At 61.1% G+C, this 111,307-nt stretch carries 111 protein-coding genes (2 of these 111 running past the window's edge); 48 read left to right on the forward strand and 63 right to left on the reverse strand.

Annotated elements, in window-relative coordinates; all coding sequences use genetic code 11:
* Together GT753_RS06985 and GT753_RS06990 are read left to right on the forward strand one after the other, a co-directional pair.
* Window positions 1-347, forward strand: the 3' portion of a protein-coding gene (locus GT753_RS06985) for a riboflavin synthase (RefSeq protein ID WP_004931347.1). 304 nt of this gene lie to the left of the window's left edge; only the last 347 of its 651 coding nucleotides appear in the window; its start codon lies off the left edge, out of view; the stop codon is at window positions 345-347.
* Window positions 348-401: 54 nt separating this feature from the next.
* Complete coding sequence (locus tag GT753_RS06990; protein WP_004931344.1) at window positions 402-695, forward strand: I78 family peptidase inhibitor; 294 nt, start codon at window positions 402-404, stop codon at window positions 693-695.
* Between the two features lie 74 nt (window positions 696-769).
* On the opposite strand, the gene cfa is transcribed toward GT753_RS06990, so the two are convergent.
* Window positions 770-1,921 carry a cyclopropane fatty acyl phospholipid synthase gene (gene cfa / locus GT753_RS06995; RefSeq protein WP_004931341.1) on the reverse strand — a complete coding sequence of 384 codons (1,152 nt, stop codon included), beginning with the start codon at window positions 1,919-1,921 and terminating at the stop codon, window positions 770-772.
* A gap of 344 nt (window positions 1,922-2,265) precedes the next feature.
* Complete coding sequence (punC, locus tag GT753_RS07000; RefSeq protein ID WP_160125424.1) at window positions 2,266-3,477, reverse strand: purine nucleoside transporter PunC; 1,212 nt, start codon at window positions 3,475-3,477, stop codon at window positions 2,266-2,268.
* Between the two features lie 123 nt (window positions 3,478-3,600).
* Between punC and punR the strand changes: the two genes are divergently transcribed.
* Entirely contained in the window at window positions 3,601-4,545 is a 945-nt protein-coding gene (gene punR / locus GT753_RS07005) for a DNA-binding transcriptional activator PunR (protein WP_004931338.1), read from the forward strand.
* Here the strand turns inward: punR and purR are convergent.
* Entirely contained in the window at window positions 4,542-5,567 is a 1,026-nt protein-coding gene (purR, locus tag GT753_RS07010; protein WP_004931336.1) for an HTH-type transcriptional repressor PurR, read from the reverse strand. The two genes, punR and purR, sit on opposite strands and share 4 nt — an antisense overlap.
* A gap of 324 nt (window positions 5,568-5,891) precedes the next feature.
* Between purR and GT753_RS07015 the strand changes: the two genes are divergently transcribed.
* Window positions 5,892-5,981 (forward strand): YnhF family membrane protein, encoded by a 90-nt coding sequence (locus GT753_RS07015; protein WP_004931335.1) that lies wholly within the window; start codon window positions 5,892-5,894, stop codon window positions 5,979-5,981.
* A 64-nt stretch (window positions 5,982-6,045) separates the two neighbouring features.
* Here GT753_RS07015 and sodB read toward each other — a convergent pair whose 3' ends face one another.
* Together sodB and GT753_RS07025 are read right to left on the reverse strand one after the other, a co-directional pair.
* Entirely contained in the window at window positions 6,046-6,624 is a 579-nt protein-coding gene (gene sodB, locus GT753_RS07020; protein ID WP_021505464.1) for a superoxide dismutase [Fe], read from the reverse strand.
* Between the two features lie 199 nt (window positions 6,625-6,823).
* A complete protein-coding gene (locus GT753_RS07025) occupies window positions 6,824-7,642 on the reverse strand; it encodes a C40 family peptidase (protein WP_004931330.1) in 819 nt (272 codons plus the stop codon).
* A gap of 416 nt (window positions 7,643-8,058) precedes the next feature.
* Here GT753_RS07025 and GT753_RS07030 point away from each other — a divergent pair, with 416 nt between their 5' ends.
* Window positions 8,059-8,406, forward strand: coding sequence for a Grx4 family monothiol glutaredoxin (locus GT753_RS07030; RefSeq protein ID WP_004931329.1), 348 nt, complete (start codon window positions 8,059-8,061; stop codon window positions 8,404-8,406).
* Between the two features lie 67 nt (window positions 8,407-8,473).
* On the opposite strand, the gene rnt is transcribed toward GT753_RS07030, so the two are convergent.
* From rnt to GT753_RS07060, 6 genes are all read right to left on the reverse strand, one after another.
* The gene (gene rnt / locus GT753_RS07035; protein WP_016927925.1) at window positions 8,474-9,157 is read right to left on the reverse strand and encodes a ribonuclease T; all 684 of its coding nucleotides are present in this window, start codon (window positions 9,155-9,157) and stop codon (window positions 8,474-8,476) included.
* Between the two features lie 79 nt (window positions 9,158-9,236).
* The gene (gene gloA / locus GT753_RS07040) at window positions 9,237-9,644 is read right to left on the reverse strand and encodes a lactoylglutathione lyase (protein WP_004931325.1); all 408 of its coding nucleotides are present in this window, start codon (window positions 9,642-9,644) and stop codon (window positions 9,237-9,239) included.
* A gap of 341 nt (window positions 9,645-9,985) precedes the next feature.
* Window positions 9,986-11,089 (reverse strand): alkene reductase, encoded by a 1,104-nt coding sequence (locus tag GT753_RS07045; protein ID WP_004931322.1) that lies wholly within the window; start codon window positions 11,087-11,089, stop codon window positions 9,986-9,988.
* 91 nt (window positions 11,090-11,180) lie between these two features.
* Window positions 11,181-11,801, reverse strand: coding sequence for a TetR/AcrR family transcriptional regulator (locus GT753_RS07050; RefSeq protein ID WP_021505463.1), 621 nt, complete (start codon window positions 11,799-11,801; stop codon window positions 11,181-11,183).
* A gap of 102 nt (window positions 11,802-11,903) precedes the next feature.
* On the reverse strand, window positions 11,904-13,541 hold the full coding sequence (gene eptA / locus GT753_RS07055) for a phosphoethanolamine transferase EptA (protein WP_160125425.1): 1,638 nt from the start codon (window positions 13,539-13,541) through the stop codon (window positions 11,904-11,906).
* Between the two features lie 138 nt (window positions 13,542-13,679).
* Window positions 13,680-14,321, reverse strand: coding sequence for an NAD(P)-dependent oxidoreductase (locus tag GT753_RS07060; RefSeq protein ID WP_160125426.1), 642 nt, complete (start codon window positions 14,319-14,321; stop codon window positions 13,680-13,682).
* A 139-nt stretch (window positions 14,322-14,460) separates the two neighbouring features.
* Here GT753_RS07060 and GT753_RS07065 point away from each other — a divergent pair, with 139 nt between their 5' ends.
* From GT753_RS07065 to GT753_RS07075, 3 genes are all read left to right on the forward strand, one after another.
* Entirely contained in the window at window positions 14,461-15,390 is a 930-nt protein-coding gene (locus GT753_RS07065) for a LysR substrate-binding domain-containing protein (protein WP_196405999.1), read from the forward strand.
* Between the two features lie 23 nt (window positions 15,391-15,413).
* Complete coding sequence (locus GT753_RS07070; protein ID WP_015377731.1) at window positions 15,414-15,653, forward strand: DUF1289 domain-containing protein; 240 nt, start codon at window positions 15,414-15,416, stop codon at window positions 15,651-15,653.
* A 99-nt stretch (window positions 15,654-15,752) separates the two neighbouring features.
* Complete coding sequence (locus GT753_RS07075; protein ID WP_004931312.1) at window positions 15,753-16,649, forward strand: aldo/keto reductase family oxidoreductase; 897 nt, start codon at window positions 15,753-15,755, stop codon at window positions 16,647-16,649.
* A 59-nt stretch (window positions 16,650-16,708) separates the two neighbouring features.
* Here the strand turns inward: GT753_RS07075 and GT753_RS07080 are convergent, their stop codons facing one another.
* A complete protein-coding gene (locus GT753_RS07080; RefSeq protein ID WP_103085603.1) occupies window positions 16,709-18,553 on the reverse strand; it encodes a polyurethanase in 1,845 nt (614 codons plus the stop codon).
* 241 nt (window positions 18,554-18,794) lie between these two features.
* On the opposite strand from GT753_RS07080, the gene sodC reads away from it, so the two are divergent.
* Window positions 18,795-19,316 (forward strand): superoxide dismutase family protein, encoded by a 522-nt coding sequence (gene sodC, locus GT753_RS07085; protein ID WP_015377733.1) that lies wholly within the window; start codon window positions 18,795-18,797, stop codon window positions 19,314-19,316.
* Here the strand turns inward: sodC and GT753_RS07090 are convergent, their stop codons facing one another.
* The 3 genes from GT753_RS07090 to GT753_RS07100 are packed head-to-tail and all read right to left on the reverse strand — an operon-like array spanning window position 19,317 to window position 22,454.
* On the reverse strand, window positions 19,317-21,347 hold the full coding sequence (locus GT753_RS07090; protein ID WP_160125428.1) for an FUSC family protein: 2,031 nt from the start codon (window positions 21,345-21,347) through the stop codon (window positions 19,317-19,319).
* 3 nt (window positions 21,348-21,350) lie between these two features.
* On the reverse strand, window positions 21,351-22,214 hold the full coding sequence (locus GT753_RS07095) for an HlyD family secretion protein (protein ID WP_015377735.1): 864 nt from the start codon (window positions 22,212-22,214) through the stop codon (window positions 21,351-21,353).
* 3 nt (window positions 22,215-22,217) lie between these two features.
* Window positions 22,218-22,454 carry a DUF1656 domain-containing protein gene (locus GT753_RS07100; protein WP_004931303.1) on the reverse strand — a complete coding sequence of 79 codons (237 nt, stop codon included), beginning with the start codon at window positions 22,452-22,454 and terminating at the stop codon, window positions 22,218-22,220.
* A 180-nt stretch (window positions 22,455-22,634) separates the two neighbouring features.
* Between GT753_RS07100 and slyA the strand changes: the two genes are divergently transcribed.
* Window positions 22,635-23,066, forward strand: coding sequence for a transcriptional regulator SlyA (gene slyA, locus GT753_RS07105; RefSeq protein WP_004931301.1), 432 nt, complete (start codon window positions 22,635-22,637; stop codon window positions 23,064-23,066).
* A 93-nt stretch (window positions 23,067-23,159) separates the two neighbouring features.
* Here the strand turns inward: slyA and GT753_RS07110 are convergent, their stop codons facing one another.
* Window positions 23,160-23,624 (reverse strand): glycine zipper 2TM domain-containing protein, encoded by a 465-nt coding sequence (locus tag GT753_RS07110; RefSeq protein ID WP_025159710.1) that lies wholly within the window; start codon window positions 23,622-23,624, stop codon window positions 23,160-23,162.
* Window positions 23,625-23,975: 351 nt separating this feature from the next.
* Between GT753_RS07110 and anmK the strand changes: the two genes are divergently transcribed.
* The 5 genes from anmK (at window position 23,976) to pdxY (ending at window position 28,546) form a co-directional block, all read left to right on the forward strand.
* On the forward strand, window positions 23,976-25,097 hold the full coding sequence (gene anmK, locus GT753_RS07115; RefSeq protein ID WP_160125429.1) for an anhydro-N-acetylmuramic acid kinase: 1,122 nt from the start codon (window positions 23,976-23,978) through the stop codon (window positions 25,095-25,097).
* Window positions 25,098-25,142: 45 nt separating this feature from the next.
* Window positions 25,143-25,445: an MliC family protein gene (locus GT753_RS07120; RefSeq protein ID WP_004931294.1), complete on the forward strand. Its 303-nt coding sequence runs from the start codon at window positions 25,143-25,145 to the stop codon at window positions 25,443-25,445.
* Window positions 25,446-25,534: 89 nt separating this feature from the next.
* Complete coding sequence (gene pdxH, locus GT753_RS07125) at window positions 25,535-26,188, forward strand: pyridoxamine 5'-phosphate oxidase (RefSeq protein ID WP_004931292.1); 654 nt, start codon at window positions 25,535-25,537, stop codon at window positions 26,186-26,188.
* 138 nt (window positions 26,189-26,326) lie between these two features.
* Window positions 26,327-27,601 (forward strand): tyrosine--tRNA ligase, encoded by a 1,275-nt coding sequence (gene tyrS / locus GT753_RS07130; protein WP_015377740.1) that lies wholly within the window; start codon window positions 26,327-26,329, stop codon window positions 27,599-27,601.
* Between the two features lie 84 nt (window positions 27,602-27,685).
* Entirely contained in the window at window positions 27,686-28,546 is an 861-nt protein-coding gene (pdxY, locus tag GT753_RS07135; RefSeq protein WP_015377741.1) for a pyridoxal kinase PdxY, read from the forward strand.
* Between the two features lie 39 nt (window positions 28,547-28,585).
* Here pdxY and gstA read toward each other — a convergent pair whose 3' ends face one another.
* The 4 genes from gstA to GT753_RS07155 form a co-directional block, all read right to left on the reverse strand.
* Window positions 28,586-29,191: a glutathione transferase GstA gene (gene gstA, locus GT753_RS07140; RefSeq protein WP_004938367.1), complete on the reverse strand. Its 606-nt coding sequence runs from the start codon at window positions 29,189-29,191 to the stop codon at window positions 28,586-28,588.
* 92 nt (window positions 29,192-29,283) lie between these two features.
* Window positions 29,284-30,168 carry a 4-hydroxy-tetrahydrodipicolinate synthase gene (dapA, locus tag GT753_RS07145; RefSeq protein WP_160125430.1) on the reverse strand — a complete coding sequence of 295 codons (885 nt, stop codon included), beginning with the start codon at window positions 30,166-30,168 and terminating at the stop codon, window positions 29,284-29,286.
* Window positions 30,169-30,524: 356 nt separating this feature from the next.
* Window positions 30,525-30,788, reverse strand: a complete 264-nt coding sequence (locus GT753_RS07150) for a DUF3811 domain-containing protein (RefSeq protein WP_004938373.1) — start codon at window positions 30,786-30,788, stop codon at window positions 30,525-30,527.
* Window positions 30,789-30,883: 95 nt separating this feature from the next.
* Window positions 30,884-31,579 (reverse strand): HD domain-containing protein, encoded by a 696-nt coding sequence (locus GT753_RS07155; RefSeq protein ID WP_049810972.1) that lies wholly within the window; start codon window positions 31,577-31,579, stop codon window positions 30,884-30,886.
* 201 nt (window positions 31,580-31,780) lie between these two features.
* On the opposite strand from GT753_RS07155, the gene GT753_RS07160 reads away from it, so the two are divergent.
* The gene (locus GT753_RS07160; protein ID WP_004938379.1) at window positions 31,781-32,173 is read left to right on the forward strand and encodes a nuclear transport factor 2 family protein; all 393 of its coding nucleotides are present in this window, start codon (window positions 31,781-31,783) and stop codon (window positions 32,171-32,173) included.
* Here GT753_RS07160 and GT753_RS07165 read toward each other — a convergent pair.
* Entirely contained in the window at window positions 32,170-32,439 is a 270-nt protein-coding gene (locus GT753_RS07165; protein ID WP_004938382.1) for a hypothetical protein, read from the reverse strand. The two genes, GT753_RS07160 and GT753_RS07165, sit on opposite strands and share 4 nt — an antisense overlap.
* A 276-nt stretch (window positions 32,440-32,715) precedes the next feature.
* Here GT753_RS07165 and GT753_RS07170 point away from each other — a divergent pair, with 276 nt between their 5' ends.
* On the forward strand, window positions 32,716-33,096 hold the full coding sequence (locus tag GT753_RS07170; RefSeq protein ID WP_015377744.1) for a nuclear transport factor 2 family protein: 381 nt from the start codon (window positions 32,716-32,718) through the stop codon (window positions 33,094-33,096).
* Between the two features lie 7 nt (window positions 33,097-33,103).
* Here GT753_RS07170 and GT753_RS07175 read toward each other — a convergent pair whose 3' ends face one another.
* The gene (locus GT753_RS07175) at window positions 33,104-33,484 is read right to left on the reverse strand and encodes a RidA family protein (protein ID WP_015377745.1); all 381 of its coding nucleotides are present in this window, start codon (window positions 33,482-33,484) and stop codon (window positions 33,104-33,106) included.
* A 190-nt stretch (window positions 33,485-33,674) separates the two neighbouring features.
* Between GT753_RS07175 and GT753_RS07180 the strand changes: the two genes are divergently transcribed.
* Window positions 33,675-34,520, forward strand: coding sequence for an aminoglycoside phosphotransferase family protein (locus tag GT753_RS07180; protein ID WP_371732147.1), 846 nt, complete (start codon window positions 33,675-33,677; stop codon window positions 34,518-34,520).
* Here the strand turns inward: GT753_RS07180 and GT753_RS07185 are convergent.
* Entirely contained in the window at window positions 34,485-34,988 is a 504-nt protein-coding gene (locus tag GT753_RS07185) for a cupin domain-containing protein (RefSeq protein ID WP_004938395.1), read from the reverse strand. The genes GT753_RS07180 and GT753_RS07185 overlap by 36 nt on opposite strands.
* A 100-nt stretch (window positions 34,989-35,088) precedes the next feature.
* A complete protein-coding gene (locus GT753_RS07190; protein WP_049240175.1) occupies window positions 35,089-36,276 on the reverse strand; it encodes a benzoate/H(+) symporter BenE family transporter in 1,188 nt (395 codons plus the stop codon).
* A 115-nt stretch (window positions 36,277-36,391) separates the two neighbouring features.
* Here GT753_RS07190 and GT753_RS07195 point away from each other — a divergent pair, with 115 nt between their 5' ends.
* Window positions 36,392-36,955, forward strand: a complete 564-nt coding sequence (locus tag GT753_RS07195) for a helix-turn-helix domain-containing protein (protein ID WP_015377747.1) — start codon at window positions 36,392-36,394, stop codon at window positions 36,953-36,955.
* Between the two features lie 194 nt (window positions 36,956-37,149).
* The gene (locus tag GT753_RS07200; RefSeq protein WP_160125432.1) at window positions 37,150-39,243 is read left to right on the forward strand and encodes a prolyl oligopeptidase family protein; all 2,094 of its coding nucleotides are present in this window, start codon (window positions 37,150-37,152) and stop codon (window positions 39,241-39,243) included.
* Window positions 39,244-39,318: 75 nt separating this feature from the next.
* Here the strand turns inward: GT753_RS07200 and dtpA are convergent, their stop codons facing one another.
* From dtpA to rsxD, 5 genes are all read right to left on the reverse strand, one after another.
* A complete protein-coding gene (gene dtpA / locus GT753_RS07205) occupies window positions 39,319-40,833 on the reverse strand; it encodes a dipeptide/tripeptide permease DtpA (RefSeq protein ID WP_016927896.1) in 1,515 nt (504 codons plus the stop codon).
* Window positions 40,834-41,438: 605 nt separating this feature from the next.
* On the reverse strand, window positions 41,439-42,080 hold the full coding sequence (nth, locus tag GT753_RS07210) for an endonuclease III (RefSeq protein WP_004938407.1): 642 nt from the start codon (window positions 42,078-42,080) through the stop codon (window positions 41,439-41,441).
* Window positions 42,080-42,778 carry an electron transport complex subunit E gene (locus GT753_RS07215; RefSeq protein ID WP_004938409.1) on the reverse strand — a complete coding sequence of 233 codons (699 nt, stop codon included), beginning with the start codon at window positions 42,776-42,778 and terminating at the stop codon, window positions 42,080-42,082. The genes nth and GT753_RS07215 overlap by 1 nt, the downstream gene beginning before the upstream one ends.
* Complete coding sequence (rsxG, locus tag GT753_RS07220; protein ID WP_015377750.1) at window positions 42,775-43,404, reverse strand: electron transport complex subunit RsxG; 630 nt, start codon at window positions 43,402-43,404, stop codon at window positions 42,775-42,777. Before rsxG ends, GT753_RS07215 begins: the two co-directional genes overlap by 4 nt.
* 9 nt (window positions 43,405-43,413) lie before the next feature.
* Window positions 43,414-44,499: an electron transport complex subunit RsxD gene (rsxD, locus tag GT753_RS07225; protein ID WP_031300466.1), complete on the reverse strand. Its 1,086-nt coding sequence runs from the start codon at window positions 44,497-44,499 to the stop codon at window positions 43,414-43,416.
* 365 nt (window positions 44,500-44,864) lie between these two features.
* On the opposite strand from rsxD, the gene GT753_RS07230 reads away from it, so the two are divergent.
* Window positions 44,865-45,758 carry a helix-turn-helix domain-containing protein gene (locus GT753_RS07230; RefSeq protein ID WP_004938420.1) on the forward strand — a complete coding sequence of 298 codons (894 nt, stop codon included), beginning with the start codon at window positions 44,865-44,867 and terminating at the stop codon, window positions 45,756-45,758.
* 33 nt (window positions 45,759-45,791) lie between these two features.
* On the opposite strand, the gene rsxC is transcribed toward GT753_RS07230, so the two are convergent.
* The 4 genes from rsxC to GT753_RS07250 all read right to left on the reverse strand — a co-directional run bounded on the left by rsxC (window position 45,792) and on the right by GT753_RS07250 (window position 50,057).
* Window positions 45,792-48,335, reverse strand: a complete 2,544-nt coding sequence (gene rsxC / locus GT753_RS07235) for an electron transport complex subunit RsxC (protein WP_160125433.1) — start codon at window positions 48,333-48,335, stop codon at window positions 45,792-45,794.
* On the reverse strand, window positions 48,328-48,900 hold the full coding sequence (gene rsxB, locus GT753_RS07240; RefSeq protein ID WP_004938428.1) for an electron transport complex subunit RsxB: 573 nt from the start codon (window positions 48,898-48,900) through the stop codon (window positions 48,328-48,330). Before rsxB ends, rsxC begins: the two co-directional genes overlap by 8 nt.
* Complete coding sequence (rsxA, locus tag GT753_RS07245; protein WP_004938443.1) at window positions 48,900-49,481, reverse strand: electron transport complex subunit RsxA; 582 nt, start codon at window positions 49,479-49,481, stop codon at window positions 48,900-48,902. Before rsxA ends, rsxB begins: the two co-directional genes overlap by 1 nt.
* Window positions 49,482-49,616: 135 nt before the next feature.
* The gene (locus GT753_RS07250) at window positions 49,617-50,057 is read right to left on the reverse strand and encodes a DUF2569 domain-containing protein (protein ID WP_004938446.1); all 441 of its coding nucleotides are present in this window, start codon (window positions 50,055-50,057) and stop codon (window positions 49,617-49,619) included.
* Between the two features lie 224 nt (window positions 50,058-50,281).
* Between GT753_RS07250 and GT753_RS07255 the strand changes: the two genes are divergently transcribed.
* Both GT753_RS07255 and GT753_RS07260 read left to right on the forward strand, forming a co-directional pair.
* A complete protein-coding gene (locus tag GT753_RS07255) occupies window positions 50,282-51,322 on the forward strand; it encodes an oxidoreductase (RefSeq protein WP_160125434.1) in 1,041 nt (346 codons plus the stop codon).
* 72 nt (window positions 51,323-51,394) lie between these two features.
* Entirely contained in the window at window positions 51,395-52,399 is a 1,005-nt protein-coding gene (locus GT753_RS07260; protein WP_004938453.1) for a bile acid:sodium symporter family protein, read from the forward strand.
* A gap of 11 nt (window positions 52,400-52,410) precedes the next feature.
* Here GT753_RS07260 and GT753_RS07265 read toward each other — a convergent pair whose 3' ends face one another.
* The 3 genes from GT753_RS07265 to GT753_RS07275 form a co-directional block, all read right to left on the reverse strand.
* On the reverse strand, window positions 52,411-52,956 hold the full coding sequence (locus tag GT753_RS07265; RefSeq protein ID WP_021505442.1) for an AAA family ATPase: 546 nt from the start codon (window positions 52,954-52,956) through the stop codon (window positions 52,411-52,413).
* Between the two features lie 109 nt (window positions 52,957-53,065).
* A complete protein-coding gene (add, locus tag GT753_RS07270) occupies window positions 53,066-54,064 on the reverse strand; it encodes an adenosine deaminase (RefSeq protein WP_075685791.1) in 999 nt (332 codons plus the stop codon).
* A 135-nt stretch (window positions 54,065-54,199) separates the two neighbouring features.
* The gene (locus GT753_RS07275; protein ID WP_049241210.1) at window positions 54,200-54,955 is read right to left on the reverse strand and encodes a DeoR/GlpR family DNA-binding transcription regulator; all 756 of its coding nucleotides are present in this window, start codon (window positions 54,953-54,955) and stop codon (window positions 54,200-54,202) included.
* A 97-nt stretch (window positions 54,956-55,052) separates the two neighbouring features.
* Here GT753_RS07275 and GT753_RS07280 point away from each other — a divergent pair, with 97 nt between their 5' ends.
* Window positions 55,053-55,649, forward strand: coding sequence for an NUDIX domain-containing protein (locus tag GT753_RS07280; RefSeq protein ID WP_015377759.1), 597 nt, complete (start codon window positions 55,053-55,055; stop codon window positions 55,647-55,649).
* On the forward strand, window positions 55,646-56,014 hold the full coding sequence (locus GT753_RS07285; RefSeq protein WP_015377760.1) for a hypothetical protein: 369 nt from the start codon (window positions 55,646-55,648) through the stop codon (window positions 56,012-56,014). Before GT753_RS07280 ends, GT753_RS07285 begins: the two co-directional genes overlap by 4 nt.
* A gap of 32 nt (window positions 56,015-56,046) precedes the next feature.
* On the opposite strand, the gene GT753_RS07290 is transcribed toward GT753_RS07285, so the two are convergent.
* Both GT753_RS07290 and malX read right to left on the reverse strand, forming a co-directional pair.
* Entirely contained in the window at window positions 56,047-57,228 is a 1,182-nt protein-coding gene (locus tag GT753_RS07290; protein ID WP_160125435.1) for a MalY/PatB family protein, read from the reverse strand.
* A complete protein-coding gene (malX, locus tag GT753_RS07295; RefSeq protein ID WP_076740262.1) occupies window positions 57,221-58,840 on the reverse strand; it encodes a maltose/glucose-specific PTS transporter subunit IIBC in 1,620 nt (539 codons plus the stop codon). The genes GT753_RS07290 and malX overlap by 8 nt, the downstream gene beginning before the upstream one ends.
* A gap of 223 nt (window positions 58,841-59,063) precedes the next feature.
* Between malX and GT753_RS07300 the strand changes: the two genes are divergently transcribed.
* Window positions 59,064-60,095, forward strand: a complete 1,032-nt coding sequence (locus tag GT753_RS07300; protein WP_160125436.1) for a Mal regulon transcriptional regulator MalI — start codon at window positions 59,064-59,066, stop codon at window positions 60,093-60,095.
* On the opposite strand, the gene GT753_RS07305 is transcribed toward GT753_RS07300, so the two are convergent.
* A complete protein-coding gene (locus tag GT753_RS07305) occupies window positions 60,092-60,973 on the reverse strand; it encodes a LysR family transcriptional regulator (protein WP_021505437.1) in 882 nt (293 codons plus the stop codon). The two genes, GT753_RS07300 and GT753_RS07305, sit on opposite strands and share 4 nt — an antisense overlap.
* 206 nt (window positions 60,974-61,179) lie before the next feature.
* On the opposite strand from GT753_RS07305, the gene blaSRT reads away from it, so the two are divergent.
* Window positions 61,180-62,316: an SRT/SST family class C beta-lactamase gene (gene blaSRT, locus GT753_RS07310; protein WP_160125437.1), complete on the forward strand. Its 1,137-nt coding sequence runs from the start codon at window positions 61,180-61,182 to the stop codon at window positions 62,314-62,316.
* A gap of 26 nt (window positions 62,317-62,342) precedes the next feature.
* Here the strand turns inward: blaSRT and GT753_RS07315 are convergent, their stop codons facing one another.
* On the reverse strand, window positions 62,343-63,251 hold the full coding sequence (locus GT753_RS07315) for a LysR family transcriptional regulator (RefSeq protein WP_021505436.1): 909 nt from the start codon (window positions 63,249-63,251) through the stop codon (window positions 62,343-62,345).
* A gap of 102 nt (window positions 63,252-63,353) precedes the next feature.
* On the opposite strand from GT753_RS07315, the gene GT753_RS07320 reads away from it, so the two are divergent.
* Window positions 63,354-64,508 carry a serine hydrolase gene (locus tag GT753_RS07320; RefSeq protein WP_160125438.1) on the forward strand — a complete coding sequence of 385 codons (1,155 nt, stop codon included), beginning with the start codon at window positions 63,354-63,356 and terminating at the stop codon, window positions 64,506-64,508.
* Between the two features lie 44 nt (window positions 64,509-64,552).
* Here the strand turns inward: GT753_RS07320 and GT753_RS07325 are convergent, their stop codons facing one another.
* Both GT753_RS07325 and manA read right to left on the reverse strand, forming a co-directional pair.
* A complete protein-coding gene (locus GT753_RS07325) occupies window positions 64,553-66,085 on the reverse strand; it encodes a YdgA family protein (RefSeq protein WP_015377768.1) in 1,533 nt (510 codons plus the stop codon).
* Window positions 66,086-66,226: 141 nt separating this feature from the next.
* Window positions 66,227-67,405 (reverse strand): mannose-6-phosphate isomerase, encoded by a 1,179-nt coding sequence (gene manA, locus GT753_RS07330; protein ID WP_015377769.1) that lies wholly within the window; start codon window positions 67,403-67,405, stop codon window positions 66,227-66,229.
* Window positions 67,406-67,883: 478 nt separating this feature from the next.
* On the opposite strand from manA, the gene GT753_RS07335 reads away from it, so the two are divergent.
* Both GT753_RS07335 and fumC read left to right on the forward strand, forming a co-directional pair.
* Window positions 67,884-68,216 carry a hypothetical protein gene (locus GT753_RS07335; RefSeq protein ID WP_021505432.1) on the forward strand — a complete coding sequence of 111 codons (333 nt, stop codon included), beginning with the start codon at window positions 67,884-67,886 and terminating at the stop codon, window positions 68,214-68,216.
* 232 nt (window positions 68,217-68,448) lie between these two features.
* Window positions 68,449-69,846: a class II fumarate hydratase gene (fumC, locus tag GT753_RS07340; protein WP_047727634.1), complete on the forward strand. Its 1,398-nt coding sequence runs from the start codon at window positions 68,449-68,451 to the stop codon at window positions 69,844-69,846.
* A 41-nt stretch (window positions 69,847-69,887) separates the two neighbouring features.
* Here fumC and GT753_RS07345 read toward each other — a convergent pair whose 3' ends face one another.
* Window positions 69,888-70,553 (reverse strand): peroxiredoxin-like family protein, encoded by a 666-nt coding sequence (locus GT753_RS07345; RefSeq protein WP_160125439.1) that lies wholly within the window; start codon window positions 70,551-70,553, stop codon window positions 69,888-69,890.
* Between the two features lie 103 nt (window positions 70,554-70,656).
* Between GT753_RS07345 and GT753_RS07350 the strand changes: the two genes are divergently transcribed.
* The 3 genes from GT753_RS07350 to GT753_RS07360 all read left to right on the forward strand — a co-directional run bounded on the left by GT753_RS07350 (window position 70,657) and on the right by GT753_RS07360 (window position 72,697).
* Window positions 70,657-71,547, forward strand: coding sequence for a LysR family transcriptional regulator (locus GT753_RS07350; protein WP_015377772.1), 891 nt, complete (start codon window positions 70,657-70,659; stop codon window positions 71,545-71,547).
* Window position 71,548: 1 nt separating this feature from the next.
* Entirely contained in the window at window positions 71,549-72,238 is a 690-nt protein-coding gene (locus GT753_RS07355) for a YafY family protein (RefSeq protein WP_015377773.1), read from the forward strand.
* A 90-nt stretch (window positions 72,239-72,328) separates the two neighbouring features.
* A complete protein-coding gene (locus tag GT753_RS07360; protein ID WP_004938508.1) occupies window positions 72,329-72,697 on the forward strand; it encodes a VOC family protein in 369 nt (122 codons plus the stop codon).
* Here the strand turns inward: GT753_RS07360 and tus are convergent.
* Window positions 72,687-73,625, reverse strand: a complete 939-nt coding sequence (gene tus, locus GT753_RS07365; RefSeq protein WP_015377774.1) for a DNA replication terminus site-binding protein — start codon at window positions 73,623-73,625, stop codon at window positions 72,687-72,689. The two genes, GT753_RS07360 and tus, sit on opposite strands and share 11 nt — an antisense overlap.
* 330 nt (window positions 73,626-73,955) lie before the next feature.
* Here tus and GT753_RS07370 point away from each other — a divergent pair, with 330 nt between their 5' ends.
* Both GT753_RS07370 and GT753_RS07375 read left to right on the forward strand, forming a co-directional pair.
* Window positions 73,956-75,752 (forward strand): glycoside hydrolase family 3 protein, encoded by a 1,797-nt coding sequence (locus GT753_RS07370; protein ID WP_160125440.1) that lies wholly within the window; start codon window positions 73,956-73,958, stop codon window positions 75,750-75,752.
* Between the two features lie 126 nt (window positions 75,753-75,878).
* Entirely contained in the window at window positions 75,879-77,165 is a 1,287-nt protein-coding gene (locus tag GT753_RS07375) for a glycoside hydrolase family 10 protein (RefSeq protein ID WP_371732141.1), read from the forward strand.
* A gap of 51 nt (window positions 77,166-77,216) precedes the next feature.
* Here the strand turns inward: GT753_RS07375 and GT753_RS07380 are convergent, their stop codons facing one another.
* A complete protein-coding gene (locus GT753_RS07380; RefSeq protein WP_171404708.1) occupies window positions 77,217-78,485 on the reverse strand; it encodes an MFS transporter in 1,269 nt (422 codons plus the stop codon).
* A gap of 147 nt (window positions 78,486-78,632) precedes the next feature.
* Between GT753_RS07380 and GT753_RS07385 the strand changes: the two genes are divergently transcribed.
* The 3 genes from GT753_RS07385 (at window position 78,633) to bioD (ending at window position 81,713) form a co-directional block, all read left to right on the forward strand.
* The gene (locus tag GT753_RS07385; RefSeq protein WP_004938523.1) at window positions 78,633-79,523 is read left to right on the forward strand and encodes a LysR family transcriptional regulator; all 891 of its coding nucleotides are present in this window, start codon (window positions 78,633-78,635) and stop codon (window positions 79,521-79,523) included.
* A gap of 159 nt (window positions 79,524-79,682) precedes the next feature.
* Window positions 79,683-80,900: an ROK family transcriptional regulator gene (locus GT753_RS07390; protein WP_004938526.1), complete on the forward strand. Its 1,218-nt coding sequence runs from the start codon at window positions 79,683-79,685 to the stop codon at window positions 80,898-80,900.
* Between the two features lie 144 nt (window positions 80,901-81,044).
* Window positions 81,045-81,713: a dethiobiotin synthase gene (gene bioD / locus GT753_RS07395; RefSeq protein ID WP_004938529.1), complete on the forward strand. Its 669-nt coding sequence runs from the start codon at window positions 81,045-81,047 to the stop codon at window positions 81,711-81,713.
* A 5-nt stretch (window positions 81,714-81,718) separates the two neighbouring features.
* On the opposite strand, the gene GT753_RS07400 is transcribed toward bioD, so the two are convergent.
* Window positions 81,719-82,213: a DUF2938 domain-containing protein gene (locus tag GT753_RS07400; protein WP_015377778.1), complete on the reverse strand. Its 495-nt coding sequence runs from the start codon at window positions 82,211-82,213 to the stop codon at window positions 81,719-81,721.
* Window positions 82,214-82,283: 70 nt separating this feature from the next.
* Here GT753_RS07400 and GT753_RS07405 point away from each other — a divergent pair, with 70 nt between their 5' ends.
* A complete protein-coding gene (locus tag GT753_RS07405; protein ID WP_160125479.1) occupies window positions 82,284-82,676 on the forward strand; it encodes a helix-turn-helix domain-containing protein in 393 nt (130 codons plus the stop codon).
* Here the strand turns inward: GT753_RS07405 and clcB are convergent.
* From clcB to GT753_RS07430, 5 genes are all read right to left on the reverse strand, one after another.
* On the reverse strand, window positions 82,673-83,974 hold the full coding sequence (gene clcB, locus GT753_RS07410) for a voltage-gated ClC-type chloride channel ClcB (protein WP_033633138.1): 1,302 nt from the start codon (window positions 83,972-83,974) through the stop codon (window positions 82,673-82,675). The two genes, GT753_RS07405 and clcB, sit on opposite strands and share 4 nt — an antisense overlap.
* A 125-nt stretch (window positions 83,975-84,099) precedes the next feature.
* Entirely contained in the window at window positions 84,100-85,239 is a 1,140-nt protein-coding gene (gene osmV / locus GT753_RS07415; RefSeq protein WP_015377781.1) for an osmoprotectant ABC transporter ATP-binding protein OsmV, read from the reverse strand.
* The gene (gene osmW / locus GT753_RS07420) at window positions 85,236-85,886 is read right to left on the reverse strand and encodes an osmoprotectant ABC transporter permease OsmW (protein ID WP_015377782.1); all 651 of its coding nucleotides are present in this window, start codon (window positions 85,884-85,886) and stop codon (window positions 85,236-85,238) included. Before osmW ends, osmV begins: the two co-directional genes overlap by 4 nt.
* Before the next feature lie 8 nt (window positions 85,887-85,894).
* Window positions 85,895-86,752, reverse strand: coding sequence for a glycine betaine ABC transporter substrate-binding protein (locus tag GT753_RS07425; RefSeq protein WP_198509697.1), 858 nt, complete (start codon window positions 86,750-86,752; stop codon window positions 85,895-85,897).
* A 64-nt stretch (window positions 86,753-86,816) separates the two neighbouring features.
* Window positions 86,817-87,533 carry an ABC transporter permease gene (locus tag GT753_RS07430; RefSeq protein ID WP_004938551.1) on the reverse strand — a complete coding sequence of 239 codons (717 nt, stop codon included), beginning with the start codon at window positions 87,531-87,533 and terminating at the stop codon, window positions 86,817-86,819.
* A 509-nt stretch (window positions 87,534-88,042) separates the two neighbouring features.
* On the opposite strand from GT753_RS07430, the gene GT753_RS07435 reads away from it, so the two are divergent.
* Window positions 88,043-89,530, forward strand: coding sequence for an MDR family MFS transporter (locus tag GT753_RS07435; protein ID WP_160125441.1), 1,488 nt, complete (start codon window positions 88,043-88,045; stop codon window positions 89,528-89,530).
* Between the two features lie 50 nt (window positions 89,531-89,580).
* Here the strand turns inward: GT753_RS07435 and GT753_RS07440 are convergent, their stop codons facing one another.
* Both GT753_RS07440 and GT753_RS07445 read right to left on the reverse strand, forming a co-directional pair.
* Window positions 89,581-89,880, reverse strand: a complete 300-nt coding sequence (locus tag GT753_RS07440; protein ID WP_160125442.1) for a DUF1161 domain-containing protein — start codon at window positions 89,878-89,880, stop codon at window positions 89,581-89,583.
* An 89-nt stretch (window positions 89,881-89,969) separates the two neighbouring features.
* Entirely contained in the window at window positions 89,970-90,338 is a 369-nt protein-coding gene (locus tag GT753_RS07445) for a DUF1283 family protein (protein ID WP_160125443.1), read from the reverse strand.
* Window positions 90,339-90,486: 148 nt separating this feature from the next.
* Here GT753_RS07445 and GT753_RS07450 point away from each other — a divergent pair, with 148 nt between their 5' ends.
* On the forward strand, window positions 90,487-90,813 hold the full coding sequence (locus tag GT753_RS07450; RefSeq protein WP_004938563.1) for a YnfA family protein: 327 nt from the start codon (window positions 90,487-90,489) through the stop codon (window positions 90,811-90,813).
* Window positions 90,814-90,849: 36 nt separating this feature from the next.
* Here the strand turns inward: GT753_RS07450 and ydfG are convergent, their stop codons facing one another.
* The 5 genes from ydfG to fecI form a co-directional block, all read right to left on the reverse strand.
* A complete protein-coding gene (ydfG, locus tag GT753_RS07455) occupies window positions 90,850-91,599 on the reverse strand; it encodes a bifunctional NADP-dependent 3-hydroxy acid dehydrogenase/3-hydroxypropionate dehydrogenase YdfG (protein WP_016927858.1) in 750 nt (249 codons plus the stop codon).
* A 125-nt stretch (window positions 91,600-91,724) separates the two neighbouring features.
* Complete coding sequence (locus GT753_RS07460; RefSeq protein ID WP_004938571.1) at window positions 91,725-92,246, reverse strand: GNAT family N-acetyltransferase; 522 nt, start codon at window positions 92,244-92,246, stop codon at window positions 91,725-91,727.
* A gap of 200 nt (window positions 92,247-92,446) precedes the next feature.
* The gene (gene fecA / locus GT753_RS07465) at window positions 92,447-94,798 is read right to left on the reverse strand and encodes a TonB-dependent Fe(3+) dicitrate receptor FecA (protein ID WP_160125444.1); all 2,352 of its coding nucleotides are present in this window, start codon (window positions 94,796-94,798) and stop codon (window positions 92,447-92,449) included.
* Between the two features lie 113 nt (window positions 94,799-94,911).
* Window positions 94,912-95,868 carry a ferric citrate uptake sigma factor regulator FecR gene (gene fecR / locus GT753_RS07470; protein WP_160125445.1) on the reverse strand — a complete coding sequence of 319 codons (957 nt, stop codon included), beginning with the start codon at window positions 95,866-95,868 and terminating at the stop codon, window positions 94,912-94,914.
* A complete protein-coding gene (gene fecI, locus GT753_RS07475) occupies window positions 95,865-96,389 on the reverse strand; it encodes a ferric citrate uptake sigma factor FecI (RefSeq protein WP_015377788.1) in 525 nt (174 codons plus the stop codon). Before fecI ends, fecR begins: the two co-directional genes overlap by 4 nt.
* A 426-nt stretch (window positions 96,390-96,815) precedes the next feature.
* Here fecI and guaD point away from each other — a divergent pair, with 426 nt between their 5' ends.
* The 3 genes from guaD to dcp all read left to right on the forward strand — a co-directional run bounded on the left by guaD (window position 96,816) and on the right by dcp (window position 101,420).
* Complete coding sequence (gene guaD / locus GT753_RS07480) at window positions 96,816-98,132, forward strand: guanine deaminase (RefSeq protein WP_160125446.1); 1,317 nt, start codon at window positions 96,816-96,818, stop codon at window positions 98,130-98,132.
* A 191-nt stretch (window positions 98,133-98,323) separates the two neighbouring features.
* On the forward strand, window positions 98,324-99,052 hold the full coding sequence (locus tag GT753_RS07485; protein ID WP_015377790.1) for a hypothetical protein: 729 nt from the start codon (window positions 98,324-98,326) through the stop codon (window positions 99,050-99,052).
* 166 nt (window positions 99,053-99,218) lie between these two features.
* Complete coding sequence (gene dcp / locus GT753_RS07490; protein ID WP_160125447.1) at window positions 99,219-101,420, forward strand: peptidyl-dipeptidase Dcp; 2,202 nt, start codon at window positions 99,219-99,221, stop codon at window positions 101,418-101,420.
* 71 nt (window positions 101,421-101,491) lie between these two features.
* Here dcp and GT753_RS07495 read toward each other — a convergent pair whose 3' ends face one another.
* The 5 genes from GT753_RS07495 to GT753_RS07515 all read right to left on the reverse strand — a co-directional run bounded on the left by GT753_RS07495 (window position 101,492) and on the right by GT753_RS07515 (window position 106,294).
* The gene (locus GT753_RS07495) at window positions 101,492-102,802 is read right to left on the reverse strand and encodes an MFS transporter (RefSeq protein ID WP_004938595.1); all 1,311 of its coding nucleotides are present in this window, start codon (window positions 102,800-102,802) and stop codon (window positions 101,492-101,494) included.
* Window positions 102,803-102,944: 142 nt separating this feature from the next.
* Window positions 102,945-103,574: an N-carbamoylsarcosine amidohydrolase gene (locus GT753_RS07500; RefSeq protein WP_015377792.1), complete on the reverse strand. Its 630-nt coding sequence runs from the start codon at window positions 103,572-103,574 to the stop codon at window positions 102,945-102,947.
* A gap of 9 nt (window positions 103,575-103,583) precedes the next feature.
* Entirely contained in the window at window positions 103,584-104,336 is a 753-nt protein-coding gene (locus GT753_RS07505) for an Asp/Glu racemase (protein ID WP_099982618.1), read from the reverse strand.
* Between the two features lie 15 nt (window positions 104,337-104,351).
* Window positions 104,352-105,146 (reverse strand): alpha/beta hydrolase, encoded by a 795-nt coding sequence (locus GT753_RS07510; protein WP_160125448.1) that lies wholly within the window; start codon window positions 105,144-105,146, stop codon window positions 104,352-104,354.
* Window positions 105,143-106,294: an FAD-dependent monooxygenase gene (locus tag GT753_RS07515; protein ID WP_033634195.1), complete on the reverse strand. Its 1,152-nt coding sequence runs from the start codon at window positions 106,292-106,294 to the stop codon at window positions 105,143-105,145. The genes GT753_RS07510 and GT753_RS07515 overlap by 4 nt, the downstream gene beginning before the upstream one ends.
* 326 nt (window positions 106,295-106,620) lie before the next feature.
* On the opposite strand from GT753_RS07515, the gene GT753_RS07520 reads away from it, so the two are divergent.
* The 4 genes from GT753_RS07520 to GT753_RS07535 form a co-directional block, all read left to right on the forward strand.
* Window positions 106,621-107,679: a 2,5-dihydroxypyridine 5,6-dioxygenase gene (locus tag GT753_RS07520; protein WP_015377796.1), complete on the forward strand. Its 1,059-nt coding sequence runs from the start codon at window positions 106,621-106,623 to the stop codon at window positions 107,677-107,679.
* A gap of 66 nt (window positions 107,680-107,745) precedes the next feature.
* Entirely contained in the window at window positions 107,746-108,219 is a 474-nt protein-coding gene (locus GT753_RS07525; protein WP_004938613.1) for a MarR family winged helix-turn-helix transcriptional regulator, read from the forward strand.
* An 85-nt stretch (window positions 108,220-108,304) separates the two neighbouring features.
* Complete coding sequence (locus GT753_RS07530; protein ID WP_004938615.1) at window positions 108,305-108,847, forward strand: (2Fe-2S)-binding protein; 543 nt, start codon at window positions 108,305-108,307, stop codon at window positions 108,845-108,847.
* Window positions 108,840-111,307, forward strand: partial view of a molybdopterin cofactor-binding domain-containing protein gene (locus GT753_RS07535; RefSeq protein ID WP_160125449.1) — the 5' portion only. The gene runs 1,105 nt beyond the window's last position; only the first 2,468 of its 3,573 coding nucleotides appear in the window; it begins with the start codon at window positions 108,840-108,842; its stop codon lies beyond the right edge, outside the window. The genes GT753_RS07530 and GT753_RS07535 overlap by 8 nt, the downstream gene beginning before the upstream one ends.

The raw sequence follows: 111,307 nt of genomic DNA on the forward strand, positions 1-111,307 counted from the left end.
ATATTATCTGCACGGCGGAAGTGGCCAAGATTTATACCTCGGAAAATAACCGCCAGGTATGGCTGCGCATGCCGGATGCGGAATTGATGAAATATGTGCTGCACAAAGGTTTCATCGGCATCGACGGCATTAGCCTGACCATCGGCGAAGTGGTGAATAACCGTTTCTGCGTGCACCTGATCCCGGAAACGCTGGATCGCACCACGCTGGGTAAAAAACGCCTCGGCGACAAGGTGAACATCGAGATCGATCCGCAAACGCAGGCGGTGGTGGACACCGTCGAGCGCGTGCTGGCCAATCGGGAAGCGACGTTAGCCGCGGCGATGGCGCCGGCGCACAAAGACTGACAGCGATTCTGGCGTGACCGCCGGCATCGAATCATAAGCAGAGAGGAGAAACGCGTGAAGTTTTATGGGAAAACGTTGTTGTTAACCGCGTTGCTGGCGCTGAGCGCTTGCAGCAGTTCGCCTGAGCAGGGCGCGGGCGCGCAAATGGCCGATGCGGACGATACCTGCGGCGCTTCGCAGTATCAAAATTTTGTCGGCAAACCGATGACCTCGCTGGAAGGCGTGCGGATCGACGGCAAGGTGCGAGCCATTCCGTACAACTCTGCCGTCACCATGGATTTCAACCTGCGCCGTCTGAACTTCCTTGGCGACAGCGACGATAAAATTATTCGCGTTTATTGCGGTTAACCCGCAGGGTTCGAAAGAGCAAAAAAAAAAGCCCCGGCGAAGATGTTGCCGGGGCTTTTTTATCGGGAAAGCGTTCAGCGGGCGACGCGAATGCCGCCTTCAACGCCTTTCGGGCTGAACACCACCTGCCATAACTGCAGATCGCGCGCCCGGAACGCGCCGGCGCAGGCGTTCAGGTAATAGCTGAACATCCGTTCGAAGCGTTCGGAATAGCGCTCGGCGAGCTGCGGCCACGCCTGTTTGAAGCGCTCGAACCAGGCCATCAGCGTGCGATCGTAGTCGGCGCCGATGTTGTGCCAGTCTTCCATCACGAAATGGCCTTCGCTGGCCTCGGCGATATGCCTCACGGAGGGCAGGCAACCGTTCGGGAAGATATATTTGTTGATCCAGGGATCGACGTTCATGTCGGTCTTGTTGGAGCCGATGGTGTGCAGCAGGAACAGGCCGTGCGGCGCCAGATTGCGCTCCACCACGTCGAAATAGGTGCGGTAGTTTTTCGGCCCGACGTGCTCGAACATGCCGACCGAGACAATGCGATCGAACTGCTGGTGCAGATCGCGGTAATCCTGCAACAGGATCTGCACATCCAGCCCGGCGCAGCGCGCCTGAGCCAGCTTCTGCTGTTCGGCGGAAATGGTCACGCCGACCACCGACACGCCGTAATTTTTCGCCGCATAGGCGGAAAGGCCGCCCCAGCCGCAGCCGATGTCCAGCAAACGCATGCCCGGCTGCAGCTGCAGTTTCTCGCAGATCATCCGCAGCTTGGCTTCCTGCGCTTCCTCCAGCGTGGTGGCGTCTTTCCAGTAGCCGCAGGAATACTGCATGTAAGGATCGAGCATCAGGGTAAACAGATCGTTGCCGAGATCGTAATGTTCTTTGCCGACGATCCAGGCGCGCTTTTTCGATTGCAGATTGGTCAGGCGCGCGGCGGCGATACGCAGGGTATCTTTCAGGTGGTGGGGGAGTTTCTTCTCCAGCCCGGCGCTGACCACGCGCTGGAAGAACATATCCAGCCGCTCGCACTCCCACCAACCGTCCATATAGCTTTCGCCCAGGCCCAGGGATCCTTGCTGCAAAACGCGTTTAAAGAATTCGGGATTTTTAACCTGAATATCGAAAGGGCGCGATCCGTTGATTTCGATACCGGCCAGACCGAGCATTTCGTGCGCGATACGGTACCACTGGTTATCCTGGATGCTCAGATCTTCTATACACGATGAACTCATAGCTTCTCCATCACCTTCTTCTGACTGATGACCCGTTAGGAAACAGCTTAGACAATTTCTGCGGGTGCATACCTATACCAACGGGAAATAAGCCCGCGGCGTCTGATATCCGACTATGAACAGAGGAAATTTAAAGAAACGGCCCGACGCAAACGGCGCAGGATAAACGCCCCTTTAAAAAAAGAGTGTGACGCAAGGCGCGTACACAATAGCTGATTGAGATATAGAGATTATAAGGTGTTACTTTACAAGGTTGTTTTTGAGTATAGGCGTGCCGAGGCGTTGACTCAACTGTAAATCGCACTCGGCACACATATTCTTTAAGTGATTATTAATCTTGGCAATTATGACGCTGAGTTAGCATGTTCCCGCTGTGCCTTTTGCTGCGCATCGGCCGCTTTTCCCCGCTGCAGGAAATAACCCAGCGCGGCCAGGACTACCGTAGATACCATCACCGTCACCGTCGCCAACAGCGGCTGGGCAATAAACGCCGACACCAGCATGCTTGCCACAAAACACAGCCCCAATTGCAGCGTATTTTGCAGCGCGGCGGCTTTGCCGCTGCTTTCCGGGAACGGCATCAGCGCATTCGCCACCATGATCGGGTAGCCGGCGCCGTTGACCAGCGCCATCACGCAGAACGGGATCAGCAGCGTGGTGAGCGTCGGATTGGCCAGGGTCGCCACCAGATACAGCGCCACCATGCTGACACCATAAGCTACCAGCAGCCACGGCAGCAGAGTTTTGCCATTGATGCGCTTAAGCGCGGCGCGGCAGCCGTAGCCGCCCAGCAGGAAGGCCAGCGTTTGCGGCACATAGCTCAGACCGATGTCGCTCGGGCTATAGCCCATATCGCCGAGGATGAACGGCGAACCGGTCAGCCAGGCGAAGAAACCGGCCGAGCTGGCGGCGTACATAGCGACGTTGCCGCTGAACACCGGAGATTTCAACAGTTGCCAGAAGCTGGCGCCGTTTTTCGGCGCGTCGGCGGCGGGGGGCGTTTTGGCGCGCTCTTTGAGCAGCAGCGTCGGCAGCAGCAGCAGTGCGGTGATCACCAACAGCGCGGCGAAGATCGCACGCCAGCTGGCGTGGTTCAGCAGCCAGGCACCAAGCAGCGGCGCCAGCGCTGGTGACAGCGCCACCAGCGGCATGATGGTGGCGAACACGCGGTTGGCCTGGCCTTCGCGATAGCGGTCGACCACCAGCGCTTGCCAGATGGCGGTGGCGGAACAGACGCCGACGGCCTGAATAAAGCGCAGTATCCAGAGCTGCACGGCATTTTCTACCCACAGCATGCCCAGGCAGCCGAGCGCGAACAGCGTCAGGCCAATCAATAATACCGGTTTGCGGCCCAGTCGGTCGGAGAGGGGCCCCCACAGCAGTTGCGCGAAGGCGAAGCCGGCCAGAAAGATGCTCAGGCTGGCGCTGACCGCGCCGGCGGAAATTTGCAGTTCCTCCCGCATGGCGCCGAAGGCGGGCAGGTACATATCGGTCGCCAGATAACCCAGCATGCTCAGGCCGGCGAGGTAGAACATAAAGCCAAAAGAATTTCGCATGGTATTTCTCGTTAATATTTTAGTGTCGCAGGTTTTTAGCGCCGGCCAGTGTATCCGGCTGGATCTCTGCTTGTGAAACGGTAATATTTGCAAAGTGCTGTTAAAAAAATTGAAGGCAAAGCGATGTGGTCTGAATATTCTCTTGAAGTTGTTGACGCGGTCGCGCGCACCGGCAGTTTCAGCGCGGCGGCGCAGGAGCTGCACCGGGTGCCGTCGGCGGTGAGCTATACCGTGCGGCAACTGGAACAATGGCTTGCGGTGCCGCTGTTTGAGCGGCGTCACCGTGATGTGGAGTTGACGCCGGCCGGCGCGCTGTTTATCAAGGATGCGAGAGTTGTTATCAAAAAAATGCTCGACACCCGTCGCCACTGTCAGCAGGTGGCCAACGGGTGGCGCGGCCAGCTGAATATCGCAGTCGACATCATCGTCAAACCCCAGCGCAGCCGCCAGCTGGTGCTGGATTTCTACCGCCATTTCCCCGATGTTGAACTGATGCTGCAACCCGAAGTGTTCAACGGCGTTTGGGATGCGTTGGTGGACGGCAGGGTGGACATGGCGATCGGCGCCACGCGCGCGGTGCCGGTCGGCGGCGGCTTTGCCTTCCGCGATATGGGCTACATGAACTGGCTGTGCGTAGTCAGCCCACAGCATCCGCTGGCGCAGCTGGCAGGGCCGTTAAATGACGATCGGTTGAGGCCGTACCCTGCGCTTTGTCTGGAAGACACCTCGCGCAATCTGCCCAAGCGCGTCACCTGGACGCTGGATAACCAGCGGCGGCTGGTGGTGCCGGACTGGACATCGGCGCTCGACTGTCTGTGCGCCGGGCTGTGCGTCGGCATGATGCCGGCGCATCGGGCGCTGCCGCTGGTGCAGCGCGGTGAGCTGAAGGCGTTGCAGCTGCAGCAGCCGTTTCCCGCCAGCCCTTGCTGCCTGACCTGGCAGCAGGATAAACCGTCGCCGGCGATGAGTTGGCTGCTGGCGTATCTGGGCGATGGCGAGACGCTGAATCAGGAGTGGCTGAGCGAGGCGGCGCCGGAAGCCGTGCAGGCTTCCGGCTCAGGGGATTAGCGGCGGTAGTCGATGAACGGACCGTCGGCGACCGAACGGCGTTCCACCAGCTTCGGATGCACTTCGATCACCTGCGATTCTTCGCGCTTGCTGATGATGCGATCCAGCAGCATGGTGAAGGCCATTTCTCCCAGGCGCTCTTTAGGCTGGTGAATGGTGGTCAGCGCTGGAGTGAAGTAGCGGGCGTTGCGCACGTTGTCATAGCCGATCACGGAAATATCCTGCGGCACTCGCAGCCCCAGCTCATCAGCGGCGCAGATGGCGCCCATCGCCATGATGTCGCCGCCGCAAAATACCGCGGTCGGCCGCTGTTTTTGCGACAGGATTTGGTGCATCGCCTTGTAGCCGGACTCCGGCTCGAAGTCACCCTGGACGATCCACTCTTCGCGAATGTCGATATGCGCTTCCTGCAGCGCCTTCATAAAGCCCTGATGACGACCGCCGCCGGTGTTGCGCGACAGCTGGCCCGGGATGGCACCGATATCGCGGTGACCGCGCTCGATCAGGTAACGGCCGGCCAGATAGCCGCCTTCGAACGCGTTATCGATGATGGTGTCGGTGAAGTCGCCGCGCGCGGCGCCCCAGTCCATCACTACCATCGGGATATTACGGTAGTCCTCCAGCATGCCCAGCAGTTGATCCGGGTATTCGGAACACATGACCAGCAGGCCGTCGACGCGCTTTTGCGCCAGCATCGCCAGGTAGGCGCGCTGCTTGTCCAGATTGTTATGCGAGTTGCACAGGATCAGGGTGTAACCTTTGCTGTAGCAGCTGTTTTCCACCGCCTCGATCACTTCGGCAAAATAGGGCGCTTCGCTCGAGGTGGCCAGCAGGCCGATAGACTTGGTGTGATTGACTTTCAGGCTGCGCGCCACGGCGCTCGGCGAGTAGTGCAGCTCTTTGATCGCGGCCCACACGGCCGCTTTGGTCTCTTCGGCGACGAAACGAGTCTTATTGATGACGTGCGAAACGGTGGTGGTGGAAACGCCCGCGCGTTTGGCCACATCTTTAATCGTTGCCATGTAAGGAATGACTCCTGAACTCACATGTTTACAGCATGTAAGTGTGATGTTAATCGTTTGCCTACGTAGATCCTTCTCCAGAGAAGCGAAAACTGAGTTTTTAGTGTGTTGAAGTCTTCAGCGCTTAATCAGGAGGGGCATGGATGCCGGTACGCAGTTGTGAACTGCGAATTTTGTCGCATATTGAACAAAAGTGGAAGAGGTAATCGAGATTATAAACCGGGAAATGATAACAAGATTTTATCGGCGAACTGTGGGAAAATGATTTGACGTACTAATTGTGCGCCTTTTATCCTTAGGAAAGCCCATTTTAAAGGAGTTGTCATGGATACCGATCTGAAGATGTCTCTGTTCACTACCGTCGGCGCGTTGGCGATGATCATCGCTTTCAGCTTTGTCGCCGCGTTGAACTGATCTCCCGCCAGTTATAAAAAAGGCGCAGCCTGGCTGCGCCTCATCACTTCGGCAAGGCCTGCGTTTACGCCAGGTTTTCCGCCGCAAATTTCCAGTTGACCAACGCCCAGAAGTTTTCCAGGTATTTTGGACGCGCATTGCGGTAATCGATGTAATACGCGTGTTCCCACACGTCAACGGTCAGCAGCGGTTTATCTTCACCGGTCAGCGGAGTTGCCGCGTTGGAGGTGTTGACGATCGCCAGCGCGCCGTCCGGTTTTTTCACCAGCCAGGTCCAGCCGGCGCCGAAGTTTTTCACGGCGGCATCGGTGAACTGCTCTTTGAACGCAGCGAAAGAGCCGAAGGATTTGACGATCGCCGCCGCCAGTTCGCCCTGCGGTTCACCGCCGCCCTGTGGCGACAGGCAGTGCCAGTAGAAGGTGTGGTTCCACACCTGCGCGGCGTTGTTGAACACGCCGCCGTTGGAGGTCTTGATGATCTCTTCGAGCGATTTACCCTCGAACTCGCTGCCTTTCACCAGGTTGTTCAGGTTAACCACGTAGGTATTGTGGTGTTTGCCGTAGTGGTATTCCAGGGTCTCGGCGGAGATGTGCGGCTCGAGCGCGTTTTTCTCATACGGTAATGCAGGTAATTCAAACGACATTGCTTCCTCCTTTACAGCGCCACTTTCTTCCCGCCCAGGCGGGAGCCAGATGGGCCGTTTTTTATTGTGGTCATTCAATCTTAACAATTTTCATCATAAAAAACAGGAGGAAAAGCGAGAAATGCGCGTGGGGGAGTGCGATGGGCGATAGCTTGAGCAGGCGGTTGCGACCGGGGCCGCAACCGCGCAGAACAGGGAATTAACGGATGGTTTTCGGCGTCACTACGCGGCGTGCGCCGATGTAATGGTTTTGCCAATAGTCGTTGTCGAGCTGGCTGATGCGGATCTCTTCGCCGGTGCGCGGCGACTGGATGAATTTGCCGTTGCCGAGATAGACGCCGACATGGTCCGCCACGCCGCGGTTGTTGATGCGGAAGAACACCAAATCGCCGCTTTCCAGTTCGCTTTTCTTGATCGGCGCCGCGTCGCGAAGGTGATACATTTCGTTGGCGGTGCGCGGCATCTTGATTTTCACCACGTCCTTATAGGCGTAATAGATAAGGCCGCTGCAGTCGAAGCCGGTGCGCGGCGAGCTGCCGCCCCAGCGGTAAGGCTTGCCCATCTGATCCATCAGCTTGGCCATCGCGGTCTGTTTGGCATGCTGGTAACGTTTTTTGTGCGCCGGGCTGAGTTTTAACGGCTTTTCTTCACGCGCCAGTTTGGCGGTGGCCATACCGGCGTCGCGGTGGCGGCCATAGCCTTTTTTATAGCCCTTTTTCGGCGGGGTGACTTTAATCTTGGCGGTTTTCTGCGCTTTGGCCTTGGGTTTGGCGCTGACGATCTTTTTCGCGCTTTTCTCGCTTTTGGCCTTGGCGGTCTTGGTTTTTTTCTCGGGGGCCGTCACTTTGGCTTTTTTGGCGGCTTTATCCGCTTTCTTTTTTCTGCGGTCATCGGGCCGCGCTTCATTAGCATGGCTTTTACGCTGCTCGGCGGCAACGCGCGCCTGTGGCGCAGCGTGCGCCAAATTGAAGAAGAGCTGCGTAAACAGCAGCGCAAAGAGCGTAAGAATTAAACGCATGTCGACGTCACCAACCTTGGCCCCGAAACGGATATCGAAAGAGTTACAGTATTCCCGAACTTCACCATATAAAACAGCGAAGAACTCATAAATAATAATCCATATTGTGAGAAAACGTTAATGACATTTTTTTTGGTTTAAAATCAGCCTGTTGATGTATAAAAAAGCGCCAGGCGACGGTGGCGGATATAATTAAGCCGCGCCGGCATCGCGGCGCAATATATTAGTGAAATGGTCGGATTAAAAATGTTATTCTCAACGTATGTTTTGACCGGAATGACGTGGCCGGTGAAACGCGATCGGCGGCGGGCGAATATCCTTGCAAAAGATGGCGTTTTCTTGCGACTGTTCCAGCCGCTACAATAGCCCGCGTGATGCATGTTGTAGCCATGAAATGTGGCTTGAGGAAGCAATAAATGACGACGACACTTGAAAAAATTCAGCACCAGATCGCTGAAAACCCGATTCTGCTTTACATGAAAGGTTCGCCAAAGCTGCCGAGCTGCGGCTTTTCCGCGCAGGCTGTGCAAGCGCTGTCCGCCTGCGGCGAGCGTTTCGCCTATGTGGACATTTTGCAGAACCCGGATATCCGCGCCGAGCTGCCAAAATACGCCAACTGGCCGACGTTCCCGCAGCTGTGGGTAGATGGTGAGCTGGTCGGCGGTTGCGATATCATCATCGAGATGTATCAGCGCGGCGAACTGCAGCAACTGATCAAAGAAACGGCAGAAAAGTATAAAGCGCAGGAAGACCAGCAGTCTTAATCGACGGGCTTGCGATTATCGCGTAACGGGCGGCGCCAGTGTAACTGGGCCGCCTTTTTTGTTGGTTTTATTCGGCGAGATCGCCGGCGGGCAGCGGCCAGCCGCCGAGACGTTTCCAGCGGTTAACCAGCTCGCAAAACAGCAGGGCGGTTTGCTCGGTGTCGTACAGCGCGGAGTGCGCCTGGCTGCTGTCGAACGGCATGCCGGCGGCGATGCAGGCTTTGGCCAGCACCGTTTGCCCCAGCACCAGGCCGCTCAGCGCGGCGGTGTCGAAGGTGGCGAACGGATGGAACGGGTTGCGCTTCAGGCCGGCGCGTTCGGCCGCGGCCATCAAAAAGCTGTGATCGAAGTTGGCGTTGTGCGCCACGATAATGGCGCGATTGCAACCGCGATCCTTGAGCCCTTTGCGCACCGCTTTGAAAATGGCGTGCAGCGCGTCATATTCGCTGACCGCGCCGCGCAGCGGATTGTGCGGATCGATGCCGTTAAACGCCAGCGCTTCCGGCTGCAGGTTGGCGCCCTCGAAAGGCTCCACGTGGAAGTGCAGGGTTTCGTCCCGCTGCAGCCAGCCGTCCTCATCCATTTTCAGCGTGACGGCGGCGATCTCCAGCAACGCATCGGTATTGGCGTTGAAGCCGGCGGTTTCAACATCTATTACTACGGGATAAAACCCACGAAAACGACCACTCAGGGCGTTAAGATCACTTTTCTCGGCCATCAGTTTCTTATCTTCATCGAATGCAGCGCGCATTATGGCAAATTTTGCGCCCGGTTGCAGGCGCTATCGCGCGGAGAATCAGCAGGGCGCCAACGCGCCCTGAAGGGGAGGCTTAGTGGCCGAGGCCCTGACCGGCGTGTTTGTTTTCGATCAGCTCGATTTTGTAGCCGTCCGGATCTTCGACGAAGGCGATAACCGTGGTACCGCCTTTCACCGGGCCGGCTTCGCGGGTGACTTTGCCGCCGGCGCGACGGATGCTGTCGCAGGTGGCGGCAACGTCATCCACGCCCAGCGCCAGGTGGCCGAAGGCGGTGCCCATATCGTAGCTGTCGGTGCCCCAGTTATAGGTCAGTTCGATAACTGCGCCTTCGCTCTCTTCCGTATAGCCGACGAAAGCCAGGGAGTATTTGTACTCCGGGTTTTCGCTGGTGCGCAGCAGGCGCATGCCTAATACCTTGGTGTAGAAGTCGATGGCGCGTTGCAGGTCACCGACGCGGATCATGGTATGGAGTAAGCGCATAATTCCTCTGAATTGACTGTGCCGTGGCAGACGGCGGGTGGATTGAAGCACAAGCGAGTATAGCCTTGTCCCGCAAGGGAATTCAACGTGACGAACTGGTGACAATGTCACTTTGTGGTCTCGCGTCGAGGGTGTCTAAATATTGATCGAGTGTACCGATCGATACAGAGTAATTGATCTGCACAATCAATTATCTATTCCAGCGGCGATCGTGTAAAAATCGAACGGCAATAAAGATCAACACCAGGGAACAGCGGCCCGCCTCGTGCGGGCCTTTTTGCTTTGCGCGCGACGCATAAAAAACGGCCATGCGATTGCGTGGCCGTTGGGGTCAGGACAGATTACTTCGCCAGAAACGGATAGTCGGTATAGCCTTCGGCGCCGCCGCCGTAGAAGGTTTCCGGCTTAGGTTCGTTCAGCGGGGCGTGCTGGCGGAAACGCTCTACCAGATCCGGGTTGGCGATGTAGCTGCGGCCGAAGGCCACCGCGTCGATGAAACCTTTTTCGATCAATGCTTCGGCTTTTTCGGCGGTGTAGGCGCCGGCACCGACGATCACCCCTTTAAAGTGGGCGCGCACCGAGTCGCGGAAGGCGTCGGAATACGGTTTGCCGCCGGCCCAGTCAGGTTCGGAGATGTGCAGGTAAGCGATATTGCGCTTATTCAGCTCTTCCACCAGATACAGCGCTGCTTCTTCCTGATCTTCGCCGTTGTCCAGCCCGTTGAACGGCCCCAGCGGCGAGATACGGATACCGATGTGTTCGGCACCCCATTCGGCGATGGTGGCGTCGACCACTTCCAGCGTCAGGCGGGTGCGATTCTCAATGCTGCCACCGTATTGATCGGTACGTTGGTTGGAAGCCGGCGACATGAACTGGTGCAGCAGATAGCCGTGGGCAGCATGCAGTTCGATGAAGTCGAAACCGGCTTCGCGCGCGTTGGCGGTTGCTTGGCGGAAATCGTTGATGATGCCCGGGATCTCGCTGGTTTCCAGCGCGCGCGGCGTGGAGGTCGGCACGCGCACCCAGGCGCCGGTTTCATCACGCACGGTGGTGCGGGTTTCGGCGTTGATGGCCGAAGGTGCGACCGGCGCTTGCCCGCCTGGCTGCAGGCTGGCGTGGGAAATGCGGCCTACGTGCCACAGCTGCACGGCGATGTGGCCGTTGTTGTCATGCACTGCCTGCGTGATGTTTTTCCATGCGGCGATCTGCTCCGGCGTATGCAAACCGGGCGCGCCGGCGTAGCCTTTCGCCTGGAAGGAAACCTGGGTCGCTTCGGTCACGATCAGGCCGGCGCTGGCGCGCTGTGCGTAATATTCCGCCATCAGCGGCGTAGGAATATCGCCCGGCTCGATGCTGCGCAAACGCGTCAGCGGAGCCATAAACACGCGGTTGGGCAGGGTGATGGCGCCAACCTTCAGCGGAGAGAGCAATTTTTCAGTCTTCATAGTGCATCCTGTATTTAATAGACCGGTCGTCTAGTAATGGGCGATAAAAAACCATGAACTGCATTTTTTCAATAAAAATAAGTTGTTACCGTTACGGTTGCGGCGGGCGCAGCAGCAACTCGATACTTTCCAGCGCGCTGGTCAACGGCGCCAGCGAGTGACGGATTTTGGCGCGCAGCGTGGCGCCGAGCCACAGTGAATACAGCGTTTCTGCGGTTGCCGCCGGGCTCATGGCTACCGACAGCGAGCCCTCGGCGATACCGCGCTCGATGGCCTCCTGAAGATGGCCGATCACGCGAGCGGTGCCCGTTTCCAGCGCATGGCGCATCGGTTCTGACAGATCGCTCACCTCGGCGGAAAGCTTCACCGCCAGGCAGGCGTTGTGGCATTCGCTGCGGCAGTGGTAGCTGATAGCCTGGGCGTAATAGCCGAGCAGCTGGTGGCGGGCATCACCGCGTCTGTCGGCAAACAGCGCCTGCATTTCTGCATCATAATGCGCGAAATAGCGCTGCAGCATCGCTTCGCCGAAGGCTTCCTTCGAGCGAAAATAGTGGTAGAACGAGCCTTTCGGCACGCCCGCGGTGGCCAGCAGTTCGCTCAGCCCCATGCCGGTAAAGCCCAGGCGCAGGCTGAGGGTTTCGCCGGTGGCGAGCAGATGTTCACGTGTATCCACGTTGCAATGCGTTGATTTGGTCATCATGGTGCCGAGCATAATAGACCGATTGGTCTAGGTCAATGGGAATAAAAAAACCGGCGCACAAAACGCCGGTTGTCTGCAAACTATTGTGCCCCAGCGGCACGCGGAAGTTAAGCGCTACGCCGCGTTGCGGCAGCGTTGCAGGATATCCAACTGGGATTGATATTCGCGGGTTTGTACGTTCAGCATGCCCAACAGGGTGTGGAACAGGTTGTCCTGCGAAACCTCGTCCTTTTCCGCCAGCGTATTCAGACACTGGCGATCGATGCCGAAATTGTGCTGATAGTCGGCCGACATCCACATCAGGAAAGGCACGTGCGTTTGCTGGCTCGGCGCGAAGACATAAGGCGTACCGTGCAGATACATGCCGTTTTCCCCCAGCGATTCGCCATGATCGGACAAATAGACCAGCGCGGTATTGAAACGGTCGTCATACTGCCGCAGCAGCTTGATGGTGGCATCGAGCATCGCGTCGGTATACAGGATTGAGTTGTCGTAGGTGTTCACCAATTGTTCATGGCTGCAATCCTGGATCTGATTACTGTTGCAGGTCGGCGAAAACGCCTGGAATTCTGGCGTGCTGCGGCGGTAGTAAGCCGGGCCGTGGCTGCCCATCTGGTGCAGCACGATCACGCCGTCGTCTTTCAGGCTATTGATGTAGTCGTTCAGCTTGTACAACAGCACGTTGTCCATGCAAACCTCGCCGTCGCAGTCCTGCGGCGGCTTCAGCTTGGTCATGTCGATGTGCGGCACCCGGTCGCAGGCGCCTTTGCAGCCACCGTCGTTATCGCGCCACAGCACATTGACGCCGGCATGCGCCAGCACGTCGAGCATGCCTTCCTGGTGCGTCGCCTGGGTCGCGTCGTACTCCTTGCGTGGCATGTTGGAGAACATGCAGGGCACGGAGATCGCCGTTTCGGTGCCGCAGGAGCTGGCGTTTTTGAAGTAGACCACGTTGTCCTGCTTCAGGCGCGGATTGGTTTCGCGTTCATAGCCGCCTAGGGAGAAGTTTTCGGCGCGGGCGGTTTCGCCCACGACCAGGATCACCAACGTTTTCTTGGCCTGCCTGGCGATCAGCGGCCCTTTACGCGCATCTTCGCCGATCTTGACCAGCGGCAGATTGCGGGTGAAGTAACGCTGTTCGGTAAACTTGATGGTGCCGGCCACGAAGTTGGAAGGCGTCAACATCTTCACCACGCTCTTATTGTTGCGGATCAGCGAAGCGTAGTCTTTGTAGAACAGCGCGGCGACGATCAGGATCACCACCAACGACAGCATGACGTTGGCGGCGCGCAGTCCGACCATGTACCACCAGGGGCGAGTTTGGCGAATTTGAGTGAAGCAGACCGCCACCGCCGGCAGAATGCCGAGCAGCGTCAGCCACAATCCCATGCGCGGCGTCAGCAGCGCGGTCGCCTCCTGAGGGTTGGTTTCGAAGGCGTTCTGCATCATGTTGCCGTCGATCACCACACCATAGCTGAACATGAAATAGTTGGCTGCGGCGCTGCCGAGCAAGAAAAAGATGATCAGCGGCTTGCGCAGGTAGGGCACGGTCAACACGCTGAAGATGATATTCAACGCACAGAAGATCACCACCGGCATGCTGGCGGCGAAAATCACGCTGTGGGCGCTATCGAAGGTGATATACGACCAGGCGCGCTGCAGGAATAAGGCGTTCTGAAATAAAGTGAAGAACAGGGCGGCGGCGAGGGTAAAACCGAGGCTGTTGCACCGTAAGCGTTGACGTAACCACATTGCCAAATCGGGATCCTGAAAGTAGATAATGCCTTGAAATCTACCGGATGAAACTTAAGAAAACCTTAGAAACTCAGATTACTGGCGGCGGAGAATACGCGGAAAACGCCAGGCCGAGCGGCCTGGCGGCGGGGCGGTTTAGTAGGCGGCGGTGAATTGCGCGCGAATAAACTGAGGCTTTTCAATCTCATCAACGATAGCGACCGCCAGGTCTTCCACCGAAATGCTGGCCGGCGCTTCGCCGTTCATCAGCAGTTGCGTGGTGCCGAGGCGGAACTGGCCGGTGCGTTTGCCCGGCTCCAGCAGGGCGGCCGGCGAAATATAGGTCCAGTCGAGTGCCGACTCGTTACGCAGTTTGTTGCGCAGATCGCGCACCGCCTGCGCGCCGGGGCGGATATTTTCCGGGAACTGCGGCGTATCCACCAGTTCAACGCCCGGCGCCACTTCCAGGCTGCCGGCTCCGCCGACCACCAACAGGCGTTTGACGCCGGCCTGCTCGACCGCGGTGAGGATCTGCTGGGCGCCGCGGGTGGTTTTCTCATACAGGTTGTCTTCGCCCCAGCCGGGGTTGTAGGCGCTGATCACCGCGTCCTGGCCGCGCAATTGTCCCGCCAGCCAAGCCGTATCGGCGACGTCGCCCAGTGCGACGGTCAGATTGGCGTGCTCCGGCAACTCTTTTTTCTGGCGCGCGATTGCCGTCACCTGAATACCGCGAGCCAGCGCTTCATCCACCACGCGGCGGCCAACAAAACCGGTTGCTCCAATAATGGCTACTTTCATCTGTATGCTCCTTCGGGGATAGGTTCAGTATTGTGAGGCAGGCCGAGGTGCCTGCCGCGTGGTTTCTACTCTAGTCCTTAACAATAGCCGTGATTAGTGCCATATTCATGCTTTCTTGATTAAGTAAAACTTCATAATCGTGGATAAACTCAATCGAATGGCGGTATTCGCCACCGTGGTGGCGGAGGGCTCGCTGGCCGGTGCGGCACGGCGGCTGGGCATGACGCCGTCGGCGGTCAGCCAGCACATGCGCTCGCTGGAGAAGGCGCTTGGGGTGCCGTTGCTGCATCGTTCCACCCGCCGTCTGGCGCTGACCGAGGCGGGAGCGGCGTTCTATCCCGGCTGCGAGGCGATGCTGCAACAGGCGCTGCAGGCGGAGCAGCGGTTGGCGGAGCTGCGGGATACGCTGGTGGGGGAGCTGCGCATCGCCACCCCGGTCGGCATCGGCGGCCGATCGCTTGCGGAGGCGTTGTCGCCGCTGTTGCAGGCGCATCCTAAGCTGACGCTGCGAGTGCTGGCGGACGATCGCATCGTCGATATGATAGAACAGCGGGTCGACATTGCGCTGCGGGCCAACCGGCAGTTGGCGGACGCCAATATGATTGCGCATCCGTTGACGGCGTGGCCGATGGTGCTGTGCGCCGCACCGCGTTACCTCAGCCAGCATGGGGTGCCGGAAAAACCGCAGGATTTGGTACAGCACCGCTGGATCTCCAGCGGCTACAGCGGGGCGCATCTGGATTTGCAGCACCAGTCCGGCCAGCAGGTCAAGCTGCGGCTGGCGGAAGGACAGATCGTCAGCGAGAGCATGAACGTGATGCGCGCCTTTACCCGCGCCGGTCTGGGCATTTCCGTTCAGCCGCTGTATGAAATTGGCGACGAACTGCAGCGCGGCGAGCTGTTGCTGCTGTTGCCGGAGTGGCGGCCGGCGCCGCTGCGGCTGCACGCGCTGACGCTGGAACGCACTATGCCGGAGAAAAGCCGCCAGGCGCTGCGCTATTTGCGTGACTATTTTCGCCGCAAAGAAGAAAAGGGACTTGCCAGCGGCGGCGATGGCGTCTTCAATTAGCAAGAGAACGCAGGAGGAGCCCCGTGGCGCAGCAGCTTGAGTTTTTCGACATCCCCAGCCCGTGTCGCGGCATTTGTCAGGCCGACGATCGTGGGTTCTGCCGTGGCTGCCTGCGCAGCCGCGAGGAGCGTTTCGGCTGGATGAACATGAGTGATGCGCAAAAGCGCGAGGTGTTGCGCCTGTGCCGTCAACGCTTCCTGCGGCTGCAGCGCGCCAATAAAGCGCCTGACGAGCCGCTGCCGGAGCAGCCGTCGTTGTTTTAACCTTTCCTGATCTGCCGCACGTTCGTGTGGCTTACCGCTTCCCTGTGCCTCACCGGCTTGTGTATGCTGGCTGACAACTAATGTCATGAGGTTTTCGCAATGGTAGAACGTATTCGTCTCGCGCCGCAGGGGCCTGAATTTTCCCGCATGATTTGCGGTTACTGGCGGTTGATGGAGTGGGGCATGTCACCGCAGCAGCTGCTGACGTTCATCGAACAGCATGTCGAACTGGGCGTCACCACCGCCGATCACGCCGATATCTACGGTGGCTATGCCTGCGAACAGGCGTTCGGCGACGCGCTGCGTCTGAAGCCGGCGCTACGCCAGTCGCTGGAATTGGTGACCAAGTGCGGCATCGCCACCACCGCCAAGCCCGGTAACCCGATTGGGCATTACATCACCGACCGCGATCATATCGTGCAGAGTGCGGAACAGTCACTGCGCCATCTGCATACCGATTACCTCGATCTGCTGCTGATCCACCGCCCGGATCCGTTGATGGACGCTGACGACGTAGCCGAAGCCTTCGTTGCGTTGCACAAAAGCGGCAAGGTGCGCCATTTCGGCGTATCCAACTTTACGCCCGCGCAGTTCCAACTGCTGCAGTCGCGTCTGCCGTTCACGCTGGCGACCAACCAGGTGGAGATCTCGCCGATTCACCAACCGGCCATTCTCGACGGCACGCTCGACCAGTGCCAGCAGCTGCGCATCAAACCGATGGCCTGGTCCTGCCTGGGCGGCGGGCGCCTGTTCAACGACGCCGAGTTTCAGCCGCTGCGCGACGAGTTGCAGCGGGTGGCGCAAGAGATCGGCGCGGAGACCATCGAGCAGGTGGTGTACGCCTGGGTGATGCGTCTGCCGTCGTCGCCGTTGCCAATCATCGGCTCCGGCAAGATTGAGCGAGTGCGTTCGGCGCTGAAGGCGCAGAAACTGGTGCTGAGCCGCCAGCAGTGGTTCCGCATTCGCAAGGCGGCGCTGGGGTATGACGTGCCTTAAGGCGGGCAGAAAGAGGAAAGCCGGGCGGCGAAAGCGCCCGGCTTTTTTTATGCCGATCTTTAGGCCAACACCACCTGATCGGTGCTGATGTGATCGAGCGAGACGCCGATCAGCGTGACCTGGCTGTGGCCGAAGGCCAGCACCAGATCGTCGTTTTGCTGCGTGGCGTAGTCGCGGATATTGCCGCTGGCGCCTTCGGTGCCGATAAATACCAGTTTATCGCTGGCGTTGAAGCCATACAGCTGGTCGCGGCCGAAATCGCCGCTGAACAGGAAGGTGTTGCCGTTGCCGACGCCCTTCAGGATGTCATCGCCGCTGCCGCCGACGAAGGTCAGGTTGCCGCCGGCGTGGCCGATCAGCGTGTCGTTGCCGGCGTTGCCGAACAGCCAGGCGTCGTGGCTGCGAGCCTGCAGCACGTCATCGCCGTCGCCGCCGGTGGCGGCGGCGGCATAGGCTTTGAGGCCTGAGTCCGATTTCAATCCGGCGGCGGTTACCTGATGATCCACTTCTTTGTTGAAGATAAGCCAGGAGGTTTCTTTGCTGCGCAGGGTGCTGATGTCGTCCGCCAGCGTAATGCCGCCCTTGGCGTCGCGCAGGTAAAGCGTGTTGCCGTCGTAGGCGACCTCGGTATTCTTCAACGCCTGCTGGGTATCGAAGATATTGTGGCCTTTGCCGCCGGCGATCAGGTTATAGCCGCCGGCGTCGCGGAAGATATCGTCGCCGTCGCGGCCCTCGAGATAATCGTTGCCTTTGCCGCCCTTGATCAAATCATTGCCGTCGCTGCCGATGATAAACGTCGGCCCGCTGTGCGTTTCCGCGTTGCGGTTCAGGTCTTCCACCCAGGTACTGCCGCGCGTGACGTTCGACAGGTTGGAGACGATGATGGTCGAGTCTTTGTCGGTCAGCGAATAAAACTCGGAGTTCAGCACCCGTATCAGGCCGTCCTGATAGAAGAACGGCAGGTGGGATAGCCAGGTCGGAATGTTGAGAATGGAGAACGGCAACAGATTCCAGGCGTCCGACGCGTAGTGATCGTTGAAGTTGACGATATTGTTGGTGGCGGAGGTATGCGGCGCATCGTGAACGCCCAATGACGGCAGGGTCAGCGAGGTGCCGTCGAGCGCGCGAAACACCGGATCGTTCTCATAGCCGATGTTGATCACCTTGCCGCCGGCTTCGTACTGGGTCGGCGAGGCGAAGGCGACATAGTTGGACTGCGCGTAGAAGCCGCCCCAGTTGGCGTCGCTCTGCGCCGCCATGCTGTTGACCGCCAGCCCGCCGAGGCTGTGGCCGCTGACCACCACGTCCTCGCCGCTCAGCCCGTGGGCCTGCGCGAATTTCGCCACGTCGCCCAGCAAGTTGCCGAACGCCTTCAGCGTGTAGCCGTCGGCGTAGCCTTTCGGCCCGAACCCGGCCAGCAGATCGTTAATCACATCGCCGATGGTATCGCCGATCAACGACTCGCGCGGGCCGCTGGTGCCGCGAAATGAGATGCCAATGGCGGTGAGATTGCCTTCGCTGTCATATTTTCCCAGCACCTCGGCCTGCGCGGTGGTGTAACCGGCGGTCTCGCCGTAGTAGGTGCCGCGCGCATCGGTTTTGCCGGCGTAACCCAACTGCGTGGCGCTGATCACCGACCAGCCGGCATTGTTCACCGCTTCCTGCGCGGCCTGTTCGGAGTCGGGGTTCCAGGGCAGGCCGGGCAGGCCGCCCTGCGACTGGGTGCTGCCGATGAGCGCCGTGATCAGCGTCAGCGGCAGACCGAGCCCGAAACCGGTCTGGTGATAGCCTTCATCGAAGCCGTTATCGATATTGTGGTAAGCGTAGGTAGAGATGGCCAAGGCGTCGGAAAACAGCGCCTTTGACGCGTTTTCGTCCAGATCCTTATAGCTAAAGATGCCCATATCAGTTCCTTATGAAGTATGCCGCCTGGCCGGGAAGTGAACTCTCGCGCGTCGGCGGTGGAAACAGGGAAACAACGTTAGCCGAACGACAGCTGGTCAGAGGACCAACATCGGTAGAATTATTATTGGTGCTAAATATTAGGCCCGCGAATCAAATTGGCGAGATTGTGCGTTGGTTAACAGTGCTGGCGTTGGCTCTCCTATACTGATAACTCGATATAGTCATTAAGGAGACTGATTGATGAAACGTTATTGGTATGCGGCGCTTGGCCTGATGGCCTGCGGGGCCGCTCAGGCGGCGACGGTCGACGTTGAGATGAATTTGGTGACCGGGCAGGGTATCGGTCAGGATATCGGCAAAGTGGCCATCAGCGAAACGCCTTACGGCTTACTGTTCACGCCGAGCCTGAAAGCCTTGCCGGCCGGGGTGCACGGTTTCCATGTGCATGAGAAAGGCAGCTGCGAGCCGGGCATGAAGGACGGCAAGGCGGTGGCGGCGCTGGCGGCTGGCGGGCATTTTGATCCGCAAAAAACCGGGAAACACCTCGGACCCTATGCCGACGGGCATCTGGGCGATTTGCCGGCCATCTATGTGACCGCCGACGGCATGGCGAACGATCCGGTGTTGGCGCCGCGGCTGAAAAAAATCAGCGAAATTGAGGGCAAGGCGCTGATGGTGCACGCCGGCGGCGATAACCACTCGGATCATCCACAGCCGCTCGGCGGCGGCGGTGCGCGCTTCGCCTGCGGCGTGATCAAGTGATCACCCGCCGCTAACGGCCGGTGTGGCGGCGGGCTGGCCCATCGCCTGTTGCAACTGCTGCAGCGAGCAGTAGAGCCGCCAAATCAGGCCAGCCAGATCGCGCGCCGCCTGTTCCGGGTGGTGCGCCAGCGCGTTGCTCATGCGCAGCAATTCCTGCAGCGTGGCGTCCAGCGAACTGTGCTGCACGCCTTTCTCCGTCATGATGCCGCGCAGGCAGTGGATACAGACGTTGCGCACCGCCGACAGCGGATCTGATCGGGTTTGCCAGTCGCGCAGTTGCCAGACGATATGGCTGCAGTTGAGCAGCACCACGCCCCAGCGCAGTAACCAGGTGCGCGCCTCCTGATCCTGACTTTGATTGAGCTGGCTGATGCGATGGTAGATCAGCGATTCAAACTGGCTTTCGCTCTGCTGCGGCCGTTTGCTCAACTGATCGATAAAGTCGCGCCGCAGCGCGCGGATAATGCGGCGGCTTTTGCGTTTGTCCGAGCTGGGGCGCAGGATCTGAAACGCCAGCCCGGCCAGCAGCACGCCGACGACTTTAGCGATGTTGTCATTGATAAAGGACTGGTAGTCATAGCTCGGCGGATTGCTGACGGTCAGAAACGAGCCCATAAAGACGATCAGCTGCCCCCAAAGCGCGGCATAAGGCGGGTTCTGCAGCTTGAGCATCTGCATGGTCACCAGGATCGGGAACAGGAAGGCGCAGAACACCCAGAAATCGTCAATCTGGATCATCAAACCGAATTTCACCACGAAGCAGGCGACCGAGAGCAGCAGCACCGCCTTGAGCAAGGTGCTGACGCTGTTGATCGGCGAAGGCGTGGAGGAGTAGAGCACGCAGCTGATGGCGGTGAGCGTCAGCGCCGCGCTGCCGGCGTCCCATTGCGTGTTGATCCAGTAGGCGCAGCCGATCACGATGCACAAAAAGGTGCGCAGGCCATTGTAGGCGGCTTCATAGCTGTCGGTATGGCGCGCCAGCGAAGTGGCGCGCGGCGGTTGGAGATCGCTGACCGCCGTGGCGCTTTCCAACCGCCGCAGCCAGCGGCTGCAGCGCAGGTAAAGCCAACAGAAATCGCGCAACCGCAGCCAGAAGGCGCGATGGCGATAGTCCGCGGGATCGTGCGGCGCGATCTGCTGGAGCAGGCGCGCCAAGCGATATTTATCGGTGGCGGGATCGCGCAGCTCGTCCAGCAGTTGCGTCAGCACCGGCATCAGATTGACGGGGCGATCCGGCCAGTTCAGCAGCATGCGGCGCAGGCTGGAGATGACGCTGGTAATGCGCAGCTGCTGGTGCAGCAGATAGTTGAGCAGGTTATTTTGCCGCCGCAGCCGGTAGTGGCTCCAGAATGCCTGAATGCGCAGCAGGTTCATGGTCAGGATCTGGCCGATGACCCCTTCGTGCGAGGTGCGCATCTGCGCGGTGACCTCCGGCTGCCACAGCATGGCGGCGTGCTCCAGCAGGCGCAGTTGCATGCGCCGCAGCGAGGTCATCAGGGCTTCGCCGTCGGAGGTGCTGGGCAGGATCATCATCATCAACCCGCCGCACAGAATGCCGGTGATCACTTCGCAAACTCGCGCCTGGGCGATGTCGAAGATCTGCTGGGTATCGGTGACGTTGACCGTGCCGAAGGCGATGATGGCGGCGGTATAGCCCGCCAGCGCGAAGGCATAAGAGACGTTGTTTTGGTAATGGTTGGAGACGTAGGTGCACAACCCGATCCAGGCGGCGATGAACAGCGTAAACAGCCAGGGATCGTTCAGGCAGTGGCCGGCGATCGCCACCGAGGCGGCGGCGCCCACCAGGCTGCCGAAGATGCGGCCGATGCTTTTGCTGATCACGCCGCCGATGGTGGGGAAGCTCACCACCGCGGCGGAGGTAAGCGCCCAATAGGGTTCGTCGAGTTCGAGCACGAACGCGACCCACAGCGCCAGACACATCGCCAGCGAGTTGCGCAGCGCATAGCGCCATTGGCCGCCGGTCGCCTTACCCCAGGGGGTACGGCTCCACTCCAGAAAGGGCAGGTTCACACTTTAGTTCCGCTGATGAATCGAAATGGTGCAGGTGGTGCCGGCAACCAGCGTCAAATCGGCGGGCACGTTGAGCAATTTTATCCGCACCGGCACGCGCTGAGCCAAACGCACCCAGGGAACATTGGGCTTAACATCCATTAATAGATCGTTGTTGCTGTCAACGCTCTGATCGTAAATGGCGCGGCCGATACTCTCTACTTCTCCCTGCAGCGGGGTGTTGCCGTTATATAAGACAATATCGGCTTTATTGCCTTCTTTTATATGTTTCAGCTTGGTTTCTTCGAAATAACCGAGTACATAAAACGAATGGACATCCACCAACGCGACCAAAGGCGTGCCGGCGTTGGCGTAGTTCCCGACCCGCGCCTGCAGATTGGTGATATAACCGTCGGTCGGCGCGTAAATTTTAGTTTTGCTCAAATTCCATTTGGCTTGTTCCAGGTTGGCCAGGGCGGCTTTATAGGCGGCCTTCATTGCCTGAGCGGCTAAATTGGACTCGTCCAAATCTTCAGCGGAAATAACGTTGCGCGGCAACCCGCGGCGTCGGGCGGCTTCGTGGTCTGCCTTGGCCAGATCCGATTGCGCTTTTGCCACCGCGGCCTCGGCATTGTCCAGCGCGATCTGGTAGGGCACCGGGTCGAGGGTAAAAATCAGACTTCCCGCAGGTACGAACTGATTGTCATTCGCGCTTATTTTCTCTAATCTTCCAGAGACTTCAGGGGTGATATTGACGAGTTCGGCGCGCACTTTTCCATCACGGGTCCATGGGGATTGCATATAATAATTCCAGAGCCACCAACCGGCGCAGACGGCAATGGCGCAGACGATCACCGTAGAGAAGTATTTTAATGTTTTATGCTGCATGGGTTACCAACTCGCTAAAATCCATAAGGAACCGCTGACGGTCAGAACGAAAATGGACAGGTCCATCAACATGGGATGCCAGATTTCACCGGAATACATCCAGTCTCTCAGCAGTTGATGAATCAGCAGCCATAAGACCAGTCCTAGTAAAAAAGCTTTAAATATAGGTGGAAAATAAAGCGATGCCCCCAGGACCAAATCGGGTAAGGGGGATGAGGTGTGTAACCATGATGTATTCACATTAACAATCCCTAAGGGTGAATATGTTGAATATTTGCATAACGATTAAACGATAACGGCCGAAAATAGTGGCTATTTCCACAATATACATTATATACATTTGTGTTTTTAATGTGAGTTACCCAAAATAGTCTAAACTCTGGGAGGTAATGTTAGCATGCTAATTATAAGGAGGGGGAAGTGGAGTCAACATTAGGTTCAGATTTAGCACGATTAGTTCGTGTTTGGCGCGCGCTCATCGATCATCGGCTCAAGCCGTTGGAGCTGACCCAAACGCACTGGGTCACTTTGCACAATATCAATCGTTTGCCGCCGGAGCAGTCGCAAATCCAATTGGCCAAGGCGATCGGTATCGAGCAACCGTCACTGGTTCGCACGCTGGACCAATTGGAGGAGAAGGGGCTGATCACGCGTCACACCTGTGCCAACGATCGCCGCGCGAAGCGCATCAAGCTGACCGAAGCGGCCGATCCGATCATCAGGGAAGTGGACAGTGTGATCACGTCTACACGCAGTGAGATTTTAAGCGGCATTACCGCCGACGAAGTGCATCTGTTGGTAGGGCTGATTGGCAAGTTAGAACAAAATATCACCGAACTGCAGAACAAATAATAATATTCTTATTTTTCTACGATTACAGTTTCACAGCATCAGAAATAAAACCGGAGGCGATTGCCTCCGGTTTGCCGTGTGCCGCCTGCTGACTTACAGCGGAGAGACGGTGATGGTGTCGCCCATGCGCGCCATGCGCACGCGCTGACCCGGGCTGAACTTGGTGTCGCCTGCTTTCTGCACCACCACGATGTTCTCTTTCTGGTCGGTTTTGATTTCCAGCTCGTAGCCTGAGGTACGACCGGCCACTTCACCGATGCTGTTGCCCGCCGCGCCGCCGGCGATAGCGCCCGCCGCGGTAGCCAACGTACGGCCGGTGCCGCCGCCAACGGTGTTGCCCAACAACCCACCAATTACCGCGCCGCCGATCATCCCCAAGGCGTTGGAGCCTTCGCCGCCCTGAATTTTAACCGGACGCACGGAAACCAGCGTCCCGTAAGTGACGTTCTGCACCTGCTTGGCCTGCGAGGACGAGTAGACATCGCCGGACATGGATTCATTGGCACACCCAGCCAACGTAACGGCGGCGACGGCAACGACGAGAAGACGCTTGATCATATAAAACTCCTGATGGTAGTAGTCCATAACCTGGCAATGCTCACCAGGCAAGATTCAGTGAAAATGATAGACAAAGTATGGCTGAAAGTTGATACAGCGCCATGCCTCATCGCTGCACGCAGCTTAACTTTTCTCTGTTCAACCAATAATAAACCGCGGTTTACCTTTATGACAGCCTCACCGACATTCCGTTGCCGGTTAACGCACGGTTTAACACATAAAATGTGCCACAGAGACGCATCTGGCTCACGGTGCGTAAAAAAAGCATCATAATTCATGGCGTTAATTCGTCAATTCTGGTTTATTTGTCAGGATAAAATTTGCTTACCGTGCGGGTTAGAGGATGTTGCTATGAAGTCAGGCCGCTATATAGGCGTCATGTCCGGCACCAGTCTGGACGGAATCGATGTGGTATTGGCCGCGATTGACGATCGCATGGTGGCGCAGCAGGCCAGCTATAGCCATCCGATGCCGATCGCGCTGAAAAAAGAGATCCTGGGGATGTGCCAGGGGCAGCAAACCACGCTGGCCGCCGTCGGCCGGTTGGACGCACAGCTGGGCACGCTGTTTGGCGAGGCGGTGCTCGGCCTGCTGAAGCAAACCGGCATTGACGCGGATCATATCACCGCTATCGGCTGCCACGGCCAGACGGTATGGCACGAACCGGAAGGTAACGCGCGTTTCTCGATGCAGCTCGGCGATAACAACCGCATCGCCGCGCTGACCAATATCACCACCGTCGGCGATTTCCGCCGGCGCGACATGGCGTACGGCGGGCAGGGTGCCCCGCTGGTGCCGGCGTTTCATCAGGCGCTGCTGGGGCATCCCGTCGAGCGGCGCATGGTGCTAAACGTCGGCGGCATTGCTAACCTCTCTCTGCTGTTGCCCGGTGCGCCGGTGCGCGGTTTCGACACCGGGCCGGGCAACATGCTGATGGACGCCTGGGTGTGGCGCCACCGCGCGCAGCCTTATGATCAGGACGGCGGCTGGGCGATGCAGGGGCGAGTCTGCTTGCCGTTGTTGCAGCAGATGCTGGCGGATCCGTACTTCGCGCAACCGGCGCCGAAAAGCACCGGCCGCGAGTATTTCAATATCGCTTGGCTGGAGCGGCAGCTGGCCGGACTACCGGCGATTGCGCCGGTCGACGTGCAGGCCACGCTGACGGAGCTGACCGCCGTCAGCATTAGCGAACAGGTGCAGCTGGCCGGCGGGTGCGAGCGTCTGTTGGTGTGCGGCGGCGGGGCACGCAACACGCTGCTGATGGCGCGTTTGTCGGCGCTGCTGCCGGGCACTGAGGTCGGGCTGACCGACGATTTCGGCGTCAGCGGTGACGACATGGAGGCGTTGGCCTTTGCCTGGCTGGCCTTCCGTACGCTGTCCGGCCAGGCCGGCAACCTGCCTTCGGTAACCGGCGCCAGCCGTGAAACGGTGCTGGGTGGGATTTATCCGGTTTTGCCATTGGGGGGCCGTTAGCTCTGTTAGGATAGCCTGTGAAGGATTTTTCTAAGGAGCAACAGCATGAAAAAAGTCATTTTCGTCGCCGGCGCGCTGGCGCTGTCCGGCTGCAGCTACATCCTGCCGCAGAGCAGCCAGACGATGCACTACCAGTGCGGCACTACGCCGCTGACGGTGGCGCTCGACGGCAAGGCGAGCGAAGTCAGCCTGCTGATGGATGGCGAGCAGCTGCATCTCAAGCAGGTGCTGGCGCTGACCGGCGCCAAATACAGCGACGGCAAATACACTTTTTGGTCGAAAGACCGTAACGCCTATCTTGAGCGCAACGGCAAGGTAGTCATGAGCGACTGCGTGTTGACGGAGTGAGGGTTGACGGCGGCGTCGGAGCGATTGAGTTCCTGACGCCGCAGGCGCAGAATGTAACGACGGATTTTTTCAGTTGGTCGATAACCCAGATGATTGAAAAGAATGAGTTTGATGTTGCGGACCTGCGCCGTGAATACACCCGGGGCGGCCTGCGCCGCAACGATCTGACCGCCAGCCCGCTCGAACTGTTCGAGCGTTGGTTGAAACAGGCCTGCGACGCGCGCCTTGCGGATCCCACCGCCATGTGCGTCGCCACCGTCGACGAACACGGCCAGCCTTATCAACGCATCGTGCTGCTGAAGCATTTCGATGAGCAGGGGCTGGTGTTCTACACCAACCTCGGCAGCCGCAAGGCGCAACAGCTGGCGCACAACCCGCATATCAGCCTGCTGTTCCCCTGGCACATGCTCGATCGCCAGGTGATTTTCCTCGGCCAGGCGGAGCGTCTGTCGACGCTCGACGTGCTGAAGTATTTCAACAGCCGGCCGAAGGACAGCCAGATCGGCGCCTGGGTCTCGCAGCAATCGTCGCGCATTTCCGCGCGCGGCGTGCTGGAAAGCAAATTCCTCGAGCTGAAGCAGAAGTTCCAGCAGGGCGAGGTGCCGTTGCCGAGTTTCTGGGGCGGATTCCGCGTGAAATTCGACTCCGTCGAGTTCTGGCAGGGTGGCGCCCATCGCCTGCATGACCGTTTCCTGTATCAGCGGGACGGGAATGACTGGAAAATTGACCGACTGGCACCCTGAAGGCGGAAAATCCTCTCTAAGCGCTGGTGCTGATGCCGCCGGCGCTTTATTCTATGCGCTACCCTGAATTTTTATTTCGCCACTGGGCGAAAGGCCGTGTACCGGCAAAGGTGCATTCGTTTATACATGGAGTCATTGATGGCAAGCAGCAACTTGATTAAACAACTGCAAGAGCGGGGCCTCGTTGCCCAGGTTACGGATGAGGAAGCGTTAGCGGAGCGACTGGCGCAAGGGCCAATTGCACTGTATTGCGGTTTCGATCCGACCGCTGACAGCTTGCATTTGGGCCATCTGGTTCCTCTGTTGTGCCTGAAGCGCTTCCAGCTGGCCGGCCACAAGCCGGTAGCGTTGGTGGGCGGCGCCACCGGCCTCATCGGCGATCCGAGCTTCAAAGCGGCGGAGCGCAAGCTGAACACCACCGATACGGTGAACGAGTGGGTCGAGAAGATCCGCAAACAGGTTTCCCCGTTCCTCGATTTCGACTGCGGCAGCAACAGCGCTATCGCGGCCAACAACTACGACTGGTTCGGCGGCATGAACGTGCTGACCTTCCTGCGTGATATCGGCAAGCACTTCTCCGTCAACCAGATGATTAACAAGGAAGCGGTTAAGCAGCGCCTGAATCGCGACGACTCCGGCATCTCCTTCACCGAGTTCTCCTACAACCTGCTGCAGGGCTTCGATTTCTCCGAACTGTACAACCGCCACCAGGTGGAGCTGCAGATCGGCGGTTCCGATCAGTGGGGCAACATCACCTCGGGTATCGATCTGACGCGTCGTCAGCATCAGAAGCAGGTGTTCGGCCTGACCGTGCCGTTGATCACCAAGGCAGACGGCACCAAGTTCGGTAAAACCGAAGGCGGCGCGGTCTGGCTGGCGCCGGAAAAAACCAGCCCGTACAAGTTCTACCAGTTCTGGATCAACACCGCAGATGCCGACGTTTACCGCTTCCTGAAGTTCTTCACCTTCATGAGCCTGGAAGACATCAACGCGCTGGAAGAAGAAGACAAGAACAGCGGCAAGGCGCCGCGCGCCCAGTACGTGCTGGCGGAAGAAGTGACCGGCATGGTGCACGGTGCGGAAGGCCTGGCGGCCGCCAAGCGCATCACCCAGAGTCTGTTCTCCGGTGCGCTGCACGACATGACCGAAGCGGACTTCGCCCAGCTGGCGCAGGACGGCATGCCGACCATCAAACTGGACCGCGACGCCGATCTGCAGCAGGCGCTGGTGAATGCCGAGCTGGTGCCGTCACGCGGCCAGGCGCGCACCATGATCGGCTCCAACGCGGTGACCATCAACGGCGAGAAACAATCGGATGCCGAATACCGTTTCAGCGACGCGGACCGTCTGTTCGGCCGCTACACGCTGCTGCGCCGCGGTAAGAAACACTACTGCCTGGTGGATTGGCAGTAAGCGAATAATAACGGTAAGGGGCCCTGGCGGCCCCTTTATTTTTGCGCAGCCGCCCGGCTGCCGTATTCCGAACGAGTTCTGTCGATGAAAAACATTCTTTCTATCCAGTCGCACGTGGTGTTTGGTCACGCCGGCAACAGTGCGGCTGAATTTCCGATGCGCCGCATGGGCGTCAACGTCTGGCCGCTGAACACGGTACAGTTCTCCAACCATACGCAATACGGCCAGTGGACCGGCTGCGTCATGCCGGCCAATCACCTGACCGAGATCGCGCAGGGCATCGCCAATATCGATCAACTGAAGCGCTGTGATGCGGTGTTGAGTGGCTATATCGGTTCGCCGGAGCAGGGCGACCATATTCTGGCGATCGTGCGCCAGGTTAAGCAGGCGAACCCGAATGCCTGGTATTTCTGCGATCCGGTGATGGGACATCCGGAAAAAGGCTGCATCGTGGCGCCGGGCGTGGCCGAGTTTCACTGCCGCCAGGCGTTGCCGTGCAGCGACATGATGGCGCCGAACCTGCTGGAGTTGGAGATGCTGAGCCAGATGGCCGTCACCAACGTGGCCGATGCGGTGCAGGCCGCCCGCGCACTGATCGCCAAAGGGCCGCGGCTGGTGCTGGTCAAGCATCTGGCCCGGGCCGGCTATCACGCCGACTGTTTTGAAATGCTGCTGGTGACGGCGGAGGAGGCCTGGCACATCAGCCGGCCGCTGGTGGACTTCGGCTCGCGTCAACCGGTCGGCGTCGGCGATTTGACCAGTGGTCTGCTGCTGGTGGATCTGCTGAAGGGCGAGGCGCTGGATAAAGCGCTGGAGCACGTGACCGCCGCCGTGTATGAGGTGATGCTGACCACGCAGGCGATGGGCGAGTACGAACTGCAGGTAGTGGCGGCGCAGGATCGGATCGTGCAACCGCGCAGCGAGTTCAAAGCGGTAAAACTGTAAGTGCAACGGGCCCCGGCGATAGCCACCGGGGCCGAATGTTTACTTCAATCCTTCGGCGTTCAGCGCCGCATCCACCGCCGGGCGCGCCGCAACGCGATCGAACCAGGCCGCCAGATGGGCGTGTTTGCGCACGTCGAACTGCAGGGCGAACGCCCAACGCAACACGGTGAACAGATAGGCGTCGGCCACGCTGAAACGGTTTCCCAACAGGAAGTGCTGCTTCGCCAGCACCGAATCCAGATAGCTGAACTGTTGCTCCAGCCTGGCGCGCGCGATGGTTTTGTATTCCTCGGGCGTTTTCGGGTTGAACAGCGGGCTGAATCCTTTGTGCAGCTCGGTGGCAATGTAGTTCAGCCATTCGATCGCGTGGTAGCGCGACAGGGTGCCCGCCGCCGGGATTAGGTTGCGATCCGGCACACGGTCCGCCAGATATTGCACGATCGCCACGCCTTCGGTCAGCAGGCTGCCGTCATCCAGCAGCAGCGCCGGGACCTGTCCCTTGGGGTTGATGGCGAGGTAATCGGCGCCGCTCTCGGTTTTCTTCTGCGCCAGATCGACCTTCTCCGCCGTAAAATCCAGCCCTGCCTCACGCAGCACGATATGCGGGGACAGCGAACAGGCGCCGGCTTTATAGAACAGTTTCATCGGAAGCTCCTTGTTGATGACGAATGACGGGCATGCTTAACCTCTCATCGTAGTCCCATAGCACCAAAATTACAGCGGCTTAGCTAACAAATTTAACCGACGATCGCCTCGGCGGGCTGCAGCTGCGCCAGCGTCGCGGCGATCTGCTGCTGCAGCGCCGGCGGCGCCACCTGCATCGGCGAACGCAACTCGTTGGCGATCAGCCCCTGCTGGGCCAGCACCGTCTTGACCGGCGCCGGATTCGGGAAGCTGAACATCTGGTGGATCATCGGCAGCAGCTCATAGAAGTTGCTGCGCGCCGCAGCCAGATCGCCGGCGGCGACCTGCTGCACCAACTGGACGAAACGTTCCGGGTGAACATGCGCGGCGGCGGAGATGGCGCCGGTGCCACCGAGGCACAGCGTGGTGAGGATCAGATTGTCTTCCCCGGTCATCACATCGATTTCGCCATCGGCGATCAGCGCCATGGTGGTGTCAGGGTTGCCGCCGCAGTCCTTGATGGCGGTGATGCGCGGATGGCGTGCGAGCCGGCGCAGCGTGGCCAGCTCCATGGCGATGCCGGTGCGCTGCGGAATGTTGTACAGGATCACCGGCACGGTGGAGGCGTCGGCCAACTGGGTAAAATAGTCGATCAGGCCGCATTGCGAAGGGCGGATGTAGTAAGGCGCCGGGATCAGCACGCCGGCGATGTCGCGCAGCTGAATGGCCTGCTGCATTTGCAGCGTGGCGGCCATGTTATTGCCGGAAAGGCCCATCACCACCTGGCGTGCAGGCGCCACTTCCAATACGGCGTCGAGCACCGCCAGCTGTTCTTCTTTGCTCAGCGCGGCGGCTTCACCGGTGGAGCCGCAGACCACCAGACCATCGATGCCGGCGTTGAGCAGGTGCCGCGCCAGGCGTTGCACCGCCGGCAGGTCGACGGCGTCGTGATTGAAAGGGGTAACCATCGCCACCCAAATACCCGAAAATGAGGCCATAAAATATTCCTTCTGTGTGACCGACAGAGAAGCCAGATGAGAAAATTGAAGGCGGGGCGTTGCGTGCCATCCAGTCAGCTCATCTGACGGGACAGCGCGCCCCGGTCAAATGAGCGTCTGTTTCTTTGATGTAACCGCCGCCAAACCGCCAAGGGGCAACGCAGGCGTCATCAGAATATCAGCGTTGCGTGGGTAGGCCATGGCAGTCTCGCGAAAAGGGGAAGTGGGGTGATAATGAATATTCTTCATCAGGCTGTCAATTTACAACAGATTGATAACATTGTTATTCATGATTCGCCGGTGAGGATGAGTTTGGCTAATAAATAAAAATCCCCGCCGCGGCGGGGAGGGTTGGCTCAGCGCGGCGGGCGGGAGCCGATGGTGGCAGACCAACTGAAAGTGTCGCCACTTGGCCGGTAGCGGTTGGCTTTGCGTTCTGCACGCTCCGCCTTGGCGAGCTTCGCTCTGGCGGCCATGATGCGCGCCACCACTTCATCCTTGACCTTGTGCTGTTCGGCGTTGGTCAGCGGCCTGCCATGGCTTTTACGCGCCTTGTCCAATTCGGTTTTCACTTCCCGCTGTTCGCTTTCCGTCATCTCTTTCAACGTCAACTTTTTCATCTGTGCCGCCCGTTCGGTGAAGTTGACTTACAGTTTAGCGGCGTTATATGACCGAAAATGTTATGGGCATAACGAAAATGCCCCGTAGGCCGGCATTACACCTCCTCCAGCAGATCGTCGACAAAGCGCCGCATGCGTTCGGTGCGCTGTTCGGCCATCTGCCGCCCGGCGGCGGTCTGGAAGCCTTCTTGCAGCTTGAACAGTTTGGTTTCGAAGTGGTCGAGGCAGAAACGCTTGTCGTCGTATTGACGATGTTCGGCCCGCGGATCGGCGGCGTCATACAGCGCGCTGCGCATGCGGCCGCCGATATAGAAGCAGCGCGCCACGCCGATAAGGCCGATAGCGTCGAGGCGATCGGCATCCTGCAGGATCTTCGCCTCCAGCGTTTGCGGCGGGATGCCGGCGGAAAAACTGTGCGCTTCAATGGCGTGAGCCACCGCCGCGATGTCCGCCGGCGCCCATTCCAGCCGGGCCAGCGTCAGCGTGGCTTGCTCTGCCGCCATGCGCGAGGCCAGATGGCGCTGCGGCGAATTCTTTTCCACCGCGACGGCGTCGTGCAGCAGCACCGCCGCGCAGAGAATGCGCCGGTCGCCGCCTTCCTGCTTGCTGATCCGACGGCAGTTCTTCCAGACCCGGTGCAGGTGCGCGACGTCATGCGAACCGTCGTCCGACTCGAGGGTGAGCGGCAGCAACGTTTGTGCCAGCGCCTGGTAGGGGGAAAACGGTTGTAACAGCTCTTGCGTCAGCGAGGGTAAAGACACGTTCAGCTCCTGTTGGGGGAAATCGGTCAATCAGCATAGCCGTGCCGGATGCCGGGAGGATGACAGTAAAACGGCTATTGTTTACTAAAGTGCAACCCACTATTGTCATAACTGCGGTTTTTGCAGCGAAACAAGCAACCTAGAATAGCCGAATTCCGCCGTCTCCGCCTGGTGAGAGCCTGTGTCCGCGGGGATGGCCGGAATATCCTCATCAGCCATGGGAGAAGAGACATGCCAACCCCTCTTGAAATAGTGCGCGCAACCTATGAAGGCAGCTCCGAAGAAAACGGCCGCAATCTGCTGGCGGCGCTGGCCCCCGATGCCGAGTGGACCGAAGCCGCCGGTTTCCCTTACGCCGGTACCTATATCGGCCCGGAGAACATCATCAAGAACGTGCATCAGCGCCTGGGCAGCGAATGGCAAGGTTACCGCGCCGACGTCGATCACTTTTACGACGCCGGCGACAACGTGATCGCTCAGGGTTTTTATCACGGCACCTACCGGGCCACCGGCAAATCCTTCAGCGCCTCTTTTGCGCATATTTATACGCTGCGCGCCGGCAAAATCGTGAAGTTCGTGCAGATCGTCGACAGTGCTAAAGTGCTGGAGGCGATGCAGCCTTAATCGCCGCTGCGCTTGCCGAATTTGCGGTCAAACTCGCGCCGGTAACCCCGGGCCTTGTTGCGATCGCGGATCCACAAATAGCCGCACACCAGCGCAACCGCTCCCGAGAAGGTGACGTTGCGCATATCCCGGTCATACCAAAACACCAACAGCGCATCCAGCGCCGCAATCAGCGCGATCCATTTGTACATATGGGATTGGCGCCGCGTGGCGGCGTTGAGTCGTTTTAACTGTCTGGCTTCGTCCAACACCGGTTTTTGCTGCATAGCGTTTCGTTATCGTCAGGCTGTTCACGCTAAATTAGCAGAATTTCCCTCACCGTCGCAAAGATTAACGCGCGGCGTCATGCGGTTTTCACCGCCCCTGGCGCGGCGCAGAAAATTTATGCGTGGGCGCTTGAATTGTTCATTGGGCATGATAGGTTATTTATTCGTTATTTTTGGGTTTTTATTCATAATTCGCCGTGTCATCAAGCTGTAGCACTGGGCGGTTAACGTGATGGGTTCGACGCATGCGGCGGTTAACTTCGGCAGGAGGATGTGATGAACGATAAAACGGCACGCCCGCAGGATGTGGTTCAACAACAGCTTGACGCCTATAACGCCCGCGACATCGAGGCCTTTATGGCCTGCTGGGCGGACGACGCCCAGTATTACGAGCATCCAGACACGCTGCTGGCCAGCGGCAAGGCGGCGATCCGTGAACGGCATCTGGTGCGTTTCCAGGAGCCGAGTCTGTATGGCGAACGGATAAAACGCATGGCGGTAGGCAATATGGTGGTCGATCAGGAGGTGGTGACGCGCAATTTCCCGCAGGGGCGCGGCAAAATGGATGTCATCGCCATCTATGAAGTGGAACAGGGGAGGATCGCCAAAGCCTGGTTCAAGATCGGCCCCTGCGTGCCGGATGAGGGCGCGCTCTAGCCGCGCATTACTGCAACGCCATCACCGCCTCTATTTCCACACACACCGCGGGTGAGAACAACGCGCTGACCGCCATCAGTGAACAGGCTGGCAGCGCGCCATCGAAATAGTCAAACAGCACCGGGCGCACGCCCGCCAGATCGGCGATGTCGGTCAGGAACACGCTGATTTTAATCAATGCTTTGAGGTTGACGCCTTCGCTGGCGGCAATGGTGGCCAGCTGTTCGAGGATCTCCTGCGTTTGCTCCGGCGCGCTCAATCCCTGAGCGTCGGTGGCGTAGGCCGTCAAGCCGGAAACGTATAAGCGATCGCCGTGGCGCACCGCATGCACATAGGGGCCGCCCGGCGTCGGCAACTGCGGATAATTCGTGCGTTTTAATGATGTCATGGTCAAACCCCGCGCAAGACCGGTTAATAAAATCGACAAACTTGGTTAGGATACTGAAGAAACGGCGGCCAGGCGCCGCGCACCGATGATATTTGAGAGTATCATCCCTCTTTATTTTATACGTCGTCTTCACCCGAATGTGACAGTGCGGCGCAGCTCGGCCACAAGGACGCATGAGACGATGAACCCGATTTTTACTCCCTACCTGCAACGCTGGCAACTGGAACAGGATGGCAAAGCCTTCGAAACCCACAGCAGTCTGCTGATGCCGGTGCGTTACCGGGGCGAGGCCGCCATGCTGAAGATCGCCCGCGAGCAGGAGGAGCGCTTCGGTGGCCGGCTGATGTGCTGGTGGCGCGGGGAAGGCGCCGCGCTGGTGCTGGCGTGGCACGACGACGGCATTCTGCTGGAGCGCGCGCAGGGCGAAGGTTCGTTGGCGCAGCTGGTGCGTGATGGCGACGATGAACAGGCCACGCAGATCCTGTGCCGGGCGATCGCCGCCTTGCATGCGCTGCGAGAGGCACCGCTGCCCGAATTGATCCCGCTGCAGGAGTGGTTCAGCTCGCTGTGGCCGGCGGCGCAGGCGCACGGCGGCATGCTGCGCCTCAGCGCCACAACGGCGGCGGAATTGCTGAGCAGCCCGCGAGAAGAAAGCGTGCTGCACGGCGATATCCACCATGACAATGTGCTCGACTTCGGCGAACGCGGCTGGCTGGCGATCGACCCCAAGCGTTTGTACGGTGAACGGGGCTTCGATTACGCCAATATCTTCTGCAATCCCAACTACGGTATCGCCACCGATCCGGCCATTTTCCAGCGCCGCGTGGAACAGGTGTGCCGGTTGGCCGGGTTGGATCGCCGGCGCTTGCTGCAATGGATCCTGGCCTGGTCGGGGCTCTCCGCCGCCTGGTTCATGGAAGACGGGCAGGCGGCTGACATTGACTTTCGCGTGGCCGAACTGGCGGCGCGCGCGTTGGATATCCCGTTGCCGGACGGCGATTCAGGGTTCATCCTGCCAGTAATCGAGCGAGGTTGAAGGGCGCTGCAGGTAGCGCACCTGCTCGCCGTCTGCGCTGCGCGCCATCGCCTGGTATTTGCCGGAATCCGGGTACATCACCAGCTCCGGCTGTTCGCGCGTGCTGACGGACAGGTACTTCAGCGGCGCATCGGAAGTGTTGATGATCTGGTGCGGGTATTCCGGGCCCGGCGGAATGAAAATGACATCCCCGCTGACGATCGGCAGCATTTCTCCGGCCACTCGCAGCGTACCGCTGCCCTCCAGAATGATGAACATTTCCTCCTGAGCGTAGTGAAAATGGTAGGGGCAGGAACGCATGCCCGGCGCCACACAATCGAAAGAGGCGCCCAGCTTGTCGGCGGCGGTGCCGGTGCCGAGACGGGCGCCGACGCTGTCATACAACGGCGGCCGCCGGTCATGTTTCATCTCTACCTGTTCGACATTGCGTATCAGGCGCTGAGCCAACAGCGCGGCTTTCTCAGTCATAAGCTTCCTTGGTGACGGCGTCACTTATTAGGTGAATTGACAGTCAGACGACAGAGAAAGTGAAGGCGCCACGGCGTCGCTTGTCAATGTAGACCGCCCGTTACGCCTCGGAGGTTCGCCGCGGCAGCGACAGCAGCAGATGGGCGATGGCGCCGCCGACAATGCCCCAGAAGGCCGAACCGATGCCGAGCAGCGTGACGCCGGAAGCGGTGATGAGGAAGGCGATCAGCGCCGCGTCGCGCTGTTTTTCATCATGCAGCGCGCGTTGCAGGCTGCCGCCGATGGTGCCGAGCAACGCCAGCCCGGCGATGGTGTGGATCAGGGCGACCGGCAACGCGCTGAACAGCAGGCCGATGGCGCCGCCGAACAGCCCGGCCAGCAGGTAGAAACCGCCGGCGGCCACCGCGCCCATATAGCGCCGCTGCGGATCGGGATGCACGTCCGGCCCCATGCAAATGGCGGCGGTAATGGCGGCGATGCACACCGAGAAACCGCCGAATGGCGCCAGCAGCAGCGCGGTCAGCGCCGTCCAGGCGATCAGCGGTGAGGTGGGGACACGGTAACCCGCCGCCTGCAGCGTAGCGATCCCGGGAGCGTTTTGTGAAGCCATGGTCACCACGAAGAAGGGCACGCCGATGCCGAGCAGCGTCGGCCAGCTGAAATGCGGCGCGATAAATTCCGGCACGGCGAACGCCGGCGTCTGTTGCGTCAGCTGGATATCGCCCTGCAGCGCGGCGATCGCCAGCCCAATCGCCAGCGTCAATACGATGGCGTAGCGCGGCAGGTAACGGCGGCTGAGCAGATAGGTCAGCCCCATACCGGCGCTGAGGAGGAAATTGAGCTGCAGCGAAGCGAAGGCATCCAGCCCGAAACGCAGCAGGATCCCCGCCAGCATCGCGGCGGAAATCGCCTGCGGAATATAATCCATCAGGCGAGCGAACAGCCCGGTGACGCCGCAGAGCAGGATCAGTCCCGATGCGAAGATAAACACCCCGATCGCCTCGTTGATCGGCGTGCCGGGCAGGCTGGTGACCAGCAGCGCCGCGCCGGGCGTCGACCAGGCGGTGAGGATCGGGGTGCGATAGTAAAGCGACAGCCCGAGGGAAGTGACGCCCATTGCGATCCCAAGTGTGCTCAGCCAGCCGCCGATCTGCGCCGGCGTAGCGCCCGCGGCGGCGGCGGCCTGGAAAATGATGGCGGCAGAGCTGGTGTAACCGACCAGAACGGCGACAAAGCCGGCCATGATGGCGGGCAGGGTCAGATGACGCAGGGTGACGGCAGGGCGCATGAGCAGCTCCAATCGGTGGTTGTGCGTTATAACGCACGGCAAGAAATCAGCATAGCATCGTGCGCTATAGCGCACAAGCGGGTATAATCTGGCTCGACACGCAGAGGAGAACTGGATGCAGGAACTTGCCGGCCATTTGGCGCACACCCTTCGCACGCTGCGCGCACAGCGCGGCTGGAGCCTGACGCAGGCGGCGGAATACACCGGCGTCAGCAAGGCGATGCTCGGGCAGATTGAACGCGGCGAGTCCAGCCCGACGGTGGCGACGCTGTGGAAGATCGCCACCGGTTTCAACGTGGCGTTTTCCGCCTTTCTTGAGGCCTCACCCGCGCAGCAGCAGGCGACGTTGCACCGCTATGGCGATCTGCCGGTGTACGATCAGGACAACGCCGACATGCGCGTGGTGCCGCTGTTTCCCTACGATCGCCAGCTGGGTTTCGATATGTTCGTCATCGATCTCGCGCCGGGTGCGCTCAGCGAATCGTCGCCGCATGAGCCGGGCGTGATCGAGCATGTGATCGTGATCAGCGGCCGGTTGGAATTGGCGATAGACGGCGCGTGGCACAGCCTGGCGGCCGGCGAGGCGATGCGCTTTCAGGCAGATCGGCCGCATGCTTACCGCAACGCCGGTTCACAAACGGTGCGTATCCACGATCTGATCCACTATCCTCAATCCTGACTCAACGCGGCGGCCGTGGGCTTTGACTCCGCGCCGCCAAACGCCTACCTTGTTGAAAATGACTCTTATTTCACAGGCTGTCGCCCATGACGGGGCGGCGTTGCAGCCGACTCAAAAGGAGCTTGATTTTGCCGGTCACCAATCGACGTCAGTTCATTAAACTCAGTGCGCAAACCGCAGGAGCCGTATTCGCGATGACTTCATTACCCAACAGTATCCGCCTGGCGATGGCGGCGGAGGGCGGCGCGGCCGCCGGCGATGAATTCCTGTGGCTGGAAGAGCTGCAGGGTAAAAAAGCGCTGCAATGGGTGCAGCAGGAAAATCAGCGCACCGTGGCACGTTTCGGTCAGGGCGAAGACTTTCAGCGCATTGAGCGCGAAGTCCTGGATATCCTCAATAAAGACACCCAGATCCCGTGGGTGAGCAAACGCGGCAAGTACTATTACAACTTCTGGCAGGATCAGGCCAACCCGCGTGGCCTGCTGCGGCGCACCACGCTGGACGAGTACCGCAAGGCCAAACCGGCCTGGGAGACGGTGCTGGATATCGATGCGTTGGGCAAAGCGGAGGGCAAGGATTGGGTTTATCAGGGCTCGCAACCGCTGGCGCCGGAATACCGTTATTGCCTGATGCAGCTGTCGCCGGACGGCGGTGACGCCACCGAAATCCGCGAATTCGATCTGGTTGCCAAACGTTTCGTCAAAGACGGTTTCAACGTGCCGGTGGCGAAAAGCCGGGTTTCCTGGGTCGATCGGGACACGCTGTTCATCGCCACCGACTTCGGCCCCGGCTCGATGACCCAGTCCGGCTATGCGCGCATCGCCAAACGCTGGCGGCGCGGCACGCCGCTGAGCGCCGCCGAAACGCTGTACGAAGCGCAGCCCGAGGACATGGCGGTTTTCGCCTATCACGATCGCACGCCGGGCTTTGAGCGCGATTTCGTCGGCCGCAGCCTGGACTTCTATCGCCGTGACTATTTCTTGCTGGCTCAGGATGGTCGGCAGAAAAAAATCGACATCCCGGCCGACGCCGAGCTGGACACACATCGGGAATGGCTGCTGATCAAACCGAGCAGCGACTGGGAAGTGGGCGGCAAGCGTTATCCGTCCGGCTCGCTGCTGGCGGCCAACTTCGATGACTATCTGGCGGGCAAGCGCGAGCTGCAGCTGCTGTTTACCCCGACGGCGGAGCAGGCGCTGAGCGGCTACAGCGGCACCCGCGATCACCTGATCCTCAGCATCATGGATAACGTGGTCAACCGGCTGGAGGTGCTGACGCCGCAGGGCGGCAGCTGGCAGCGTCGTCCGCTGGGCAACCCCGGCGCCATCAGCACCCTTTCCGCCGGCGGCATCGACGAAGAGAGCAACGCCTATTTCCTGACCGTCAGCGGGTTCCTGCAGCCGACCTCGCTGTATATGGGCAATCTCGACGGCGGTGAGGCGACGCTGCTGAAACAGGCGCCGCAGGACTTTGACGCCGCCGGCTATCAGGTCAGCCAGCATTTCGCGCGCTCCAAGGACGGCACCCGCGTGCCGTATTTCCAGATCGCCGCCAAAGATCTCAAGCTGGACGGCAGCACGCCGACGCTGCTGTATGGCTACGGCGGGTTTGAAGTGCCGCTGTTGCCGGGCTATCTCGGCGGCAAGGCGCCGGCCTGGCTGGAGCGCGGCGGGGTGTACGTGGTGGCCAACATCCGCGGCGGCGGCGAATACGGCCCGGCCTGGCATCAGGCGGCGCTCAAGCAGAACCGCCATCGCGCCTATGAGGATTTCGCCGCTGTGGCCGAAGATCTCATCGCACGCAAGGTGACCTCGGCGCCGCATCTCGGCGCACGCGGCGGCAGCAACGGCGGCCTGCTGGTGGGCAATATGCTGACGCTGTATCCGCAGCTGTTCGGCTGCATCGTCTGCGAAGTGCCGCTGCTGGACATGCAGCGCTATACCCAGCTTTCCGCCGGCGCGTCGTGGATCGCCGAATACGGCGATCCGAGCAAGCCGGAGGAGTGGACCTACATCAGGACCTTCTCGCCATACCACAACATTCAGGCGCAGACGACCTACCCGCCGGTGCTGTTCTATACCGCGACCAGCGACGATCGGGTCAACCCGGCCCACGCCCGCAAAATGGCGGCACGCATGCAGGCGATGGGGTATCAGCAGGCCTATTTCTATGAAAATACCGAAGGCGGGCACAGCGCCGCCGCCGACAAGCAGCAGGCGGCGTTCCACAGCGCACTGGTAAGTGAATTCATGTGGGCCAACCTGAGCGGCAAACCCAAGTCAGCGTAAGCCTTTTTCTTGCGGCATAAAAAAACACCGGGGCGTTAACCCCGGTGTTTTTATTTACGCTCAATCCGCCGGCGGTCAGCGAGCCGCAGTGGCTTCCTGCGCTTGCTGATTGGCGTCTTCGGTGGTGTCCAGCGTCATGCGGTACAGCTTCGGCGCAGTCAGCATCATCAGGATAGCGATGACGGCGGTGACGATGCCGATCTGCATAAACACATGGCTGTAGATGGCCAGCGAAGCGTGCGCGTCGTTGATGTCGCTTGGTACGGCGGTCAGACCGGCAACCTTACCGGCGATCAGCGCGGCGGCGGCGGTAGTCAGGAACCAGGAGCCCATGATGAAGCCCATCAGACGCTGTGGCACCAGCTGTGCCACCATCGCCAGACCCAGGCCGGAAATCATCAGCTCGCCGATGCTCTGCAGCGCGTAGCTCAGGATCAGCCAGTTGACCGACACGATGCCCTGTTCGTTGGCGAAGCTGGCGCCCCATGGCAGCACCAGGAAGGCGCAGGAGCAGAGGATCATGCCGAAAGCGAACTTGTGCGGCATCGGCAGGCGATCGCCCATTTTGTTATACAGCGCGGCCAGAATCGGGCTGGCGAGCATGATCCAGAACGGGTTCAGCGCCTGATACTGCTCCGGCTCGAAGGCGACGCCGAAGATGCTGTGTTCCACGTTATGGATGGCGAAGAAGTTCAGCGAGGTTGGCATCTGGCTGTACAGCACGAAGAACACTACCGCTTCCAGCATCAGCAGGAAGGCGACGATCATCTTGCGGCGTGCGGCGCCGTGCAGGGCGAAGGTTTCCTTGGCGAACACCAGAACGATACCGGCGGAAACGAGGGCCAACGCCCAGCGCGCGATCACCTGGTTGTGCAGCAGCCAGCTGGACACGGCGATCAACGCCACGATGCCGACCAGCACCATCAGCAGCTTCGGCAGATGCAGCGGCTTGAAGTCAGGTCTGGAGCCGTTTTCCTTCACCCACTTGTGGCACATCATAAAGTTGACCAGGGTGATCAGCATGCCGACCACGCTCAGGGAGAACGCCACGCTCCAGCCGTATTTCGCCGCCAGCCACGGGGTGGCCAGCATGGAGAAGAAGGAACCGATGTTCACCGACATGTAGTACATGGTGAAAGCGCCGTCGATGCGCGGGTCATCTTTCTCATAGCAGGTGGACAGCAGGGAGGACGGGTTAGCCTTGAACAGGCCGCTGCCCACGGCGATGGTCGCCATGCCCATGTAAACCCAGAAGATGTCGTGGCCGGAGTAGGCCACCATGGCGTAACCGGCGGCCAGCACCAGTGCGCCGAGCACGATCACGCGTTTGGCGCCCAGCACCTTGTCGCCCAGCCAGCCGCCGATGGCGACGAAGCCGTATACCAGGGCGCTGAAAGAAGAGAACAGGGTGATGGAATCGGCTTCGCTCATGCCGAGCATCTTGACCAGATAAACCGCCATGATGCCCTGCAGGCCGTAATAGCCGAAACGCTCCCACAGTTCGATCGAGAAGATCAGGTAGAACGCTTTCGGTTGTTTGAACGCGTTAAGGCTAACGCTCTCCGGGTGTTGGTTGTTTGCTGTTGACACTGGTACCTCTGTTTTTTCGCAGCCCGTCTTTGGAGGACGGGAAAGTACAAAAGTTGATGCGGAACGGCATCCTTTTGCGTTGTTATAGGATGGGGACGGCGGTTAATGTTCACTATCTTTGTCAACGTGGCAAGCAGTTTGTCATATTCGGTTACATTTAACGCTCGCAGGATTATGCTGCGATGTTGCAAATGTTATGCAGTATTAACTTTCGGGTTTTAATGGTTTGCCGATTTTTTGTTTTGATTAAAAGCTATACGGATTTTAAACAGGGATATATTCTGCTGAATTGCTATTTTTTAGCGCATCAGTGTATGTGTGGTTGTTAATCCATTGGAATGTTGTGCATATGCGGCATTTTGTAAAATTATAGAAATTTAGGAAAACGGGGCTGGCATTTGTGAACGCCTTGTGATCCTGAAAGCGTGACGTTCACCGCAATTTTTGACTAATTTTTCGCTTGAAAATAACGCGGCACTGAGTTTTTCACTGAAAACCGTGATAACGCCGGGGTTACTGCTGCGCGATATCACATTTCCAATAAAAAAGAGGCGCTGGCGGGGGGAAGTGGCGGCGACGGGGGCGGTTTGCCGCACCCGTCAGATTCAGGATTCCGGATAAACCTTCTCTTTATACTCGCACAGGTCTTCGATGATGCAGGAGCCGCAGCGCGGTTTGCGCGCGATGCAGGTGTAGCGCCCGTGCAGGATCAGCCAGTGGTGGCAATCGACCTTGAATTCGGCGGGCACCACCTTCAACAGCTTCTCTTCAACCTGATCGACGTTCTTGCCCGGCGCGAAGTGGGTGCGGTTGCACACCCGGAAGATGTGGGTGTCCACGGCGATGGTCGCCCAGCCGAAGGCGGTATTGAGCACCACGTTGGCGGTCTTGCGGCCGACGCCCGGCAGCGCTTCCAGCGCGGCGCGATCTTCCGGCACTTCGCCGCCGTGCAACTCCAGCAGCATACGGCAGGTTTTGATCACGTTTTCGGCCTTGCTGTTGAACAGGCCGATGGTCTTGATGTACTCCTTGACGCCATCAACCCCCAGCGCCAGCATGGCGGCGGGGGTGTTGGCGACCGGGTAAAGTCTGGCGGTCGCCTTGTTGACGCTCACGTCGGTGGCCTGCGCAGACAGCAGCACGGCAATCAGCAGTTCAAACGGCGTGGTGTACACCAGCTCGGTGGTCGGGTGCGGGTTGTTGTCGCGCAGCCGGGTCAGAATTTCCAGTCGCTTCTGCTTGTTCATCAGGCCTTCTCAGCACGTCCTTGTTCCAGCAGCGGTTCCGCCGCCACGGCGCGGGCTTTGCGCGCCTTCATTTTTTCGTCGATCAGATACTTGACCGCCAGCAGCAGCCCCAGGCCGATAAAGGCGCCCGGCGGCAGCATCGCCAGCAGGAATGGGCTGTCGAAATGCACCACTTCGATGCGCAGCGACTTGGCCCAGCCGCCCAGCAGTTGGTCGGCGCCGTCGAACAGCGTACCGTTGCCCAACAGTTCGCGCATCGAGCCCAGCGTCACCATCACGCCGGTGGCGCCAAGGCCGATGGCCATGCCGTCCAGCGCCGAGAGGCCGACCGGCTTCTTGGCGGCCACCGCTTCGGCGCGGCCGACCACGATGCAGTTGGTCACGATCAATGGAATAAAGATGCCGAGCGACTGATACAGGCCGAAGGCATAGGCGTTGATCAGCATCTGCACGATGCTCACCACCGCGGCGATGATCATCACGTAGATCGGAATACGCACTTCGCTTGGCACCCAGCGGCGCACCGCGGAGATGGAGGCGTTGGTCAGCGTCAGCACCAGCGTGGTGGCCAGCCCCAGGCCCAGCGCGTTGGTGACGGTGGAGGTCACCGCCAGCAACGGACACATGCCCAGCAACTGCACCAGGGCGGAGTTGTTTTTCCACAACCCCTGAACGATCAATTCTTTGGCTTCACTCATTCGGCGGCTCCACACGCAGGTAAGCTTTCAAGTTTAGGCGGCAGCGTTTCCATATACAACGCCGTGCGGCGCACCGCATTGACCACCGCCCGCGGGGTGATGGTCGCGCCGGTGAACTGGTCGAACATGCCGCCGTCTTTCTTCACCGCCCAGCGTTTGTCGTCCGGGCCGTCGATTTTCTTGCCGCTGAAGAAGGAAATCCAGTCGGAAATGCGCAGTTCAATTTTGTCACCCAGCCCAGGCGTTTCGTGGTGTTCAATCACCCGGGTGCCGAGCACCGTGCCGTTGAAATCGGCGCCGACCAGCAGCTTGATGGCGCCTGAGTAGCCGTCCGGCGCGGTGGTTTCCAGCGCGGCGGCCGTCGGCTGCCCGTTTTTGCGCGCCAGGTACAAGCGGTGCGGCGCGCCGTCGCCCAGCGCCGGATCGCTGACCAGCAGGCATTCGTTCTGCATGATGTTGTCGTAGTTTTCCGGCGGTACCACCTGATCGAGCAGCGCTTTTTGCTGCAGCGCCGCCTGATGGGCGATGGTGGTTTTCGTCAGGGCGTAAACTACGGCGGTCAGGCCGGTGGTGACCGCCGCAAACACCGCCAGCGTGGTGCCGTGCTTTCTCATGGAATTCAGCATGGCGGCTCCTTAGCGATGGCCGTACACGCGCGGCTGCGTGTAGTGGTCGATTAACGGGACGGTGATGTTGGCGAGCAGCACGGCGAAGGCCACACCATCAGGGTAGCCGCCATAGACGCGGATCAGCCAGACCAGCACGCCGATCAGCGCGCCGTAGATTAAGCGGCCCTTCGGCGTGGTGGAGGCGCTGACCGGATCGGTGGCGATAAAGAACGCACCCAGCATGCTGGCGCCGGAGAACAGGTGGATCATCGGTGAAGCCTGATGCGCCGGATCGATCCACCAGGCCAGACCGGAACAGAAGGCGATGGCGGCCAACATGCTGAAAGGGATTTGCCAATGGATCAGGCGGCGCGCCAGCATAAACAGGCCGCCGGCCAGGAAACCGAAGTTGACCCACTGCCAGCCGATACCGGCCAGCGCGCCGCCGAACAGCGGCTGCTGCAACACCTGTTCCACGCTGTGGCCGCTGCGCAGGCCGGTTTTGAAGCCGTCGAGCGGCGTGGCCTGGCTGATGCCGTCCACGCCCATCTGCAGTTCGTGCAGCGTCGCGCCCTGTGCGGTATGGCCGCTGAAAATCGCCAGCAGCGTGTCGTGGAGCGAAAGCGCGGCGGCGCGCAGTTCATCCGGCGGCAGCCAACTGGTCATCTGCACCGGGAAGGAGATGAGCAGCACTACGTAACCGACCATCGCCGGGTTGAACGGGTTCTGCCCGAGGCCGCCATACAGCTGTTTGGCGATAACGATGGCGAAGAAGGTGCCGATGACGATCATCCACCACGGCGCCAGCGGCGGCAGGCTGATGCCGAGCAGCAGCGCGGTCAGCAGGGCGGAGTTATCCGCCAGCCGGCTGCGCACCGGCAGCTTGCGCAGCTTGAGGATCGCGCCTTCTGCAGCCAGCGCGACGATCGCCGCCAGCGCCACCTGAATCAGCACGCCGTAGCCGAAAAACCAAATCTGCGCCGCAATGCCGGGAATGCACGCCAACATGACCCATAGCATAATGCGGCTGGTGCTTTGCTGGTTGTGGGTGAAAGGCGAGCTGGCGATGTGTAAGCCTTTGGCGGCTGTGGGTGATACCGGCCTGAACTTCATAGAGTAACGATACCTTCTGCGCCGCGCCTGCGGCAGTTTCGATGCGCCATACTGCGGGCGCGGCAAAAATGATAGCCGAGCATTCTACCTGATTCGATGCGAGGGTAATACGCCTTAATGATAGGGGTATTCGGCTTTCCGCACATCTGGCGATCGGGGTGGCGCGATTTGATTTTTTTTTGGCCGGGAAATGGGCTAACGTGAGGAATTGTCAGTGGAACTTGCGCCGTCATCGACCGCGGAAAATGGGGTAAACGCCTGAATGAGATATCATTTTTCTCCAGATTTCCGCACAAAATAACAACTTTCACATAATCCGTGTAGGTTACTATCGCGAACATTATTGAGTCAGTGAATCCATAATAATGACAAATGAAGACATTTTTTTTATTGAAGAGCTAATTGAGTGGGTGGAGATACATCTGGAGAAACGGCCAAACCTGGATGAAGTCGCGCGTATTTCGGGCTATTCCAAGTGGCATCTGCAGCGTAAATTCAAGCGTATTACCGGCATTCAACTCGCCACCTATATCCGTTCGCGCATCCTGACGCGCGCCGCGGTGGCGTTGCGCATTACTCGTCGCTCCATCATCGATATCTCCGATGAGTTGGGCTTCGACTCTCAGCAGACCTTTACCCGCATGTTCAAGCAGCGCTTCGGCACTACCCCCAATCGCTACCGCTCGATGGAGCACTGGGACGTGAAAAACCTGATGCCGCGCTTTAACTTCGAAGCCAGCTACGGCGCCGGTTATTACCCGGAAGTGAAGCGGCTGACGCTGCCCGACATGCAGCTGGTCGGCTTCACGCGCCGGCTGGATTTCGCCTCCGAACAGGAGCTGGAGTACTCTTCCTGCATGGCGATGAAGGACGAGATTTTCAACGACTTCTTCAAGGGGCTGCACGTCGACTGTCGGCGGATTTACAGCATCTACTCCCCTCATGCCGGGGAGGGCGACGAGCTCTCATCTACGCTGGTGATGGCGGTCGATCCTGAACACAGAAAGGATATTCTTTCCAACCATCAGATAGACACCTTCCATTTGCCGAGCCGCGAGTTTATCTCTATCAACCATAAGGGGTCGGCGAAAGAGTGTTTGCAGTTTTTCGGCTATCTGATGTCGCATGTGATGCCGGGGTTGAAGGATAAAGTGCGCGGCAGTATGGAAATGGAGATCATTCAAACCAAAGAGTGGAATCCTGAATCCAAACTGCGTCAGATTGAAGTGGATTACACCTACCTGATTTCTATCGATTAAATGGCGCCTGGCGTCAGCCAGGCGCCGCTATCATTATTTGTCTTCCGTTTCCGCCGCCAGCGATTCTCTGGCGGCTTTTTTGGCTTTGGCGCGGGCGATAGCCGCGGCGACCGCCGCCTTGCGCGGATCTTCTTCGGCGGCAGCCGGCGCCGGTTCCGTCGGTGCAGGGGCATCCGCCTGCTGCGCCGCTTTCTTGGCCTTGGCGCGGGCGATAGCCGCCGCGACCGCCGCCTTGCGCGGATCTTCTTCGGCGGCAGCCGGCGCCGGTTCCGCCGATGCAGGGGCATCCGCCTGCTGCGCCGCTTTCTTGGCCTTGGCGCGGGCGATAGCCGCCGCGACCGCCGCCTTGCGCGGATCTTCTTCGGCGGCAGCCGGCGCCGGTTCCGTCGGTGCAGGGGCATCCGCCTGCTGCGCCGCTTTCTTGGCTTTTACGCGGGCGATAGCCGCCGCGACCGCCGCCTTGCGCGGATCTTCTTCGGCTGCAGCCGGCGCCGGTTCCGTCGGTGCAGGGGCATCCGCTTGCTGCGCCGCTTTCTTGGCTTTTACGCGCGCCAGTGCCGCCGCGACCGCCGCTTTGCGCGGATCTTCTTCGGCTACAGCCGGCGCCGGTTCCGCCGATGCAGGGGCATCCGCCTGTTGCGCCGCTTTCTTGGCTTTTACGCGCGCCAGTGCCGCCGCGACTGCCGCCTTGCGCGGATCTTCTTCGGCTGCAGCCGGCGCCGGTTCCGCCGATGCATGGGCATCAGCCTGCTGCTCTGCCTTTTTGGCCTTCACGCGCGCCAGGGCGGCCGCAACGGCCGCTTTACGCGGATCGTCCTCTGTTGCCGCCGGGGCGGAGCTGTCTGCTGCCGGCGCCTCTTTGCGCGCCTTCACGCGGGCCAGCGCCGCGGCCACGGCGGCTTTACGCGCGTCGTCGCCGGCGGTCGCCGGTGGCGCTTCCGTTTCCACCTCGGCAGCCAGCTGGGCACGACGTTCGCGCGCCTGCGCTTTACGTGCTTCGCGGGCAGCGATCATCTCGCTGTTATCCGGCTGCTGGCCGTTGACCGGCGTAACCGCCGCTTCGGCATTCTTGCTGCGCACGCGCGCCAGCGCGGCCTGCACTGCGCCCTGATCGTCGTCGGTCAGTTTGACGGCGGCCTTTTTATGTCGCTCTTCACGCGCCAGTTTTTCACGCTCCAGACGCGCCAGCTTGGCCTCGTAACGCGCCTTGGCCTCGGCGGTGCGCGCCGCTTCCAGATCGATAGCCTTGATTTCGGCCTTTTCCTGCCGGTAGTACTGTACCAGCGGGATATTGCTGGGGCAGACGAACGCGCAGGCACCGCATTCGATGCAGTCGAACAGGTTATGGTTGCGCGCCTTGTCGTGCTCCTGCCCGCGGCTGAACCAATACAGCTGTTGTGGCAGCAGCCCGGCAGGGCAAGCGTCTACGCACAGGCCGCAGCGGATGCAGGACTGCTCCGGTTCCTGCGGCGTCATTTCATCCACCGTCGGCGCCAGAATGCAGTTGCTGATCTTGACGATTGGCACGTTCAGCGCGGGCAGGGTGAAGCCCATCAGCGGGCCGCCCATGACCACCATCTGCTGCGCCTGCGGGCGGAAACCGACGAAGTCGAGCAGGTGCTGCACCGGCGTGCCGATGCGAGCCCACAGATTGCCGGGGCGCTCGATCGCCTCGCCGGTCAGGGTCACTACGCGCTCAATCAGCGGTTCGCCGTCGACGATCGCTCGCTTGATGGCGAAGGCGGTGCCGACGTTTTGCATCAATACGCCGATAGCGGAGGAGTGCTTACCGTGCGGCACTTCCTTACCGGTCAAAATTTTGGTCAGCTGCTTGGCGCCGCCGGACGGGTATTTGGTCGGGATGACGCGCAGCGCAATGCCGGGCTGGCCGCGCAACGCCTGTTTCAGCGCCGCGATTGCCTCCGGTTTATTGTCTTCGATGCCGATCAACGTGAGCTTGGGTTGCAGAATGTGTTGCAGGATCTGCGTGCCTTCAATGATCTGATCGGCATGTTCCTGCATCAGACGGTCGTCGGCGGTAATGTAAGGCTCACACTCGGCGGCGTTGAGGATCAGCGTTTCCACGCCGTTCATGCCGCCTTGCAGTTTGCTGGCGGTCGGGAAACCTGCGCCGCCCAGGCCGGCGATGCCGGCCTGATGAATACGTTGAATCAGTTCCGCGGCGGGCGATTGGCGATAATCCGCCACCGGATCGCGCTCGCACCAGCGGTCTTCCCCGTCTGCCTCGATAATCACGCACAGCTCCGTCAGCCCGGACGGGTGCGCGGTGATGTGCGGCGTAATGGCGCTGACGGTGCCCGAGGTCGGGGCGTGCACCGGCACGGTGCGGCCGCGGCCGACGGTCAGCGGCTGGCCTTTCAACACCCGATCGCCGGCGCTGACGCACAGCTCGCCTTCCGGCCCCAGATGCTGTTGCAGCGGAATGATAAAGGTCTTGGGCAGGGGCGCGACACGCAGCGGCGCACCGCTGGACTGCGTTTTCATTTCCGGTGGATGGATCCCGCCGTCGAAATCCCAGACCCGGTCTTTTTTAAAGGCGGCGAACAGATTAAGCATGTTGCTCCACGTGGATCACTTGCACCGGGATCGTCTTCATGTCCCACTTCCAGTTGGCGGTGGTGGTAGCGACCGGTCTCATTTCAATACAGTCGGTAGGGCAAGGGGCGACGCACAGATCGCAGCCGGTACAGAGGTCGGTAATGACGGTATGCATGGCGCGGGTGGCGCCGACGATGGCGTCCACCGGGCAGGCCTGAATGCACTTGGTGCAGCCGATGCAGTTGGCCTCGTCGATATAGGCCACTTTACGCTCCGGCTCGGCGGCGGCTTCGCTGCCCAGCGGCTGCGGCTCGACGTTGAGCAGCTCCGCCAGTTTCAGCATCACCTGTTCGCCGCCCGGCGCGCATTTGTTGATCATCTCGCCGTTGGCCACCGCCTCGGCATAGGGGCGACAGCCGGGGTAGCCGCACTGGCCGCACTGGCTCTGCGGCAGGATCGCATCGACCTGCTCGGCGACCGGATCCTCTTCCACCTCAAAACGGCGCGCGGCGTAGCCCAGCACCAGTCCGAACAGCAGCCCGAGCGCGCTTAGAGCCGCGATAGCTATCCACAACGCAGTCATTAGAATTTCACCAGCCCGGTAAAGCCCATAAAGGCCAGCGACATCAGCCCGGCGGTGATCAGCGCGATCGAGGAGCCGCGGAACGGCGCCGGCACGTCGGCCACCGCCAGACGTTCGCGAATGGCGGCGAACAGCACCATCACCAGCGAGAAACCGGCGGCGGCGCTAAAGCCGTAAACGGCGGACTGCAGGAAGTTGTAGCCGAGGTTGACGTTAAGCAACGCCACGCCAAGCACCGCGCAGTTGGTGGTGATCAGCGGCAGGAAGATGCCCAGCAGGCGGTAGAGCGCCGGGCTGGTTTTGCGCACTACCATCTCGGTGAACTGCACGACGACGGCGATCACCAGAATGAAGGAGAGCGTGCGCAGGTACACCAGATCCAGCGGAACCAGAATAAAGGTGTTGATCACCCAGGCGCTGACGGAGGCCAGCGTCATGACGAAGGTGGTGGCCATTCCCATGCCGATGGCGCTTTCCAGCTTCTTGGAAACGCCGAGGAACGGGCACAGGCCAAGAAACTTCACCAGAACGAAGTTGTTCACCAGTACGGTGCCGACAAACAGGAGCAGGTATTCGGTCATTGCGATGCCTAAAAAAATAAAAGCCGCCTATTATCGGGAATCGGCGGCCGGACGACAACATATGAATCGCAGGGGTATTGCCTTTTTTGGCGAAAATTTACACAAAACACCCGATAAAACGTGCTGCAACCGCCTTTAACGTTCGGTAAAGGTGCCTTTAACCCGCTGCGAGCGCTTGATGTAAGGCACCAGCAGCGCCGCCATCAGCAGCGGCCAGCCGAGGCTGCGCACCGCCACTTCATCCGGCACCGGCGCGAAGGCGAAAGCTTTCACCGCCAGGATCACCGTGATCAGCAGCCATAACAAGAACAGTTTAGGGAAGCGCTGCGACCGCTGGCAGAACAGAAACACCAGCCACAGGGTAAAGCCCCACATCAAGAGCGTGGTCAGCACCGAAAAGTACCATTGCAGGGTAAACGCCTGGGCGTTGGTCAACAGATAGTCGCGCGACTCGGGCATGAAGATCGCCATGGCGTACAGGAGCAGCATCAGGCTGGCGCTGAGCAGGGTAACGATCAGATAGGCCAGCGGGGCCAGCAACCAACCGCCGATACGAGAGTATTCAGCTTGAGACATAAAACGGCTTCCTGATTGAATCGGGGATCACAGGCGGCATAGCTTAGCGGGTAATATAGGCTTCGTCATCTCTATCAAGCGGATAGCTCGGCATCGCGACGCCGGGCCGCACGTTTGGCTACTCCGGCCTCGCTTCGAATTAACATCTCATTTACTTCTTGTTCCATCCGGCCGCATGGTGTCAAATCGAAAGGGTCTGTCGTGAGCCTGCAAGAGGAAATCCCATGGCTGAAAAAATTCGTGTCGGGCTGGTCGGTTACGGCTACGCCGGTAAAACCTTTCATGCGCCGCTAATCGCCGGTACGCCGGGGCTGGAACTGGCCGCCGTTTCCAGCAGCGATGCCGGCAAAGTGCACGCCGACTGGCCATCGATGACGGTGGTGGGCGATGCGCAAGCGCTGTTCGCCGATCCGACCCTCGATCTGATCGTGATTCCCACCCCTAATGACACTCATTTCCCGCTGGCGCAACAGGCGCTGGCCGCCGGCAAGCACGTGGTGGTGGATAAACCCTTCACCGTGACGCTGTCACAAGCTCGGGCGCTGCAACAGCAGGCGCAGCAGAGCGGTTTACTGCTGTCGGTGTTCCACAACCGCCGCTGGGACAGCGATTTCCTTACCCTTAAGGCGCTGCTGAACGACGGTTCGTTGGGCGAGGTGGTGTATTTCGAGTCGCATTTCGATCGCTACCGGCCACAGGTGCGCCAGCGCTGGCGCGAACAGGGCGGCGCCGGCAGCGGCATCTGGTTCGATTTGGGGCCGCATCTGCTCGATCAGGCGCTGCAATTATTCGGCAAGCCCGACCGACTGTTTGTCGATCTGGGTGAGCTGCGGCCGGGGGCACAGGCGGTGGACTATTTTCACGCGCTGCTGAGCTATGGCGATCGCCGCGTGGTGCTGCACGCCAGCATGCTGGCGGCGGCGGAGAGCCCGCGCTACGTCGTGCACGGCACCCGCGGCAGCTATGTCAAATACGGCCTCGATCCGCAGGAGGACCGGCTGAAGGCCGGCGAGCGCTTGCCGCAGGCCGATTGGGGCTATGACATGCGCGACGGCGTGGTGACGCTGTCACGTGACGATCTGCTGGCGGAACAGCCGCTGCTCAACATTCCCGGCAATTATCCGGCTTATTACGCGGCGGTGCGCGACGCGATCGCCGGCATAGGCGAAAACCCGGTGCCGGCCGCCGACGCCATCGCGGTGATGGCGTTGATCGAACTGGGGCTGGAATCGGCCCGGCTGCAGCAGGCGCTGCCGGTGGTTTGATACCGCCCATTTCTCTGTGCCCGGCGCAACGTCGGGCCTTTTTACGACTTTACGTGCAAGGAAATTCGTTTCATGTCCTGGTTGCAGCGTTTGCGCATTGATAAATTTTTGCTGGTTCTGATTTTGGTGGTGATCGTCGCCTCGCTGTTCCCCTGCGAAGGCATCTGGAAAACCTTCTTTGAACACCTGACCACCGCCGCCATCGCGCTGCTGTTCTTTATGCACGGCGCCAAGCTGTCGCGCGAGGCGATCGTCGCCGGCATGAGCCACTGGAAGCTGCATCTGCTGGTGTTCCTCAGCACCTTTGCGCTGTTCCCGCTGCTCGGGCTGGCGATGAACCTGCTGGTGCCGGGCATCATGACGCCGACGGTCTATCTCGGCTTCCTCTATCTGTGCGCGCTGCCGGCCACGGTGCAGTCGGCCATCGCTTTTACCTCGGCGGCGGGCGGCAACGTGGCGGCGGCGATCTGCAGCGCCTCAGCGTCCAGCATTCTTGGCGTGTTCCTGTCGCCGCTGCTGGTGGGGGCGTTGATGCATACCCAGGGCGGCAATACCGACGTGCTGCACGCCATTGGCTCAATCATTCTGCAACTGATGGTGCCGTTCGTGATCGGCCATCTGGCGCGGCCGCTGATCGGCAAGTGGATCGACCGCCATCGCAAACTGATTAACCTGACCGACCGTTCGTCGATCCTGCTGGTGGTGTATACCGCGTTCAGTGCGGCGGTGGTGGAAGGGATTTGGCACCGTATCGACGGCTGGTCGCTGCTGACCATCCTGGTGATGTCGCTGGTGCTGCTGACGGTGGTGCTGGTGATCAACACCTACGCGGCGCGCTGGCTGGGCTTCAACACCGCCGATGAAATCACCATCGTCTTCTGCGGTTCGAAAAAGAGCCTGGCGAACGGCATCCCGATGGCCAACGTGCTGTTCCCGGCCGCGGCGGTGGGCGCCATGGTGCTGCCGCTGATGATTTTCCACCAGGTGCAACTGATGGTGTGCGCGGTGCTGGCGCAGCGCTATGCGCGTAAAACCGCCAAACAGCGGGCCGAGGCGGAGGCGCTGGCGGCCAAATAGGCCGCAGGCCGCTAACGGTGGCCCAGCGCGTCGAGCAGAAAGTCGGCGCGCTCATCGGGTGAGGCGCGCGGCAGCTCTTGCAGCCGATAGCCATAACGGCGATAGATGGCCACCATCGCCCGATAGGTTTGCTCGGCTTCGGCGAAAGACTGTTTTCTCTCGCTGTCCTGCGCATAAATCGCTCGCCACGGCGGGGCGATGAACACCGTATCGGCATAGCGAAAGGCGTCGATCGCCGCTGTTAAGGGGGCGGGGATCGATAATCCGCACAGCGTCAGGTAACCGGCGATATCCGGCAGGCCGCGATCGAAGAACCAGCATGTTGCGCCCGTCGCTTCGCGCCATGAACGCAGTTCCCAATCGAGCATCCGCTCGGCGAAAGCCTGGCGATCGCCCCACGGCAGCGCATTGCCACCAATACTCACCTGATCCTGAATAATCGCCCGGCCCGCCTCCTGCGAATGCGGGTAACCGCGGCGATGAAGAACGTCGATGAGCGTGCTTTTGCCCGAACCCGGGCCGCCGGTCAGCACGATACGGCGTAGTTTGTCAGACATGCGGAATTCCTCTCTTGCAACAGAGTGATGGGGTGAAAACAGCGATAAAGACGAACAGGCGGAAGAAAACGGGGGATGAGAAGAAGGCGCCGTTTGGCGCCTGGGGAGATTAGCCCTGAACTTTGGCGCGTAGCGCCTGTTTTTCCTGCTCGCTGAGGAAAGCCAGCTTCAGGCCGTTTTCCTGGGCGGTGCGGATTTCTTCCGGCGTCAGCCCGGCCTGCGGCGCGGCGACGCGGTATTCATGCTCGATCTCGATGCCCTGAACCGCCGGATCGTCGGTGTTGATCGACGCCAGCACGCCGTGGCGCAGGAAGGTGGCCAGCGGATGCTGCGCCAGCGACGGCACGGTGCTGGTTTGGATGTTGGAGGTCAGGCAGGACTCGATGCCGATGCCGTGTTCCGCCAGGAAGTCCATCAGCGCCGGATCTTCGACCGCTTTCACCCCGTGGCCGATACGTTCGGCGCCCAGCTCGCGGATCGCCTGCCAGATGCTTTCCGGGCCGGCGGCTTCGCCCGCGTGCACGGTGATGCGCAGGCCGGCGTCGCGCGCACGGTTGAAGTGACTGAGGAACAGGCTGCCGGGGAAGCCCAGCTCATCGCCCGCCAAATCCAGTGCGGTAATGCCGTCGCGGTGCGCCAGCAACCCTTCCAGCTCCTGCAAACAGGCGGCCTCGCCAAAGGTGCGGCTCATGATGCCGATCAGGCGAATGTCGATATCGCGATCGCGGCAGCCCGAGCGGATCCCGTCGATCACCGCTTCCACCACGCCGGCGACCGGCAGCTGATGCTTCATCGCCATGTAGTAAGGGGAAAAACGCAGCTCGGCGTAGTGCAGGCCGGCGTTGGCGGCGTCCTCGACGTTTTCGTAGGCCACCCGGCGGCAGGCGTCCAGATCGCCCAGCACCGCTACGCCCCAGTCCAGTTTCTGCAGGAAGCTGACCAGATCCGGTTCGGCGTGGGTGATCTGCACGTGCGGGCGCAGGCTCTCCAAATCGTTGGCCGGCAGGGTGAGGTTGAACTGGCGACCGAGGTCGAGAATGGTCTGCGCGCGGATATTGCCGTCGAGATGGCGGTGAATGTCGGTAAGCGGTAGGCGGGGATCGATCATGCTGGGCACTCGCTAATTATCGTAGGTAAAGTGCAGAACAGTATAAAAACAAATGAATGAAACTTGCCATCTCGTTGCATAAAAAAGTGACTTGCATCACAAATAATGCGAGGAGTATCGCATTATCGTCGTGAATCAGGCTTTCAACACGCTGACGCCCGCCTGCTGCAACGGCGCGATCAATGCGTCGTCGGTGGCGCGTTCAACGATGATGGTATGCGCCAGCGTAATGTCACCGATCGCATACTGTGAGGCGGCGTTAAGCTTGGCGGCGGAGGCCAGCACTACGGTTTCCGCCGCGCGGGCCGCCAGCGCGCGCTTGATGTAGGCCTCTTCCAGATCGCCGGTGCTCAGCCCCGCAGTGGGGTGCACGCCGGTCACGCCCATAAAATAGATATCGGCGCGAATATGCGACATCGCTTCCACCGCGGCGGCGCCGACGCTGACGATCGAATGCTTGTACAACCGGCCGCCGATCAGGATCACCTCCACCGTGGGATGATCGGCCAGGCCCACGGCGACGCTGGGGCTGTGGGTGACGATGGTGGCGTTCAGGCTGAGCGGCAGCTGCCTGACCAGCTCGGCGGAGGTGGTGCCGCCGTCGATGATCACCACCTGGCCGGGGGCGATCAGCGCCGCCGCCGCTTTGGCGATCGCGCGTTTGGCGCCGGATTCCAACTGATTGCGTTCGGCGAAGCTGGCGATGGCGGATGAAACCGGCAGGGCGCCGCCGTGCACCCGCTGCAGCAACCCCTCGGCGTCCAGTTCGCGCAGGTCGCGCCGGACAGTGTCTTCCGACAGCCCGAACAGCTCGCTGAGCTGCTTGGCCAACACCTGGCCGTCCTGAGCCAGTTTCTCCAGGATGATTTTCTTGCGCTGGCTGGTCAACATGGCCATTTTTCCCTCAAATTTGTTTTGCACGAAATATCTTGATCATACACGAAACTGCACGATAGTATCAATTTCCTTCCTCTGGCGGAGTAAACCGATGATAGCCACCAAAGACAGGGTTCGCATTGTCGAAACCCGGGTGTTGTCCGATGACTGGTACCTGCTGAAAAAAACCACCTTTGATTTTCTGCGGCGCGACGGCGTCTGGCAGCGGCAAAGCCGTGAGACTTACGATCGCGGTGACGGCGCGGTGATTTTGCTGTTCAACCGGCAGGCGCAGACGGTGATCCTGACGCGCCAGTTCCGCTTTCCGGTGTTCGTCAACGGTCATGACGGCATGCTGATTGAGGCCGCCGCCGGGCTGCTGGACAACGCGTCGCCGGAGGCGCGCATCAGAGCCGAAGCGGAAGAGGAAACCGGCTATTTCGTGCAGAACGTGGAGAAAGTGTTCGAGGCGTACATGAGCCCAGGTTCGGTCACCGAGAAGCTGCACTTTTTCGTCGGTGAATATCAGGCGGGCGATCGCGTCAACGAGGGCGGCGGGGTGGCGGCGGAGGGCGAGGATCTGGAGGTGATCGAGCTGCCGCTGGCGCAGGCCCTGCAGGCGATTCGTCAGGGCGCGATCGTTGACGCCAAGACCATCATGCTGCTGCAGTTTGTCGCCTTGAACCGGACGTTGGAGGAAGAACGATGAAAGCACAACAAATCCTGATCGCCGGCCCCTATCGCAGCGGCACCGATGGCGATCCGCAGCGTATCGCCGCCAATCTGGCGCGCCTGGAACAGGCGGCGCTGGCGGTTTACCTGCGGGGACACGTGCCGGTGATCGGCGAATGGCTGGCGCTGCCTTTGGCGGCGGCGGCAGGCTCCACTCAGGTTGGCGATGCGGTGAGCGAGGCGTTTCTTTACCCGGTGGCCCATCGGCTGATTGCGCAGTGTCAGGCGGTGTATCGCATCGAAGGGGCATCTGCGGGAGCCGATAACGACGTGCGGTTGGCTAACGAATGGGGATTGACGGTCTATCGTCATCTGGAGGAAATTCCGTCTGTTCAGGCGTAACCGAGGGGCGGGCAGAGGCTCGCCCCCTCGCGTTATTGCTCGCCCAGCACCATCCTCAACCCGGCGATCAGCTTGTCCATTCCGGCCTCCAGCTTGCCGCGCGGGCAGCCGACGTTGAGACGCAGGAACCCGCGGCCTTCCTCGCCGTAGGTAAAGCCCGGCATGATCGCCACCTTTTCGCGCTCGATCAGCGCCTGCTGCAGCGCCCGATCGTCTACGGCCAGCGGCCGCAGATCGATCCAGGCCAGGTAGGTGGCCTGCGGCGGGCGCCAGCCCAGCGCGGGAAACGCCTGCTCCAGCCGTTCGGCGACGTAGCTCAGATTATCCTGCAGATAGTCGCGCAGGGCGTCCAGCCAGGGTTCGCCGTGGCGATAGGCAGCCACGTGCGCCGCCACCGCCAGCACCGCCGGCGAGGAGAGGCCGTCGCGGGATTTGAGCTGCTGGAAGTAGGCTTCGCGGCTGGCGTCATCGCTGATAAAGCCGTAGGCGCCGGTCAGCGCCGGGATATTGAAACTCTTGGAGCCGGAGGTCAGCAAGGCCCAGGCGCCGGTCGCCACCTGGCTCCACGGCGTATGGCGGTGTTCCCCCCATGCCATATCCATGTGGATTTCGTCGCTGATGACGCGCACGTCGTGGCGCTCGCACAGTTCGGCCATCTGCTGTAACTCGTCGCGGCGCCACACTTTGCCGGTGGGATTATGCGGGCTGCACAGCAGCAGGATCTTGGTTTGCGGCCGCGCCAGCAACGCCTCAAGGTGCGCCATGTCGCAGCGCCAGTCGTCGCCGGCCTTGTGCAGCGGGCAGGCCAACAGCTGGCGTTGGTTGGCGAGGATCACCTTGTAGAAGGCGTCGTAGGCCGGGGTATGGGTCACCACATAGTCGCCCGGTACGGACCATTGGCGGATCAGCTGCGCCGCCATGTAGATAACGGAAGGGCCGTACACCGCCGTTGCGGTGTCGATGGCGACGTTGAAACGTTGCTGATACCAGTGGCGCAGCGCGCCGAGAAAATCCTCGTGCTGCCAGCGGCTGTAGCCCAGCACGCCGTGCTGCAGGCGTTGCTGCAACGCCTCGAGAATGCACGGTGCGGTGGCGAAATCCATATCGGAGATGGTGAACGGCAGCAGATCGTCGCTGCCGAAACGATCGGCGATATAGTCCCACTGGGTGCACCAGGTGCCGTGGCGGTCGATCGGGGTGGAGAAATCAAACATGGGTGGCTCCCTGCAGCGCCGCGGCAGGTTGCGCCGTGGCTATCAGTGAGTCTAATTCATCTTTCACCGATTGCACCTGCGGGCCGATCACCACCTGCAGATTATGGTCGTTGAGATGCACTACGCCGATGGCGCGGTTGGCCTTCAGCGCCGCGTCGTCCACCCGGCTCATGTCGTTGACCGACAGGCGCAGGCGGGTGATGCAGTTGTCCAGCGTGATAACGTTGCCCGGGCCGCCGAGGGCCGCCAGAATCGCCGGCACGTTGTAGCCGGATTTGCCCACCGCGCCGCTCGGCGCGCTTTGGCTGATGGCGCTGTCGCTCTCACGGCCCGGCGTTTTGATGTTAAAGCGCTGGATGGCGAAGCGGAAAATGGCGTAATAGCCGACGAACCAGACGGCGGCCACCACCGGCACCAGATACCACTTGGTGGCGGTGCCGTGCAGAATGCCGAACACCACGAAGTCGATGATGTTGCCGTCGGTGTTGCCGATGGTCACGCCCAGCAGCGCCATCACGGTAAAGCCCAACCCGGTGAGCAGCGCGTGGATCAGATACAGGAACGGCGCGACGAACAGGAACAAAAATTCGATCGGTTCGGTGGTGCCGCCGACCACGCAGGCCACCACGCCGGAAATCAACAGCCCTTTGATTTTGTGACGATTCTCCGGTTTAGCGCAGTGGTACATCGCCAGCGCCGCGCCCGGCAGGCCGCCGAGGAACGCCGGCATTTTACCCTGTGACAGGAAGCGGGTGGCGCTCTCGGCGAAGCCGGTGGTGGTCGGGCAGGAGAGCTGCGCCTGGAAGATGGTCAGGGCGCCGCTGACGCTGTGGCCGCACACCTCCATCGTACCGCCCGCCTCGGTAAAGCGGATCAGCGCCACCAGAATGTGCTGCAGGCCGAACGGCAGCAGCAAGCGTTCACCGGTGCCGAACAGCATCGGGCCAAAGGCGCCGGCGCTGTTGATCACCCAGCCCAGCCCGGTGATGCCGGCGGCGAACCACGGCCAGATCAGTGGGATCACCAGGCCGCACAGGCCCAGCACCACGGTGGTGACGATTGGCACGAAGCGCGTGCCGCCGAAAAACGCCAGCGCGTCCGGCAGGCGGATGGTGTGGAAGCGTTCATGCAGGCGATAGACGATGATGCCGACGATCACCGCGCCGAGGATGCCGGTATCGATCGACTGAATGCCGAGGATGTTCTGGATATTGTTGGCTTTCAGCACCAGCGGATCGCTGGTGGGCAGCACGCCGGCGGCGGTCAGATAGAAGTTGGTGCCCAGATTCAGCACGGCGAAGCCGACGAAACCGGAGAACGCGGCGACGCCTTTGTTTTCGCGCGCCATGCCCAGCGGAATGGCGATGGCGAACATCACCGGCAGGAAGCTGAAGGCGAAGGAGCCTACCTTGCTCATCCAGGTGAAGATCAGCTGGAAGATCGGGTGGCCGATAAACGGCATCAGGGTGATCACGTCGCGGCTGCTCAGCGAGCTGCCGATCCCCAGCATGATGCCGCAGAAAGAGAGCAAGGCGACGGGCAACATGAACGTTTTGCCCAGGCTCTGGAAGAACTCCCAGAGGGTGATTTTGGGTTTGTTGGCTGCTGACATAACCGACTTCTCCTGGCGAAAAGACGAGCAAAAAGGGGACTGCTGATTAGGTAAAAAGAAGATAAAACGTTTTACCTAGCAAAAATGCGCCACCAATCACAAATCTGCCGCCCGTTTTTTGGCGACAATGCGGCTGGCAGTAAAACGTTTTACTGAGTTAACGGATTCGGTATACCCTTGATCATTACGGCGCGGGTTGCCCAGGAACGGGTTCGCAGAGACTATGAGCATCAAAAAAATCACCATCACCGATGTGGCGCAGCAGGCGGGCGTGTCGGTCACCACGGTTTCCCTGGTGTTGAGCGGCAAGGGGCGGATTTCGCCGACCACCGTCGAGAAGGTCAATCAGGCGATAGAGCAGTTGGGCTACGTGCGCAATCGTCAGGCGGCGACGCTGCGCGGCGGTGAATCTGGGGTGATCGGCCTCGTTCTGCGCGACATTTGCGAACCCTTCTATGCCGAAATGACCGCCGGGCTGAGCGAAGCGCTGGAGGCGCACGATAAACTGCTGTTTTTAACCCAGAGCGGGCGCGACGGTCAGGGCTTGCAGCGGGCGTTTGACGCGCTGCTGGCGCAGGGCGTCGACGGTATCGTGCTGGCCGGCGGCATTCGCGCGGCGGCTGGGTTGAAGGAGAAGGCGGCCGAGCAGGGCGTACCGCTGGTCTGCGTGGCGCGCTCCAGCGGTCTCGATGGGGTGGACGTGGTGCGGCCGGACAACATGCAGGCCGCCAAACTGGCCACCGAATTTTTGATCAAACGCGGCCACAGCCAAATCGCCTACCTTGGCGGCCAGAGCGACTCATTGACGCGTGCCGAGCGGTTGGGCGGCTTTTGCGCCACGCTGGTGCAGTACGGCCTGCCGTTTCGCAGCGAATGGATCGTCGAGTGCGATTGCCGGCAGCGTGAGGCGGCGCAAGCGGCGGAACAGCTGCTGCACCACTATCCGAACATTACCGCTGTCGTTTGCCACAAGGCTTCGGTGGCGCTTGGCGCCTATTTTGGCCTGACGCGCAGCGGCCGCAGCATCGGCTCGGATGGGGTTGACGCTTACTACGGGCGGCAGGTGGCGCTGATCGGCTTCGGCGACGTGCCGGAGGCCGAGCTGACCGAGCCGCCGCTGACCTTCGTCTCCAGCTCGGCGCGGGAAGTGGGGCGCAGCGCCGCCGCGCGCCTGCTGCAGCGCATCGGTGACGCCGACCTGCCGGCGCAGAACGTCATTCTGCCGCCGACGCTGATCCGGCGCGGCTCCGCCTAATCCCGCCGCAGTTCCTCTTCCGCCTCCCGGCGGATCCAGCCGATAAAGGTTTTCATCGCCGGCGTCAGGTCCCGCGACTTCAAATGGGTCAGCCAATAGGCGCCAAGCGCGGCCTCGGCGGCGAACGGCCGCTGCAGCACGCCGGCGGCCAGTTCGCGGCGGAACATGCTGACCGGCGCCAGCGCCACACCGTCGCACTGGATCGCGCCTTCCACCATCAGTCTTGACGAGTCGAACACCGGGCCGTTGATCCGCCACGGCGTCACCTGCGCAGCCGTGAACCAGCGCTCCCATTCATCCTTGCGGTAGGTGCGCATCAGCTGCTCGTGCTGCAGATCCTGCGGCGTGCGCAGGCGCGCGGCGACCGCCGGCGGGCAGAGCACCGTCAGCGGCGCGTCGAACAGCTTGATATTGCAGGTGGCGGGCCAGAGGCCTTCGCCGAAGCGGATGGCGAAATCCATGCCGTCGGCCGACAGATTGACCAGGTTGTTGTGGGTCAGCACCCGTAGATCGATAAACGGGTGCGCCGTGCGGAACGCCGCCAGCCTCGGCATCAGCCAGCCGACGGCGAAGGTGCCGACCACCGCCACCGTCAGCACCTCGTGGAAATGCCCGCCTTCGAACTGTTGCAGCACCGCCTCGATGCGGTCGAAGGCGTCGTTCAACACCGGCAGCAGCGCCTGGCCTTCTTCGGTCAGATCCAGGCCGCGCGGCAGGCGGCGGAACAGCTGAATGCCCAGCTGTTCTTCCAGCATGCGTACCTGCTGGCTGACGGCGGCCTGGGTGACGCGCAGCTCCAGGCCGGCGCGGGTGAAGTTCAGGTGGCGGGCGGAGGATTCGAACGCCCGCAGGGCATTGAGGGGAAGTCGATTGCGCATCGTCGATAGCCATAAGTTTTTCTTTATGCTGGCTGAAATTATTATCGCTTGTCAACCCGGCGGCAAAATCCGATATTTGGCGCGGCTGCTGAGAGCGTCGCGGCAGCCGTAAAGGAATGACATCATCAACCAGGGAAAGCGCCGTGCATAACGCCAATAAAAACTTTTGGCCGCGGCCGATGCCCTGCAACCTGAGAGCTTCTATCATGACGAAAATGAACCGCCTGGCGGCCGCGTTGATCGCCGCGCTGATCCTGCCGACCGCACAGGCCGCACAGCAGCAGGATATCGACGCCGTTATTCAGCCGCTGATGAAAAAATATGGCGTGCCGGGCATGGCGATCGCCGTGTCGGTTGACGGCAAACAGCAGATTTACCCGTATGGCGTGGCCTCGAAGCAGACCGGCAAACCGATCACCGAGCAGACGCTGTTCGAAGTGGGCTCGCTGAGCAAAACCTTCACCGCGACGCTGGCGGTCTATGCGCAGCAGCAGGGTAAGCTGTCGTTCAACGATCCGGCCAGCCGCTATCTGCCCGAGCTGCGCGGCAGCGCCTTCGACGGCGTCAGCCTGCTGAATCTGGCGACGCATACCTCCGGCCTGTCGCTGTTCGTGCCGGACGACGTGACCGACAACGCCCAACTGATGGCCTACTACCGGGCCTGGCAGCTGAAACACCCGGCGGGCAGCTACCGCGTCTATTCCAATCTCGGTATCGGCATGCTGGGCATGATCGCCGCCAAAAGCCTCGACCAGCCGTTTATCCAGGCGATGGAACAGGGGATGTTGCCGGCGCTGGGCATGAGCCACACCTACGTTCAGGTGCCGGCGGCGCAGATGGCCAACTATGCGCAGGGTTACAACAAGGACGATAAGCCGGTGCGGGTCAATCCCGGCCCGCTGGACGCCGAGTCTTACGGCATCAAGTCCAACGCTCGCGATCTGATTCGCTATCTGGACGCCAACCTGCAGCAGGTGAAGGTCGCACAGCCATGGCGCGACGCGCTGGCCGGGACGCACGTCGGCTATTATAAGGCGGGCGCGTTCACGCAGGATCTGATGTGGGAGAACTACCCGTATCCGGTGAAACTGTCGCGTTTGATCGAGGGCAACAACGCCGGGATGATCATGAATGGCACGCCGGCTACCGCCATCACGCCGCCGCAGCCGGAATTGCGCGCCGGCTGGTATAACAAAACCGGCTCTACCGGCGGTTTCTCCACCTACGCGGTGTTCATCCCGGCGAAGAATATCGCCGTGGTGATGCTGGCCAACAAATGGTTCCCGAACGACGATCGGGTCGAGGCGACTTATCGCATCATCCAGGCGCTGGAGAAGCGCTGACAATCAGGGGCGCCGGCGGGGCGCCCCTACCACCGATGCTGCCGTTCACGTTGCTCGCGCATGAAATCGATAAAGGCGCGCAGTTTGAGCGGCAGATGTCTGCCGGCGGGGAAGTAGATGAAAAATCCCGATGCTTCGCTGGCGTAACCCGGCAGCACTTCCACCAGTTGCCCCTGGGCCAGCTCCTGCAACACCGTGCCCTGAAAACGCTGTGCGATACCCAGCCCCGCCAACGCCGCATCCTTGATCAGCCTGTCTTCGTTAAAAATCAAACTGCCGCTGACGTCCAGCGCGCGTTCATCGTCGCCCAGGCTGAAATACCAGGGTTCCAGTTTGCCGCTGCCGGGAAAACGGTAGCGCAGGCAATGGTGCGCGAGCAGATCGTCCGGCGTGGCCGGTGCGCCGCAGCGCGCCAGATAGTCAGGCGAAGCGACCAGCACCCGGCGCTGGCCGTTATCGATCGGCACGGCGATCATGTCCTTTTGCAACATGGCGTGCATGCGAATGCCGGCATCGAAACTGCCCAGCACCAGATCGGAAAAGCGGTCTTCGGTAAACAGCTCCAGCTGCACCTCGGGATAGCGCCGCTGAAACGCCGCCAGATGCGGCATTACCAGCAGCGAAGCGGCCAGCTGCGGCAGCGTAATGCGCAGCAGGCCTGCCGGCTGTGCGCCCAGGGCGCGCACATCGTCCGCCGCCACATCGATCTGGCCCATGGCCGGCGACACCTTCTGATAGAACAACCGGCCTTCGTCGCTGAGGCGCACCGAGCGGCTGGTGCGGTGAAATAACCGCACTCCCAGCTGATTCTCCAGCGCCTGAATGTTTTGCGACACCGCCGGCGGCGTGACGCCCAGTTGGCTGGCCGCGCGGGTAAAGTTGCCCAGGCGTGCCACGGCTTCGAAATAGGGCAGCAGTTGCAGGAGTGAACTCATCTATCAATAACCTCTGCTTAATGATTCATTAAATTATGCCTTATTTTAATTTATGAAGAACGTTTTAGACTGGTTTTACTTTCCCTCAGAGAGATTAAAATCATGTCGGCAATACAACAGGCGTTAACAGAACGGATCGCGGCGATCGATCAACAGGCGATGGCCGAAGGGCGCATCGTCGGCAGCGTGGTGCTGGTGGCGCGGCGGGGCGAAATTTGCTACGCCGGGGCGGCCGGCTATGCCGATCGCGAAGCGCGGCAACCGATGCGGCGGGAAACGCAGTTTCGGCTGTCGTCGGTTTCCAAACCCTATACCACGCTGGCGGCGTTGCGTTTGATTGAGCAAGGCAAGCTGAGCCTGGACGATGCGGTCAGCGACTGGCTGCCGTGGTTTACCCCGGCGCTGGCGGACGGCCGGCGCCCGGCGATCAAGATCCGTCATTTGCTGAGCCATACCGCCGGGCTGGACTATCGGCTGAACCAACCGCCGGCGGGCGTTTACCATCAGTTGGGGGTCCAGGACGGCGTGGAGCTGTCGACGCTGACGCTGGAGCAAAACCTGCGGCTGTTGGCGCAGGCGCCGTTGCTGTCGGCGCCGGGGGAGCGCTTCAATTATTCGCTGGCGATCGATGTGCTTGGCGCGGTGCTGGAGCGGGTGACGGGCATGTCGCTGCCGCAACTGTTTGTCGAATGGGTGGCGCAGCCGCTGGGGCTTGGCAACACCGCATTCCATGCGACGGACGCCGCGAACCTGGCGACGCCGTATTACAACACCCCGCAAGGGCCACTGCGCATGTATGAAGGCCTGCGGGTGGCGCTGCCGGAGGAGATGGCGGGGGGCGAGGTGCTGTTTTCACCCGCGCGGGCGCTTAATGCGGAGGCTTATCCTTCCGGCGGCGCGGGCATGGTCGGCGATGCCGACGACGTGCTGAAGCTGGTGGAAGCGCTGCGCAGCGGCGGGCAGGGCATGTTGCAGCCGGACACGGTGGCGTTGCTGCGCAGCCCGCACGTGGGCGCGCAGGCGCAAACGCAAGGGCCGGGCTGGGGCTTCGGCTTTGGCGGCGCGCTGCTGGTGGATCCAGACGCAGCGCAGACGCCGCAGCACGCCGGCACGCTGACCTGGGGCGGCGTTTACGGCCACAGCTGGTTCTTTGATCCACAGGCGCAGCTGAGCGTGGTGATACTGACCAACACCGCGTTTGAAGGCATGTGCGGCCGCTACCCGCAGCAGATCCGCGATGCGGTTTATGCGGCGTAAATAAAAAGGGCCCCGCAGGGGGCCCTTGTTAGGTTTTCAGGCGATTACTGCGCCGGTGCCGGAGCGGGTTCCGCTTCCTGCGCCGGTTCAGCGTCTTCCGCCGGGGCGCCCAGCATGGCGAACTGGCCGATGAACTCCTGCAGCGACATCTTGTTGCCGTTCAGGTCAACCTGATTGTCAGCGTAGTGGAACTTGCTCGCGATCACGCCGTCTTTCTGGGTGGTCAGCTTGAACATCTGACCCATGGCCGCCAGGCCCTGCACTTGCTGCTGCGCCAGTTTCTGCGCGTCTTCCGCATTATAGCCCTGCAACAAGGCGGTCTTCGCGGTCACTTCGGTAGCCATCGCTTCCGGAATGGTCAGGCTGAGATCCAGCTTTTTAACCGCCTGAGCGATCAGCTGATCCGGCGATTGTGCCGGGGAGGCGGCCTTGCTCGGATCGGTCATCGCCAGATCCAGCGTGAAGACGCTCTCACCCTTGCTGTTTTTCCAGCTCAGCGGGGCGATGCTGAGGCTTGGGTTGCCTTTCAGCAGCAGCGGCAGGTTCTTTTGCAGCATCTCGGAGGTCTGCTGTTCGTAGACGTCCGGATCCAGGTTCTCGCCCTGCTGCAGCAGCGCCATGGTTTGGCGGTTGTAGCTGTCGGAGAAGTCTTTCAGCGCCTTGCCGTCGACGTTGTCGATTTTCAGCGTCAGTTTACCGGCACCGAAGTCGTTGCCCTGCACCTTGAGCGCGTCCATGGTGTAGTCGATCTGGCCGCCGATATTGCTGCTGCCTTGCTCGCCAAACTTGCTCACCAGATTGAAACCGTCCAACGCCACGGTATCTTTACCGTCGATCGTCAGTTTGAACTGCTTCAGCGTCATCGTCTGATCGCCGAGCTTCACGCCGAACTTGCTTTCGTTGCTGTTGCCTTTCAGGTTGAAGCCCTGGAAGGTGATCTGCTCGTTTTGGCCGAATTCATTCGGGCTGGCGAACACGATAGTGTCGCTATTGGCGTCCAGCGCGAATTTTTTCAGATCGCGTGACACATCGGCGTCAATGGTGGCGCCGCTGAATTTCAGCGAAGATTTATCCTTCTGGTAGTCCAGGGGGATAAAGTCGATGGTGGACGCGGTATCGCCGCTGTACGAGATGCGCGAATCGGCGGTAAACAGCGATTTGCCTTTGGTGGTTTCAAACAGGCCTTTCACCGCCGGGGTGTTTTCCAGCTCGGTATGCACCGACGCCATGCTCGGCAGCAGGTTGAATTTTTTCAGCTGCGCGAACGGGAACGGACCGTGATCGATGGTTTCCAGGAACGCCACTTCTTCACCGGCTTTCAGCGCCGCATTTTCACTGGTATCCGTGCCGTCGGAACGCAGCACATAACGCACTTTACTGCTGAACAGGCCGCGCTGGTAATTTTCATAGCTCAGCTTGACGCCGGCTTTCGGCAGGTAGGCTTTCAGTTGGCCGTTGGCGTTGTCGACGACTTCGCCCATGTGCTGCTCGATCTGTTTCCCGGTGTACCAGGATGCCCCGGTCCATGCTGCGCCAAGAACGACAATGACGCTGACAGCGACTAACGATTTTTTCATAGCTCTGTTTCATCCTTTTTTTCTTATCACCCTCCGTTGCATGGGAGGGGAAAATAGGGGCCGACAAAAAACGCCCGCAGGCGTTTAATTGTGGGGGTAGCTCTCGCTTTCAGCAAGCAATTTGCTGAAATTTATCAACGGTTAGGCCAGCTGGTTATAAACCCGGGCGATGCGGCCGCTGCCGCTGACGTTGACCGGGGATTCGAACGCCCCGATAAAGCAGGATTCGCCCGGTTTGAGCGTCAGGCGTTGCCCGGATTTCTCCAGCGTCGCTTCGCCGGCGACGCAGAACACGATGGCGGCGCTTCGCTGTGCCAGCGCCTGTGGTGCGGCGGTCAAATCGTGCAGTGAGAAGGCGAAATCCTCCACCGGGATCGGGAAGAACAGCTCGTTGCCGCGTTGCTCCGGTTGGGTCAGCAGGCCGGAAGCCGGTTGCGGGCGGAACTGCAGGTTGGCCAGCAGCTCGGGCACGTCGATGAATTTCGGCGTCAGGCCCGCGCGCAGCACGTTATCCGAGTTGGCCATCACCTCCAGCGCCACGCCTTTCAGGTAGGCGTGCGGCGTTTCGGCATACAGGAACATCGCCTCGCCCGGCGCGAGCTGCACCACGTTCAGCAGCAGCGGTGAGAACAGACCGCTGTCGTCCGGATAGAAGCCGGCGATAAAGCGCACGGTATCCCAGGGTTCCCCCTGCTGGTTGTTGAGCGCGGCTTTCAGCACGCCGAGCGCCAGCGATTTTTGTTCGCCACTCATCGTCAACAGGCTGGCGAACAGGGTCGCGAGGTGCGCGGTGTCCGGCTGTTGCAGGAAGGCGGCGATGTCGTGGTGCGCGCCCGCGATCGGTTGCAGCAGGGAAACGATATCGGCCAGTTCGCGAAAGCCGTTCATCGCCAGGAACGGCGTCAGGGCGAACACCAGCTCGGGCTTGTGGTTGGGATCTTTATAGTTGCGTTCGGCGGCGCTCAGCGGGATGCCGGCGGCATTCTCTTTCGCGAAGCCGATCTCGGCCGCCGCTTTACTCGGGTGAACCTGGATAGACAGCGGCTGATCGGCGCACAGCACTTTAAACAGGAACGGCAACTCGCCAAAACGGCTGGCGACGTCGGCGCCCAGCTGTTTTGGCTGGTCTTCATCGATAAGAAAGCGCAGCGAACGCAGTTCGCCGTCGGCGCCCGGCACGCGGGAAGGGCTCTTGGGATGGGCGCCCATCCACAGTTCGGCCATCGGCTGATTATCCGGGTTGGCGATGCCGTAAAGACGGGTCAGCGCATCGTGGCTGCCCCAGGCGTAATTCTGTACCGCGTTGGTCATTTTTTGCATGTCGATAAACGTCCTTAACGTCATTGTCGCACTGGATGACAATAACCTACTGATTTTATACGGTTAACTAAATCTGTGCCGACGACTATCCTACGCCCGCGTCGGCAGGAAAAATCATGGGCGCGATCAAAAAAACGCCGGATAACGTCGCGCCCGGCAATGGGGCCATAGTATAACGTGATAACGATCGGCGTCTCAATTGGCGCGCAGGTCCCAAGGCGACCCGGAAAACCCGCCGATCGATTATTATTTGGCCCAACGGGGATTATTGCCGTTAGCCTGGTCATTCAACGTCATTATTTATTTTTTCAGCATGTCAAACTATGTCGGCTGAATTTATTTTTTACCGTCTGAGCCATTCCCTTATTATTATTCTCGCGCTGCACCGGGCTATCACACGCTGAGCTTAAACCTGGGCGTCAGACCCCTTTACCGTAACGGCTAACACGTCGATTTAACGAAACAAGAGGTCTGTTGCATGAAAACACTGTTGTTGCTGTTGGGGTTTTGCACCGGCGCAGCCCAGGCGGCGGTGATTGTCGCCTATCCCTACGCGGCGCCGCGCGCCGTGGTGATCGCGCCGGCGCCGATCGTCGTCACACCCGCCCCGGTCACGGTTCCCGCCGCGATCGCGCCTGTGGCGTATCCGCTGGCACTCACCGCCGGTGCGGCGGCGACCGGGGCGTATCGGCATCATGAACGGCAGGACGCCTACGACGAGATCAATCATCTGCAGCAGCAACGGATCGATGAACTCAATCATTTACAGGCGCAGCGCATCAATAATTTTAATGCGCGTCATCCGCGTTAATGGTTATCCAGATTTTTATTCTCCAGGCTCATTCCCGGCCGTTTATTTCACCGCGGGTTAACCGGCGGAAAATAACCGCGTCGTTAATGGGTAAAAGAGATGAAACGTGCTGTGAGATAACTCTCTTAATGCGAATAGTTATTATGTCACTATACTGGGAGTGCATGCCGACGTGGGGGGGAGCGCGTCGGCCTAACCCTACAATTTTAGGAATTATGCTAAGGAGATCGTGATGGCAGGCGTTCGTATCGAAAAAGACTCTATGGGCCCCATCGAAGTACCGGCCGACAAGCTGTGGGGCGCGCAAACCCAGCGTTCGTTGGCGCATTTCCGTATTTCCTCCGAAAAGATGCCGACCGCGCTGATCCACGCGCTGGCGTTGACCAAGCGCGCCGCCGCGCAGGTGAACGTGGATCTGGGGCTGCTGCCGGCCGAACGGGGCGCCGCCATTATCAACGCCGCCGACGAAGTGCTGGCGGACAGCCATGCCGACCAGTTCCCGTTATCAATCTGGCAAACCGGCTCCGGCACCCAGACCAACATGAACATGAACGAAGTGTTGGCCAACCGCGCCAGCGAGCTGCTGGGCGGCGTGCGCGGTGAAGAGCGCAAGGTGCACCCGAACGACGACGTCAATAAAAGCCAGAGCTCCAACGATGTGTTTCCCACCGCGATGCACGTGGCGGCGGTGATTGCGCTGCGCGAACACCTGATCCCTGAGCTGAAAGTGCTGCACAAGACGCTGAGCGACAAGGCCGAAGCCTACCGCGATATCGTCAAAATCGGCCGCACCCATCTGCAGGACGCCACGCCGCTGACCCTGGGGCAAGAGATATCCGGTTGGGCGGCGATGCTGGCGCACAATCTGAAACACATCGAGGACAGTATCCCGCACATTGCCGAGCTGGCGCTGGGCGGCACGGCGGTCGGCACCGGCCTGAACACCCATCCGGAGTACGCGGTGCGCGTCGCTAAAGCGCTGGCGGAATTGACCCATCAGCCGTTCGTCACGGCGCCGAACAAGTTCGAAGCGCTGGCGACTTGCGATGCGCTGGTGCAAGGGCATGGCGCGCTGAAAGGGCTGGCGGCTTCGCTGATGAAGATCGCCAACGACGTGCGCTGGCTGGCGTCCGGCCCGCGCTGCGGCATCGGCGAGATTTCTATCCCGGAGAACGAGCCGGGCAGCTCCATCATGCCGGGCAAGGTCAACCCGACCCAGTGCGAAGCGATGACCATGCTGTGCGCGCAGGTGCTGGGCAACGACGTGGCGGTGAACATCGGCGGCGCTTCCGGCAACTTCGAGCTGAACGTGTTCCGCCCGATGGTGATCCACAACTACCTGCAGTCGATCCGCCTGCTGGCCGACGGCATGCAGGGCTTCAACGAGCACTGCGCGGTGGGCATCGAACCGAACCGCGATCGCATTACCCAGTTGCTGAATGAATCGCTGATGCTGGTGACGGCGCTCAATACCCATATCGGTTATGACAAGGCGGCGGAAATCGCCAAGAAAGCGCACAAGGAAGGGCTGACGCTGAAAGCCGCGGCGCTGAAGCTCGGCTACCTGACCGAAGCGCAGTTCGACGAGTGGGTGCGGCCGGAAGCGATGGTCGGCAGCATGCAGAAATAATGACGTCATGCCTAAATGGGGCGCGGTTGCGCCCCGTCTTTTCAAGCCAACATCTCTAGCACCGATAACAGCGCCTGCGGCTCCGGCCGCTGGGTGTAATCGGCGTGCGCTTCGGCGTAGACAATACGGCCATCGCGGGCGATGACGAATCGCGCTGGCAGCGGCAGCGTCCAGCTGTCATCCTGGTTGAACTGCGCCAGATCGAGGCCGAGCCGCTGTTGATACAGGGCGATCAGCGCGTCCGGCAGGCGGTAACGCAGGCCGAACTGGGCCGCCAGACGGTTGCCTGCATCGCTGAGCAACGGAAAGGTGAGATCGTGATCGCGCGCGGCCTGGCGGTTATGCACCGCGCTCTGCGGCGAGACGGCCAACAACTGCGCGCCGTACTGCGTGATGGCGGGCAATGCGGCCTGCAGCGCCTGCAGATCGAGCGTACAGTAAGGGCACCAGATCCCGCGATAGAAACTGACGACCAGCGGCCCTTTTGCCAACAGCGCCGTGGAAGAGCATGGTCGGTTTTCGCTGTCCGACAGTGTAAAGCCGGGCGCGGCGTCGCCGACCTTCAGGGCGCGTTCGGCCACGCCCGACGCGATCTGCGCCTGGATAGCCTCACGCATCAGCGCGTGATCTTGCGCCGCGAGTTTGAACGGCAGTTGGTCGGCCTCGAATGCCGCTTTGAAGGCATCGAGTTTGTCTTGCAGTGTCATGCGTTCTCCTGACGGGAATGAGGGGGAGCGCTTATCTTGCCCATTCCAAAATGGCGCGTGTAGACTGCAATAAATGCTAACCGTTATTCCAACAAGGAATGCCATGGGTAAATTTGCCGATTACGAAACCTATGCCTGCGTTTACGAGAGCGGCTCCTTTACCGCGGCGGCGCGGCGGCTGCACGTGGGGCAGCCGGCGGTCTCAAAAGCGGTGGCGCGGCTGGAACAGCAGCTCGGCACGCGCCTGATGCTGCGCTCGACCCACGGCCTGCAGCCGACGGATGCGGGACAGCAGCTGTATCAACGCACCCGGCGTATCCTGAACGAGCTGGCGGAGACGGAAGCGCTGGTGCAGAGCGCCGGCGAGACCCTGAGCGGCCGGTTGCGGGTCGCTTCGGCGGCGGTGTTCGCCCGCATCGTTCCCTTGCCTGATTTGACGGCGTTTATGCGCGCCAATCCACGGTTGCACGTTGATTTGCTGCTGGATGACGGCAATCTGTCGCTGATTGAAGAAGGCATCGATATTGCCCTGTGTGTTGGCGAGTTGGAGGATTCCGGTTTTACCGCCCGCAAGCTGGGTGAGGTAAAGCAATGCGTGATCGGCACGCCCGGCTATTTTGCCGCTGCCGGTATGCCGCAGCGGCCGGAAGATCTGTTGCAGCACGAGATGGTGATTTACCATCGCCGTGGCGGCGGCGAGCAGTGGCGCTTCAGCCGCGGAGAAGAGCAGCGCGCGCTGCGGTTGCCGGGGCGCATGCGGGTTAACGCGGCGGAGTGCGTGCGCGAGTTGGTGCTGGCGGGCTTTGGCGCCACCGTCGCCAGCGAAGGCCTGTTTCGCAGCGAGCTGCAAAGCGGGGCGGCGATTGCGGCTTTAGCGGACTGGCAACTGCCGCCGCTGGCGCTGTGGGCGGTGTTCCCCGGTGGCCATTTCGTCTCGGCCAAGGCGCGGGCCTTTGCCGATTTTGTCCAAACCGCGCTATGCAGGGAGCCGTGATATGTCGCGCGCACAACGTTTACTCGATCTGATGCAGCTGCTGCGCAACCACCGTTATCCGGTGGCGGGCCATGCGCTGGCGCAGACGCTGGGCATCAGCATGCGCACCCTGTACCGCGATATCGCCACGCTGCAGCAGCAGGGGGCGGAAATCGCCGGTGAGGCGGGCGTCGGCTATGTGCTGCGCCCCGGCTTTATGCTGCCGCCGCTGATGTTCTCGCCGGCGGAGACAGAAGCGCTGGTGCTGGGGATGCGCTGGGTCAGCCGCCGCGGTGACAGCCAACTGGCGAGCGCGGCGGGTCAGGCGCTGGCCAAGATCGCCGCGGTGCTGCCGCCGGCGCTGCGGGAGGAGCTGGAGGCCAATACGCTGCTTATCGCGCCGGTTCAGGCGCCGCCGGTGGCGGATGAGATGCGGGTGCTGATCCGAGACACCATCCGCTGCGAGCGCAAACTGCATATCGACTACCTCGATCTGGCGGGGCAGCGCAGCGAACGCCTGCTGTGGCCCTTTGCGCTGGGTTTTTTCGATCAGTTTCAGATGTTGGTCGCCTGGTGCGAGCTGCGTCAGGCCTTTCGCCATTTTCGTCTCGATCGCATTCAGGCCGCCACGCCGCTTGCACAGCGCTATCCGCGTGGCCGGCGGCGGCTGCTGAAAGAGTGGCGCCTCAGCGAGGGCATTGCGGAGCAATAGCGGCACGCTGCTGCCATAAACTGTCAGTCGCGCGCCTTAGTCTGTGCCTATCGGGAACCGGCCGGTTCCCATCACCCAAAGGACAGACCGATGACCCTTCCCAGCATGACCCTGCTTTACGTCGACAACCCGCTCAACAGCGCCGCCTTTTATCAACGCCTGCTGGGGCAGGCGCCGGTGGAGCTTTCGCCCGGCTTTGCCCTGTTCGTGCTCAACAACGGCTTCAAGCTGGGGATGTGGGCCAAACAGGGGGTAAAACCCGCCGCCACGCTGACCGGGGGCGGCGGTGAACTGGGCTTTTTATGCCAGGATCCGCAAGAAGTGGAGGCGCGCTATAACCAGTGGCGCGAACTTGGGCTGACTATCGAGCAAACGCCGACCGAGATGGAGTTCGGTTACACCTTCGTGGCGCGAGATCCGGACGGCCATCGCCTGCGGGTGTATGCCCTCAGCGAGTAGCGTCGTCGGTATACAGGTGCAGACGCGGCACCAGCAGCCGCAGCGGCCTGGCGTCGGGTTTGTAACGGTGTTTCACCGCCTCGGCGTCGTAGTTGAGCAGTTCGCCGATCTTCGGCACCGCGGCGCCGCTTTCAACCTGACACAGGGCGATCAGCGGTAGCGGGCAGGGGTGCTGCACCTGTTTTTGCTGCTGCTGATACCACACCCGGGCGATCGGCTGCACTTTTACCGGCCGTTTGATCTTCAGCGTCGCCTGCTGCGGCAGCCGGCTGACGTCGTCGATCTCACGGCTGACCAGGGCGGCCCACTGTTCACGGCTGTGCGGCGGCACCGCGCGGCCGGCTTTCAGGCTTTTCTCCAGCTGCGCCAGAATGTCGTCCCGCTTGACGTTTTTGATGATGTGCTTGTTGGCCCAGCCGAAGCGCACGGAGTCGGGATTGGTCAGGGCAGTGAGGGTGCGATAGGCGCTGAGGGTAATCAGCCCGTGCAGATGGGTGTGCACGAACTCGAAACGCTGCTCCGGCGCCAGGCCGGAATCGACGGTGATAATCTGCTCCAGTTCGCCCTTCAGGCGGTTGATCAGCGCCAGCTGCGTTTGCAGCGCCTGATACTCCGGTTGCTCCACCGCCAGACAGATGACGCCGGGCAGGCGCACGGCGGCCTTGCTGCTGACATTCTCCCGGTTGTGGTGAATGAACAGCCGCTGATAATGCTCCAGCGCCAGATCGCGCGCCGCTTGCCCCACATGCTGCTCGACCGCGATATGCGAAATGGCCTGATGTTCCTGGCCTTTTTCAACCTCCGGCAGGCTGAACACCCGCGCCGCCAGCAACCGCAGCGGGGCGATCTGCTGCTGCAACGCGCCGAGCGCCTGCTCCAGCTCGTTAAAGCAGGCGTTCATTCGGCCAATCACATCGTATCTGCTCATCGCACACTCCCATATTAGTTACAACATACTATAGAAGAGTGGCCAACTGGGGGCAACATCGGCAAACGAAGAGGGAGCGGCTTCACTGGCCACCCGGCTTGTCAGCGAAAAATACGCCAGAGGGACTTCTACAGCAGGGCGCGAAATAGACTTTGCATTGGTATGGGTTTGATTCATTGATGGATTTTTTCTGTTGGTTGATATTTTGTTTGATCCATTTTCCGTTTGCCGTTGTCCAATTGCTGGAACAAACAGAATGGCAGGACGCTATGAGCCCCTCGGGTTATCTTTTCTTCTGTCATTAACGGGTGCTTTAAACGGAGGTTTACTGTGGATATTAAACAGAAAGTCAAAAACATGACGCTGGAAGAGAAGATCGGGCAAAAAATCATGCTGGATTTTCGCTACTGGGATCAGAACGGTAGCAGCAATCAGGATATGACCGTTCCCGATGCAGCCATTGGCAAGCTGATCACCGATAACCACATCGGTGGGGTGATCCTGTTTGCCAATAATCTGAAAGACAAGCAGCAGATCAAAACGTTGACGGCCTGGTATGCCGCGCTGACAACCCACGCGGGCGTTCGTTTGTTTATTGGCACGGATAACGAAGGCGGTAACGTTTTCCGGCTGCCGCGCGGCGACTACGCCTCATTCCCCGGCAATATGGCGCTGGCGGCGGCGATCGAGGGCGGTGCGGATAAACAGCTCGCCGTTGAACAGGGCAAACTGATGGCCCAGGATATGCGCGCGTTGCATATCAATACCAACTTTGCCCCGGTCGTGGACGTCAACACCAACCCGTTCAACCCGGTGATTAACGTTCGCGCCTTCAGCGATGATAAGAACACCGTTGCCCGCCTGGCGGAAAACATGGTGGCGGGCATGAAACAGCAGGGGCTGATCACCGCGTACAAACACTTCCCCGGCCATGGCAGCACCTCCACCGACTCGCATACCGGTTTGCCGCGCGTCGATCGTACGCGGGAAGAAGCTTTTGCCATTGATATCGCCCCTTATAAACAGGCCATCGATCGCTGCGCGGCGCCGGATATGGTGATGACTGCGCATATTCAGTACCCCGCACTGGATAACAGCCAGATCGACACCCGCAACGGTGAAAAAATCACGGTGCCGGCCACCATGTCGCGCGAAATCCAGACCCAGATCCTGCGCAATGAGCTGGGTTATGCCGGCGTAACGATTTCAGACGCGCTGGATATGGGCGCGATTGCCGAGCATTTCAGCCAGCAAGCGGCGGCTGAAAACGTCTTTACCGCCGGAGTGGATATCGCCCTGATGCCTGTCAGCATCGCCTCGCCGGCGCAGGCGAGCCTGCTGCCGGACCTGATTCGTTACCTTGCGGATCGGGTGAAAACCGGGCATCTCAGCGAGGCCGATATTGATGCCTCTGTCGAGCGCATTTTGCGCCTCAAATTGCGCCATCACCTGATGGGCCATAGCGATAAACCCTGTTCCCACGACGTTTCGTCCTCCGCGCATCAGCTAGAGAAACGGATTGCCGATCGTTCCATTACCGTGGTTATCAACCGTCAATGTCTGCTGCCGTTAAAGGACAAAGCGCTGCGCTACTTTATTCTGACTCCGTGGGGCGAGCAGGCCAAAGGCATTGCGAACGTGATGGCGCAGGAGGGCTATCAGAACGTCGTGGCCGCGAAGGAAACGGAACTGAGCGACGCCCAGGTCAGGGAACATATTGCCGGCTGCGACGTGTTCTTGCTTGGAACCCTCTCAACCCGCTTTACGCCTGCCGAGCAGGATGGGGTCGTGACCGCCGCAACCGGGGCGGCTAATGACAGCAGCCCTTACCCGGGCTGGCTGAAATACGCCGCCGAGCAGGGGAAAAAATGCGTTCACCTCTCATTGCGCGCGCCTTACGATATCGTGAACTATGCCGCAGACGTGGATGCGGCTGTCGCCACCTATTCTTACTACGGGTATGACAGCGGCGTATGGCGTGGCCCTTCGATGATATCGCTGGCGCAGGTGCTGACGGGGAAAATCAGACCGCACGGAAAACTGCCGGTTAATACCTGGCATGACTACGATGAGCAAACCAATACCGGCAAGGTGGCGTTCCCTCGCGGGACGGGGCTGAGCTGGTGATGGGATAAGGAGAGGCGTCGCCAGAAAGGGCGGCGCCGGTCGCTGGATGGCGTTGATAAAGCGGGCGGTTTCTTGCTCCGCACGCCGCGACATGGGATAACCGTCACTCACGGAAGGAGAACATTTATGCCGACAGGCGCAACAAAACTAGGCGGATGGCTGTTGATGGCCGCCATGCTGGGCGTGAGCGGATGCGCCAAACCCCCTGAGCCGGAAAAGCCTCCGCAGCCTGTACCGCCGGCAACGCCGATGCGGGGCATCTGGCTGGCCACGGTCATTGGCTTGGACTGGCCGCCGGCGGCCTCGCTGAAAGCGGAATCCACGCAAGAGCGGGTGCGTCTGCAGAAGCAGGGGCTGACGGACGCGCTGGACGACATGGTGAAAACCGGGATTAACACGGTGTATTTTCAGGTTAAACCGGACGGCACGGCCCTGTGGCGTTCTGACATCTTGCCCTGGTCGGAGGTATTGACCGGCACCGTGGGCCAGGATCCGGGTTATGATCCGCTGGCCTTTATGCTGACAGAAGCGCACCGACGCGGCATCAAAGTGCATGCCTGGCTGAACCCTTATCGGGTTTCCATGAATACCCGACAGCAAACGATTGATGCACTCAATCATACGCTGCAGTCGCCGCCGGCCAGCGTCTATGCGCTACATCCCGACTGGATACGCACCGCCAGCGATCGCTTCGTGCTCGACCCCGGCCTGCCCGAGGTGCGCAACTGGATCACCGGCGTGGTGGCTGAAGTCGTCAAAAACTACGATGTCGACGGCATTCAGTTTGACGATTATTTCTATTACGAAACGCCGCAATCGCCGCTGGATGATGAAAAGACGTATCGCGCATACGGCAAAGGGTTTGCAGACAAGGCCGACTGGCGAAGAGACAACACGCTGCAATTGATAAAACAGGTTTCCGCCACCGTCAAAGCACTGAAGCCCGCGGTCGTGTTTGGCGTCAGCCCGGCGGGCGTATGGCGAAACAAAGCGGACGATCCTGCCGGTTCGGCGACGCGGGCCGGCGCGCCGTCGTACGATACGGCCTATGCCGATACGCGCCAGTGGGTCAAACTGGGGCTGCTCGACTATATCGCACCGCAGCTGTATTGGCCTTTCGATCGTGAAATTGTTCGCTACGACGTGCTGGCCAACTGGTGGGCCGAGGTGGTGAAAGACACGCCGGTTCGGCTCTATGCCGGGGTGGCGCTGTATAAAGTGGGCACGCCATCGGCCAGCGAGCCGGCCTGGACCGTCGACGGCGGCGTCCCCGAGCTGAAAAGGCAGTTGGATCTCAACGAGAGCCTGCCGGGGATGGGGGGAACCATCCTGTTCCGGCAACGTTATCTGACCGAGCCGCAAACGGACAAGGCGGTGGAGTACCTGCAAACTCGCTGGAAACCCGGTCAATAATCACGGGCTCTGGCATGACGAGCCGCGGCTAACCACCGCGGCTTTTTCCATTCACAGGCGCGCCGCTTCCGGCAGCCGTTTCAGGTAATGCACCACCAGCAGCGCCAGCAATAGCATCAGGCTGATAAACGCCGCCACGCCATTCCAGCCGAAGCTGTGCCAGAACACGCCGCCCAGGGTGCCGGCCACGCTGGAGCCGACGTAATAGCAGAACAGATACAGCGACGACGCCTGGCCTTTGGCGCGGCGCGCACGGCGGCCGATCCAGCTGCTGGCCACCGAGTGGGCGGCGAAGAAACCGGCGGTGAACAGCATCATGCCGATAAAGATCGCCGGCACCTGCGGCAGCGCGGTAATCAGGATCCCGATCAGCATAATCACGATCGACGCCAGCAGCACCGGGCCGCGCCCGAAGCGCGAGGTGAGCGCGCCGGCCTTGGGCGAACTGTAGGAGCCGGTGAGGTACACCACCGACAGCAGGCCGACGATCGCCTGGCTCAGGTGATAAGGATCCGCCAGCAGGCGATAACCGATGTAGTTGAACAGGGTGACGAAGCTGCCCATCAGCAGGAAACCTTCCGCGAACAGCAGCGGCAACCCTTTATCGTGCCAATGCAGTTTGAAGTTGATCAGCAGGGTGCGCGGGCGCAGCGAGCTGGCGCGGAAATGCCGCGAGGCGGGCAGGATGCGCCAGAACATGCAGGCGGCGGCGAGGGCGAACAGGCCGATGACGCCAAGCGATACGCGCCAGGAGAAGAAGTCGGTCAGCACCCCGGTCACCAGGCGGCCGCTCATGCCGCCGATCGAGTTGCCGCTGATATACAGCCCCATCGAGAAGGCGACGAAGCTGGGGTGGATCTCTTCGCTGAGGTAGGTCATGCCGACCGCGGCGACGCCGCTCAGCGACAGGCCGATCAATGCGCGCATCAGTAAAATGCCGTGCCAGCTGGTCATAAAGGCGCAAATCAACGTGCAAACCGCCGCCAGCAGCAGCGCCACCACCATCACCGACTTGCGGCCGATGGCGTCGGACAGCGGCCCGGTAAACATCAGGCCGATCGCCAGCAGGCCGGTGGAGACCGAGAGCGACAGGCTGCTTTCCGCCGGCGAGACGCCGAAGTCTTGCGACAGCACCGGCAGGATCGGCTGCACGCAGTAAAGCAACGCGAAGGTCGCCAGCCCGGCGGAAAACAGCGCCAGCGTGACGCGCATAAACTGCGGCGTGCCGCGTTCGATATAGGGGAGTTTATTGTTGAGGGTGGAGCGTTTTACTGTTGGCGCAGCGGCCGCGTCATCGTTGGCGGCCAGCGTCGACGGCATCACGGCCGCAGAACGCACAGGGGTTGTCACAGCGTTTCCTTACCGAACTTCGGGGAGATAAACAGACACTTTGCAGATAACAAAATGATAGGGAGCGGCGAATTTTTTGTCTAATATATTAATAATTACAATTAAGACTTTTTAAATATGAATATCGAGTTGAGACACCTGCGTTACTTTATCGCCGTGGCCGAAGAGCTGCATTTTGGCCGCGCCGCCGAGCGGTTGCGCATCTCCCAGCCGCCGCTCAGCCAGCAAATTCAGGCGCTGGAAGAGATGGTCGGCGCGCGGCTGCTGGCGCGCAACAACCGCAACGTCAGTTTGACCCAGGCCGGGGAGATGTTCCTCAAAGAAGCCTATCAGGTGCTCGATCAGGTCGGCCGCGCGGCGGAAAAGGCGGCGCGCCTGGATCGCGGCGAACTGGGGGAAATGACCATCGGCTTTACCTCTTCCGCGCCCTTTATCGGCGTGGTGGCGCGCAGCCTGCGCGCCTTTCGGCAGCAGTCCCCGCAGGTGCACATCAAGATGCGCGAAATCAACACCAAACAGCAGATCGAACCGCTGCTGAACGGCGAACTGGATCTGGGGGTGATGCGCAACACGCGGCTGCCGGAAGCGCTGCACTATCAGCTGCTGCTGCGCGAACCGCTGGTGGCGGTAGTGCCGGAAGGGCATCCGCTGGCGGAAACGCCCGGCGGCGCGCTGCGGTTTCAACATTTGGCGCGGGAGCCGTTCGTTTTCTTCTCGCGCGAAGTGGGCACCGCGCTGTACGACGAAATTCTGCTGCTGCTCGGCAAGGCCGGCATCACCCCGTATATCACCCAGGAAGTGGGGGAAGCGATGACTATCATCGGGCTGGTCTCCGCCGGGTTGGGAGTTTCGATTCTGCCGGCGTCTTTCGCCCGGGTGCGGGTGGACGGCGTGCGCTATTTGCCGCTGGCGGAGCCGGACGCCACCACCGAAGTGTGGCTGGTGCACCACCGCCGGCGGCCGTTGACCGCGGCGGCGCAGTCGCTGATGGCGTTGATGCTGAAATGACGTTGAGCTTGGGCAAATAAAAATCAATTCACGCTGAAATTGCGAGGAATTTGTGCAGCAAATCACATAACGAATCAAATAGTTGACGCTGTATGACAAAAGCCCCACCATAACCCCTAGTCTTTATTTAGAAGCGCGAAAAATAGTAGGAGCCGGTTTGTGATTGCGGTTGGGCAGCCTGGGCATATCGATCAAATCAAACAGACCAATGCGGGGGCGGTTTATCGGCTCATCGATCAACTGGGTCCGATTTCGCGCATCGAACTGTCAAAACGCGCGCAGCTGGCGCCCGCCAGCATCACCAAGATCGTGCGCGAGCTGCTGGAAGCCCATCTGGTCAAGGAAACCGAGTACCAGGAGATCGGCAGCCGGGGCCGCCCGGCGGTAGGGCTGGTGCTGGACACCGAAGCCTGGCACTACCTGTCCGCCCGCATCAGCCGCGGCAGCATCACGCTGGCGCTGCGCGATCTCAGCAGCAAGCTGGTGGTGGAGGAACAGCTGCCGCTGGCGGCCGAACATCCCGAACCGCTGCTGAAGCGCATCCTGACCGAAGTCGATCAGTTCTTTATCCGCCACCAAAGCAAGCTGGAACGGTTAACGGCGATCGCCATCACGCTGCCGGGCATGATCGATGTCCAGTCCGGCGTGGTGCACCGCATGCCGTTTTACGACGTGCTGGAGATGCCGCTCGGCCCGGCGCTGGAAACCCGCACCGGCCTGCCGGTTTACCTGCAGCACGACATCAGCGCCTGGACCATGGCCGAGGCGCTGTACGGCGCCTCGCGCGGCAGCCAGAACGTGATTCAGGTGGTGATCGACCACAACGTCGGCGCCGGGGTGATCACCGGCGGCCATGTGTTGCACGCCGGCAGCCACAGCGTGGTGGAGATCGGCCACACCCAGGTCGATCCCTACGGCAAACGCTGTTACTGCGGCAACCACGGCTGTCTCGAAACCGTGGCCAGCATTGAGAACATGCTGGAGATCGCCCAGCAGCGGCTGAGCGGCTCGATGAGCTCCAGCCTGCACGGCGCGCCGCTGACCGTCGAATCGCTGTGCGACGCCGCGCTGGCGGGCGATCAGCTGGCGCGGGACATCATTCTCGGCGTCGGCCACAGCGTGGGGCGCATTCTGGCTATCATGGTCAACCTGTTCAATCCCGAGAAGATCCTGGTGGGCTCGCCGCTCAACCGCGCGGCGGAGATCCTGCACCCGGCCATCGCCTCCTGCATTCGCCAGCAGGCGCTGCCGGCCTACAGCGAGCAGGTCAAGGTCGAATCCACGCAGTTCTTCAATCAGGGCACCATGCCCGGCGCGGCGCTGGTGAAAGAGGCGCTGTATAACGGTTCATTGCTGGTGCAACTGCTGCAAGGCTAACATCAGAACCTCTTATTAATTCCGCAAAAGATTGAGCTACCTCAAGCCCCTACGCGGCAGCATCCCCTAGAATTTTTCCGAAATACTTCTTCGCCGCCGGTGCGGCGATACATTGTTAACGGGGCATTCTGGGGCATTTTATTCATGTTGAAGCGTTTATTTGTGACAGGCACGGATACCGACGTCGGTAAAACCGTGGTTTCCCGCGGGTTGATGCAGGCGCTGGCCGCCGAAGGCCGTTCGGTGGCCGGCTACAAGCCGATCGCCGCGCGCTGCCAGGAAACCAGCGAGGGCATCCGCAATAAAGACGCTTTGGTATTGCAGGCATCTTCAACCCTGCCGCTGTCCTACGAGGAGATCAATCCCATCACCTGCCTGGATGAGGTGTTTCATGCGCATGCGACCGAGGACATCAACTATGGCGTGATGAGCAGCGGTCTGCGGGATCTGTCGGCCAAAGCCGATACGGTGGTGGTGGAAGGCAGCGGCGGTTGGCGGGTGCTGATGAACGATCTGCGGCCTTACGCCGAGTGGGTGGTGCAGGAACAGCTGCCGGTGGTGCTGGTGGTGGGCATCAAGCTGGGCTGCGTCAGCCACGCGTTGCTGACCGCACAGTCGATTATCAACGACGGCCTGCCGTTGCTGGGCTGGGTCGCCAACCGCATCAACCCGGGGTTGGCGCACTATGCCGAAACCATCGCGGCGCTGCAGCAGCGCATTTCTGCGCCGCTGCTGGGTGAAATTCCGTACCTGCCGCGCGCGGAGCAGCGCGAACTGGCGCACTACCTCGACATCTCCACGCTGCTGCGCTAGCGCGCTCAGGCCAGGAAAGGGGCCAACAAACGGGCGGAGACAAACAGCCCCAGGCCGTACACCGTATGCACCAGCAGGCTGATGATGCGGCTACGCGTCGGATTGGGGGTGTTCGCCGCCGCCACGCCAAAGCCCAACGCCGGCTGCATCACGAAGAAGGGCGCCGCCAGGCTCAGCCAGCCGCTCAACAGCGCGACCAGCGGCGTCGGCGCGGCGTACCACGCGATGCCCGCCAAGCCGAGCGGGATAAAGGCGAAGGCGACGCCGATCGCGTAGTGCAGCAGCCATCCCATCGCTTTTTCTCCCCGCCGCACCGGCGCAGCCATGATCGGAGCGTGATAAAACCGGCCGTCGAACAGGCCGATAAACCAGCGGCCGACCAGCGCGTAGTTAAGGGGCGGGATGCCCAGCACGCGCTTTTGCACGATGGCCCACAGATCGGTGCACAGCGTGGCGCCCACCCCGGTCAGCAGAATCATCAGTAAAATTTCTGTCGTCATTTTCGTGTCCTTAAAGTCACTCATGGTGTAATGTGCGCACAGTGTGCAACTTAAAGTCGACTTCAAGTCAATGGAAAAAGAACTGGATATTGGCGAGGTGGCGCGTTTGAGCGGCATCGCGCCCTCGGCGCTGCGGCATTACGAGAAAAAGGGGCTGATCGCCTCGATAGGCCGCAACGGTTTACGTCGCCAATACGCCGCCGGCGTGCTGGATAAACTGAAGCTGATCGCCCTTGGGCGGCTGGCGGGATTTACGCTGGATGAGATCGCCTCGCTGTTTGACGATCGAGGGCGCATCGCCCTCGATCGCCGGCTGCTGGCGGCGCGGATTGAAGAACTGGATCGCACCCTGCGGCGTCTGGGGCAGGTGCGCGCCGGTTTGCAGCACATGGTCGATTGCCCTGAACCGGAGCACCTGCAGTGCCCGCAGTTCAGGAAGCTGCTGCAGCAGGGCGAGTTTTAAGCCTCGCGTTTGGGCGGCGGCGCGGTGTGGTAGACCGATACCGGCCGCAGGCCGCGCGACACGGTGGTGGCGATCACGCAGGCCAGCAGAATGCCGGGCAGCAGCGCGTATTCGCCGGTCATTTCAAACACCATCAGCGCCGCCATGATCGGCGCATGGGTGGTGGCGGCCAGCAGGGTAGCCATGCCGGTCAGCGCCAGCAGCAGCGGCACCGCCGCATCCATCCCCGGCCACAGGCCGAACAGCTGGCCGATCATCGAACCGAGCGCGGCGCCGACGAACAGCGTCGGGGTGAAGACCCCGCCGGGCGCGCCCGACCCGCTGCTGGCGAGGATCGCCAACAGCTTGCATACCAGGATCGCCCCCAGCAGCAACACCCCCGGCGGCGCGATCAGCAGCGCCTGCACCACGCTGTAGCCATTGCCCCATACCTGCGGGAACAACAGCGAAAGCAGCCCAACGATCAGGCCGCCCAGCGCCAGCTGCAGCGGCGGCTTCAGGCGCAGCGATCGGAACGCGCGGCCGGTGGCGGTCATCAACCATAAAAACAGCGGCCCGCCGGCGCCGGCCACCACGCCGACCAGCGCCATCAGCAGGTATTGCGTCGGCAAGGGGGCGGCGAGCGGCGTCACCAGGTAGAGCGGCGCCTGGCCGCCGTTGAGCAGGTTGGTCATCAGCAGGGCGCTGACCGCGGCGATCACCACCGGGCCGAGCGAGGCCAGCATCAGGGTGCCGAACAGGATCTCGGCGATAAACAGGCTGCCCGCCAGCGGCGCATGATAGGCGCTGGCCATCCCGGCGGCGGCGGCGCAGGCCACCCACAGTTTCCATTCTTTCTCGTGCGTAAAGCGCTGGGCAAACAGCGAGCCCACCAGCGCTGCCAGCAGGATCATCGCGCCTTCACGGCCGATGGCGCTGCCGCTCGACACCACCAGCAGCGACGCCAGACACTTCACCAGGCTGGCGCCGGTGTCCAGCTTGCCGTTGCCGGTCTCGATCGCTTCCATATAGTCGGTGGGCGCCGCCGGGCGCTGGTGGCGGTAGCGCTGGTGAACATACAGCAGCAGGCCCGCCGCCAGCCCGCCCAACGCAGGCGTCAGGGCGCGCCGCCAGCCGGGCAGCGCGGCGGCGGCGGCCACCAGACTGCCGTCGGCATTGCCGAGCAACAGCCACTCGAGGCCAATCATCGAACGGTGGAACAGCCACACCGCCAGGGCGGCGGCGACGCCGATGAACACGGCGATAAACAGGCTGCGCAGCAGGGCGCGATAGTGGTGCAGGTGGACCAATCTTTTCATGCGTGGGCGGCGTCGTGAGAAAAATCAAAGGGTCATCAGCGCATTGTGCTTGGCGCTCCGGCCGATGACCAGTGAATCTTTATCAAACTGCGGCATGGGCGGGGCGGTCGGCGCCCCGGCGGGGGTTATTGCGGCGTCAGCACCCGGCGCGTGCGGCCGGAGCTAAGGTAGTCAGCGATATAATCCTGCGAGATTTCGCCGCTGTAGCGGCCGTCTTCATCGACGATCGGCATCCAGGACGTATTGTGCTCATACAGCTTCGACAGCACCACGCGCAGGTTCTCTTCCGCGCGGGCGGTGACGCGAAAGTGGTGCAGGCTGTCGGCGCATACCCCCGGCGCACCGCGCGCCTCGCGGCGTTTGACGTAACCCAGCGGTTTGCCGTCGGCGTCCACTACCGTCACCGAACGGGCGTCGATATCGTCCATCAACCCGAATGCCTCTGTCAGCGGCGTTTCCCGGCGTACCGTCACCGTCTCTTGTTGGTCTGCCACGTCGCCGGCCTGCACCAGCAGCAGGCGCTTCAGCGTGCGATCCTGGCCGACAAAGGAGGCGACGAAGTCGTTCGCCGGGCGCGCCAGCAGCTCATCGGCGCTGGCGTTCTGCACGATCTTGCCCTGGCGGAACACCGCGATGCGATCGCCGAGCTTCAGCGCTTCGTCGATGTCGTGGCTGACCAGCATCACGGTCTTCTTCAGCTGACGCTGCATGTCGAGAAACTCGTTCTGGATGGTTTCGCGGTTGATCGGATCCACCGCGCCGAAGGGTTCATCCATCAGCAGCACCGGCGGATCGGCCGCCAGCGCACGGATCACGCCGATGCGCTGCTGCTGCCCGCCGGACATCTCTTTCGGGTAGCGGTGCAAAAAGCGCTTGGGATCCAGCGCCACCATGCTCATCAGCTCCTCGGCGCGATCGTGGCAGCGTTTTTTGTCCCAGCCCAGCATGCGCGGCACCACGGTGATGTTCTCCTCGATGGTCATGTTGGGGAACAGACCGATCTGCTGGATGACGTAGCCGATTTTGCGGCGCAGGCTGACGGTATCCAGCGCGCTGGTGTCTTCGCCGTTGATCAGAATGGTGCCGCCGGTGGGTTCGATCAGGCGGTTGATCATCTTCAGCGTGGTGGTTTTGCCGCAGCCGGATGGGCCGAGCAGCACGCAGATTTCGCCTTCCGGCACGTCCAGATTGATGTTGTCGACGGCGTTGAACGGCGTGCCGTTCTTTTGCATGAACTGTTTGGTCAGATTTTCCAATTTAATCATGAGCGGATCCCCTTGGGCGTGAGCGCAATTTGCAAGCGGTGCAATAACCAATCGAGGACGATCGCCAGCAGGCTGATCATCACGGCGCCGGTAATCAACTGGCGGATGTCGCTGCTGCTGATGCCGTTGAGCAGCAGCAGGCCGAGGCCGCCGGCGCCGATCACGGCGGCGATCGCCATCACGCCGATATTCATCACCACGGCGGTGCGAATGCCGCCGAAAATGACCGGCAGCGCTACCGGGATCTCCACCCAGCGCAGGCGTTGCCAGAAGGTCATGCCGATGCCGCGGCCGGCTTCGCGCAGCCCGCCGGGCAGGTTGTCGAGCGCGGTGTGGGTGTTGCGCACGATCGGCAGCAGCGAATAGAGGAACACCGCGGTGATCGCCGGCACGTAGCCGATGCCGTGGCCGATTAAGGAAAACAGCGGGATCATCAGCCCGAACAGGGCGATGGAGGGCACGGTCAGCACCAGCGTGGCCAGGCTCAGCACCGGCGTCGCCAGCCATTTGTGGCGGACGATCAGCACGCCAAGCGGCACGCCGATCAGGATCGCCAGACCCACGGCGACGCCGACCAGCAGCAGGTGTTCCAGCGTCAATCCGGCGATATAGGCCCAGTTTTGCCAGGCGTAAAGTAAGGTATTCATCATGCCTCCTAAATCAGGCCGCGCTGCTTGAGGAACGCGTCGGCGACCTGTTGCGGCGTCTGGTAGTCGATATCCACTCTGGCGTTAAGCTCGGTGATCACCTGATTGTTGAACTGTTTCGACAGCGTGTTCAGCGCCGCTTCCAGCCCCGGCGTGTTTTGCAACACGTCGGCGCGCACCACCGGCGTGACCGCATAGCTCGGGAAATAGCCTTTATCGTCTTCCAGCACCTGCAGATCGAAGCCTTTCACCCGGCCATCGGTGGTGTATACCAGCCCGGCGTCGACGAAGCCGTCGCGGATGGCGTTGTAGACCAGGCCGGGATCCATCTGGCGGATTTGCGGGCGATCCAGCGGCATGTCGTACAGCGCCTGCATCGGCTTCAGGCCGTCCGAGCGGCCGGCAAATTCCAGATCCAGCCCCAGCAGCCAGTTGTGTTTCGGGTCGGTTTTACGCACCTGTTCCACTTTGGCCACCAGCTGCGACATCGTGCGGATCTGCTCTTTTTCCGCGCGCCGGCGCTGCATGGCGAAGGCGTAGGTGTTGTTCATGTCCGCCGGCTGCAGCCACACCAGGCCGAGTTTGGCGTCGAGCTTTTTCACCGTGTCGTAGGTTTCCTGCGGTGACATGCGCTTATTGATGTGGTTAAAGATGATCAGCGAGGTGCCGGTGTATTCCCAGGTCATGTCGATCTGCTTGTTGATCATCGCGTTGCGGGTGATCACCGTAGCCAGATTGGTCTTTGGTTCGACCTGAAAACCCTTGGCCCGCAGGTATTGCACGGTGATCGCCGACAGAATGCGCTGTTCGGTAAAGTTCTTGCTCGCCAGCGTCAGCGGGGCGGCCCAGGCGGCCGCGCCGGTCATCAGCAAGGAGAACAGCAGCGCGTGGCGGAGTCGTTGTAACCATCGAGTCATCGCGTTTCTCCCATCAGGATGCGGTGTGCGGGCTGAGCCGGCGGCCGAGACCGGCCAGCGCCAGATCGAGCAGCAGGGCGATCAGCGCGGTGGCGGCGGCGCCGAGGATCAGCGTCGGGAAGTCGTTCAGGTAGATGCCGGGGAAGATCAGCTCGCCATAGCTGCTGGCGCCGATCAAAAACGCCAGCGGCGCGGTGCCGACGTTAATCGCCATCGCGATGCGCACCCCGGCGAAGATCACCGGCAGGGCATTGGGCAGTTCGACCTGGCGCAGCCGCTGCCCGGCGGTCATGCCAATACCGTTGGCGGCCTCGACCAGCGCCGGCGGCACCGAACGCAGGCCGGCATAGGTATTGCGCACGATAGGCAGCAGCGAGGCGAGGAACAACGCCACCACCGCCGGCCGGTCGCCGATGCCGATGATCACCATCGCCAATGCCAACACCGCCAGCGGCGGCAGGGTGTTGCCGACGTTAAAGATCTGCATCACGTGCTCCGCCCAGCGGCGGGCGAAAGGGCGGCTCAGCAGGATACCGCTGGGAATGCCGACCAGCAGCGACAGCAGCATCGAACACACCACCAGGAACATGTGCTGCTGACCGAGGTAAATCAAATCTTCCCGGCGCGACTTGAGGGTTTCCCAACCGATGCCGTAAACCAGCAGCGCGATGACGGCGATAAACAGCAGGCTCCCGAGGAGCAGGCGCCGGTATGGCGCTGACTTGTGCATGATGTTGCGTCCTCCGTTGCGCGGAGCGGCCGACGAGACGGCGCATTCCGCTCTGATTGTTACCCACGGCCCGGCGGGCGTGGCGGTACAAAACGGGCGTTTCGCATGAGGTTAGCGACATTGAGCGAAGGGTGCGTTCGGCACAGCGTGCTGAACGTAGGCTCAATACGTGAGTTAATCAGCATAAGATACTGATATTTAAACCCGAGAAAGCACGAAGCCCAAAGGCGCCGGCTAGGGAAGGTATAGCACCCTGTCGTTGACCGTGCCAAGTTTTATGAACAAAATCAGCTGATTGAGTTTGCCCGTATTGGCGCCGCAGCCCGCGTCAGCGCTGGGATGCGGGTAAAGTGAAAAAAATCCACGGCAAAACGTTACGCCGTAACAGTTAGTCCAAATGGTGCGATTCGCCGCCGGCAAAGGCAGGATGTGAGGGCGGATAGACTTGGCGCTGGCGCTTGCTGATATACTCAGGGAAAATAAAAACGCCAGGAAACCTGCATAACGCCATGACAAATAACGTTTCACCCGCACCCATTGCCCACCGCCCGCTGATCCTGATCGCCTGCATGCTGGCGATGTTCATGTCGGCGATCGAAGCCACCATCGTCGCCACCGCCATGCCGACCATCATCGGCGATCTCGGCGGCTTCTCGCTGCTGGGCTGGGTGTTCGCGGTCTATTTGCTGGCGCAGGCGATCACCATTCCCATCTACGGCCGGCTGGCGGATCTCTACGGCCGCAAGCGGGTGTTTTTCTTCGGCGCGACGCTGTTCCTGCTGGGATCGGTGCTGTGCGGCTTCGCCCCCGACATGTATTGGCTGATCGGCTTCCGCTTATTGCAGGGATTGGGCGCCGGCGCCATCATGCCGATCGCGTCCACCATCATCGGCGACATCTACAGCGCCACCGAGCGGCCGAAGGTGATGGGTTACCTGTCGAGCGTGTGGGGCGTATCGGCGATCATCGGCCCGCTGCTGGGCGCGTTTATCGTGCAACACCTGCCGTGGGCGCTGGTGTTCTGGGTCAACCTGCCGATCGGCCTGTTGGCGATGCTCTTCCTCTGGCGCTATCTGCCGGCGCATCAGCAACGGCGGCGGCACGCGCTGGATCTGGCGGGCACCGCCTGGTTGACGCTGTTCGTTTCGGCGCTGCTGCTGGCGCTGTTGCAGATGGAAAGTCTCGGATGGTGGGTGGCGCCGCTGCTGGCGCTGGCGGCGGCGTCGCTGGCGTTGCTGATCCGTCAGGAGCGGCGCGCGGTTGAGCCGCTGTTCCCGCTGGCGCTGTGGCAAAGCCGGGTGATCGTCGCCGGCAACATCGGCGGGCTGGTGATCGGCGCGGCGATGATGGGCATCAGCGCCTTTCTGCCCACCTTCATTCAGGGCGTGATGGGGGGCTCACCGCTGGAGGCGGGCACCACGCTGGCGCTGATGTCGATCGGCTGGCCGCTGGCCAGCACGCTGAGCGGCCGTTTGATGCTGATGACTTCGTATCGCGCCACGGCACTGTTGGGCGCGCTGCTGCTGGTGGCGGGCGGCCTGATCCTGCTGATGCTGCAGCCGAACGGCGGTCTGCTGTGGGGCCGGGTGGCGGCGTTTATGGTCGGCGCCGGCATGGGATTGTGCAACACGACGTTTTTAGTGTCGGTGCAGAACGCCGCGCATTACAGCATTCGCGGCATCGCCACCGCCTGTACGGTGTTTACCCGCATGGTGGGCTCGGCCATCGGCACCGCGATTTTGGGCGCCACGCTGAACCTCAACCTGCAGTGGCGTTTGCCGGAGATTGACGATCCGGTGCAGCGGCTGATGGAGCCGGCGGTGCGGCACAGCATGGGGAACGAAGCGCTGGCGCAGCTTATCCAGCAGGTGGCAGCTTCGCTGCATTGGGTGTTCCTGGTATCGGCGTTGGTGTCGTTGCTGGCGCTGGCGGCGGCGATGTTGATCCCGGCGCGTTGTCGGCCGCAAGGCGAAGAGGAAGAGGCGGAGCAGGCGTAAAGGAAAAGGAAAGGGCGCGGCTGTTGCGCGCCCTGGGTAGCCGATGCGGCTTACTGCGCGTTGGGGGTGTCCTGGCTGGTGCCGGTCTGCGCCGCGTCACCACTATCGTCGCCGTTGTTCAGGCGGGTATAAACGATCTTCTGGGTGTCGTTTTCGCAGTGGCCGACCACCTGGCCGCCCGCTTGATCGGCCTGATCGTTAGGCACGATCTCCAGTTTGAAGCCGGACTCCGGAACGCCGTTATTGACGATTTTTTGCGAAATGTCCGCTTTCACGCTTTCACAGGAGGCCAGAGCCGCCAATGGGGCGCCGGCCAGCAAGACAGCGGTTAATATCAGCGTTTTCTTCATCACGTCATCCTTTTAGACAATGAACTTCCTGTAACAGGATAGCAGCAACGGCGGCCGGGTTTCACGCTTACCCGCCCGCCGCAGGCGGATTAAGGATTAATCCGACGCCCGGTCTGGCGATCCAGACATTTACGGGTGTCCGGTTCCCAGTACGCGTTGACGTTGTTGCTGTCGTTGCAGTGGTCTTCGTCATCCGCCGCGCGATCGGCCTTGTCGAACTCTTTCTCGACGCGAGTGTTGACCTTGTGGCGCAGGGATTTGGTATCATTCCACTGCTCTTTGCTTTGGCGCGCTTCTTCGGTGCTCATCGCGCCGCTGCCTTTGCCATCGACGGTGACGCAGGTACTGCCCTGCGTGCAGGTGGCGGCCAGCGCCGGCGCCTGCCAGGCGCCCATAACGGCCAGCATGGCGACCGGCAGCATCCCGCGCAGCAGTCGTTGGGTCGAAAATGTTTTCATCGTTTCATCCTTATGAGTGAGTGCGCCTGATGATGGCGACACTGGCGTTACCTCGCCCGCAGGCGTGGTGATAAATATACCACTGCGCTCCTGGAATTCACCAGCCAAGCGCCGATTCGTTTACTTTACCGAGAGAAAACTGCGACCGATGTTAAAAACCACGCTGTTGTTTTTCGCCACCGCCCTGGCTGAAATTATCGGCTGTTTCCTGCCTTACCTGTGGCTGAAGAAGCAGGGCAGCGCCTGGCTGCTGCTGCCGGCGGCATTAAGCCTGATGCTGTTTGTCTGGCTGTTGACGCTGCATCCGGCGGCCAGCGGGCGGGTCTATGCGGCCTACGGCGGTGTGTATGTGGCGACTGCGCTGCTGTGGCTGCGGGTGGTTGATGGGGTGAAGCTGTCTGCGCTGGATTGGGTCGGCGCCGGCGTGGCGCTGGCGGGCATGCTGATTATCGTTTCCGGCTGGCGCGCGGCCTGAGGAAACGCGGCGGGAGTTGCCTCCCGCCGTCGCGGCTCAGGCGCCGCGGTGGATGTTCAGCCCGGCGAAGGACTGGCTGACCGGCATCATTTCCAGCGTGTTGATGTTGACGCGCGCCGGCAACGTCGCGACCCAGAACACCGACTCGGCGATGTCTTCCGGCGTCAGCGCATCGGCGCCTTCGTAGGTTTTGTTGACTTTGCCGTCATCGCCCTTGAAGCGCACGTTGGAGAACTCGGTGCCGCCCACCAGGCCCGGTTCGATATCGGTCACGCGAATGCGCGTGCCGTGCAGATCGGCGCGCAGGCCCAGGCTGAACTGTTTGACGAACGCCTTGGTGGCGCCGTACACGTTGCCGCCGGCGTAAGGCCAGTTGGCGGCGGTGGAGCCGATGTTGATCACGTGGCCGACGTTGCGCTCGACCATGGCCGGCAACAGCGCGCGCGTCATGTTCACCAGCCCTTTGGCGTTGGTGTCGATCATGGTTTCCCAGTCATCGGCGTTGGCCTTATGCGCCGGCTCCAGCCCCAGCGCCAGCCCGGCGTTGTTCACCAGCACGTCGATCTGGCGCAGCTCGGCCGGCAGTGCTTCGATCGCCTGTTGAATGGCGGCGCGGTTGCGCACGTCGAGCCGCACGATGTGCAGCGCTTGGCCGAGTTCTTCCTGCAGCTCTTCAAGACGCTCAAGGCGGCGCCCGGCGGCAATCACCTGGTGGCCTTCACGGATAAAACGGCGCGCAATGGCCTCGCCGAAACCGGAGGTGGCGCCGGTAACAAAAATAATCATGTTGCTGTTCCTCAACTGTTTTTACCCTACATGCCTCTATCATTAGCACAAACCCGCAGGCAGTGGCAGGGGTTATCACGGCGGAAAGCAAAAAAGATGACACCGGGCCGGCGGCCCGATGCTGACTAGCGCTGAGGCGGCAGGTGATACACCACGGCGTCATACTTGATGCGCTCGCAACGGCCGGCCAGCACGCCGCCCAGCGACTCGACGAGGCGGCGGCTGGCGGTATTCTGCTCGGCCACCGGGTAGAGAAAGTGCGGCGGCTGAAAGCGCTCGCTGGCCCAGCGCGCGATGCCCTGCACGATTTCGCGGCCGTAGCCCTGGCCATGCAGGCTCTCTTTAACCCAGATGCCCAGCTCCGGGGTGTGGCTGCGCAGATTATGCGCGCCGCCGACCCCGACGAACTGCCGGTCTTCGCGCCGACGGGCGACGAAGATCACTTCTTCACCCTCGCGCATCAACGGCAGCCAGCCTTGCCAGACGTTGGCGAAATCCTCCGGCGACGCCTCCGGCTCAAAGGTCATAAAGCGCGTCAGAGTGGGGGTGATCGCCTGGTAAACATCGTCGGCGTCTGCTGCGGTAAAGGGGGCAATCAACAAACGGTCGGTGTCAACGCGGCACTGAGAAAGGTCATTATGATTCATCTTATTCCCTCGCTTTTCAGGCCAGAATGGCAAAAAAATCCGCGCCCATAAGTTGGGGCGGATCGTCGATATTACGCGCATTGGCGGCAGAAGCGACTTATTTTTCGCCGCTGCGGCGGCGCGGAGGAACGGCTTTATGTGACGGCGTCACGTTGATGAGAAAGACGGCGAGCACGGTTAACCGCGCCCGCCGCTGCGGATCAGAACTTCACCGAACCTTGCAGATAAATCGTGCGCGGCTGGCCGATGTACAGACCCTTGTTGTTGTCGTCATAGGCGCGGGTGAAATACTCGTGGTTGAACAGGTTTTTCACGCCGACGCCCAGATTCAGGCCGGCCATTTCCGGGCCGAAATCATAGGCGGCGCGCACGCCCCACAGCATGTAGCCAGGGATGCGGCCGGTGCTGCCGTCGGCGCTTTCCGCCACGGTGTTGGCGTTGTCGGCGAACTGGCTGGACTGGAACTCGCCGTTAAGGTTAAACGCCCAGTTGCCCGGCGTGTAGTCCAGCCCCAGCGTGCCTTTATGCTTCGGCGAGAACGGCACCTGGTTGCCCTTGTAGCCGCCGTCTTCGCGGATGGTGGCGTTGACGTAGGCGTAGCTGGCGTAGGCGGTCAGGTCGTCCAGTTTCGGTGTCAGCTGCGACAGATCGTAACGCAGGCTGCCTTCCAGCCCGGCGTGGCGGGTTTTGCCGCGCGCGGTCACGCTGTCGGTCACCTGGTTGGAGTCGTACTGGTTGTTGAAGTTGATCAGGAACAGCCCGATCTCGCCGGTCAGCGCATCGCCGGCGTAGCGGGTGCCCAGCTCCCAGGTGCGCGCCTTCTCCGGTTCAATTTTGCCGCTGTCGACCGCTTTGCCCATCTGGCTGTATTGCACGGTGCCGAAGGAGCCTTCGGTGTTGGCGTACAGGTTCCAGTATTCGTTCAGGTGATACATCACGTTCAACGCCGGCAGCGGCGCGTTATAGCTGACGTCGAGGCGGTTGTTCTTGATGTAGTTGTTCTGATACGACTTGATGTACTCGTAACGCATGCCCGGCGTGAGGGTCCAGTCGCCGATGTCGATGCGATCGTCGATATAAAACGCGTGCGCCTCGGTGCCGGACTGGGTGTCGCGATCGTACGGGCTGGCGGTGGACGGCAGCCTGCCGGTGCTGGCTTTGCTGGTGTAGCGCAGTTCGTGGGTGGATTCGCTGACGTAGCGGTAGCCGACGCCGACCTCATGCGCCGAGTCGCCCCAGCGGAAGCTCTGGCTGTAGCGCGGTTCTACGCCGCGCACCCAGTATTCGCGCGGCGACAGCGTCAGGTTCTTGCCCTGATCCAGATAGCCGCTGCGCAGGGTGTAGGTGTAGAAGCTCTGCACGTCGAACTTGTGCTGCTGATCCGGCTGATACTGGTAGCCGAAGTTGGCCAACTGGCGGCGGCCCCAGAACTTGTCGTACGGGCGCGTCGACTGGAACGGGTTGGCGTTGTAGTCGGCCCGGCTCAGGCCGCCCGGCATCTCCGCTTCGCCTTCGTAGTATTGCAGCAGGCTGTTGAAGGTGTGCACCTCGTTCGGCGCGTAACGGCTTTTCAGCATCACGTCGTCGATTTTGGTCGCGCTGTGCTCGCGCCAGTCGCTGCCGCGGGTGCCGGAGTAGAGCAGCGCCGCGCCGAGGCCGTTGTCGGCGGTGCCGCCGATCATCAGGTTACCGGTGCCTTTCGGGTGATCCTGGCGCGAGGTCGGGCTGAGCTGCCCCTGCATGCCGGCCTCCATGCCGAAGGTTTTCGGGATGGCGCGGGTGACGAAGTTGACGACGCCGCCGACGCTCTGCGGCCCGTAGCGCACCGCGCCGCCGCCGCGCACCACGTCAATCGCATCCATATTGCCGAGCGAGACCGGCGCCAGCGACAGCTGCGGCTGGCCGTAAGGGGCGAAGGGCACCGGGATGCCGTCCATCAGCACGGTGGAGCGGCTGGCGAGGCGCGGGTTGAGGCCGCGAATGCCGAAGTTCAGCGCCATATCGTGGCTGCCGGTGCCGTTGTTCTCCGGGGCCACCACGCCCGGCACGCGGTTCAACGCTTCGCGCACGGTGGTGGTGCCGGTTTTGGCGAATTCTTCGCGGCGCACCACGTCGCGCGCGCCGGGATGTTCGAATACGTCGATCTGGCGGCCTTCCGCCAGCCAGTCGCCGACTACCGTGATGTCTTCTTCTTTCTGCGGCTGCGGCAGTTTGGCCAGCGTGTAGCCGTTGTTGCCGAGCGCTCGGGCCTGCAGGCCGCTGCCCGCCAGCAGGGCATTCAGGCCGTCATCGACGCCGTAGCTGCCGTTCAGGCCAGGCGAACTTTTACCGGCGGTCAGCGTGCCGTCCACCGAGAGTGCGATGCCGGCGCGAGCGGCGAAAGCGTTCAGCGCCCCGTCCAGCTCACCGGCCGGAATGTGATAGGTGGCCGCGGCGCTGGCGGCGCTCGCCATCAGCGGTGCGGCGAATGCCAGGCCAATGGCCACGGCCAGCGGTTTGGCCCGTTTTCCCCAAAGCGAAGCCGGAGCGACCTTTCCCCAAGCGTTGTTCATACCTTCTCCTGAATCATTTTTATTTATTGCTGCAGTGTTTTCCTGGGAGTCGGATGAGCAAGGCAAAAGGGACAATCAAAAATGCGATTTTTTATCATTTTCATTTAAAAAATTCAGGCGGGGACGATTTGCAGCCAATAGCGGGTAAAGCTCTGCAGACGTATCGGCAGCGTCTGGCTGAGCAGGGCGAGGGCGCGATCGGTATCGTTGAGCGGGAAACTGCCGCTGACGCGCAGGCCGGCGACGGCCGGATCGCAGCTCAGGTGGCCGCGCCGGTAGCGCGCCAGTTCGGCGATCACCCGGTCCAGCCGCCACTGGCTGACGCTCAGCACGCCGCGCAGCCAGCCGTCCTCCGCCGCAGCCGATTGCTTGTCGCCGAAGGCCGTGGCGCTGAAGCTAATCTGTTCGCCGGCGTTCACCCGGCGCGTTTGCCGCGCGTCCTGCGCCAGCTGCGCTTCAACCGCATGCTCCAGCACCGTCAGGCGCGTCTCGCCAGCGCTCTCACGCACCAAAAAGCGGGTGCCGAGCGCGCGCATCGCCCCCTGCGGGCTTTGCACCCACAGCGGCCGGGGGTCGTGTCCGGTGATCAGGCTGATTTCCCCGGCGTGCAAGCGGATCAGCCGTTGACGATTGTCGTAATGTACGTCCACCGCGCTGGCGGTGTTCAGCACCAGCTGGGTGCCGTCGCTTAACACAATGGGTTTGATCTCGCCGGTGGCGGTGCGGTAGTCGGCGCGTAGCTCCCGGCCGAACGGGGACTGATAAAAGAAGCCGCCGCCGCCCACGCCGAGCAACAGCAGCAGGCTTTTCAGCAGGGTGCGGCGATCGATCGCCGCCTGGCGGCCGGCGCTGTCGAGCGCACGGTAGCTGAACTTGCCCGGCACGCCCTGCAGCTGGCTCTGCAACGCTTCGACGCGCCGCCATGCCCAGCGGTGATCGTCATGCTGCTGGTGCCAGGCTTGCCACTGTTGGCGCTGGCGCTCGGTGACGTGCTCGTCGCACAGCAGCGCATACCAGTGTGCGGCCATTTTCAGCGCCTGGCGCTGCTCGGGGGTGATGGCGTTGCTCATGAATAAACGTCGTTTTCCAGGCTGAACAGCAGGCAATGCTCGGTGGCTTTGGCCATGTATTTTTTAACCGAGCTGACCGACACGCCGAGGCGCGCGGCGATGTCCGCATAGCCCAGGCCTTCGAGCTGCGACAACAGAAAGGCCTGCTTCACCTTGGGCCCGAGGCCGTCGAGCATGGCGTCGATCTGCTGCAGGCTGTCCAGCAGGCTCTGGCGCTGCTCCGGCGACGGGGCATAGCCTTCCGGGATCAGCGCCAGCATCTCCAGATAGGCGCGCTCCAGCGTTCTGCGGCGGAACAGATCGACCATCACCCGTTTGGCGACGGTGACCAAAAAGTCTTTCGGTTCGCGCAGGGTTGCCGCGGCGTCGCTTCTCAGCAGGCGCATAAAGGTGTCCTGCGCCACATCGTCCGCATCGAACGCGCAGCCCAGCCGCCGACGCAACCATCCCTGCAACCAGGCGTGGTGGGTGGCGTAAAGGCGCGACAGCGCGGCGTGCGGGGCAGAGGCGGTGGCGGACATGGTTTTCGCATTGCTGGTCAAAAAGATGCGCGGATGATAATTGAGAATGGTTATCGTTTCAAGTTTGGCCGTTGTCCTTAGGCCGAGATTCAACCCCCAGGCGTGGTGTTGAAATAAGCCGTGCGCCGTGAAGATATTCGCTTGCTCATTCAAGGTGCAGCGACGCGATGTTATTTTGGCAGGCAAACGGTTGCTATTGATCCGCCGTCGAAGACTGAGCGTGGGTCTTATTCTCTTTCGCCGGCCTATGCTTTCAGGTTAATTACCAATCAATTGTTTTTATTTAAAAATATATTTTATCGCCGCCTGTTGGCATGCGGCTTGCTATGCTTAAGCCGGTCTTTACGTTTGGGCAAAAAAGCCTTGTTTCATCGGCGCAGGTTATTTCGCGGGTGAGCTTGGCCGGTCGTCACAAGGAAGAAAATAATGGCACTGCAATTCACCACGGCTATTCGGGGCAATTTTTTTGATATCGCAGCCTGTGTGGAGGCGCCGCAACAGCTCGAGGAACGCCTGCGGCATGTTCCCGACGGTTTGCTGCTGCTGAACGACGGCGTCATCGTCTGGTTCGGCAGCTGGCAGCAGGGCGAGGCGCTGCTGCCGCCGGGCTTCACGGTCACGGAATATCACGACAAGCTGATCGTGCCGGGATTTATCGATACCCACATCCACTACCCGCAAACCGAAATGATTGGCGCCTATGGCGACCAACTGCTGGACTGGTTAAACAATTACACCTTCCCGACCGAAAGCCGTTATGACTGTGAGCAGCACGCCGATGCGATGTCGGCCTTCTTTTTGCAGCAGTTGCTGAGTAACGGCACCACCACCGCGCTGGTGTTCGGCACGGTGCATCCACAGTCGGTCGATGCGCTGTTCAGCCAGGCGGCAGCGCTGAACATGCGCCTGATCGCCGGCAAGGTGATGATGGATCGCCATGCGCCGGAGGCGCTGCTGGAAACGCCGGCGCAGAGTTATCACCAGACGCGTGAGCTGATTGAACGCTGGCACGGCAAAGGCCGCCTCGGTTACGCCATTACGCCGCGCTTTGCGCCCACCAGTACGCCGGCGCTGCTGGCGCAGGTGCAGCGGCTGCGCGAAGAGTATCCCGACGTTTGGCTGCAGACGCACCTGAGCGAGAACCCGCAGGAAGTGGCCTGGGTAAAAGCGCTGTTTCCGCAGCACCGCAGCTATCTGGATGTTTACCACCGTTATGGCATGACCGGCGATAAAAGCGTGTTCGCTCACTGCCTGCACCTGGAGGAGCAGGAGTGGGACTGCCTGTGCGATACCCGCTCGGCGATCGCCTTTTGCCCCACCTCCAACCTGTTTCTCGGCAGCGGGCTGTTTGACCTGCAGCAGGCCTGGCGCAAGCGGGTGAAGCTCGGTATCGGCACCGACGTGGGGGCCGGCACCACCTTCAATATGCTGCGCACGTTAGGCGAGGCGTACAAGGTCGGCCAGCTGCAGCATTACCGGCTCTCCGCCGTAGAAGCGTTCTATCATGCCACCCTGGGCGGCGCCCGCGCGCTGGCGCTGGACGACAAAATCGGCAACTTCAACGTCGGCAAAGAGGCGGATTTCGTGGTGCTCGATCCGGCGGTGACGCCGCTGCAGCAGCTGCGTCACGCCAACAGCGCCACGTTGATGGAGCAAGGGTTTGTGCTGATGACGCTGGGGGACGATCGCAACATTTATCGCACCTATGTGGACGGTAAGGTGGTTTATCAGGCGGCGCGCTGACGCAGCCGCATTCATTCCTGGTATTGAAGCGTCCAACGTCGCTGTCTTTCTCTGGTTATTGTGCGGGAAAAGGCGGGAGAGACGTGAAGTCATTGGTACAGGGTTAACACTGTTGAGCGGATACTATTTATTTATCAGGAATGACACTGCGCGTATTTTTAATTAAACACTATATAAAGGATTTATTGCTCATGCTCGTATCTGACCCCCGTTATCACTTGTTAGCCGTCTGCAGCGCTCAGCATCTGCGCGCTGTAGCTGAAAGGATCTGTGCTCGCGATAAACTAGAACCGCTAGCATTTGATGCTGTTCTTTGGCGGAGTTGTTGGACATCACCACTGCCAACCATATCGCCAGAGTCGTCAAGTGAGTTTTTGCAATCGGTGGGGCATGTTTATCCTCGCGCCACTTATGAGCTAAGGTCTTGGCTCATCTCTGGCGGACGTAAGTTGGATCTGCAAGCTGCCGACAAGCTGATTTATCTTGCTCGCGTGATCGAGAAGGAGTGGAAAGTTGAAGAGCAACCTTCTGTTTGGCGCAAGCACCCCAGCAACAGGCTTAATGGTTATGCATACAATATCGTACAGATTCTTATACATACCAGCGTATCTGAGGACTATCCAAAGGAGAATAATATCTCTCACCGGCATGATTTGCTTACGCATTCACCGAGTAACTCAAGGCTCACGGCTTGGATGGAAAAATATCAACATAGCTCAAAAGATCCCTTTGTTTTCGCACGGCTTGATGTGACACGTATCAGTAATATGAGGGAGTTGTTTCTGTGGCAGATTTCGCTTGAAACCCGTAGCGGATTATATACTTCGGCAACCTTCGAGGCTGCAGTGGGGAAAAGAATCAGGTCATACGATCGTCCGGTGCCCGGTCGGCGCATTCAAGCGTTTATAGGTTATATCTAATCGAGTTAACGCACCGCTATACGCCACAGGGAGCGAATCATCATGGGAGGAATATTCTAATCACTTGTTTTTGCTCAAACTGCCAACTGCGCCTAAGCTAGGTGATGACTCAGAGGGAGCCATTCCCCGAGACCTTATTCCGTGAACATGGAGGAGTTTCGATTTGATGCGTTTATCCACATTGGTGCTGGCGATCGGCATGGCGCTGGGCTCGCAGGCACAGGCAGCAGAAACCCAACCTCACGCCGACCATAGCGCGCTGCCCAGCGGCCAGGCGAAGGAGGCTACCGTGACCGGTGAAGCCAATCAGCACGACAAGCAAAAGACCCAAAACCCGTTCTTCTATCAAAGCCGTCTGCCGTTCCAGGCGCCGCCGTTCAACCTGATCAAGGAGAGCGACTACGCGCCGGCGATCGAAGCGGGCATCAAGCAAAAGCGGGAAGAGGTGGAGAAGATCGCCAACAACCCGGCCAAGCCCAACTTTAAAAATACCTTCGTGGCGCTGGAGCAGGCCGGTTCGCTGCTGACGCGGGTGATGAACGTGTTCGGCGCCATGACCTCGGCCAACACCAGCGACGCGCTGCAGAAGCTGGATGAAGAGACCTCGCCGAAGCTGGCGGCGCTGAACGACGACATCATGCTCAACGGCAAATTGTTCACGCGCATCAAGGCCATTTATCAGGATCGCGATGCGCTGAAGCTGGATCCGGAATCGCGCCGGCTGGTGGAAGTGACCTACAAGAACTTCGAGCTGGCGGGCGCCAACCTGTCGGACGCTGACAAGGCCAAGCTGAAAGCGCTGAACCAGGAAGCGGCGACGCTGAGCACCCAGTTCACCAACAAACTGCTGGCGGCGAGCAAAAACGGCGCGCTGGCGATAACCGACCCGGCGAAGCTGGACGGTCTGTCCGAAGGCGAACTGGCCGCGGCAGCGCAGGCGGCCGCCGAACGCAAGCTGGAGAAACAGTGGCTGCTGGTGCTGCAGAACACCACGCAACAGCCGTTGCTGCAGAGCCTGAAAGATCGCGACACCCGCAAAGCGCTGTTCGACGCCTCCTGGACGCGTGCGGAGAAGGGCGACGGCAACGATACCCGTCAGACCATTTCGCGTCTGGCCAAGGTACGCGCCGAGCAGGCCAAACTGCTGGGCTACCCGAACTACGCCGCCTGGAAGCTGCAGAACCAGATGGCCAAGACGCCGGATGCTGCGCTGAGCTTTATGCGCAACATCGTGCCGGCGGCCACCGCGCGCGCCGAGCGTGAAGCCAAAGACATACAGGCGGTGATCGATCAGCAGAAAGGCGACTTCAAGGTGCAGGCCTGGGACTGGCAGTTCTACGCCGAACAGGTGCGCAAGGCCAAGTACGATCTGGACGAATCGCAGATCAAACCTTACTTCGAGCTGAACAATGTGCTGAACAACGGCGTGTTCTACGCCGCCAACCTGCTGTACGGCATCAGCTTCAAAGAGCGCAAGGACATCCCGGTCTATCAGCCGGACGTCAAGGTGTATGAAGTGTTCGACAAGGACGGTAAATCGCTGGCGCTGTTCTATACCGATTACTTCAAGCGCGACAACAAGGGCGGCGGCGCCTGGATGAGCAACTTCGTCGATCAGTCGAAGCTCAACGGCACCAGGCCGGTGATCTACAACGTCGCCAACTTCACCAAACCGGCGCCGGGGCAGCCGGCGCTGCTGTCGTATGACGACGTGATCACCATGTTCCACGAGTTCGGCCACGCGCTGCACGGCATGTTCGCCGATCAGGAATACCCGAGCCTGTCGGGCACCAACACCGCGCGCGACTTCGTCGAGTTCCCGTCGCAGTTCAACGAGCACTGGGTCAGCGATCCGAAAGTGTTCAGCCACTTCGCCAAGCACTACCAGACCGGCGAGGCGATGCCGCAGGAACTGGTCGACAAGATCAAGAAGGCCGACAAGTTCAACAAGGGCTACAGCATGACCGAGCTGCTGTCCGCCGCGCTGCTGGATATGCACTGGCACATGCTGACCGCCGATCAGCCGCAGCAGGATGTGGACAAGTTCGAGGCCGAGTCGCTGCAAAAAGACAAGGTGGATCTCAGCTATGTGCCGCCGCGCTACCGCTCCAGCTACTTCCAGCATATCTGGGGCAACGGCTACGCCGCGGGCTACTACGCCTATCTGTGGACGGAAATGCTGGCGGACGACGCCTTCCAGTGGTTCACCGAACACGGGGGCCTGACCGCCGAAAACGGCCAGCGCTTCCGCGACATGATCCTGTCGCGCGGCAACAGCCAGGATCTGGAGAAGCTGTACATCGACTGGCGCGGCAAAGAGCCGAGCATCGAGCCGATGCTGATCAACCGCGGGCTGAAGGACGAGTAAGTTCGGCCATTCCCGGTAAGCAAACAAAAGGGCGCGTTATGCGCCCTTCGTCTTTTTGGCTTGGCCGACAGTCAGCGGTTCACCACCTTGGCCGGCAGGGCCACCACCAGCAGCGAGCTGAGCAGCAGGCAGCCGGCGAAGGCCCAGAGCGCGCCGCCGCTCTTGCCGGTCAGATCCAGCGCCAGCCCCATCAGCGAATTGCTCACCAGCCCGGCGATGTTGGCCAGCGAGCAGGCCAGCGCGAAGCCGGTCGCCGCCGCCGTGCCGCGCAGGAAGGTGGCCGGCAGGCTGAAGAACACCGGCACCGCGCCGATGATTGCCGCCTGGGCGATGGAGAACAGCAGCACCGTGGCCAGCGCATTGTGGGTGAAGAAGGTGCTGCCGGCCATCGCCAACGCGCCGACGATAAACGGCACGATGATGTGCCAGCGCCGTTCGCGCAGCCGGTCCGAACTGCTGCCGATCAGCAGCATGCCGAGCAGGGCGGCGACGCTGGGGATCGCCGTCAGGTAGCCGATGGTGGTGATGTCGGTGACGCCGGCGGTTTTGATGAAGGTCGGCATCCAAAAGCCCATGGCGTAGGCGCTGAGCAGAATGGCGAAGTCGATGCCGCCGAGCATCCACACTTTCAGGTTGAAGAAGCCGTCGCGGAAGCTGTGCTTGCCGTGATCGGCCTCGGCGTCGTCACGCGCCAAATCGTCGGCGATGCGCTGCTTTTCCTCGGGCGTCAGCCACTTGGCCTGCTGATAAGTGTTAGGCAACAGCCAGAAGGTCAGCACGCCCAACAGCACGCTGGGAATGCCCTCCAGCAGAAACAGCCACTGCCAGCCGTGCAGCCCGTGGCGCATGTCGAAATGGCCCATGATCCAGCCGGAGAGCGGCCCGCCGATCACGCTGGAGAGCGGCAGGCCGATCATGAACAGCGCGATGATGCGGCCGCGGCGATAGGTCGGGAACCACAGCGTCAGGTAAAAGAGCACGCCGGGCAGGAAACCGGCTTCCGCCACGCCGAGCAGAAAGCGAATGACGTAGAACTGCGTCGGCGTGGTGACGAACATGGTGGCGGTGGACAGCAGCCCCCAGGTGATCATGATGCGGGCGATCCACATCTTGGCGCCGACGCGCTGCAGGATCAGGTTGCTCGGCACCTCGAACAGAATATAGCCGACGAAGAACAGCCCGGCGCCCAGGCCGAAGGCCGCTTCGCTCAGCTGCAGCGCGTCGGCCATCTGCAGCTTGGCCAGCCCGACGTTGATGCGATCGAGGTAGGCCGCCAGATAACACAGGCAAAGAAACGGGATCAGTTTCCAGGTGATTTTGCGGTACAGCAGCAGCGATTCTGCGTCCGCTTTCCCCGCCAGCGGGGTGTCGACAATGGCCATGATGTTGTCTCCAGGTGGTGCGTGTTGGCCTCCGCAGGAGGCGCCTGTTGTGTTTGCGTTGCATGGACGCCGCCCTGTTTCGGGCGGTCGCCTGAGGCGCTGTCTGCGCCTTCGTTATTGTCGTTGCAGGTGAATCGTTGATTCATAACCGGTTCAGATAGTCGAGCGCCTCCCGTTTGTGCACCACGTCGCCGTATTTGCTGTCGATGTCGAACAGGTTGGCTTCGTGCGGGCCGGGGTGACGATCGCCGACGCACTCGCGCACCACCATGGCGCGAAAGCCGTGCTGCACCGCGTCCACCGCGCTGGCGCGGATGCAGCCGCTGGTGGAGCAGCCGATCATCAGCAGCGTGTCGATCCCTTGCGCCACCAGCAGCGGCGCCAGCGCGGTGCCGAAGAAGGCGCTGGCGTATTGCTTGCTCAGCACCACCTCATCGCCCAGCGGCGCCACCGGCGGGCAGAACGCCGCCAGCGGGTTGCCTTCCACCATGTCCTTCATCACCGGCGCTTTCTTGACCCACAGGCCGCCATCGGCAAAATGGCCTGCATGATAGCGGATATGGGTGTGGATCACCGGAATTCCCGTTCGGCGCGCGCAAGCCAGCAGCTCGCGGCTTTCCTCGACTGCGCTTACTACGCCCGGCGCGAACAGCGGCGCGCCTTCGGTGGTGTAGGCCTGCATAAAGTCGATCGCCAGCAGCGCCGGGCGCCGGCCGAAGCCGATGCGCTGGCCCCAGACGCCGCGATAGTTGTCGCTGAGGGTGTCGTTCATTCTGCCTCCTCAATAGGCGCCGGACAGCAGGGCGCCGGCGCCGGGGACGATCGGCTCCAGCTCCAGCGCGGTCAGCATCGCGTAAGTGGTGGCGATGGCGGCGGTGATCACCGGTTTGCCGGTTTGGGCCTCCACCGTCGGGACGGCCGGCAGCGAAGGCATCTGCACGCAGGCGGACAGCACGATAGCATCGACCTCGCGTAAGTCCATCTCGGCGACGATCCCCGGCAGCCTGGTCGGATCGTGCCGGCCGACTTCGAGGTTGTCCGGGATCTCCAGCGCGCGCCATACCTTGACCTCGATGCCTTCGTGCTGGATGTAGTCCACCACCAGCTGGGTCAGCGGTTTCATGTAGGGCGCCACCAGCGCGATGCGTTTGGCGCCGATCACCTTCAGGCCGTTGACCAGCGCGCCGGCGCTGCTGATAACCGGCGCGGCGGCCTGATTGTCTTTCGTCACCTGCGCCAGCCGGGCCTGCGATTCGCGGTGGTAGCCCAGCCCCATCGCCATGATGGCCACCAGGCAGGCGTAGCCGAGCACGTCGACCCGCGCGTCGGACAGCTCCAGCGCACAGCGGTCGGACTCGGCGTCCATCGCCGCCAATTCTTCTTTATTGACGTGTTTCATGCGCATGCGGCTGGAGTGAAAGGTGAAACGCTCCGGGCGTATCAACTGGCGCGCGCCCAGCATCGCCGGGATCTCGGTTTCCATCGTGGTGTTGGAGCTGGGCACGATCTGGCCGATGCGGTAGTGGTTGCTCATGTCGGTGTTCCTCAGTTAATCCAGAAAATCGCCCAGGGCGCGGAAGAAGCCGTCGAAATCGTCCCACGGGATCATGTGTCCGGCGTTCTCGACCTCGACGATGGCGATCTCCGGCTGCAGCGCGCGGATCTCCGCCCGGTCTTCGGGCTGAATGACGCCGCCTTTGCCCGCGGCCATCAGCAGCGTCGGCATGGTCAGCTGCGGGTAGTCGCGGTGGCTGTCCACCTGATGAAAATCGTCGTAGGCGCGTTGGATAGCCGGCTCGTAGCAGGTATGCAGCCACTCGGCGCGCAGCTGACGCTGTTCTTCGCTCCAGGTTGGGCAAAAGGCGCGCATCTGCTCGGCGCTCATGCCCGGCTGCGACTGCCGGATGGAGTCGGCGTACCATGGCCATTGGCCGGGATAGGCGCGGCGGCCGGGGCCGGAAACCGGCGGATCGACCAGCACCAGCCGCCGCACGCCGGCGGGCCGCAAAACGGCGGCGCGCAGGGCGAAGCGGGCGCCCATCGAATGGCCGAGCAGGGCGTAACTGTCCAGGTTCAGCGCGGCGGCGAAGGCGCTGACGTCCTGTGCGCAGGTCTCTGCGTCATAAGCCAGTTCCGGGCCGCTGGACGACAAACCGCGGCCGCGCACGTCGAGCACGTAGACGTCGTATTTTTCCCCCAGCCGCTCGGCGACGAAGCCCCAGGTGATCGCCGGGCTGGTGATGCCGGGCACCAGGATCAGCGCCGGGCCGTGGCCGCCGTAGCGCAGATAGTGCTGGCGAATGTTGTTGGCGTGAACGTGGGCGCCGTAGAGGAAGGTGCTCATGCGGCGTTCTCCGATTTCAGCGCTTGCGCGTACAGGTCATAGCCGTAAACCCAGGCCGGATCTTCCTGGGTGCGCAGGAAGGTGTTGGCGTTGGACACCGCCTGCACTCTGGAGGCGCGCTCCTTGCGGTTGGCTTCATACAGCTGGAAGGCGGTGCGGTAGTCGCTGAGGCCGGTTTCCTGCAGGCAGCGGGTCAGCATGGCGGCGTCTTCGATCGCCATCGCCGCGCCCTGCGCCATGTGCGGTTTCATCGGGTGGCAGGCATCGCCGAGCAGCACCAGACGGCCTTCGCTCCACAACGGCAGCGGTTTGCGGTTCAGCAATGGCCATTTGGTGACCTGTTCGCTGGATTCGATCAGCGCCTGCACGATCGGATGGTAGCCGGCGAAGGTCTCGAACATCTCTTCGCGGCTGCTGTCGATGAAGCTGCCCTGGAAATCCCAGGCCGGGTGCGGCACGCCGCTGACGTAGTAATATTCGTCGCGCCGTTGGGTGGTGTAGTAGACCATCAGATGGCGATCCGCCGACCACCACTTCACGCAGTCTTCGAACGTCAGGTTATATTTCGCCAGCTTCTCGCCGCGGATCAGCGCGCGGTGGGCCACCCAGCCGCTGTAGGTCGGCGCTTCGGCGCCCAGCAGATGCTCGCGGATGCGCGAGTTGATGCCGTCGGCGCCGATCACGATATCAGCGTGGGCCGAGGTGCCATCGACGAAGTTCAGCACCACCTCGTCACCGCGATCTTCAATCTTGCTCAGGCATTTGCCGAAGTGCAGGGTGCCGGGCTGCAGCGCGGAGAGCTGCAACGCCTGCAAATCGCCGCGGTGCACCGTCACATAGGCGGCGCCGTACTCCCGGCGGGCGAAGGCGCCCAGTTCGATGCGCGACAGGTAGTCGCCGCTTTCGGCGTCGCGGCTGAACCAGAAATCGGGATGAGACGCCATCTGCTCCAACCGTTGCTCAATACCGAGACGGCGGAAAATCTTCAGCACGTTCGGCCCCATGTGAATGCCGGCGCCGAGGCGCGAGAACGCCGGGCTCTGCTCATACAGATCGACGGTAAAGCCGGCTTTTTGCAGCAGCCCGGCGGCGGCGGCGCCCCCCAGCCCGGCGCCGACGACGGCGATGCGTGGTTGTTTGCTCATCATGTTTCCCCTGTCTGTTGGCTTTTTTCAGCGTAGGCCCAACGCGTGGTTGGACGATTGATTTATAGTGTATGCACTAGATAACGCAAAGTTGCAAAAGTGTTAAATCAGATCTTGCTCACGCTAATTGACAGCGCATTACTGTTAAACTCATGTTAATCACAGGATTGATAAGGCATGAAATAGGACTTTCTTATGATGGCCATCTGTGGCTTGCTTTCTCTTCCTTTTTTGACTTAGATAAAATGAGTGTGTTCACTTTAAATTGTTTGAAAAATAACCGTCGCCTTGCGGGCGTCGGATACCCTTGACGTGACAGGAGACAGGCCATGGCGGTCAATGAAACCCAGTTGGTACAGCTGTTCGAGCAGGTGCTTACGCTGTCGAAGGTCGATGCTTCGCAGAGCGTGGCGATTTTGAAAAGCCATTATTCCGATGCGCGCACGGTGCGCGCCGCGACCGACGCGGCGCTGCGGCTGGGCGCCAGGGTGTATGCCGTCGAACTGCCGGCGTTCAACCATCCGCGGGCGATGGGCAACGACATGACCGCCTATTGCGGCGATACCGCGCTGACCGGCAACCTGGCGGCGCAGCGTGCGCTGGAGGCCGCCGACCTGATCGTCGATACCATGATGCTGCTGCATTCGCCGGAGCAGGAACAGATCCTGAAAACCGGCACCCGCATCCTGCTGGCGGTGGAGCCGCCGGAGGTGCTGGCGCGCATGTTGCCCAACGCGGAGGACAAGGCGCGGGTGCTGGCCGCCGCCGCCGTGCTGGAGCAGGCGAAGCTGATGCAGGTGACCTCCGCCGCCGGCAGCGATTTCCGCGCGCCGCTCGGGCAATATCCGACGGTGACCGAGTACGGCTATGCCGATGAGCCGGGGCGCTGGGATCACTGGCCGAGCGGTTTCCTGTTCACCTGGCCGAATGAGGAGCAGGCGGAGGGCGTGTTGGTGCTGGAGGTTGGCGATATCTTGCTGCCGTTCAAAAGCTATGCGCGCGAACGCATCACGCTGGAGATCGAACAAGGGTTCGTCACCCGCATTCACGGCGGTTTTGAGGCGGAATACCTGCGCGAATACATGAAATACTTCGACGATCCGGAAGTGTACGGCATCTCGCACATCGGCTGGGGCCTGCAGCCTCGCGCCCAGTGGACGGCGATGGGCCTGCACGACAAGAACGACGGCATGTGCATGGACGCGCGCGCGTTCTACGGCAACTTCCTGTTTTCCACCGGGCCGAATACCGAAGTGGGCGGCACGCGCAAAACGCCTTGCCATATGGACATCGCGCTGCGCCGCTGCGACATTCGTCTCGATGGGCAAACGGTGGTGGCGGACGGGGAAGTGGTGGCGCCGGAGGCGTCGCGCGTGCGCCGGGCGTAATCGTTGCTGCCAACGGCGGGGGTTTGTACTATTCTCGTGGATTCCATAGATGGTGAGAGTAACGCAATGACGCCCCCCGAATACCCGTCAGCCGTGAGCGGCCAACCCGAAAATTATCATTTTACCGAGCAAGTCGGGCACCTGCTGCGCAAGGTTTATCAGCGCCACGTGGCGATTTTCCAGCAAAACGTCGGCGATTCGCAGCTGACGGCGGTGCAGTTCATCACCCTGTGCGCGGTGCGCGATATGGGGCCGAGCTCGCTGACCGAGCTGGTGCAGGTGACGGCGGTGGATCAAGCCACCATCCGCGGCATCGTCGAGCGGCTGAAGGCGCGCGATCTGATCACGGTGACGCCGGATCCGGTGGATCGGCGCAAGGTGGTGGTCGGCCTGACCGACGCCGGCGGTGCGCTGCTGGCGGAAACGGTGCCGCAGGCGGCGAAAATCACAGAATTGACGTTCGGCACGCTGAACCCGGCCGAACGGATAGCGCTGATATTCCTGCTGAATAAAATGCTGGAAGACCCTGCCACCGGCTGATTCGCCCGCGCAACGTCGGTTGCCTGGTGGTCGGTGGCGAGAGGCCAGCCCATAAGACCATCAAGTGCAGGCGGAGACGCAAACAATGGCGATATCTGAAGTGCAATCGCCCAGGGAAGGCGCGAAAACTACGCTGACGGAGCATCCGCTGATGCTGTCGGTGAACGGCGAACAGCTTCATGCGCAGGTGATGGCGGATACGCCGCTCTTGCTGGTACTGCGCAACGATCTGGCGCTCAACGGCCCAAAATACGGCTGCGGCCTGGGCGAATGCGGCGCGTGCACCGTGCTGATCGACGGCGTGGCGGCGCGCTCCTGCGTGATCCCGGCCCTCGGCGTGTCCGGCCGGGCGATCGTGACCCTGGAAGGTCTCGGCACTCGCCAGCGCCCGCATCCGGTGCAGCGCGCCTTTATCGAAGAGCAGGCGGCGCAATGCGGCTACTGTCTCAATGGCATGATCATGACCACCAAAGCCCTGTTGGATCGCAATCCCGCCCCGAGTGAGGCGGAGATCCGTCAGGCGCTGTCCGGCAATCTGTGCCGCTGCGGCACCCATCTTGAAATCTTGCGTGCGGTTCAGCGCGCCATCATTCTCTGCCGCGATGAGGACGCCCACGATCATGACTGATTCCCGTACCCCATCGCCGAGCCAGGCCGAATTGCTGCAGCGCGACGGCGTTCTGTTGATCGTCGACAGCGTGCAACCGCCGCCGGGGCTGGTGCCCAAGGGGCAAACGCCGGTGCTGAAGCCCAAGGAGCAAGGGCTGTTTATCGCCCTGTGCGGCAGCGGTGAAATCTATGCCTTTAACGGCCATGTCGATCTCGGCACCGGCGTGCGCACCGCGCTCGGCCAGATCGTCGCCGAAGAGCTGTACCTGCGCATGGATCAGGTGCAAATGGTGTTGGGCGATACCGAGCGCGCGCCGAATCAGGGCGCCACCATCGCCAGCGCCACGCTGCAGATCGCCGCCGTGCCGCTGCGTAACGCCGCCGCCGAAGCGCGCCGTTGGCTGTTGCGCCAGGCGGCGCAGCGCTTCGATGCGCCGGTGGAACAGCTGACGCTGGAGGAGGGCGTGATCCGCAGCCCGCAGGGGCAGGCGCTGAGCTACGCCGAGCTGGTGGCCGGCGGTCATGTCGAGCTGTCGATTTCCGGCGACGCGCCGCTGAAACCGCAGGCGGAATACCGTCTGGTGGGCACCAGCGCCGCGCGCGTCGATATTCCGGCCAAGGCGACCGGCGAAACCACTTACGTACACGATATGCGGTTGCCGAATATGCTGCACGGCCGGGTAGTGCGGCCGCCCTATGCCGGTTACGACAGCGGCGAATTTGTCGGCACCAGCCTGCTGGCGGTGGACGAAACCTCGATCGCGCATATTCCCGGCATCGTCAAACTGGTGGTGATCGGCGATTTCATCGGCATTGTCGCCGAGCGCGAAGAGCAGGCGGTCAAGGCGGCGCAGGCGCTGCAGGTCAGCTGGAAAGACTGGCGGCGCAATTTGCCGCAGATGACCGACGTGGCGCAGGCGCTGCGCGACAACCCGCATTCGACCCGAGTGGTGCACGATACCGGCGATGTCGACGCGGCGCTGGCGGCGGCCGACAGGCGTTTCACCCGCAGCTATCTGTGGCCGTATCAGCTTCATGCCTCGATTGGCCCTTCCTGCGCGCTGGCGGACTACCGGCCGGAGCGTCTGCAGGTCTGGTCAGGCAGCCAGAACCCGCACCTGCTGCGCGCCGATCTGGCCTGGCTGCTGGAGTACCCGGAAGCGCAGATCGAGATCGTTCGCATGGAAGCGGCCGGCTGCTATGGCCGCAATTGCGCCGATGACGTCTGCGCCGACGCGGCGCTGCTGTCGCGCGCGGTGGGCAGGCCGGTGCGGGTGCAGCTGACCCGCGAGCAAGAGCATGTGTGGGAACCGAAGGGCACGGCGCAACTGATGGAGGTGGACGGCGGGCTGAACTCCGCCGGGCACCCGGTCGCCTACGACTTTCGCACCTATTATCCTTCCAACGGCGCGCCGACGCTGGCGCTGCTGCTGACCGGCCGGGTCGAGCCGCTGCCGGTGGCCTATGAAATGGGCGACCGCACTTCGGTGCCGCCTTATGAGTATCCGTCGCTGCGCGTCAGCATCGAGGACATGGCGCCGATCGTGCGTGCCTCCTGGATGCGCGGCGTTTCCGCCTTGCCCAACACCTTCGCCCACGAGTCTTATATCGATGAGCTGGCCCACGCCGCCGGCGTCGATCCGCTGGAGTATCGGCTGCGCTACATCAATGATGAACGCGCCAGTGAACTGATGCGCAGCACCGCAGAACGCGCCGGCTGGACGCCGCATACCGAACCGATGCAGACCCCGGCGGAAGACGGCGTGCTGCGCGGGCGCGGCTTTGCCTATGCCCGTTACATCCACAGCAAGTTTCCCGGCTTTGGCGCGGCCTGGGCCGCCTGGGTGGCCGACGTGGCGATCGACAAAGCCAGCGGCGAAGTGGCGGTGACGCGCATCGTGGTCGGCCACGACGCGGGCATGATGGTTAACCCGGACGGCGTGCGCCACCAAATTCACGGCAATGTATTGCAATCGACCAGCCGGGTATTGAAAGAGCGCGTGACCTTTGAGGAATCGACGGTCTCCGCCAAAGAATGGGGAGCCTACCCGATCCTGACCTTCCCGGAGGTGCCGGAGGTGGACGTGGTGATGATGCCGCGCCCTTACGATCCGCCGCTGGGCGCCGGGGAGTCGGCGTCGGTGCCCAGCGCGGCGGCCATCGCCAACGCGGTGTTCGACGCCACCGGCATTCGTTTTCGCGAGCTGCCGATCACCTCGGACAAGCTGCGTGAGGCGCTGAATGGGCCGGATGCCGAACGGCAGGCCGCGCCGTCCAAGAAAAAGAAGCGCGGCAAATGGTGGTTCGGCGGCGCGGCGGGGCTGTTCGGCGCCGTGCTGGGCATCGCCGGCAGCGCCTTGCCGTGGCGGGCGGAGATCGCGCCGGTGGCGACGCCCGGCGCCGGCACCTGGTCGGCCGCCACGCTGGAGCGCGGCCGTCAGCTGGCCGCCGCCGGAGACTGCGCGGTTTGCCATACCGC

The organism is Serratia sp. Z4, from assembly GCF_009900725.1.
In the GTDB taxonomy this organism is placed as follows: domain Bacteria; phylum Pseudomonadota; class Gammaproteobacteria; order Enterobacterales; family Enterobacteriaceae; genus Serratia; species Serratia nematodiphila.

What these genes read in the sequence shown, in the direction of transcription:
- GT753_RS07445 (WP_160125443.1), bottom strand. Translation starts at nt 90,338, where the DNA reads ATGAAAACATTTTCGACCCAACGACTGCTGCGCGGGATGCTGCCGGTC.
- osmW (WP_015377782.1), bottom strand. Translation starts at nt 85,886, where the DNA reads ATGAATACCTTACTTTACGCCTGGCAAAACTGGGCCTATATCGCCGGA.
- rsxD (WP_031300466.1), bottom strand. Translation starts at nt 44,499, where the DNA reads ATGAAGTTCAGGCCGGTATCACCCACAGCCGCCAAAGGCTTACACATC.
- GT753_RS07075 (WP_004931312.1), top strand. Translation starts at nt 15,753, where the DNA reads ATGGTAGAACGTATTCGTCTCGCGCCGCAGGGGCCTGAATTTTCCCGC.
- GT753_RS07255 (WP_160125434.1), top strand. Translation starts at nt 50,282, where the DNA reads ATGGCTGAAAAAATTCGTGTCGGGCTGGTCGGTTACGGCTACGCCGGT.
- fumC (WP_047727634.1), top strand. Translation starts at nt 68,449, where the DNA reads ATGGCAGGCGTTCGTATCGAAAAAGACTCTATGGGCCCCATCGAAGTA.
- GT753_RS07215 (WP_004938409.1), bottom strand. Translation starts at nt 42,778, where the DNA reads ATGAGTGAAGCCAAAGAATTGATCGTTCAGGGGTTGTGGAAAAACAAC.
- dapA (WP_160125430.1), bottom strand. Translation starts at nt 30,168, where the DNA reads ATGGCCTCATTTTCGGGTATTTGGGTGGCGATGGTTACCCCTTTCAAT.
- GT753_RS07300 (WP_160125436.1), top strand. Translation starts at nt 59,064, where the DNA reads ATGAGCATCAAAAAAATCACCATCACCGATGTGGCGCAGCAGGCGGGC.
- GT753_RS07015 (WP_004931335.1), top strand. Translation starts at nt 5,892, where the DNA reads ATGGATACCGATCTGAAGATGTCTCTGTTCACTACCGTCGGCGCGTTG.
- GT753_RS07400 (WP_015377778.1), bottom strand. Translation starts at nt 82,213, where the DNA reads ATGACGACAGAAATTTTACTGATGATTCTGCTGACCGGGGTGGGCGCC.
- GT753_RS07520 (WP_015377796.1), top strand. Translation starts at nt 106,621, where the DNA reads ATGGCGGTCAATGAAACCCAGTTGGTACAGCTGTTCGAGCAGGTGCTT.
- GT753_RS07430 (WP_004938551.1), bottom strand. Translation starts at nt 87,533, where the DNA reads ATGCACAAGTCAGCGCCATACCGGCGCCTGCTCCTCGGGAGCCTGCTG.
- tus (WP_015377774.1), bottom strand. Translation starts at nt 73,625, where the DNA reads ATGAGCAGATACGATGTGATTGGCCGAATGAACGCCTGCTTTAACGAG.
- GT753_RS07250 (WP_004938446.1), bottom strand. Translation starts at nt 50,057, where the DNA reads ATGTCTCAAGCTGAATACTCTCGTATCGGCGGTTGGTTGCTGGCCCCG.
- GT753_RS07315 (WP_021505436.1), bottom strand. Translation starts at nt 63,251, where the DNA reads ATGAGTTCACTCCTGCAACTGCTGCCCTATTTCGAAGCCGTGGCACGC.
- pdxH (WP_004931292.1), top strand. Translation starts at nt 25,535, where the DNA reads ATGATTGAAAAGAATGAGTTTGATGTTGCGGACCTGCGCCGTGAATAC.
- rsxA (WP_004938443.1), bottom strand. Translation starts at nt 49,481, where the DNA reads ATGACCGAATACCTGCTCCTGTTTGTCGGCACCGTACTGGTGAACAAC.
- GT753_RS07375 (WP_371732141.1), top strand. Translation starts at nt 75,879, where the DNA reads ATGCCGACAGGCGCAACAAAACTAGGCGGATGGCTGTTGATGGCCGCC.
- GT753_RS07320 (WP_160125438.1), top strand. Translation starts at nt 63,354, where the DNA reads ATGTCGGCAATACAACAGGCGTTAACAGAACGGATCGCGGCGATCGAT.
- GT753_RS07185 (WP_004938395.1), bottom strand. Translation starts at nt 34,988, where the DNA reads ATGACTGAGAAAGCCGCGCTGTTGGCTCAGCGCCTGATACGCAATGTC.
- GT753_RS07195 (WP_015377747.1), top strand. Translation starts at nt 36,392, where the DNA reads ATGCAGGAACTTGCCGGCCATTTGGCGCACACCCTTCGCACGCTGCGC.
- gloA (WP_004931325.1), bottom strand. Translation starts at nt 9,644, where the DNA reads ATGCGCTTACTCCATACCATGATCCGCGTCGGTGACCTGCAACGCGCC.
- GT753_RS07435 (WP_160125441.1), top strand. Translation starts at nt 88,043, where the DNA reads ATGACAAATAACGTTTCACCCGCACCCATTGCCCACCGCCCGCTGATC.
- blaSRT (WP_160125437.1), top strand. Translation starts at nt 61,180, where the DNA reads ATGACGAAAATGAACCGCCTGGCGGCCGCGTTGATCGCCGCGCTGATC.
- GT753_RS07285 (WP_015377760.1), top strand. Translation starts at nt 55,646, where the DNA reads ATGAAAGCACAACAAATCCTGATCGCCGGCCCCTATCGCAGCGGCACC.
- GT753_RS07170 (WP_015377744.1), top strand. Translation starts at nt 32,716, where the DNA reads ATGAACGATAAAACGGCACGCCCGCAGGATGTGGTTCAACAACAGCTT.
- GT753_RS07265 (WP_021505442.1), bottom strand. Translation starts at nt 52,956, where the DNA reads ATGTCTGACAAACTACGCCGTATCGTGCTGACCGGCGGCCCGGGTTCG.
- rnt (WP_016927925.1), bottom strand. Translation starts at nt 9,157, where the DNA reads ATGCGCGCTGCATTCGATGAAGATAAGAAACTGATGGCCGAGAAAAGT.
- GT753_RS07095 (WP_015377735.1), bottom strand. Translation starts at nt 22,214, where the DNA reads ATGCAGCATAAAACATTAAAATACTTCTCTACGGTGATCGTCTGCGCC.
- clcB (WP_033633138.1), bottom strand. Translation starts at nt 83,974, where the DNA reads ATGAAAAGATTGGTCCACCTGCACCACTATCGCGCCCTGCTGCGCAGC.
- gstA (WP_004938367.1), bottom strand. Translation starts at nt 29,191, where the DNA reads ATGAAACTGTTCTATAAAGCCGGCGCCTGTTCGCTGTCCCCGCATATC.
- GT753_RS07175 (WP_015377745.1), bottom strand. Translation starts at nt 33,484, where the DNA reads ATGACATCATTAAAACGCACGAATTATCCGCAGTTGCCGACGCCGGGC.
- GT753_RS07030 (WP_004931329.1), top strand. Translation starts at nt 8,059, where the DNA reads ATGACGACGACACTTGAAAAAATTCAGCACCAGATCGCTGAAAACCCG.
- GT753_RS07355 (WP_015377773.1), top strand. Translation starts at nt 71,549, where the DNA reads ATGTCGCGCGCACAACGTTTACTCGATCTGATGCAGCTGCTGCGCAAC.
- GT753_RS07360 (WP_004938508.1), top strand. Translation starts at nt 72,329, where the DNA reads ATGACCCTTCCCAGCATGACCCTGCTTTACGTCGACAACCCGCTCAAC.
- GT753_RS07110 (WP_025159710.1), bottom strand. Translation starts at nt 23,624, where the DNA reads ATGATCAAGCGTCTTCTCGTCGTTGCCGTCGCCGCCGTTACGTTGGCT.
- GT753_RS07525 (WP_004938613.1), top strand. Translation starts at nt 107,746, where the DNA reads ATGACGCCCCCCGAATACCCGTCAGCCGTGAGCGGCCAACCCGAAAAT.
- GT753_RS07385 (WP_004938523.1), top strand. Translation starts at nt 78,633, where the DNA reads ATGAATATCGAGTTGAGACACCTGCGTTACTTTATCGCCGTGGCCGAA.
- GT753_RS07425 (WP_198509697.1), bottom strand. Translation starts at nt 86,752, where the DNA reads ATGACCGGCGCGGCCGCCTGGGCCGCCCCGCTGACGCTGGCGAGCAAG.
- sodB (WP_021505464.1), bottom strand. Translation starts at nt 6,624, where the DNA reads ATGTCGTTTGAATTACCTGCATTACCGTATGAGAAAAACGCGCTCGAG.
- GT753_RS07510 (WP_160125448.1), bottom strand. Translation starts at nt 105,146, where the DNA reads ATGAGCACCTTCCTCTACGGCGCCCACGTTCACGCCAACAACATTCGC.
- GT753_RS07280 (WP_015377759.1), top strand. Translation starts at nt 55,053, where the DNA reads ATGATAGCCACCAAAGACAGGGTTCGCATTGTCGAAACCCGGGTGTTG.
- malX (WP_076740262.1), bottom strand. Translation starts at nt 58,840, where the DNA reads ATGTCAGCAGCCAACAAACCCAAAATCACCCTCTGGGAGTTCTTCCAG.
- GT753_RS07530 (WP_004938615.1), top strand. Translation starts at nt 108,305, where the DNA reads ATGGCGATATCTGAAGTGCAATCGCCCAGGGAAGGCGCGAAAACTACG.
- GT753_RS07150 (WP_004938373.1), bottom strand. Translation starts at nt 30,788, where the DNA reads ATGAAAAAGTTGACGTTGAAAGAGATGACGGAAAGCGAACAGCGGGAA.
- GT753_RS07190 (WP_049240175.1), bottom strand. Translation starts at nt 36,276, where the DNA reads ATGCGCCCTGCCGTCACCCTGCGTCATCTGACCCTGCCCGCCATCATG.
- GT753_RS07460 (WP_004938571.1), bottom strand. Translation starts at nt 92,246, where the DNA reads ATGAATCATAATGACCTTTCTCAGTGCCGCGTTGACACCGACCGTTTG.
- fecA (WP_160125444.1), bottom strand. Translation starts at nt 94,798, where the DNA reads ATGAACAACGCTTGGGGAAAGGTCGCTCCGGCTTCGCTTTGGGGAAAA.
- GT753_RS07495 (WP_004938595.1), bottom strand. Translation starts at nt 102,802, where the DNA reads ATGGCCATTGTCGACACCCCGCTGGCGGGGAAAGCGGACGCAGAATCG.
- punC (WP_160125424.1), bottom strand. Translation starts at nt 3,477, where the DNA reads ATGCGAAATTCTTTTGGCTTTATGTTCTACCTCGCCGGCCTGAGCATG.
- GT753_RS07500 (WP_015377792.1), bottom strand. Translation starts at nt 103,574, where the DNA reads ATGAACGACACCCTCAGCGACAACTATCGCGGCGTCTGGGGCCAGCGC.
- GT753_RS07505 (WP_099982618.1), bottom strand. Translation starts at nt 104,336, where the DNA reads ATGAGCAACCACTACCGCATCGGCCAGATCGTGCCCAGCTCCAACACC.
- GT753_RS07230 (WP_004938420.1), top strand. Translation starts at nt 44,865, where the DNA reads ATGACAAATGAAGACATTTTTTTTATTGAAGAGCTAATTGAGTGGGTG.
- eptA (WP_160125425.1), bottom strand. Translation starts at nt 13,541, where the DNA reads ATGTGGTTACGTCAACGCTTACGGTGCAACAGCCTCGGTTTTACCCTC.
- GT753_RS07345 (WP_160125439.1), bottom strand. Translation starts at nt 70,553, where the DNA reads ATGACACTGCAAGACAAACTCGATGCCTTCAAAGCGGCATTCGAGGCC.
- nth (WP_004938407.1), bottom strand. Translation starts at nt 42,080, where the DNA reads ATGAACAAGCAGAAGCGACTGGAAATTCTGACCCGGCTGCGCGACAAC.
- dcp (WP_160125447.1), top strand. Translation starts at nt 99,219, where the DNA reads ATGCGTTTATCCACATTGGTGCTGGCGATCGGCATGGCGCTGGGCTCG.
- rsxB (WP_004938428.1), bottom strand. Translation starts at nt 48,900, where the DNA reads ATGACTGCGTTGTGGATAGCTATCGCGGCTCTAAGCGCGCTCGGGCTG.
- manA (WP_015377769.1), bottom strand. Translation starts at nt 67,405, where the DNA reads ATGCAAAAAATGACCAACGCGGTACAGAATTACGCCTGGGGCAGCCAC.
- anmK (WP_160125429.1), top strand. Translation starts at nt 23,976, where the DNA reads ATGAAGTCAGGCCGCTATATAGGCGTCATGTCCGGCACCAGTCTGGAC.
- GT753_RS07060 (WP_160125426.1), bottom strand. Translation starts at nt 14,321, where the DNA reads ATGAAAGTAGCCATTATTGGAGCAACCGGTTTTGTTGGCCGCCGCGTG.
- GT753_RS07450 (WP_004938563.1), top strand. Translation starts at nt 90,487, where the DNA reads ATGTTAAAAACCACGCTGTTGTTTTTCGCCACCGCCCTGGCTGAAATT.
- cfa (WP_004931341.1), bottom strand. Translation starts at nt 1,921, where the DNA reads ATGAGTTCATCGTGTATAGAAGATCTGAGCATCCAGGATAACCAGTGG.
- GT753_RS07335 (WP_021505432.1), top strand. Translation starts at nt 67,884, where the DNA reads ATGAAAACACTGTTGTTGCTGTTGGGGTTTTGCACCGGCGCAGCCCAG.
- GT753_RS07350 (WP_015377772.1), top strand. Translation starts at nt 70,657, where the DNA reads ATGGGTAAATTTGCCGATTACGAAACCTATGCCTGCGTTTACGAGAGC.
- GT753_RS07380 (WP_171404708.1), bottom strand. Translation starts at nt 78,485, where the DNA reads ATGCCGTCGACGCTGGCCGCCAACGATGACGCGGCCGCTGCGCCAACA.
- rsxG (WP_015377750.1), bottom strand. Translation starts at nt 43,404, where the DNA reads ATGCTGAATTCCATGAGAAAGCACGGCACCACGCTGGCGGTGTTTGCG.
- fecR (WP_160125445.1), bottom strand. Translation starts at nt 95,868, where the DNA reads ATGAGCAACGCCATCACCCCCGAGCAGCGCCAGGCGCTGAAAATGGCC.
- guaD (WP_160125446.1), top strand. Translation starts at nt 96,816, where the DNA reads ATGGCACTGCAATTCACCACGGCTATTCGGGGCAATTTTTTTGATATC.
- fecI (WP_015377788.1), bottom strand. Translation starts at nt 96,389, where the DNA reads ATGTCCGCCACCGCCTCTGCCCCGCACGCCGCGCTGTCGCGCCTTTAC.
- GT753_RS07515 (WP_033634195.1), bottom strand. Translation starts at nt 106,294, where the DNA reads ATGATGAGCAAACAACCACGCATCGCCGTCGTCGGCGCCGGGCTGGGG.
- tyrS (WP_015377740.1), top strand. Translation starts at nt 26,327, where the DNA reads ATGGCAAGCAGCAACTTGATTAAACAACTGCAAGAGCGGGGCCTCGTT.
- osmV (WP_015377781.1), bottom strand. Translation starts at nt 85,239, where the DNA reads ATGATTAAATTGGAAAATCTGACCAAACAGTTCATGCAAAAGAACGGC.
- GT753_RS07200 (WP_160125432.1), top strand. Translation starts at nt 37,150, where the DNA reads ATGACTTCATTACCCAACAGTATCCGCCTGGCGATGGCGGCGGAGGGC.
- GT753_RS07275 (WP_049241210.1), bottom strand. Translation starts at nt 54,955, where the DNA reads ATGTTGACCAGCCAGCGCAAGAAAATCATCCTGGAGAAACTGGCTCAG.
- GT753_RS07050 (WP_021505463.1), bottom strand. Translation starts at nt 11,801, where the DNA reads ATGCTCGGCACCATGATGACCAAATCAACGCATTGCAACGTGGATACA.
- pdxY (WP_015377741.1), top strand. Translation starts at nt 27,686, where the DNA reads ATGAAAAACATTCTTTCTATCCAGTCGCACGTGGTGTTTGGTCACGCC.
- GT753_RS07120 (WP_004931294.1), top strand. Translation starts at nt 25,143, where the DNA reads ATGAAAAAAGTCATTTTCGTCGCCGGCGCGCTGGCGCTGTCCGGCTGC.
- GT753_RS07325 (WP_015377768.1), bottom strand. Translation starts at nt 66,085, where the DNA reads ATGAAAAAATCGTTAGTCGCTGTCAGCGTCATTGTCGTTCTTGGCGCA.
- GT753_RS07025 (WP_004931330.1), bottom strand. Translation starts at nt 7,642, where the DNA reads ATGCGTTTAATTCTTACGCTCTTTGCGCTGCTGTTTACGCAGCTCTTC.
- GT753_RS07485 (WP_015377790.1), top strand. Translation starts at nt 98,324, where the DNA reads ATGCTCGTATCTGACCCCCGTTATCACTTGTTAGCCGTCTGCAGCGCT.
- sodC (WP_015377733.1), top strand. Translation starts at nt 18,795, where the DNA reads ATGAAACGTTATTGGTATGCGGCGCTTGGCCTGATGGCCTGCGGGGCC.
- rsxC (WP_160125433.1), bottom strand. Translation starts at nt 48,335, where the DNA reads ATGCTTAATCTGTTCGCCGCCTTTAAAAAAGACCGGGTCTGGGATTTC.
- GT753_RS07405 (WP_160125479.1), top strand. Translation starts at nt 82,284, where the DNA reads ATGGAAAAAGAACTGGATATTGGCGAGGTGGCGCGTTTGAGCGGCATC.
- GT753_RS07165 (WP_004938382.1), bottom strand. Translation starts at nt 32,439, where the DNA reads ATGCAGCAAAAACCGGTGTTGGACGAAGCCAGACAGTTAAAACGACTC.
- bioD (WP_004938529.1), top strand. Translation starts at nt 81,045, where the DNA reads ATGTTGAAGCGTTTATTTGTGACAGGCACGGATACCGACGTCGGTAAA.
- punR (WP_004931338.1), top strand. Translation starts at nt 3,601, where the DNA reads ATGTGGTCTGAATATTCTCTTGAAGTTGTTGACGCGGTCGCGCGCACC.
- GT753_RS07290 (WP_160125435.1), bottom strand. Translation starts at nt 57,228, where the DNA reads ATGTTTGATTTCTCCACCCCGATCGACCGCCACGGCACCTGGTGCACC.
- GT753_RS07160 (WP_004938379.1), top strand. Translation starts at nt 31,781, where the DNA reads ATGCCAACCCCTCTTGAAATAGTGCGCGCAACCTATGAAGGCAGCTCC.
- GT753_RS07260 (WP_004938453.1), top strand. Translation starts at nt 51,395, where the DNA reads ATGTCCTGGTTGCAGCGTTTGCGCATTGATAAATTTTTGCTGGTTCTG.
- GT753_RS07440 (WP_160125442.1), bottom strand. Translation starts at nt 89,880, where the DNA reads ATGAAGAAAACGCTGATATTAACCGCTGTCTTGCTGGCCGGCGCCCCA.
- purR (WP_004931336.1), bottom strand. Translation starts at nt 5,567, where the DNA reads ATGGCAACGATTAAAGATGTGGCCAAACGCGCGGGCGTTTCCACCACC.
- GT753_RS07045 (WP_004931322.1), bottom strand. Translation starts at nt 11,089, where the DNA reads ATGAAGACTGAAAAATTGCTCTCTCCGCTGAAGGTTGGCGCCATCACC.
- GT753_RS07305 (WP_021505437.1), bottom strand. Translation starts at nt 60,973, where the DNA reads ATGCGCAATCGACTTCCCCTCAATGCCCTGCGGGCGTTCGAATCCTCC.
- GT753_RS07080 (WP_103085603.1), bottom strand. Translation starts at nt 18,553, where the DNA reads ATGGGCATCTTTAGCTATAAGGATCTGGACGAAAACGCGTCAAAGGCG.
- add (WP_075685791.1), bottom strand. Translation starts at nt 54,064, where the DNA reads ATGATCGATCCCCGCCTACCGCTTACCGACATTCACCGCCATCTCGAC.
- ydfG (WP_016927858.1), bottom strand. Translation starts at nt 91,599, where the DNA reads ATGATTATTTTTGTTACCGGCGCCACCTCCGGTTTCGGCGAGGCCATT.